This window comes from Actinoplanes sp. NPDC051513 (genome assembly GCF_044454685.1).
Classification (GTDB): Bacteria; Actinomycetota; Actinomycetes; order Mycobacteriales; family Micromonosporaceae; genus Actinoplanes.
On sequence record NZ_JBITDW010000022.1, the window covers coordinates 1 to 112,503 of the forward strand.

At 70.8% G+C, this 112,503-nt stretch carries 107 protein-coding genes, 1 tRNA gene and 1 other RNA gene (1 of these 109 only partly in view); 48 read left to right on the top strand and 61 right to left on the bottom strand.

The annotated features are described in order from the left end of the window. Positions 1–583 precede the first annotated feature (583 nt). Positions 584–982 carry a VOC family protein gene (locus ACIA5D_RS40305; RefSeq protein WP_396035799.1) on the bottom strand — a complete coding sequence of 133 codons (399 nt, stop codon included), beginning with the start codon at positions 980–982 and terminating at the stop codon, positions 584–586. Positions 983–1,036: 54 nt separating this feature from the next. Here ACIA5D_RS40305 and ACIA5D_RS40310 point away from each other — a divergent pair, with 54 nt between their 5' ends. Together ACIA5D_RS40310 and ACIA5D_RS40315 are read left to right on the top strand one after the other, a co-directional pair. Then, positions 1,037–1,981 (top strand): helix-turn-helix transcriptional regulator, encoded by a 945-nt coding sequence (locus ACIA5D_RS40310; RefSeq protein ID WP_396035800.1) that lies wholly within the window; start codon positions 1,037–1,039, stop codon positions 1,979–1,981. Positions 1,982–1,983: 2 nt separating this feature from the next. Further along, a complete protein-coding gene (locus ACIA5D_RS40315; RefSeq protein ID WP_396035802.1) occupies positions 1,984–5,166 on the top strand; it encodes a BTAD domain-containing putative transcriptional regulator in 3,183 nt (1,060 codons plus the stop codon). Here ACIA5D_RS40315 and ACIA5D_RS40320 read toward each other — a convergent pair. The 6 genes from ACIA5D_RS40320 to mptB form a co-directional block, all read right to left on the bottom strand. Continuing rightward, a complete protein-coding gene (locus tag ACIA5D_RS40320) occupies positions 5,092–5,883 on the bottom strand; it encodes an ABC transporter permease (RefSeq protein WP_396035803.1) in 792 nt (263 codons plus the stop codon). The two genes, ACIA5D_RS40315 and ACIA5D_RS40320, sit on opposite strands and share 75 nt — an antisense overlap. After that, the gene (locus tag ACIA5D_RS40325) at positions 5,880–6,830 is read right to left on the bottom strand and encodes an ATP-binding cassette domain-containing protein (RefSeq protein WP_396035804.1); all 951 of its coding nucleotides are present in this window, start codon (positions 6,828–6,830) and stop codon (positions 5,880–5,882) included. Before ACIA5D_RS40325 ends, ACIA5D_RS40320 begins: the two co-directional genes overlap by 4 nt. 94 nt (positions 6,831–6,924) lie before the next feature. Beyond that, positions 6,925–7,377, bottom strand: a complete 453-nt coding sequence (locus tag ACIA5D_RS40330) for an esterase-like activity of phytase family protein (protein ID WP_396035939.1) — start codon at positions 7,375–7,377, stop codon at positions 6,925–6,927. A 3-nt stretch (positions 7,378–7,380) separates the two neighbouring features. Continuing rightward, positions 7,381–8,001, bottom strand: coding sequence for a YncE family protein (locus tag ACIA5D_RS40335; RefSeq protein WP_396035805.1), 621 nt, complete (start codon positions 7,999–8,001; stop codon positions 7,381–7,383). 9 nt (positions 8,002–8,010) lie between these two features. Further along, positions 8,011–9,174, bottom strand: a complete 1,164-nt coding sequence (locus tag ACIA5D_RS40340; RefSeq protein ID WP_396035806.1) for a glycosyltransferase 87 family protein — start codon at positions 9,172–9,174, stop codon at positions 8,011–8,013. After that, a complete protein-coding gene (gene mptB, locus ACIA5D_RS40345; protein ID WP_396035807.1) occupies positions 9,098–10,489 on the bottom strand; it encodes a polyprenol phosphomannose-dependent alpha 1,6 mannosyltransferase MptB in 1,392 nt (463 codons plus the stop codon). Before mptB ends, ACIA5D_RS40340 begins: the two co-directional genes overlap by 77 nt. A gap of 139 nt (positions 10,490–10,628) precedes the next feature. Here mptB and ACIA5D_RS40350 point away from each other — a divergent pair, with 139 nt between their 5' ends. After that, positions 10,629–12,116, top strand: a complete 1,488-nt coding sequence (locus tag ACIA5D_RS40350) for a hypothetical protein (RefSeq protein ID WP_396035940.1) — start codon at positions 10,629–10,631, stop codon at positions 12,114–12,116. A 1,566-nt stretch (positions 12,117–13,682) separates the two neighbouring features. Here ACIA5D_RS40350 and ACIA5D_RS40355 read toward each other — a convergent pair. Beyond that, positions 13,683–14,087, bottom strand: a complete 405-nt coding sequence (locus ACIA5D_RS40355; RefSeq protein ID WP_396035808.1) for a nuclear transport factor 2 family protein — start codon at positions 14,085–14,087, stop codon at positions 13,683–13,685. A 66-nt stretch (positions 14,088–14,153) separates the two neighbouring features. Next, complete coding sequence (locus tag ACIA5D_RS40360) at positions 14,154–14,609, bottom strand: Lrp/AsnC family transcriptional regulator (RefSeq protein WP_396035810.1); 456 nt, start codon at positions 14,607–14,609, stop codon at positions 14,154–14,156. Between the two features lie 109 nt (positions 14,610–14,718). Between ACIA5D_RS40360 and ACIA5D_RS40365 the strand changes: the two genes are divergently transcribed. Next, positions 14,719–15,753 (top strand): Glu/Leu/Phe/Val dehydrogenase dimerization domain-containing protein, encoded by a 1,035-nt coding sequence (locus ACIA5D_RS40365; protein ID WP_396035811.1) that lies wholly within the window; start codon positions 14,719–14,721, stop codon positions 15,751–15,753. A gap of 22 nt (positions 15,754–15,775) precedes the next feature. On the opposite strand, the gene ACIA5D_RS40370 is transcribed toward ACIA5D_RS40365, so the two are convergent. Both ACIA5D_RS40370 and ACIA5D_RS40375 read right to left on the bottom strand, forming a co-directional pair. Continuing rightward, positions 15,776–18,994: a bifunctional [glutamine synthetase] adenylyltransferase/[glutamine synthetase]-adenylyl-L-tyrosine phosphorylase gene (locus ACIA5D_RS40370; protein WP_396035812.1), complete on the bottom strand. Its 3,219-nt coding sequence runs from the start codon at positions 18,992–18,994 to the stop codon at positions 15,776–15,778. Next, the gene (locus ACIA5D_RS40375; protein WP_396035813.1) at positions 18,995–19,780 is read right to left on the bottom strand and encodes a type 1 glutamine amidotransferase; all 786 of its coding nucleotides are present in this window, start codon (positions 19,778–19,780) and stop codon (positions 18,995–18,997) included. A 106-nt stretch (positions 19,781–19,886) separates the two neighbouring features. Between ACIA5D_RS40375 and ACIA5D_RS40380 the strand changes: the two genes are divergently transcribed. After that, on the top strand, positions 19,887–20,276 hold the full coding sequence (locus tag ACIA5D_RS40380; protein ID WP_396035814.1) for a VOC family protein: 390 nt from the start codon (positions 19,887–19,889) through the stop codon (positions 20,274–20,276). Positions 20,277–20,361: 85 nt separating this feature from the next. Here ACIA5D_RS40380 and ACIA5D_RS40385 read toward each other — a convergent pair whose 3' ends face one another. After that, complete coding sequence (locus ACIA5D_RS40385) at positions 20,362–21,057, bottom strand: helix-turn-helix transcriptional regulator (RefSeq protein ID WP_396035815.1); 696 nt, start codon at positions 21,055–21,057, stop codon at positions 20,362–20,364. Between the two features lie 103 nt (positions 21,058–21,160). Between ACIA5D_RS40385 and ACIA5D_RS40390 the strand changes: the two genes are divergently transcribed. The 3 genes from ACIA5D_RS40390 (at position 21,161) to ACIA5D_RS40400 (ending at position 26,504) form a co-directional block, all read left to right on the top strand. Beyond that, positions 21,161–23,215, top strand: a complete 2,055-nt coding sequence (locus ACIA5D_RS40390) for a fibronectin type III domain-containing protein (protein WP_396035816.1) — start codon at positions 21,161–21,163, stop codon at positions 23,213–23,215. A gap of 23 nt (positions 23,216–23,238) precedes the next feature. Then, positions 23,239–24,390: a low temperature requirement protein A gene (locus tag ACIA5D_RS40395; protein WP_396035817.1), complete on the top strand. Its 1,152-nt coding sequence runs from the start codon at positions 23,239–23,241 to the stop codon at positions 24,388–24,390. 86 nt (positions 24,391–24,476) lie between these two features. Continuing rightward, positions 24,477–26,504, top strand: a complete 2,028-nt coding sequence (locus ACIA5D_RS40400) for a fibronectin type III domain-containing protein (RefSeq protein WP_396035818.1) — start codon at positions 24,477–24,479, stop codon at positions 26,502–26,504. A gap of 124 nt (positions 26,505–26,628) precedes the next feature. On the opposite strand, the gene panB is transcribed toward ACIA5D_RS40400, so the two are convergent. Together panB and ACIA5D_RS40410 are read right to left on the bottom strand one after the other, a co-directional pair. Further along, entirely contained in the window at positions 26,629–27,468 is an 840-nt protein-coding gene (panB, locus tag ACIA5D_RS40405) for a 3-methyl-2-oxobutanoate hydroxymethyltransferase (RefSeq protein ID WP_396035819.1), read from the bottom strand. A 96-nt stretch (positions 27,469–27,564) separates the two neighbouring features. Further along, complete coding sequence (locus tag ACIA5D_RS40410; RefSeq protein ID WP_396035820.1) at positions 27,565–29,349, bottom strand: NAD+ synthase; 1,785 nt, start codon at positions 29,347–29,349, stop codon at positions 27,565–27,567. 128 nt (positions 29,350–29,477) lie between these two features. Here ACIA5D_RS40410 and ACIA5D_RS40415 point away from each other — a divergent pair, with 128 nt between their 5' ends. Beyond that, positions 29,478–30,830 (top strand): glutamine synthetase family protein, encoded by a 1,353-nt coding sequence (locus ACIA5D_RS40415; protein WP_396035821.1) that lies wholly within the window; start codon positions 29,478–29,480, stop codon positions 30,828–30,830. 53 nt (positions 30,831–30,883) lie between these two features. Beyond that, positions 30,884–31,309 (top strand): DUF350 domain-containing protein, encoded by a 426-nt coding sequence (locus ACIA5D_RS40420; RefSeq protein ID WP_396035822.1) that lies wholly within the window; start codon positions 30,884–30,886, stop codon positions 31,307–31,309. 122 nt (positions 31,310–31,431) lie between these two features. Here ACIA5D_RS40420 and ACIA5D_RS40425 read toward each other — a convergent pair whose 3' ends face one another. Both ACIA5D_RS40425 and ACIA5D_RS40430 read right to left on the bottom strand, forming a co-directional pair. Next, positions 31,432–32,853, bottom strand: coding sequence for an RNB domain-containing ribonuclease (locus ACIA5D_RS40425; RefSeq protein WP_396035823.1), 1,422 nt, complete (start codon positions 32,851–32,853; stop codon positions 31,432–31,434). 70 nt (positions 32,854–32,923) lie between these two features. Next, on the bottom strand, positions 32,924–33,349 hold the full coding sequence (locus ACIA5D_RS40430) for a hypothetical protein (RefSeq protein WP_396035824.1): 426 nt from the start codon (positions 33,347–33,349) through the stop codon (positions 32,924–32,926). On the opposite strand from ACIA5D_RS40430, the gene ACIA5D_RS40435 reads away from it, so the two are divergent. Continuing rightward, a complete protein-coding gene (locus tag ACIA5D_RS40435) occupies positions 33,336–35,744 on the top strand; it encodes a hypothetical protein (protein ID WP_396035825.1) in 2,409 nt (802 codons plus the stop codon). The genes ACIA5D_RS40430 and ACIA5D_RS40435 overlap by 14 nt on opposite strands. Here ACIA5D_RS40435 and ACIA5D_RS40440 read toward each other — a convergent pair. Beyond that, positions 35,741–35,947, bottom strand: a complete 207-nt coding sequence (locus tag ACIA5D_RS40440; protein ID WP_396035826.1) for a hypothetical protein — start codon at positions 35,945–35,947, stop codon at positions 35,741–35,743. The two genes, ACIA5D_RS40435 and ACIA5D_RS40440, sit on opposite strands and share 4 nt — an antisense overlap. A 138-nt stretch (positions 35,948–36,085) precedes the next feature. Further along, complete coding sequence (locus ACIA5D_RS40445) at positions 36,086–37,108, bottom strand: aspartate-semialdehyde dehydrogenase (RefSeq protein WP_396035827.1); 1,023 nt, start codon at positions 37,106–37,108, stop codon at positions 36,086–36,088. Positions 37,109–37,220: 112 nt separating this feature from the next. Between ACIA5D_RS40445 and ACIA5D_RS40450 the strand changes: the two genes are divergently transcribed. Beyond that, the gene (locus ACIA5D_RS40450; RefSeq protein ID WP_396035828.1) at positions 37,221–38,018 is read left to right on the top strand and encodes a class I SAM-dependent methyltransferase; all 798 of its coding nucleotides are present in this window, start codon (positions 37,221–37,223) and stop codon (positions 38,016–38,018) included. On the opposite strand, the gene ACIA5D_RS40455 is transcribed toward ACIA5D_RS40450, so the two are convergent. Genes ACIA5D_RS40455 through ACIA5D_RS40465 form a run of 3 tightly spaced genes read right to left on the bottom strand, consistent with a single transcriptional unit; the run spans position 37,986 to position 40,423 of the window. Continuing rightward, positions 37,986–38,612 (bottom strand): D-alanyl-D-alanine carboxypeptidase family protein, encoded by a 627-nt coding sequence (locus ACIA5D_RS40455; protein ID WP_396035829.1) that lies wholly within the window; start codon positions 38,610–38,612, stop codon positions 37,986–37,988. The genes ACIA5D_RS40450 and ACIA5D_RS40455 overlap by 33 nt on opposite strands. Positions 38,613–38,648: 36 nt before the next feature. After that, positions 38,649–39,251, bottom strand: coding sequence for a GTP cyclohydrolase II (ribA, locus tag ACIA5D_RS40460; protein ID WP_396035830.1), 603 nt, complete (start codon positions 39,249–39,251; stop codon positions 38,649–38,651). Between the two features lie 38 nt (positions 39,252–39,289). After that, positions 39,290–40,423, bottom strand: coding sequence for a hypothetical protein (locus ACIA5D_RS40465; RefSeq protein WP_396035941.1), 1,134 nt, complete (start codon positions 40,421–40,423; stop codon positions 39,290–39,292). A 511-nt stretch (positions 40,424–40,934) separates the two neighbouring features. Between ACIA5D_RS40465 and ACIA5D_RS40470 the strand changes: the two genes are divergently transcribed. Together ACIA5D_RS40470 and ACIA5D_RS40475 are read left to right on the top strand one after the other, a co-directional pair. Continuing rightward, the gene (locus ACIA5D_RS40470) at positions 40,935–41,993 is read left to right on the top strand and encodes a type I glyceraldehyde-3-phosphate dehydrogenase (protein WP_396035831.1); all 1,059 of its coding nucleotides are present in this window, start codon (positions 40,935–40,937) and stop codon (positions 41,991–41,993) included. A 10-nt stretch (positions 41,994–42,003) separates the two neighbouring features. After that, positions 42,004–42,933, top strand: a complete 930-nt coding sequence (locus ACIA5D_RS40475) for a threonine/serine dehydratase (RefSeq protein WP_396035832.1) — start codon at positions 42,004–42,006, stop codon at positions 42,931–42,933. A gap of 419 nt (positions 42,934–43,352) precedes the next feature. Here the strand turns inward: ACIA5D_RS40475 and ACIA5D_RS40480 are convergent, their stop codons facing one another. Beyond that, on the bottom strand, positions 43,353–44,117 hold the full coding sequence (locus ACIA5D_RS40480; protein WP_396035833.1) for a sulfite exporter TauE/SafE family protein: 765 nt from the start codon (positions 44,115–44,117) through the stop codon (positions 43,353–43,355). A 54-nt stretch (positions 44,118–44,171) separates the two neighbouring features. Between ACIA5D_RS40480 and rnpB the strand changes: the two genes are divergently transcribed. Beyond that, positions 44,172–44,573, top strand: an RNA gene (gene rnpB, locus ACIA5D_RS40485) — RNase P RNA component class A. Positions 44,574–44,655: 82 nt separating this feature from the next. Here the strand turns inward: rnpB and mctP are convergent. The 3 genes from mctP to ACIA5D_RS40500 form a co-directional block, all read right to left on the bottom strand. Then, positions 44,656–46,302, bottom strand: a complete 1,647-nt coding sequence (gene mctP / locus ACIA5D_RS40490) for a monocarboxylate uptake permease MctP (protein ID WP_396035834.1) — start codon at positions 46,300–46,302, stop codon at positions 44,656–44,658. A gap of 4 nt (positions 46,303–46,306) precedes the next feature. Then, positions 46,307–46,531, bottom strand: coding sequence for a DUF3311 domain-containing protein (locus tag ACIA5D_RS40495; protein WP_396035942.1), 225 nt, complete (start codon positions 46,529–46,531; stop codon positions 46,307–46,309). A 222-nt stretch (positions 46,532–46,753) separates the two neighbouring features. Next, positions 46,754–48,037: a glycoside hydrolase family 18 protein gene (locus ACIA5D_RS40500; RefSeq protein WP_396035835.1), complete on the bottom strand. Its 1,284-nt coding sequence runs from the start codon at positions 48,035–48,037 to the stop codon at positions 46,754–46,756. A gap of 250 nt (positions 48,038–48,287) precedes the next feature. On the opposite strand from ACIA5D_RS40500, the gene ACIA5D_RS40505 reads away from it, so the two are divergent. Together ACIA5D_RS40505 and ACIA5D_RS40510 are read left to right on the top strand one after the other, a co-directional pair. Then, on the top strand, positions 48,288–48,776 hold the full coding sequence (locus ACIA5D_RS40505; protein ID WP_396035836.1) for a VOC family protein: 489 nt from the start codon (positions 48,288–48,290) through the stop codon (positions 48,774–48,776). Between the two features lie 96 nt (positions 48,777–48,872). Then, positions 48,873–49,769: a GNAT family N-acetyltransferase gene (locus tag ACIA5D_RS40510; RefSeq protein ID WP_396035837.1), complete on the top strand. Its 897-nt coding sequence runs from the start codon at positions 48,873–48,875 to the stop codon at positions 49,767–49,769. A 1-nt stretch (position 49,770) separates the two neighbouring features. On the opposite strand, the gene ACIA5D_RS40515 is transcribed toward ACIA5D_RS40510, so the two are convergent. From ACIA5D_RS40515 to ACIA5D_RS40535, 5 genes are read right to left on the bottom strand one after another with little or no spacing between them, the layout of a single operon-like run. Further along, entirely contained in the window at positions 49,771–50,280 is a 510-nt protein-coding gene (locus tag ACIA5D_RS40515; RefSeq protein WP_396035838.1) for a GNAT family N-acetyltransferase, read from the bottom strand. Then, a complete protein-coding gene (locus ACIA5D_RS40520) occupies positions 50,277–50,837 on the bottom strand; it encodes a GNAT family N-acetyltransferase (RefSeq protein WP_396035839.1) in 561 nt (186 codons plus the stop codon). The genes ACIA5D_RS40515 and ACIA5D_RS40520 overlap by 4 nt, the downstream gene beginning before the upstream one ends. Beyond that, positions 50,834–51,544, bottom strand: coding sequence for a hypothetical protein (locus ACIA5D_RS40525; protein WP_396035841.1), 711 nt, complete (start codon positions 51,542–51,544; stop codon positions 50,834–50,836). Before ACIA5D_RS40525 ends, ACIA5D_RS40520 begins: the two co-directional genes overlap by 4 nt. 30 nt (positions 51,545–51,574) lie before the next feature. Continuing rightward, a complete protein-coding gene (locus ACIA5D_RS40530; RefSeq protein WP_396035842.1) occupies positions 51,575–52,030 on the bottom strand; it encodes a MarR family winged helix-turn-helix transcriptional regulator in 456 nt (151 codons plus the stop codon). A 9-nt stretch (positions 52,031–52,039) separates the two neighbouring features. Next, positions 52,040–53,206 carry an MFS transporter gene (locus tag ACIA5D_RS40535; RefSeq protein WP_396035843.1) on the bottom strand — a complete coding sequence of 389 codons (1,167 nt, stop codon included), beginning with the start codon at positions 53,204–53,206 and terminating at the stop codon, positions 52,040–52,042. Positions 53,207–53,252: 46 nt separating this feature from the next. On the opposite strand from ACIA5D_RS40535, the gene ACIA5D_RS40540 reads away from it, so the two are divergent. Next, positions 53,253–53,837 (top strand): TetR family transcriptional regulator, encoded by a 585-nt coding sequence (locus ACIA5D_RS40540; RefSeq protein WP_396035844.1) that lies wholly within the window; start codon positions 53,253–53,255, stop codon positions 53,835–53,837. Here ACIA5D_RS40540 and ACIA5D_RS40545 read toward each other — a convergent pair. Together ACIA5D_RS40545 and ACIA5D_RS40550 are read right to left on the bottom strand one after the other, a co-directional pair. Further along, complete coding sequence (locus ACIA5D_RS40545; protein WP_396035845.1) at positions 53,731–54,801, bottom strand: sensor histidine kinase; 1,071 nt, start codon at positions 54,799–54,801, stop codon at positions 53,731–53,733. The two genes, ACIA5D_RS40540 and ACIA5D_RS40545, sit on opposite strands and share 107 nt — an antisense overlap. Then, positions 54,798–55,946: a DUF418 domain-containing protein gene (locus ACIA5D_RS40550; protein WP_396035846.1), complete on the bottom strand. Its 1,149-nt coding sequence runs from the start codon at positions 55,944–55,946 to the stop codon at positions 54,798–54,800. The genes ACIA5D_RS40545 and ACIA5D_RS40550 overlap by 4 nt, the downstream gene beginning before the upstream one ends. A 142-nt stretch (positions 55,947–56,088) precedes the next feature. On the opposite strand from ACIA5D_RS40550, the gene ACIA5D_RS40555 reads away from it, so the two are divergent. Continuing rightward, positions 56,089–56,508, top strand: coding sequence for an SHOCT domain-containing protein (locus ACIA5D_RS40555; protein WP_396035847.1), 420 nt, complete (start codon positions 56,089–56,091; stop codon positions 56,506–56,508). A gap of 2 nt (positions 56,509–56,510) precedes the next feature. On the opposite strand, the gene lipB is transcribed toward ACIA5D_RS40555, so the two are convergent. Further along, a complete protein-coding gene (gene lipB, locus ACIA5D_RS40560; RefSeq protein WP_396035848.1) occupies positions 56,511–57,134 on the bottom strand; it encodes a lipoyl(octanoyl) transferase LipB in 624 nt (207 codons plus the stop codon). Between the two features lie 55 nt (positions 57,135–57,189). On the opposite strand from lipB, the gene ACIA5D_RS40565 reads away from it, so the two are divergent. Beyond that, positions 57,190–58,026, top strand: coding sequence for a 1-aminocyclopropane-1-carboxylate deaminase/D-cysteine desulfhydrase (locus tag ACIA5D_RS40565; RefSeq protein ID WP_396035849.1), 837 nt, complete (start codon positions 57,190–57,192; stop codon positions 58,024–58,026). A 9-nt stretch (positions 58,027–58,035) separates the two neighbouring features. Continuing rightward, positions 58,036–58,668, top strand: coding sequence for a LuxR C-terminal-related transcriptional regulator (locus tag ACIA5D_RS40570; protein ID WP_396035850.1), 633 nt, complete (start codon positions 58,036–58,038; stop codon positions 58,666–58,668). Between the two features lie 86 nt (positions 58,669–58,754). Here ACIA5D_RS40570 and ACIA5D_RS40575 read toward each other — a convergent pair whose 3' ends face one another. The 5 genes from ACIA5D_RS40575 to ACIA5D_RS40595 all read right to left on the bottom strand — a co-directional run bounded on the left by ACIA5D_RS40575 (position 58,755) and on the right by ACIA5D_RS40595 (position 63,443). After that, positions 58,755–59,864, bottom strand: coding sequence for a bifunctional RNase H/acid phosphatase (locus ACIA5D_RS40575; RefSeq protein ID WP_396035851.1), 1,110 nt, complete (start codon positions 59,862–59,864; stop codon positions 58,755–58,757). Beyond that, positions 59,861–60,595, bottom strand: a complete 735-nt coding sequence (locus ACIA5D_RS40580; protein ID WP_396035852.1) for a zinc ribbon domain-containing protein — start codon at positions 60,593–60,595, stop codon at positions 59,861–59,863. Before ACIA5D_RS40580 ends, ACIA5D_RS40575 begins: the two co-directional genes overlap by 4 nt. Then, the gene (locus ACIA5D_RS40585; RefSeq protein ID WP_396035853.1) at positions 60,592–61,455 is read right to left on the bottom strand and encodes a Nif3-like dinuclear metal center hexameric protein; all 864 of its coding nucleotides are present in this window, start codon (positions 61,453–61,455) and stop codon (positions 60,592–60,594) included. The genes ACIA5D_RS40580 and ACIA5D_RS40585 overlap by 4 nt, the downstream gene beginning before the upstream one ends. 10 nt (positions 61,456–61,465) lie before the next feature. Continuing rightward, the gene (locus tag ACIA5D_RS40590; RefSeq protein ID WP_396035855.1) at positions 61,466–62,053 is read right to left on the bottom strand and encodes a flavoprotein; all 588 of its coding nucleotides are present in this window, start codon (positions 62,051–62,053) and stop codon (positions 61,466–61,468) included. A gap of 163 nt (positions 62,054–62,216) precedes the next feature. After that, positions 62,217–63,443, bottom strand: coding sequence for a helix-turn-helix domain-containing protein (locus tag ACIA5D_RS40595; RefSeq protein ID WP_396035856.1), 1,227 nt, complete (start codon positions 63,441–63,443; stop codon positions 62,217–62,219). Between the two features lie 240 nt (positions 63,444–63,683). On the opposite strand from ACIA5D_RS40595, the gene ACIA5D_RS40600 reads away from it, so the two are divergent. Beyond that, a complete protein-coding gene (locus tag ACIA5D_RS40600; protein WP_396035857.1) occupies positions 63,684–64,370 on the top strand; it encodes a bifunctional DNA primase/polymerase in 687 nt (228 codons plus the stop codon). A gap of 255 nt (positions 64,371–64,625) precedes the next feature. Here ACIA5D_RS40600 and ACIA5D_RS40605 read toward each other — a convergent pair whose 3' ends face one another. Beyond that, positions 64,626–65,219: a helix-turn-helix domain-containing protein gene (locus ACIA5D_RS40605; protein WP_396035858.1), complete on the bottom strand. Its 594-nt coding sequence runs from the start codon at positions 65,217–65,219 to the stop codon at positions 64,626–64,628. Further along, entirely contained in the window at positions 65,216–66,070 is an 855-nt protein-coding gene (locus tag ACIA5D_RS40610) for a hypothetical protein (RefSeq protein ID WP_396035859.1), read from the bottom strand. The genes ACIA5D_RS40605 and ACIA5D_RS40610 overlap by 4 nt, the downstream gene beginning before the upstream one ends. 239 nt (positions 66,071–66,309) lie before the next feature. Here ACIA5D_RS40610 and ACIA5D_RS40615 point away from each other — a divergent pair, with 239 nt between their 5' ends. Then, positions 66,310–66,840, top strand: a complete 531-nt coding sequence (locus ACIA5D_RS40615; protein WP_396035860.1) for a hypothetical protein — start codon at positions 66,310–66,312, stop codon at positions 66,838–66,840. Positions 66,841–66,889: 49 nt separating this feature from the next. Here ACIA5D_RS40615 and ACIA5D_RS40620 read toward each other — a convergent pair whose 3' ends face one another. The 6 genes from ACIA5D_RS40620 to ACIA5D_RS40645 form a co-directional block, all read right to left on the bottom strand. Then, complete coding sequence (locus ACIA5D_RS40620; RefSeq protein ID WP_396035861.1) at positions 66,890–67,504, bottom strand: pyridoxamine 5'-phosphate oxidase family protein; 615 nt, start codon at positions 67,502–67,504, stop codon at positions 66,890–66,892. A 23-nt stretch (positions 67,505–67,527) separates the two neighbouring features. Next, positions 67,528–68,034, bottom strand: coding sequence for a DUF402 domain-containing protein (locus tag ACIA5D_RS40625; protein ID WP_396035862.1), 507 nt, complete (start codon positions 68,032–68,034; stop codon positions 67,528–67,530). Positions 68,035–68,599: 565 nt separating this feature from the next. Continuing rightward, positions 68,600–68,674, bottom strand: a tRNA-Val gene (locus ACIA5D_RS40630). Positions 68,675–68,709: 35 nt separating this feature from the next. Next, a complete protein-coding gene (locus ACIA5D_RS40635) occupies positions 68,710–69,174 on the bottom strand; it encodes a peroxiredoxin (RefSeq protein WP_396035863.1) in 465 nt (154 codons plus the stop codon). Positions 69,175–69,236: 62 nt separating this feature from the next. Further along, positions 69,237–69,668 carry a DUF3052 domain-containing protein gene (locus ACIA5D_RS40640; RefSeq protein ID WP_396035864.1) on the bottom strand — a complete coding sequence of 144 codons (432 nt, stop codon included), beginning with the start codon at positions 69,666–69,668 and terminating at the stop codon, positions 69,237–69,239. A 97-nt stretch (positions 69,669–69,765) separates the two neighbouring features. Then, complete coding sequence (locus tag ACIA5D_RS40645; protein WP_396035865.1) at positions 69,766–72,015, bottom strand: thiamine pyrophosphate-dependent enzyme; 2,250 nt, start codon at positions 72,013–72,015, stop codon at positions 69,766–69,768. A 151-nt stretch (positions 72,016–72,166) separates the two neighbouring features. On the opposite strand from ACIA5D_RS40645, the gene ACIA5D_RS40650 reads away from it, so the two are divergent. The 3 genes from ACIA5D_RS40650 (at position 72,167) to ACIA5D_RS40660 (ending at position 77,624) form a co-directional block, all read left to right on the top strand. Beyond that, on the top strand, positions 72,167–72,571 hold the full coding sequence (locus ACIA5D_RS40650; RefSeq protein ID WP_396035866.1) for a YjbQ family protein: 405 nt from the start codon (positions 72,167–72,169) through the stop codon (positions 72,569–72,571). Between the two features lie 149 nt (positions 72,572–72,720). Then, the gene (aceE, locus tag ACIA5D_RS40655; RefSeq protein ID WP_396035867.1) at positions 72,721–75,459 is read left to right on the top strand and encodes a pyruvate dehydrogenase (acetyl-transferring), homodimeric type; all 2,739 of its coding nucleotides are present in this window, start codon (positions 72,721–72,723) and stop codon (positions 75,457–75,459) included. Positions 75,460–75,533: 74 nt separating this feature from the next. After that, positions 75,534–77,624: a methyl-accepting chemotaxis protein gene (locus ACIA5D_RS40660; RefSeq protein ID WP_396035868.1), complete on the top strand. Its 2,091-nt coding sequence runs from the start codon at positions 75,534–75,536 to the stop codon at positions 77,622–77,624. Between the two features lie 3 nt (positions 77,625–77,627). Here ACIA5D_RS40660 and ACIA5D_RS40665 read toward each other — a convergent pair whose 3' ends face one another. Beyond that, complete coding sequence (locus ACIA5D_RS40665; protein ID WP_396035870.1) at positions 77,628–78,161, bottom strand: dihydrofolate reductase family protein; 534 nt, start codon at positions 78,159–78,161, stop codon at positions 77,628–77,630. Positions 78,162–78,239: 78 nt separating this feature from the next. Here ACIA5D_RS40665 and ACIA5D_RS40670 point away from each other — a divergent pair, with 78 nt between their 5' ends. The 3 genes from ACIA5D_RS40670 (at position 78,240) to ACIA5D_RS40680 (ending at position 81,944) form a co-directional block, all read left to right on the top strand. Beyond that, a complete protein-coding gene (locus ACIA5D_RS40670; protein WP_396035871.1) occupies positions 78,240–79,481 on the top strand; it encodes an MFS transporter in 1,242 nt (413 codons plus the stop codon). 13 nt (positions 79,482–79,494) lie between these two features. After that, the gene (gene gltX, locus ACIA5D_RS40675) at positions 79,495–80,901 is read left to right on the top strand and encodes a glutamate--tRNA ligase (protein WP_396035872.1); all 1,407 of its coding nucleotides are present in this window, start codon (positions 79,495–79,497) and stop codon (positions 80,899–80,901) included. Between the two features lie 398 nt (positions 80,902–81,299). Next, positions 81,300–81,944: a hypothetical protein gene (locus tag ACIA5D_RS40680; RefSeq protein ID WP_396035873.1), complete on the top strand. Its 645-nt coding sequence runs from the start codon at positions 81,300–81,302 to the stop codon at positions 81,942–81,944. Between the two features lie 288 nt (positions 81,945–82,232). Here ACIA5D_RS40680 and ACIA5D_RS40685 read toward each other — a convergent pair whose 3' ends face one another. The 4 genes from ACIA5D_RS40685 to ACIA5D_RS40700 form a co-directional block, all read right to left on the bottom strand. Then, a complete protein-coding gene (locus ACIA5D_RS40685; protein WP_396035875.1) occupies positions 82,233–83,006 on the bottom strand; it encodes a hypothetical protein in 774 nt (257 codons plus the stop codon). Next, on the bottom strand, positions 83,003–83,479 hold the full coding sequence (locus tag ACIA5D_RS40690; protein ID WP_396035876.1) for an RNA polymerase sigma factor: 477 nt from the start codon (positions 83,477–83,479) through the stop codon (positions 83,003–83,005). The genes ACIA5D_RS40685 and ACIA5D_RS40690 overlap by 4 nt, the downstream gene beginning before the upstream one ends. Before the next feature lie 47 nt (positions 83,480–83,526). After that, entirely contained in the window at positions 83,527–84,204 is a 678-nt protein-coding gene (locus ACIA5D_RS40695; protein ID WP_396035878.1) for a TetR/AcrR family transcriptional regulator, read from the bottom strand. Between the two features lie 69 nt (positions 84,205–84,273). Continuing rightward, positions 84,274–84,501 (bottom strand): hypothetical protein, encoded by a 228-nt coding sequence (locus tag ACIA5D_RS40700; RefSeq protein ID WP_396035880.1) that lies wholly within the window; start codon positions 84,499–84,501, stop codon positions 84,274–84,276. 297 nt (positions 84,502–84,798) lie between these two features. Between ACIA5D_RS40700 and ACIA5D_RS40705 the strand changes: the two genes are divergently transcribed. The 5 genes from ACIA5D_RS40705 to fabF all read left to right on the top strand — a co-directional run bounded on the left by ACIA5D_RS40705 (position 84,799) and on the right by fabF (position 89,561). Then, positions 84,799–85,992 carry a PucR family transcriptional regulator gene (locus tag ACIA5D_RS40705; RefSeq protein WP_396035881.1) on the top strand — a complete coding sequence of 398 codons (1,194 nt, stop codon included), beginning with the start codon at positions 84,799–84,801 and terminating at the stop codon, positions 85,990–85,992. Positions 85,993–86,147: 155 nt separating this feature from the next. Then, positions 86,148–87,083: an ACP S-malonyltransferase gene (locus ACIA5D_RS40710; protein WP_396035882.1), complete on the top strand. Its 936-nt coding sequence runs from the start codon at positions 86,148–86,150 to the stop codon at positions 87,081–87,083. After that, a complete protein-coding gene (locus tag ACIA5D_RS40715; RefSeq protein WP_396035883.1) occupies positions 87,080–88,033 on the top strand; it encodes a beta-ketoacyl-ACP synthase III in 954 nt (317 codons plus the stop codon). The genes ACIA5D_RS40710 and ACIA5D_RS40715 overlap by 4 nt, the downstream gene beginning before the upstream one ends. Positions 88,034–88,090: 57 nt before the next feature. After that, on the top strand, positions 88,091–88,333 hold the full coding sequence (locus ACIA5D_RS40720; RefSeq protein ID WP_020516670.1) for an acyl carrier protein: 243 nt from the start codon (positions 88,091–88,093) through the stop codon (positions 88,331–88,333). A 1-nt stretch (position 88,334) separates the two neighbouring features. Next, positions 88,335–89,561 (top strand): beta-ketoacyl-ACP synthase II, encoded by a 1,227-nt coding sequence (gene fabF / locus ACIA5D_RS40725; protein ID WP_396035884.1) that lies wholly within the window; start codon positions 88,335–88,337, stop codon positions 89,559–89,561. Positions 89,562–89,748: 187 nt separating this feature from the next. Here fabF and ACIA5D_RS40730 read toward each other — a convergent pair whose 3' ends face one another. The 3 genes from ACIA5D_RS40730 to ACIA5D_RS40740 form a co-directional block, all read right to left on the bottom strand. Beyond that, the gene (locus ACIA5D_RS40730; RefSeq protein WP_396035885.1) at positions 89,749–90,741 is read right to left on the bottom strand and encodes a hypothetical protein; all 993 of its coding nucleotides are present in this window, start codon (positions 90,739–90,741) and stop codon (positions 89,749–89,751) included. A gap of 78 nt (positions 90,742–90,819) precedes the next feature. After that, positions 90,820–92,508, bottom strand: a complete 1,689-nt coding sequence (locus ACIA5D_RS40735) for a glycoside hydrolase family 3 N-terminal domain-containing protein (protein WP_396035886.1) — start codon at positions 92,506–92,508, stop codon at positions 90,820–90,822. A gap of 120 nt (positions 92,509–92,628) precedes the next feature. Beyond that, positions 92,629–93,120 (bottom strand): DUF3145 domain-containing protein, encoded by a 492-nt coding sequence (locus ACIA5D_RS40740; RefSeq protein WP_396035887.1) that lies wholly within the window; start codon positions 93,118–93,120, stop codon positions 92,629–92,631. 232 nt (positions 93,121–93,352) lie between these two features. On the opposite strand from ACIA5D_RS40740, the gene ACIA5D_RS40745 reads away from it, so the two are divergent. Next, positions 93,353–93,679: a hypothetical protein gene (locus ACIA5D_RS40745; RefSeq protein ID WP_396035888.1), complete on the top strand. Its 327-nt coding sequence runs from the start codon at positions 93,353–93,355 to the stop codon at positions 93,677–93,679. A 472-nt stretch (positions 93,680–94,151) separates the two neighbouring features. On the opposite strand, the gene ACIA5D_RS40750 is transcribed toward ACIA5D_RS40745, so the two are convergent. Then, complete coding sequence (locus ACIA5D_RS40750; protein WP_396035889.1) at positions 94,152–94,772, bottom strand: carbonic anhydrase; 621 nt, start codon at positions 94,770–94,772, stop codon at positions 94,152–94,154. Positions 94,773–94,967: 195 nt separating this feature from the next. Between ACIA5D_RS40750 and ACIA5D_RS40755 the strand changes: the two genes are divergently transcribed. Further along, positions 94,968–95,933 carry an alpha/beta fold hydrolase gene (locus tag ACIA5D_RS40755; protein ID WP_396035890.1) on the top strand — a complete coding sequence of 322 codons (966 nt, stop codon included), beginning with the start codon at positions 94,968–94,970 and terminating at the stop codon, positions 95,931–95,933. On the opposite strand, the gene ACIA5D_RS40760 is transcribed toward ACIA5D_RS40755, so the two are convergent. Continuing rightward, on the bottom strand, positions 95,930–96,379 hold the full coding sequence (locus ACIA5D_RS40760) for an SRPBCC domain-containing protein (RefSeq protein WP_396035891.1): 450 nt from the start codon (positions 96,377–96,379) through the stop codon (positions 95,930–95,932). The genes ACIA5D_RS40755 and ACIA5D_RS40760 overlap by 4 nt on opposite strands. Beyond that, the gene (locus ACIA5D_RS40765) at positions 96,376–96,699 is read right to left on the bottom strand and encodes an ArsR/SmtB family transcription factor (protein ID WP_396035892.1); all 324 of its coding nucleotides are present in this window, start codon (positions 96,697–96,699) and stop codon (positions 96,376–96,378) included. Before ACIA5D_RS40765 ends, ACIA5D_RS40760 begins: the two co-directional genes overlap by 4 nt. Before the next feature lie 90 nt (positions 96,700–96,789). On the opposite strand from ACIA5D_RS40765, the gene ACIA5D_RS40770 reads away from it, so the two are divergent. Then, positions 96,790–98,919, top strand: coding sequence for a HelD family protein (locus ACIA5D_RS40770; RefSeq protein WP_396035893.1), 2,130 nt, complete (start codon positions 96,790–96,792; stop codon positions 98,917–98,919). Here ACIA5D_RS40770 and ACIA5D_RS40775 read toward each other — a convergent pair. Continuing rightward, positions 98,916–99,839, bottom strand: a complete 924-nt coding sequence (locus ACIA5D_RS40775) for an SMP-30/gluconolactonase/LRE family protein (RefSeq protein ID WP_396035894.1) — start codon at positions 99,837–99,839, stop codon at positions 98,916–98,918. The two genes, ACIA5D_RS40770 and ACIA5D_RS40775, sit on opposite strands and share 4 nt — an antisense overlap. Before the next feature lie 138 nt (positions 99,840–99,977). Between ACIA5D_RS40775 and ACIA5D_RS40780 the strand changes: the two genes are divergently transcribed. From ACIA5D_RS40780 to surE, 4 genes are all read left to right on the top strand, one after another. Beyond that, a complete protein-coding gene (locus ACIA5D_RS40780) occupies positions 99,978–100,892 on the top strand; it encodes a cation diffusion facilitator family transporter (RefSeq protein ID WP_396035895.1) in 915 nt (304 codons plus the stop codon). A 97-nt stretch (positions 100,893–100,989) separates the two neighbouring features. Further along, complete coding sequence (locus ACIA5D_RS40785) at positions 100,990–101,301, top strand: hypothetical protein (RefSeq protein ID WP_396035896.1); 312 nt, start codon at positions 100,990–100,992, stop codon at positions 101,299–101,301. A 56-nt stretch (positions 101,302–101,357) separates the two neighbouring features. Then, complete coding sequence (locus ACIA5D_RS40790; protein ID WP_396035897.1) at positions 101,358–102,290, top strand: 1-phosphofructokinase family hexose kinase; 933 nt, start codon at positions 101,358–101,360, stop codon at positions 102,288–102,290. After that, positions 102,287–103,126 carry a 5'/3'-nucleotidase SurE gene (gene surE, locus ACIA5D_RS40795; RefSeq protein ID WP_396035898.1) on the top strand — a complete coding sequence of 280 codons (840 nt, stop codon included), beginning with the start codon at positions 102,287–102,289 and terminating at the stop codon, positions 103,124–103,126. Before ACIA5D_RS40790 ends, surE begins: the two co-directional genes overlap by 4 nt. Before the next feature lie 84 nt (positions 103,127–103,210). Here surE and ACIA5D_RS40800 read toward each other — a convergent pair whose 3' ends face one another. Further along, positions 103,211–103,570 (bottom strand): STAS domain-containing protein, encoded by a 360-nt coding sequence (locus tag ACIA5D_RS40800; RefSeq protein WP_396035899.1) that lies wholly within the window; start codon positions 103,568–103,570, stop codon positions 103,211–103,213. Between the two features lie 319 nt (positions 103,571–103,889). On the opposite strand from ACIA5D_RS40800, the gene ACIA5D_RS40805 reads away from it, so the two are divergent. The 5 genes from ACIA5D_RS40805 to ACIA5D_RS40825 all read left to right on the top strand — a co-directional run bounded on the left by ACIA5D_RS40805 (position 103,890) and on the right by ACIA5D_RS40825 (position 107,838). Then, a complete protein-coding gene (locus ACIA5D_RS40805; protein ID WP_396035900.1) occupies positions 103,890–104,237 on the top strand; it encodes a hypothetical protein in 348 nt (115 codons plus the stop codon). A gap of 118 nt (positions 104,238–104,355) precedes the next feature. Next, on the top strand, positions 104,356–104,928 hold the full coding sequence (locus ACIA5D_RS40810) for a YdeI family protein (RefSeq protein ID WP_396035901.1): 573 nt from the start codon (positions 104,356–104,358) through the stop codon (positions 104,926–104,928). Positions 104,929–105,001: 73 nt separating this feature from the next. Further along, positions 105,002–106,357: a serine/threonine-protein kinase gene (locus ACIA5D_RS40815; RefSeq protein ID WP_396035902.1), complete on the top strand. Its 1,356-nt coding sequence runs from the start codon at positions 105,002–105,004 to the stop codon at positions 106,355–106,357. A gap of 36 nt (positions 106,358–106,393) precedes the next feature. Then, positions 106,394–107,248 (top strand): MerR family transcriptional regulator, encoded by an 855-nt coding sequence (locus tag ACIA5D_RS40820; protein WP_396035903.1) that lies wholly within the window; start codon positions 106,394–106,396, stop codon positions 107,246–107,248. 62 nt (positions 107,249–107,310) lie between these two features. Further along, a complete protein-coding gene (locus ACIA5D_RS40825; RefSeq protein WP_396035904.1) occupies positions 107,311–107,838 on the top strand; it encodes a hypothetical protein in 528 nt (175 codons plus the stop codon). Here ACIA5D_RS40825 and ACIA5D_RS40830 read toward each other — a convergent pair. Next, a complete protein-coding gene (locus tag ACIA5D_RS40830) occupies positions 107,829–109,628 on the bottom strand; it encodes a bifunctional metallophosphatase/5'-nucleotidase (RefSeq protein WP_396035906.1) in 1,800 nt (599 codons plus the stop codon). The genes ACIA5D_RS40825 and ACIA5D_RS40830 overlap by 10 nt on opposite strands. 100 nt (positions 109,629–109,728) lie before the next feature. Continuing rightward, positions 109,729–111,414: an arginine--tRNA ligase gene (argS, locus tag ACIA5D_RS40835; RefSeq protein WP_396035908.1), complete on the bottom strand. Its 1,686-nt coding sequence runs from the start codon at positions 111,412–111,414 to the stop codon at positions 109,729–109,731. Positions 111,415–111,584: 170 nt separating this feature from the next. On the opposite strand from argS, the gene ACIA5D_RS40840 reads away from it, so the two are divergent. Beyond that, a complete protein-coding gene (locus tag ACIA5D_RS40840) occupies positions 111,585–112,028 on the top strand; it encodes a protein phosphatase (RefSeq protein WP_396035910.1) in 444 nt (147 codons plus the stop codon). Between the two features lie 86 nt (positions 112,029–112,114). After that, positions 112,115–112,503, top strand: the 5' portion of a protein-coding gene (locus ACIA5D_RS40845) for an SRPBCC family protein (protein WP_396035911.1). The gene runs 112 nt beyond the window's last position; 389 of the gene's 501 nt are visible here — the first part of the coding sequence; it begins with the start codon at positions 112,115–112,117; the stop codon falls past the right edge of the window.

A 112,503-nucleotide genomic window follows, 5' to 3' on the forward strand; every position in this document is an offset into this window, starting at 1 on the left:
AGGTGCGCGCGGGCGTGCCGGCCCGGATCAACGCGCTCAAGGCCGACACCCGGCTGCGGTCCGACGCGGTCAGCGTGCTCACGGCCATCCGGCGGGGGGGGGGGGGGGGGGGGGGGGGGGGGGGGGGGGCCCGCCCCCCCCCCCCCCCCCCGGCCCGATTGGGCTACGCCCGCGCGACGGGAAGCCTCGGCCCTTCACCTGGGACAAGATCGATGGCACAAGCTGGGTACAAACCAGACCAGAAACCAGCGTAAGACGATGGAAGTCAATGACAGCCCTCGACGCAGGTCGGGTGCACATTCGACAACGTTTCCGCAGGTCGCCGCTCCCCCGCGATTGGTTCGAGATGTACTACAACGTCTGACCTAGACGCCGCCTGAACGGCGGTCACGCTTCGGCGTGGCCGCCGTTCTGCCTTTCCGGCGTGTACGGCTCAGCCCACCGCCTTCTCGGCCCGCCTCCGCAGCTCCTATCGGGCCTCCTCATGCCTTCCCAGCTGCGACAGCGTGATAGCGGCAGCGCTTCCTCGTGCCGGCCCAGGTCGCACAGCGCATGGCAAGGTTGTCGAGCCAGAGCGCGACGGTCAACGCCCCTGGCGGGCGGCCGCCTCGGTGGTCACCGGGGTGAAGAGGTTGACCAGCGTTCCGTCGGGGTCGCGGAGCAGCAGGGAGCGATTGCCCCACGGCATCGTCGTCGGCTCCTGGACCACCTCGCCGGTGACGTCCCGCAGGCGGGCGTACTCGGCGTCCACGTCGTCCACCCGGAACTCCACGATCGCGGTCCGGTTGGCGGCCGGCTCGGCGGAGCCGTCGCCGAAGAGCTTCACCGTGGCGGTGCTGCCGAGCGCCAGCGTCGCCCCTGGGGTGGCGATCTCGGTGAAGTCGGGTGTCCAGCGGCGCGCCGGCAGGCCGGTGACGAGCGAGTAGAAGTCGGTGAGGCGGGCGACGTCGTCGGTGATGAGGCGGATCGAAGTGAGGTTCATGGGCTGGACGCTACGAGCAATACCGGGCAGTATCCGCCCGGTATTCTCGAGGGTGTGACCCGGCCGACGGCGCGTGTGCTTGCCCTCCTCGAGATCCTGCAGGGCGGCGGCGTCCACTCCGCCAACGAGCTGGCCGAGCGCCTCGGCGTCGACGAGCGAACCGTGCGGCGTTACGTCGAGCATCTGCTCGACCTCGAGGTGCCGGTCGAGCCGGTGCGGGGGCGCTACGGCGGCTATCGGCTGGCGCCCGGCTTCCGGATGCCGCCGCTCATGCTGACCGACGAGGAGGCCCTCGCCGTCCTGCTGGGGCTGACGAAGACGACGCAGGAAGCCGCGGAGAGCGCCGCGGCGAAGGTGCGGCGGGTGCTGCCCAAGCGGCTCGCCGCCCGGCTCGGCACGCTGCTCGAGACCGCACGGCCGCCGCGCGGGGTGGCGGAACCCGAGGCGGCGACCATGTTGCGACTGGCGGAGGCCACCCGGCAGCGCCGGCCGGCCGTGATCGGTTACGTCGACCGCAAGGGGCAGCGCACCGAGCGCACCGTGCACCCGTACGGACTCGTCGCGCAGGAAGGGCGCTGGTATGTGACCGGTGCCGCCGAGGGCGGGATGCGCACCTTCCGGCTCGACCGGATCGAGCACGTCCGGCTGGCGGAGGGCACCTTCGCGGTCCCGGAGGGCTTCGTGCCCGAAGAAGCGGTTCGGCGGGACGTGCCCTGGCGGCATCGGGTCACCGTCCGCGTGCGAGGCGCGGCCGACGACGTGCAGGCTCGTCTACCCCGCGGCGTAGCAACCGTCGAACCGGACGGCGTGGAGTGGGTGCGGGTGCGGCTGCGGGCCGAACGGCTCGACTGGCTGCCGGGCGTTCTGGCCGGGCTCGGCATACCTTTCCTCGTCGAGGAGCCCGCGGAGTTGCGCGAACTCGTCCGCGATTGGGTCGCCCGCCTCGCGGTGTGGGTGGAGCAGGGCGAATCGGGATTGCGCGACCGGGCAGAATCGTAGGCGTGGACATCGCGGTGCTCGGGCCGGTCGAGCTGCACGGCGGGGGCGGTCGGGCCGTGCCGGTCGCGGGCGCGCGCCTGCGTACGCTGCTGCTTCTGCTTGCTCTCGACGCCAACCGCACGGTGTCCGCCGACCGGTTGATCGACGGGGTGTGGGGTGATGAGCCGCCGCAGGCTGCGGGCAACGCGCTGCAGGCGCTGGTGTCGCGGCTGCGTAAGGCGGCGCCCGAGTTGACGGTCGAGTCCTCGGCGAACGGCTACCGGCTGATCATCCACCCGGATCGCATCGACGCCGTCCGGTTTGCGCGGCTGGCTGAGGAGGCGCCGGGTGAGGCGCTCGAGCTCTGGCGCGGCGAGCTCGACTTTCCGGAGGTGGCGCGGGCCGACGCGCGACGGCTGGAGGAGCTGCGGCTCACCGCCCAGCGCAGAAAGCTCGCCGCCGACCTGAAGAGCCGCGACGTCGTCCCCGAGCTCGAGGGGCTGCGCACCGCCCATCCGCTCGACGAGCCGCTGACCGGGCTGCTCATGCGGGCCCTGCAGAGTCAGGGCAATACCGGCCGGGCGCTGGAGATCTATGCGGAGATGCGGGGACGGCTCGCCGATGAGCTGGGCGCCGACCCGTCGGCCGAGCTGGCCTCCATCCACCTCGAGCTGCTTCAGGCTCCGGTGCGAAGGGGCAACCTGCCGGCCGAGGTCAGCAGCTTCGTGGGTCGCGAGTCCGACGTGCGCGAGGTGCGCGCCCTGATCGGCAGCAACCGCCTGGTCACGCTGACCGGGCCGGGCGGCAGCGGCAAGACCCGGCTGTCGGTCGAGGTCGGCGCGCGCGAGGACAGAGAGGTGTGGCGGGTCGAGCTCGCCCCGGTGAGCGATCCGGCCGAGGTGCCGCAGGCGATCCTGAGCGCGCTGCGGCTGCGGGCCCAGGTGCTGATCACCCGGCCCGCGGTGACGGAGTCGGCGTCGCCACTCACGCGCCTGAGCGAGGCCCTGGCCGGCCGCGAGCTGCTGCTCATTCTCGACAACTGCGAGCATCTGATCGCCGCGGCCGCCGAGGTCGCCGACGTGCTGCTGCGAGCGGCGCCGCGGCTGCGGCTTCTCGCGACGAGCCGCGAGCCGCTGGGCATCCCGGGCGAGCGGATTCACGCGGTCGAGCCGCTGGCTCTCCCGCCCGTGGGCGCGGATGCTGCGATTGCTTCCGCTTTCCCATCCGTACGCCTTCTGCTCGATCGCGCGGCGGCGTTCGTCCTCGATGACGGCAACGCAGAGGCGGTGGTACGGATCTGCCGGGCCCTCGACGGGATGCCGCTGGCGATCGAGCTGGCCGCGGCCCGTTTGCGTACGCTGCCGGTCGGGGTGCTGGCCGACCGCCTGGCCGATCGGTTCCGCCTGCTCACCGGCGGCAGCCGGACGGCGCTGCCGCGGCACCAGACGTTGCGGGCGGTGGTCGACTGGAGCTGGGAGCTGATCGGCGAGGACGAGCGGCGGCTGTGGCGGCGGTTCGCGGTCTTCCACGGCGGCGCCGACGTCGACGCGGTCGAACAGGTCTGCGCGGCCGACCTCGACCTGGTGGGTGCCCTGGTCGACAAGTCGCTGCTGGTGCTCGGTCCGGACGGCCGCTACCGGATGCTGGAGACCATCCGCGAGTACGGGCTGGAGCGGCTGGCCGAGGCGGGCGAGTCCGAGTCCCATCGGCTGACCCTGGCCCAGTATCTGCTGGGGCTGGCCGGGGAGGCGGAGCCGCGGCTGCGCGCCGCCGAGCAACTGGTGTGGCTGCGCCGGCTGACCGTCGAGCACGACAACATGCACGCCGGGATCCGCGCGGCGGTCGAGGCGGGCGACAAGGCGACAGCCGCCGCGTTCGTGGCCCGGCTGGGCTGGTACTGGTGGCTGCGCGGGCATCGGATGGAGGGCGCCGTGCTGGCCGCCGAGGTGGCCGCCATGCCGGGCGACGCCGACGCCGAAGACCTCGCGCTCACCCACACCTTCGCCGCGATCAACGGGCTCGAGGGCGCGCTGCCTATCGACTCGGTGGAAGACCATTTCCTGCGGGCGGAGGCGAACGGCGCCGGCCCGGACGCGAAGCATCCGGCGCTGCGCCTCATCAAGCCCCTGGCGTTGATCTTCGACAACCCCGACCCGGACTCCGGCTTCCACGCGGTCGAGCCGCTCTTCGAGGATCCCGACGCCTGGCTGCGCGCCACCGCCAAGATGATCGTCGCGCACCTGCGGTTGAACTTCGGGCAGAGCGGCGAGGCGGCGCTCGCCGACATGCGGGACGCGCTGGCCGGGTTCCGCTCGATCGGCGAGCGCTGGGGCATGGGGTTCACGCTGAGCGCGCTGGGCGACATGGTCGCCGCCGAGGGCGACTTCGTCCAGGCGGTGCGCTGGCAGCGGGAGGCGGCGGCGCTGATCCGCGAGGTGGGCATTCGCGAGGACATGCCGCAGCTGGAGGCCAAGATGGCACACCAGCTGTGGCTGGCCGGCGAGCACGACGAGGCGCGCCGGGTGCTCAAGCAGGCGCAGGAGACGGCCGAGGAGATCGGCCTGCCCGAGGTGCTGGCCTCGGTGCAGTACGGCTACGCCACGATGGCCCGGATGATGGGCGACCTCGACGAGGCCCGCGACATGATCTCCCGGTCGGCCGGGATGATGTCGAATCCCGCGTTCGCCCCGCAGTTCGGCTCGATGACCCGCAACACGCAGGGCCTGATCGAGGCGGCGGCGGGCGATCTCGACCGGGCGCGCCGCTATCACGACGAGGCGCTTCGGATCGCGGTGCGGTCGCGGGACGCGCCGGTGGTGGCGATGGCCCTGGTCGGCTGGGCCGACCTGGTGCTGCGCGAGGGCAACCCGGCTTGGGCGGCGTATCTGCTGGGTGCGGCGGACGCCGTGCGCGGCTCTCGCGATGCGACCGTTCCCGATGCCGACCGGATCATGGCCGAAGCCCGCGCCGCTCTGGGCGACGCGGGCTTCGAGGCCGCCTACCGTCAGGCTGCCGGGATGACCGTCGCAAACGCGTCGGACGCGGCGGCCGGCCACGAACCGCCCCCACCCGGTAGGGCGGGGCCAGTAAAGCAGCCGGGTATGACAATTTCTCGCCGCCGTCCACAGACGCTAGACGCGCCGGCGGAAGGCCCAGACCGAGAGCGGGGCGAAGACCGCCAGCAGGATGGCCGCCCAGATCAGTGACTGGGTGACCGGTGTGGCGACCGGGCCGCCGTTGAGCAGGCCGCGCACGGCGTCGGCGAGGATCGACACCGGGTTGACCTTGACCCAGGCCTGGAGCCAGCCGGGCATCGTCTCGGTCGGCGCGAACGCGTTGCTCGCGAAGGTCAGCGGGAACAGCAGCACGAAGCCGAAGATCTGCACTTTCTCGGGCTCGCTGACCAGCATCGCGACCAGCACCGACATCCACGACGCGGCGAACGCGAAGAACAGCAGCAGGGCGTACATGCCGACCACCTCGACCGGCCCGGTGCCGATCCGGAAGCCCAGGATCGTGCCGACGACCAGCAGCAGCGTGACCGCCCAGGCCTGCTTGATCACGTCGGCGACGATCCGGCCGGCCAGCGGCGACCAGCGCGAGATCGGCAGCGACCGGAGCCGGTCGAAGACGCCCTTGCTGATGTCGGTGTTCAGGCCGACGCCGGTGTTGAGCGTGGCGAACAGCAGGTTCTGCACGATGATGCCGGGCAGGCCGAAGGCCAGATAGTCGGCCGTCGACCCGGAGATCGCGCCGCCGAAGACGTACGTGAAAAGCACCAGGAACATGATCGGCTGGACGCTGAAGTCGAGCAGCTCGAACGGGTTGTGCTTGATCTGTACGAGCGTGCGCCAGGCGAGCGTGGCGGTGTTGCGCACGGCCACGACCGCGCTGACGCGGGGCTCGATGGCGGTGGTGGTCATGCGTCGCTCCCTTCCGAGGAAGCCGGGTGGCCGGTCAGGTTCAGGAACACCTCGTCGAGGCTGGGGCTGCGCAGCGCGAGCTCGGCGACCAGCAGGCCCTTCTCGTCGAGACGGCGCACCAGCTGGGCCAGCGCCGTCGGATCGGTCACCGGCGCGCTGATGATCGGGCCCCGCACGTCGACCGGGCCCGAGGCGATCGCGCCGACCAGGGCGGCGATCGTGTCGCGGTCGTTCTCGTGGGACGGCCGCACGGTGACGGTCTGCGCGCCGGTGCGGGCCTTGAGCTGGTCCGAGGTGCCGGTGGCGATCACCTTGCCGTGGTCGATCACGACGATCTCGTCGGCGAGCTGGTCGGCCTCGTCCAGGTACTGCGTGGTGAGCAGCACGGTCACGCCGTCGCGGACCAGTTCGCGGATGATGTCCCACATGTCGTTGCGGCTGCGCGGGTCGAGGCCGGTGGTCGGCTCGTCGAGGTAGAGCAGCCGGGGGCGGCCGACGAGGCTGGCCGCGAGGTCGAGGCGGCGCCGCATGCCGCCGGAGTACTTCCCGGCGGCCCGGTCGGCGGCGTCGTCGAGGTGGAACTGGGCGAGCAGGTCGCGGGCGCGGGCCCGGGCGTCGCGCCGGGACAGGCCGAGCAGGCGGCCGATGAGCAGCAGGTTCTCGACGCCGGTGAGCGTCTCGTCGACCGATGCGTACTGGCCGGTGAGGCCGATCAGGCTGCGCACCTGGTGGGCCTGTTTGACCACGTCGTACCCGCCGACCGTGGCGTGGCCGGCGTCGGGCTGGATCAGCGTGGCCAGCACCCGGACCGCGGTGGTCTTGCCCGCCCCGTTCGGCCCGAGCAGGCCGAGCACGGTCCCCGTGCGCACGGCAAGGTCGACGCCGCCGAGGGCGGTGGTGTCGCCGTAGCGCTTGACCAGCCCCTCGGCGACGATCGCGTTCGTCATGGTGGAACTCCCGTCAGAATCGTTGACGGGACTCACCCTGCCCCGGGCCGCTGATACGGCGCTGACATTTTCGGCGGCGCCGTATCAGCCAATGTCAGAGCAGGCGGCCGAGCCGGAAGAACTGCGTCTCGCCGGTGGCGTCGTCGATCGCGTCGTCGCCCTCGAAGCCGTTGGTGGTGACCGCGGCCGCGATGTGGGCCGGCAGCGGGATCTCCTGCTGCACGGCGCCCTTCGCGTCCAGGCGGACCAGCAGGTTCGGGGTCGTGGCGGAGCCCTCGGAGGCGATCCAGTAGCCGCCGCCCTTGCGGGCGGCCAGGCCCTCGGCGTCGTAGCCGACGGGCGTGCCGTCCTTGGTCACCGTGAGCTGCTTGAAGATCTTCGCCGGCGACGTCGCGGTGTCGATAGTGAGAATCCGGGTGGGCACGTAGGCGGCATCGGTCGACGCCACGAGGAGAGAGGGCTTGCCGGGGACGGCCGAGAGCGAGGACAGCGTGCCCCACGGGATCAGGTCGTCGGAGACGATCGACGGGAACAGCCCGTGCCCGATGCCCTAGATGTTGACCGCGCCGCGCAGGTTGTTGTCGGGGTCGTCGGTCTCGCTGGAGACGATGACCAGGCCGCGGGACGGCACCGCCACCACACCCTCCGGGCCGGCCGCCGTGGGCAGCAGCTGCTCGAACCGGGGCTTGCGCGGGTTCGGCGCGACCGCGACCGAGTCGGGCTGGCCGCCCAGGTCGATCTCGCGGACCACCTTGCGGTTGCGGTCGTCGACGACCACCAGCTTGCCGGACGGGTTGGTGAAGCTCTCCCGGGTGTTCACGCCGGCCAGCAGCAGGTGGCCGAGGTGGGCGACCGAGATCGGCTCGCCACCGACCGCCAGCGTCCCCGCCGGCGACGGCTTCCCGGGGTTGGTGATGTCGACGAAGCCGAGCCGCTTGCCCGGGCTGTCGGTGTAGACGACGGTCCGGCCGTCCTCGGTGACCGTGGAGATCTCCGCGGCCGCGGCGTCGTCGATGGCGGAGTTCAGGTACGCGGGAAAGGTCGCGAGGCGCTTGAAGGCGGTGTCGTGCGACCGGCCGTGCGCGGAGGCCGTGGTGGGCACGGCGTTGAGCGCGGCGGCTGCGGTGAGACCCAGCAAGGCAAGCGCCGAGGAGGAACGGCGTAGTGGCATGGCCTCTGCCTACGCGATGATCTTGTCTGGTTCCTTGACGACAGACGAACGCGCGGTGCCGACGGGTGTCCAGATCAGCAGGGCCAGGCTGAACCAGACATAGAGGTTGCTGCCGATGAGCGCCACCGGCGGGCCCGGCCGCTTCTCCCACAGCCAGGTGACGCGCGAGGTCATGATCAGGTACGCCGAGCCGGCCAGATAGAGGGGGCGGCGGTCCGCTCCGGACAGTCCCGCGTCGACGCAGCGCACGAGGGCCGGGATCAGCCAGACACAGTGGTGGATCCACGTGACCGGGCTGATCAGGCAGCCGACGATCCCGGTCAGGGCCAGGCCGCCCATGATGTCGGCGGGCTCACGGCGTACGCGGAAAGCCCAGAACCCCAGGGTGACCAGGACGCAGAGCAGCCACACCCGGGATTCCACCCGGTCGATCGGGAGCCGTGCCAGCAGCCCGCGCTCGGACTGGTTGGACAGGAACGAGAGCACGCCGACCCGGTTGGTGTCCCACAGCGCCGAGGTCCAGAACTCACGGGTCTCGTCGGGGAAGACGGCGCCGGCCAGCAGCGTGGCGCCGGCCGCGGTGCCGGACGCGACCGCTGCCTCCCGCCAGCGTTTGGTGATCAGCAGGTAGACGATGAAGATGCCCGGGGTCAGCTTGACCGCGGTGGCCAGGCCGATCCCGACGCCGGCCCAGCGCTTGCCGCGGGCGACGCCGACGAGCATGTCGCCGGCGACCAGGGTGAGCAGCAGCGTGTTCACCTGGCCGAAGGTGATCGTCTCGCGCACGGGCTCGAAGGCGAGCGCGAGGCAGCAGGCGACGCCGAACGAGAACCAGAGCGGCGCGGGGAGGCGCTTGAGCAGTGGCCCGGCGAACCACCAGATCAGCAGGGCGGTGGTGAGCACGGTGGCGATCACGGCGATCACCACCACCAGGCCGAACGGGAGAACCGCCATCGGCGACATGACAAGGCCGGCGAAGGGCGGATAAGTGAAGCCGTACGGGGTCTCGGGGCGCAGCCAGTCGTAGACCATCCCGCCGTCGCCGCGGAACCAGTAGTGGATCGCGCCGTAGTAGACCTTTGAGTCGAAGTACTCGTTACGGGTCTCGGCGAGGTAGTTGATCGCCAGGGTGAGCAGCCCCAGCAGCGACAGGATCAGGATTTTTGGTCTCATGCCTTTTTATTCCGAGATATCCGAGATAGCAGAGTAAGGCGGTCATGGCGATGGCGCCCTGGGACTTGACGGCGAGAGCGAGGTTGTAGCCGTCGGGAAGGCACAAGGCGGCGGCAACGGCGGGCGGAATGATCAGCCAGAGTGTCTCGCGTCGCACGGTCGCGGCGAGCGGGATCAGCGCCCACACCGCATACCAGGGGTGGAAGACGGGCGCCAGCACGACCGTCGCGGCCAGGGCATAAGAGGCGTAGACCAGCGGGTCCCGGAGCCGGGCACGCCACCAGAGCACGACCAGCGTCACCGCCAGCACCACGATGCCGATCACCCTCGTGACCGGCACGGCGTCGACCCCGAACAGCCCGATCGTCATGCCGACGGCCGTGGGCGGCGAGGTCCACTGCACCGAGACGCCGCTGCCCGTGAGCCCGGTGATCCAACCCAGCCCGCGCCCGGACACCAGCGACACGACACCCAGCGTGACGACCACGGCCCCGAGCATCTCGGCGACACGTCTCTTGACGGGGAAGACCATGAGCAGCGCGAACGGCACCACCACGACGGCGGTGGCCTTGACGCCGATCGCCAGCCCGAAGAGCAGCCCGGCCAGCAGGGGACGCTGCGTGACCGCCAGGGCCAGCCCCGCCACCAGGAAGCCGACCATCACCGCGTCGTTGTGCGCGCCCGACACCAGGTGAATCGGCACGAGCGGGCAGGCGAGCGCCAGCCACACCGCCCGCTTCACCGGCACTCCGGCCCGCCGGGCCAGCGCCGGCAGGCACACCGCGATCAGCACGACGCCGAGCACGGCGATCAGGCGGAGCAGAACGACGGTGGCGGCGAGCGAGCCGGTTTTCGCGGCCGCCGCTGCCAGCAGGAGAAAGACCGGGCCGTACGGCGCCGGGGCGTCCGTCCAGGTGGGTGCGACGGCGTCGGCCCAGGGACACCCCAAAAGATCGACACCGCCCGCGTACGGGTTGAGCCCCGCCGCCTGCTGCCAGCCCTGACACGCGTACGAGTAAATGTCGTAACTGCCCAGCGGAAGGAACGGCAGCAGCGGAACCACCCACAGGCCCGCCGTCACATACGCCCAGCGCGCCGAAGGCACGTGCCGGCGGCCGGCCCACCACGCGCCGATCAGCAGGACCGTCCCGACCAGCCAGGCCAGCGGCAGCACCACGCCGTCGCGGCCCGCGAAAATGGTGCCGGGAGTCATCGTCGGCCGCCACGGGCTGCTCGCCCCGCCGAGCCAGGCGGCGACCGCGAGTGACAGGCTGCCGGCCAGGCCCGCGTAACGGACCAGGGCGGGGCGGGACATGGCGAGCACCCTACCGTGACAGGCTGCAACCATCGGACCGCCCGGTAGGTTGGGGCGCGTGTTGGCCCGGCACCGGCTCGAGTGGGGCACGGCGCTTCTGGCGGCCGTGCTCGGCGCGGCGTACCTGATACTCCCCCTGATGGGGTCGGATTTGTCGGCCCAGGTGGCCCGGGCCGACTTCTTCGCCGACCACGGGTACACGCCGATCGACCTCCGGTGGTACGGCGGCGTCAACCAGCTCGGTTACAGCCTGTTGTCGCAGCCGGTGATGGCGTTGCTCGGCGTCCGCGTCACCGGCGTCCTCGCCCTCGTCGCGGCCGCCGTCTTCCTGGCCGTGCTGTTCCAGCGCACCGCCGCGCCCCGGCCCTGGCTGGGTGCGCTGGCCGGGGTCGCGTGCGTGGCTGGCAACCTGGTGAGCGGGCGCGTCACGTACGGGCTCGGGGTGGCGCTGGGGCTGGGCGCGCTGGTCCTGCTCACCTTCCCCCGATGGCGCTGGCTGGCCGTGGCGCCGGCGCTCGCCGCGGGGGCGACGAGTCCCGTCGCCGGGCTGTTCCTGGGGCTGGCCGGGGCGGCGCTGCTGCTGAGCGGGCGAGTGGTGGACGGCCTGCTGGTGGCGGCGCCGGCCGCGGTGCCGCTGGCGCTGAGCGCGCTGCTGTTCGGCGACGGCGGCTGGATGAACATCAGCCACGACGACACGCTGCGGGCGGTGGTGGCGAGCCTGGCGGTGGCGGTGCTCGTGCCGCATCGCGCGGTGCGGATCGGGGCGCTGCTGTCGGCGCTCGGGGTGCTGGGCGCCGCGCTGCTGCACACGCCGGTGGGACTCAACGCGACGCGCCTGTCGGTGATGTTCACGCTGCCGCTGCTGGCCGGGTATTCGGCGCTCCCGCACCTTCGTCTTCGGCGGGGCGCGCCCCTGGGCGTACACGAAAGGTCTTTTTCTTCGGGTCTGCCACTCTGGGCCGTGCTGCTTCTCTTGATCGTGGCGTGCTGGTGGCAGCCGCCGGTCGTCGTCGGCGACGTGCGTGACCTGGGAAACCCGACTTCTTCCCCGTCCTACTTCGCGCCGCTCCTCGATCGGCTCGGTCAGGAGACGCTGACCGGCCGCGTCGAGATCCCCCCGACGCGTGATTATTGGGAGTCGGCCCACATGGGCGATGTGCCCCTGGCGCGCGGCTGGTTGCGCCAAGCCGACATCGCCCGAAATCCCATCTTTTTTGAAGAAATACCCGGCACTTCGGGTACGGGCGTCGCCCTCACCGCCGATTCGTATCGCTCCTGGCTCTCCGACATGGCCGTCCAGTTCGTGGCCGTCCCCGACGCCGAGCTGACCTGGTCGGGCCGTCCGGAAGCCGATCTGATCGCCGCCGGCCTCCCGTATCTGACCGAGGTGTGGCAGGGCGACCACTGGCGTCTCTACAGCGTGGCCGACGCCTCGCCCATCGTCCCCAACCTCGTGTCACAGGACGCTACATCGGTGACCTTCATCGCCGAAGCGGCCGGGAACGTGGTGGTGCGGGTGCATTACTACCGGTGGCTTCGCGCTTCCGCGGGAGCGGTCGTCTCGCGCACCGGACCGTGGACCCTCGTGCGGGTGCCGGAACCGGGTCGCTACACCCTCACCAGCTAGCCCGGCCGCGGTGGGCGCGACCCGGCCGCGGTGGGCGCGGCCCGTCACTGCTGTTCGATGGCCAGGCTGGGCGCGCCATGGCCCGGGTGTGCATGGTCGCGGTGGGGCGTGCGGTGTGCCGGGCGCGATATGCCGGACGTTGCTGCGGTGGGCTGCGCGGCGGTCGGCGCCGATTTTCGCCCGGCCCGTCCCACGCCGATGCGATCGGTCTTCGCCATCGCCGGTGGAGGCTCTTGAATGGTGTTTGCCATCGCGGAAGAATGACGCGGAACACCGTTGACGGAATGGTAGGCACGGCGGCCGAATATGGTCGGCGCCGCGGGTCGGGTGGTGTGTGGTCTTGGCCGGCGGGCGCACGAGCCGAGCCACGGTGACAGTTCTTCCGTAACGACCCGGTGCGGTAGACCCGTAACCCGCCCCCGCGCCGAGAGATTCGGTCCTGGCCGGCGGAGGCCAGCTGCTCGCCCGCGGCCGGCATGGCCTGCTCGGTGGGTGCGGGCTGCGTGCCCCGCTCGGCCGCGGTCGGCATAGCCTGCTCGGTGGGCGCGGGCTGCGTGCCCCGCTCGGCCGCGGTCGGCATAGCCTGCTCGGTGGGTGCGAGCTGCGTGACCTGCCCGCCAGTGACCGGCATGGCCTGCTCGGTGGGTGCGAGCTGCGTGACCTGCCCGACCGCGGCGGGCACCGCCGGGGTGGGCTGCGCGATCTGGTTGCCCACCGGGTGCACCACCCGCTGTGCTGGTGAGCCGAGGCCCTGACCGGTGCGGGCGAGAGCGAGCGGCGCCACCGGCGCCACGGGGCGCCCAGATGTGCCGGCGGACCAGAGTCGACGCTCGGCCGCCGTCAAGGGCGAGCCGTCGTCACCGCCGTGCAGGCGGCGCAGCTTACGAGCGTGCCGTTCGACAAGCCCCCACGCGCGCGCTGCCGGGCATGCACGCGGCGGAACTCTTCACGCGCCGGGGAATAACGGCGCGACCGGGTCGGATCACGCATTTCCGCTAGCTGGGATTTGGTGAAGAACTCCATCTGCCGCACCCCAGAATTATCCCACCTAAAAGAATCCGGCGGTAAGCCCGGATCATGCCATTCTCACCCCGGAATAGCCGCCGCCAACAATGGTGATATCCGACCCGAGACCCCAACCCCAGAACGTCTCTAGATCTTGATGATCTGCGGTTCGGGGCGAACACGAAGTCATCGCCCTTGCGCGCCGTTGATCAACTTCTGGTGGATTAACCGGATATATCCGGCGCAGCTGAGCGCATTTCCCGCGACGCGGGCCAACATCCCAATTGCCCGGACGCCGGGCCAGGATGCTGGAGCCTGCCCCACTGCCCGGGAGCTACCGCCACATATTGGGAGCCACGCCCCAGCGCAACGGGCCGCACCCACCTCAGCCACGCACCCCCGGGCATGGCAAGCCCAGCCCGACCACCGAACAATGGCGACCGACCGTACCCGCCGCAACCACCCGGCACCCGCGCCGCCCGCTCCCGGCACCGGCACCGGCACCGGCACTCCATGACCGACGGGACACCCCTTACCCGTCTGCCGCTCGCGGAAAGCTGCTCAGGCGCGGGTGATGCTCCGGCCGGGCATCGGCTCAGCCAGCGCCGCCCGCCATGCCGGCGAGCCGAACGGGTCCGCGAAGTACTGCGTCTCGTGCACCACGTGCTCGTGAGCGAACTCCATGAGGCTCACCGAGTAGGTGGGCGCACCGTCGTACGTGATGATGCACTCGCTCACCCACAAGTCCCCGCCTCCCGTGATCCGGCGAACGGTGAAATGCCGATCGGCCGGGTGCCCGCCCCGCTGCGCCGAGATCGCCGCGCGGCCGCGGAACCGCTCGCCCGACTGCGGGTAGTCGAGGATCGCGTCGTCGGCGTAGATGATGTGCTCCGCCTCGATCTCGCCGCTCTCCGACGCCCTCCAGTGTTCCTCGATCGCCGCCCTGGTCCGCACATCGTCACCCACGGAACCGGCCCCCTCCCACGTGACGCCGAACGCCGACCGATTTTCGTCCATCCGACGTCGGCCAAGCTAGCCGAACGGCTCGATCACCGGCTTGCGGACGTGCTGGTAGATCACCGAGCTGCGGAACCCCACGATCTCGCGCCGGCCCGTGAACTTGTCCATCAGGAACGAGTGGAGGGCGTCGACGCCCGGGACCGCCACGTGCACCAGGAAGTCGTCGCCGCCGGCCACCACGAACACCGCCAGCACCTCGGGCAACCCCGTCACGTAGGCCTTGAAACCCTCGATCACTTCCCGGCTCATCGGCCGCACCTGCACGTGGAGGAACGCCTGCACGTGCCGGTTCAGCGCGCTCAGGCTGATCTCCGCGTGGTAGCCGGTGAGCACCCCGCGATCACGCAGCAGCCGCACCCGCTCGAGGCACGTCGACGGCGCGATGCCTACCGCCCGCGCCAGATCGCGGTTGGTCTGCCGCGCGTCGCGCTGCAATTCCCGCACGATCGCCGAATCAACGTCGTCCACGGCCACCCTTTCCCGTCCCGTACCGAATGAAGTTCGACAACCCCGCGTTCGGTCTCACCAGACGTTTAGCTTTCGCTCAATTCCCATGCAATCGTACGGAGGAAGAGCGATGTTCCCGCATCAGCGAGTGATTGTCCGCCGGGGCCCGGAGTCCGGCCTCCCGATCATCGTCGCCATCCACTCCACCACCCGGGGTCCGGCGATCGGCGGCTGCCGCATGGCCACCTACCCGGACTGGCGGGACGGCCTGGCCGACGCCCTCCGCCTCTCCGCCGCCATGACCGTCAAGTGCGCCCTGGCCGGTCTTCCCCACGGCGGCGGCAAAACGGTGATCGTCATCCCGCCCGGCACGAGCGAGCCGGCCCGCACCGCCGCCCTGCACGACGCCGGCACGACCATCGAGGAGCTCGGCGGCGCCTACGCGACCGGCCCCGACGTCGGCACCGGCCCCGACGACATGGTCGTCATCGGCGAGCGCACCGACCATGTCTTCTGCCGCCCGGTCGAGGCCGGCGGCAGCGGCGACTCCTCCCCCGCCACCGCGGCCGGCACGGTCGCCGCGCTCCGGGCGCTCTGCGAGTTCCGCTTCGGCACGCCCGATCTGGCCCGGCGGTCCTTCGCCGTCCTGGGGCTGGGCCGGGTCGGCCGCCGCGTCGCGGACCTGCTGGCCGCCGCCAACGCCCGCGTGGTCGCGAGCGACTTGGACGAGTCCAAGCGCCCTCACCAAGACAACATCGAGTGGACAGATCCGGACGAGTGCCTGCGCAAAGAGGTCGACGTCCTCGTCCCGGCGGCCATGGGCGGCCTGCTGAACCCCGCCACCATCCCCACCCTGCGCTGCAAGGCGATAGCCGGCCCGGCCAACAACCAGCTCGACCAGGAAGGCGCCGCCAAGCTCCTGCACGACCGGGGCATCCTCTGGGCCCCCGACGCGGTGGTCAGCGCCGGCGGCATCATCCACGCCACCGCCGTCGAACTCCGCCACAAGTCCCCGGCGGAGGCCCTGACCCTGGTCGGAGCCATCGGCGACACCCTGAGGGCGATCCTGCGAGCCGCGGCCGAGGCCGGCATCCCGCCCGCCGAGGCCGCCACCGCCCAAGCCGCCACCGCCCAAGCCGCCACCGCCCAAGCCGTCGGCCGCTAGCCGGCGACCGTCGGCTGAGCCGTCAGGAGTCCATCACCCGTTCCATGGCCGCCCGTGACCGGCGGGTGAGCCGCAGATACCGGTCCACGAACTCCCCGGGATCGCCACCGCCGAGCAGCTGCACCGTCCCGGCCAGCTCTACCCCGTGCCGGGGCAGCTGGTCGGTCGGCCGGCCGCGCACCAGCGTCAGTGCGTTGCGCACCCGGGCCGCGAGGGTCCACCCGGCCTCCATCGCCGCGGCGTCGACCTTCTCGACCAGGCCGGCGGCCACCGCCGCGTTCAAGGCCTCCAGCGTCTGTGTCTTGCGCAGCTCCGGCAACGCGTACGCATGCCGCAGTTGAATCAGCTGCACCGCCCACTCGACGTCGGAAAGGCCGCCCCGCCCCAGCTTGGTGTGGGTGTTCGGGTCGGCGCCGCGGGGCAGCCGCTCGGTCTCCACCCGCGCCTTGATCCGCCGGATCTCGATGACTTGTTCCCGGCTGAGCCCGCCCGACGGGTACCGCATCGTGTCGGCCAGCGCCTCGAACTCCCGGCCCAGCGACTCGTCCCCGCACACGAAACGGGCCCGCAGCAGCGCCTGCGCCTCCCACACCTTCGACCAGCGGGCATAGTACTGCTGGTACGCCCCGAGGCTGCGTACCAGCGGACCCTGCCGCCCCTCGGGCCGCAGGTCGGCGTCGATGCCGAGCGGCGGGTCGGGCGCGGGCAGGGTGAGCAGCCGCCGTAGCTCCTCGGCGATCGCGTGGGCCTCGCTCTCGGCGGAGCCGCCCCCGGGCGGCGGGTCGTAGACGAACAGCACGTCGGCGTCGGAGGGGTAGCTCATCTCGTAGCCGCCGAGCCGGCCCATCCCGATGATCGCGAAACGCAGGCCGGGTGTGCCGGACCGCGCCCTCCGTGCGGCCTTGAGCACGGCGTTGAGCGTGGCGTCGGTGACGTCGGAGAGCGCCATGCCGATCGTTTTCGCGTCGATCGGCCGTGCGGGCGCCGCGCCGTTGCCGGCGGACGGCCCGGAAGACGGCCCGGAAGACGACCCAGCGGACGGCGCGACGGACCGCGCGGCGGAGGCTCCGGAAGACGGCCCGGCGGACGGCCCGGCGGACGGCCCGGCGGACGGCCCGGCGGACGGCCCGGCGGACGGCCCGGCGGACGGCCCGGCGGACGGCCCGGCGGACGGCCCAGCGGACACGGGCACCTTCGGGGCCAGGTCGCCGGCCTTGCTGAGGATGTCGGCGCAGGCCAGCCGGAACAGCTCGCGCCGGCGCAGCGCGCGCACCGCGGCGGTGGCCTTGCCGGCGTCGTCGGCGTGCCGTTCGGCGGCGGCCGCGAACCCGACGACCAGAGCCTGACGGCTGCGCGGCACCAGCTCGGCGTCGTCGGCGAGCAGCCGCAGCGCTTCCGGGTCGCGGGTGAGCAGGTCGGTCGCGTACCGGGACAGGCTCAGCACCCGCGCCAGCCGGCGCGCCACCGGGCCGCCGTCGCGCAGCAGCCGTAGGTACCAGGGCGTGCTGCCCAGCTTGTCGGAAACCTCGCGGTAGTTGAGCAGGCCGCGGTCGGGCTCGGGTGCGTCGGCGAACTCCTGCAGCAGCATCGGCAACAGCGTGCGCTGGATGGCCGCGGTGCGGGTGACGCCGCCGGTGAGGGCCTGGAGGTGGCGCAGCGCACCGGCCGGGTCGGCGAAGCCGAGGATCTCGAGGCGCTTGCGGGCCGACTCGGGGGTCATCCGCAGCGCCTCGGCCGGCACCCGGGCGACCGATTCGAGCAGCGGGCGGTACAGCAACTTCACGTGCAGCCGGCGGACCTGCGCGGCGTGGCCGACCCAATCGGAGCGGAATGCCTCGACCGCGTTCCGGCCGGGCAGCGCGGTGTAGCCCAGCGCGGCGGCCAGCCACTTCAGCGCTTGCGGATCGTCCGGCACGGTATGCGTACGCCGAAGATTCTGAAGTTGAAGCCGATGTTCGACGCCGCGGAGGAATCGGTAGCCGCGCAGCAGCGTCTCGCCGTCCTCCCGGCCGACGTAACCGCCGGCGACCAGCGCCCGCAGGGCCGGCAGGGTGCCGCCGCTGCGCAGGCTCTCGTCGATGCGACCGTGCACGAGCTGCAGCAGCTGCACGGCGAACTCGATGTCGCGCAGGCCGCCCGGACCACGTTTGATCTCGCGGTCGAGCTGGCCGGCGGGCACATTGTCGATGATCTTGCGGCGCATGTCGCGGACGTCGGCGACCGCCTCGGGACGCTCGGCCGCGTGCCAGACCAGCGGCGCGAGGTCGTCGATCCACTCCCGGGCGAGCGCGAGATCGCCGGCCGCCGGCCGCGCCTTGAGCAGCGCCTGGAACTCCCACGTGCGCGCCCAGCGGCGGTAGTAGGCCTGGTGGCTGGCAAGCGTGCGCACCAGCGGGCCGCGGCTGCCCTCGGGGCGCAACGCCGCGTCGACCTGCCAGGCGACCTGCCCGCAGATCTCGATGAGCCGCGCCGCGACCGTGGTGCCTGCGCTGAGGTCGTCGTCGCCGGCGGCCACGAAGATCACGTCCACGTCGGACACGTAGTTGAGCTCGTTGCCGCCGCTTTTGCCCATTGCGACAACGGCAAGACGCGGTTCGGTCACGCTCGCCGGGAGTCCGGCCACGGCGATCTCGTACGCGGCGCCGAGCGTCTCGTCCGCAAGCCTGGACAGCGCCGCCATCGTGGGCTCGAGCCCGCGTCCCCCGGTCAGGTCGGCCGCCGCTATGCGCAGCAGCGAGACCCGGTACGCGTGCCGCAACACCGGAACCGTGAGGTCGCCCTCCATCTCGAGGTAGCCTTCCGCGTTGGGCGGCAACCCGGTCTTGCCGGCCGCCAGCACCTGCCAGTCGTCGGGGTTGGCCACCAGGTGGTCGCCGAGCGCCGAGGACGCCCCGAGCACCGCGACCAGTCGCCGGCGCAGCCCGTGATCGCGGTAGAGCGCCTCGAACAGCGCGTCGGTCGCCTCGTTCGGGTTGATATCGCCGCCCGGCCCGGCGACCCCGCGGCCGTTGCTGCGGTCGGCGGCGCGCCCGGCCGCCTCGACCAGCCGGTGCAGCTGGCGCAGCGCCAGCGTCGGGTCGGCGGCCCGGGACAGCGAGTGGATCAGCTCGGCGGCGTCGGTGCCGATCGGCCCCTGCGCCTCGGCGTCCCACAATCGCAGCCCGGTCGGTCCGAGCAGGTCGGCGGCGCGGGCGCCGTTGTCGGCGAAGCCGTACCGGGCGAGCCGGCTGGGCCGCGTCATCTACTGGCCCAGCAGCGGCAGCGTCCGGCCGGTTCCGGTGTTGGGTATGTCGGCGTCGGGCAGCGTGCCGAGGGCGAGCGAGGCGAACCGAGCTGCGAACGGCTGCCACACCTCCTCGACGTCGGGCAGCGCATCGGCGACCGCGTATGCCACCGCCTCGGGGTCGTAGCCCAGCTCGTCGAGGGTGGCCGCGTCGTCGGCCGCCCACAGCTCGATCATCTCGACGTCGCACTCGATGTGGAACTGCACGCCCCACGCCCGGTCGCCGAGCCGGAACGCCTGATTCGGGTAGCGGCTCGACGCGGCCAGCAGCGTCGCGGTCAGCGGCAGCTCGGTGATCTCGTCGCGGTGCCACTGGATCACGTCGGGCAGCAGCGGCACCCACTTGAACAGCGGGTCGGTATCGGCCGCGTCGCGCCGGCCGACCAGGCCCGGCCCGATCTCGGGGCCGGAGGTGCTGCGCTCGACGAGCCCGCCGTGCGCCTGGGCGAGCAGCTGGGCGCCGAGGCAGACCGCAAGGGTCGGCACATGGTTGCGCACGGCCTTGCGCAACAGCCCCTCGAGCGCCGGGAACCAGGGCGCGCCGGGGACGCCGTCGGCCGACGCGTACGCGTTCTGGTCGCCGCCCATGACGATCAGCGCGAGGTAGTCGTCGAGCGTCTCGGGCAGCGCGTCGCCCGCGTGCGGACGCAGGACGGTCAGCTCGAGGCCGGCCTCGGTCAGCCACTCGCCCAGCCGGCGCAGGTCGTCGGTCGGGTCGTTCTCGATGACAAGTGCGGTTCCCACGCCCCGAGGCTAGTCCGAACCGAATCCGGAAACACCGACAGGAGGCTGTCGCCGCGTCCCGCGAAGGTGATTCCACGGTTTCCTTTTCCGAAGCGAGGAGTACGACATGTCCGCAGTCAACGGGATCGGCTGGTTCGAGATCGCGACCGACCAGCCGGCGGTGGCCGAGCGCTTCTACGGCGATGTCTTCGGCTGGACGTTCGGCGACGACCAGGGCGCCGCCACCGGCGCCGACGGCAGCGCCTACCGCACGATCACGCCCCCGGGCGGTGGCCTGAAGGGCGGCCTCTTCCCCACCGGCGGCAAGCTGCCCAACTACGCGGTCTTCTACGTGCTGGTGGCCGACGTCGACAAGAGCTGTAGCGCCGCCGAGGCCGGGGGCGGCAAGGTGCTGGTGGCGCCGCAGCGCACGCCCGACGGGCTGACCTTCGCCCACCTGCTCGACCCGTCGGGCAACCAGTTCGGCATCTTCACCCCGCCCGCCGGAGGCGAGTGACCTAGCCGGCCGCCGGAGGTGAGTGACCTAGCCGGCCGCCGGAGACGAGTGACCAAGCCGGCCCGGCGCGCGGCGGTGCACGACGTCAGCTCAGCGTGAGGCTGTGCACCACGTGGTCGGGGATGTCGAGGTCGTCGGGCTCGAGCGTGCGCGGTGGCGGCACCTCGGCGGTGACCGTGACCGAGGCGATCCGGTCGGTGCGGAAGGCGCGCACCGACCGGCGCAGCCGGCAGTACGCCACCAGGTACCAGCTGGTGGGTGTGCCCAGGAACGCCAGCGGCTCTATCTCGCGGACCGAAGGGGCGCCGCCGCGGTCTTCGTATCGGATACGCAGCACGCGCCGCACCTCGAGGGCGTCGGCGACGACCCGGGGCACGGTGGTGGTGGGACCGCCGCCGACCAGGTGGATGCGGCCGGCCAGCGCGCGGGCCGCGGCCGCGTCGGCGGGCGGCATGGCGACGACCAGCTTGCGCAGCGCCGTCGACGCCGGGCCGTGGAACGGCGTCCCGTCGAGGCGGTGCAGGGCGAGGGCCATGGCGACCGCCTCGGCGGCCGTGAAGTTGACCGGCGGCAGCGTGTGTGACCGGTCGAGGCAGTACCCGCCGGTGCGGCCCGGCTCGGCGTAGACCGGGGTGCCCGACTGCTGCAGGGCCGAGATGTCGCGCTCCACGGTGCGCACGCTCACCTCGAAGCGGCCGGCCAGCCAGCGGGCGCTGCGCGGGCGGGGCGACACGGCGCGCAGCTCCTCGACCATGGCATAGAGACGATCGGTCCGGTTCACGCGAGAGACGCTAGCCCCCGGGTACGACACTTTCCCCGCGATGGAACGACCAAAAGCCGAGAAGGGCCCATATACTCTCGAATCTCCACATACGGTGTTGATCATGGTCAGATCGCATCGGCGGCGATTCGGCGCCGCGCTTCTCGCGACGGTTTTGTGCGGCATGCTCGCTGTGGTCGATGCGCGGCCCACCGCGGCGGTGATTGCGTCCGGCGACATCAGCGATGTGGCCATGTACGTCGTGTCGAGCTCCGGCAACGTCATGCGCATCGGCCCGGACGGGACCGTGACGTTCCTCGCCACCGGTCTCGGGTCCATCGGGCAGGGCATCGCGGCCGCCCAGGACGGGACCCTCTACGTGACCAGCCCGCCCGGCAACACGGTGTGGAAGATCGCCCCCGGCGGCTCGCCGGCGGCCGTGCCGTTCACCGCGACGGTCACCTCACCGCAGGACGTCGCCGTGGACGACACGGGCGCGGTATACACGGTCAGCACCGGGACCGCTTATATCGTCAAGCGGGCGTCGAACGGTGCCGAGACCACGATCCCCTACACGGCCGCCATAGTGGCCGCCATGGCCGTCGACCATGACGGCAGCCACATCTACCTGTTCGATCTCATGAATGGGGAGATCGTGCGGATGGACGCCGACGGTGGTAACCGGACTGTCGTCGTGGGCTTCCACGACATCCCCGATATCCAGGCGTTCACCGTCGACGACCAGCAACGGGTCTACGCGGGTACGGCAAGCGGGCACGTCTACCGGATCACACAGGGGCCCGGCCCGAACACGATCGACGACCTGACCTCGGCCGTCGGCAGCGTCACCGACGTCTCCGTGACGGACAACGGTGAGATCTTCGCGACCCGGTTCACCTCCACCGACGTGGTGCGGGTGCACTCCGACGGCAGTGTCGAGCAGATGGTCGACCAGGTCCCGTCCCCCATCGCCCTGCTGGTGCGAGCGGTGCCGGGCGCACCCACCTCGTTCCAGGCCACCCCCGCCGACGGCGCGGCCGACGTCTCCTTCGTCCCCGGGGCGCCGGGCGGCGACCCCAACCAGTCCTTCGAGACGTCGATCGACAGCGAAGCGAGCTGGCAGCCGCTCACCACCCAGCCGGGCACCGCGGGAACGCTGACCGGCACGGTCGCGAACCTGCCCAACGGCGTTCAGTCGACGATCCTGCTGCGGGCGTACACCTCGGTGGGCAACAGCCCGAACGCCTCCACCACGGTCACCGCGACTTCCCCATCGCCCTCGCCATCGCCCTCGACAACCTCGCCCTCACCGTCGCCGTCCCCCTCGACAACCTCGCCGTCTCCGTCGCCGTCCCCTTCGACAACCTCGCCCTCACCGTCGCCGTCCCCCTCGACAACCTCGCCGACGCCGCCGGCGACGACATCCCCGACGCCGTCGCCGTCGCCGTCGACGACGTCCGCGTCGCCGAGCCCGTCGCCGGCCCCGACGGCCACCGTGCCGAACACGCCGACCGGCGTGACCGCCACCGCCCGAACCTCATCGATCGAGGTCTCCTGGCAACCCCCGGCGGACAATGGCATCGCGATCACCGGCTACCGCGTCATCGCCGACCCCGGCCCCGCCGTCTGCACCACCACCGGCGCCACCAACTGCGTCCTCGGCGGCGCCGCGGGCACCACATACCGAGTCCGCGTCGTAGCACTGTCCGCCAAGGGAATCTCGAAGCTCTCGGTCTACTCCAACACCGCCGTGCCCACGGCACCCACGGTGTCGGCCACCCCGCCGGCCACCAACGTGCCGCTCAACACCGACCAGGGGAAAATCTCCGCCACGACGCCCGGGCAGGGCATCACGCTGGTCGGCTCCGGCTACGCGGCCTACTCGACCGTGACCCTCACCGTCTACTCCACACCCACCGTCCTGGGCCAGACCAGGACCGACGAGAACGGCACCTTCCGCCAGGCCGTCACCGTGCCCGGCGACCTCGACAGCGGCAGACACTCCTTCACCGCGACCGGCGTCGACCCCGGCGGCAAGCCGCGGACGATGCGCATGGACGTGACCGTACGCCCGGCGACCAGCAAACTGCCCGTCACCGGCACCGCCGTCATGTGGCTCATCGTCACCGGCCTGGGCATCACCATGGCCGGCGTCGGACTGCGGTTGGTGCGACGCTAGAAGGCAGGCAATAGGCTGCGCCAATGGCCGAGCCTTCGCCCGCCGTACGGGTGTCGACGTTGGAACTGTTCTTCGATCTCGTCTTCGTCTTCACGATCACCCAGCTGGCCGAGACCCTCGCGGAAGATCTGACCCTGGCGACGCTGGGCAACGTCCTGCTCATCCTGTTCGTCGTCTGGTGGATGTACTCGGGGTACGCCTGGCTCACCAACGCGGTGGCGCCGAGCTCGACCACCCGCCGCACGCTGCTGCTGATCGGCATGGGCGGTTTCCTGGTGATGGCGCTCGCGATCCCCGAGGCCTTCGGCGAGTACGGCTGGCTGTTCGGCGCCGGCTACGTGGTGGTCAACGTGGTGCACGGGCTGCTGTTCCGCACCGCCGGCCCGGCCGCCCGCCAGGCGCAGCGCCTGCTCGGCCCGCTGAACATCGCCTCGGCCCTGCTGGTGCTGGCCGGCGGCCTGGTGCCCGAGCCCTGGCGGCACCTGCTGTGGGTGGCCGCCCCGCTGCTGCAGGTCGCGACCGGCTACATCCACAACATCGAGATGCACACGATCTCGGCCGGCCACTTCGCCGAGCGGCACGGCCTGGTCGTCATCATCGCGATCGGCGAGTCGATCATCGCGATCGGCGCCGGCTTCCACGGCCTGCACCTGGGCTTGGGCGAGATCCTGGTCGCGGTCCTGGGCCTCTGGGTCGCGTACTACCTGTGGTGGTTCTACTTCGCCGGCGACGACGCCCGCGCCGAGCACGTGCTGGCCCGCACCGACAACCCCCGCCGCCGCGCCCGCCTGGCCCTGAACGGCTGGGGCTATGCCCACTACGTCATCCTGCTGGGCATCGTGGTGACCGCGGTCGGCATCAAGAAGACGGTGGGTCACGCCTTCGAGCCGCTTCACTGGGACGCGGCCCTGGCGCTGAGCGGCGGTCTGGCCCTCTACCTGGTGGGCCACGCCGCTTTCCTGGCCCTGCTGCGCCTGCGGGGCGTCCGGCACCGCCTGGCCGCCGCCGCGGTGATCCTGGCGGCCATGCCGCTGGGCCACATGGTGGCGATCGTCCAACTGGTGACCGTCGCCCTGATCATGTCGATCGCCGCGATCATCGAGGACATCCCCGAGGTCCGCCGCTCCGGTTCGACCGCCATCGGCGACTTCGGCCGGACCGCCACCCCCGACTGATTGCGCAGGCCGGCCGCCATGCGGATCAGCGCCGTAAACTCGCGAAAGCCCTGAATTGCGCACAAGGCACCCATAACTTACTAGATATGGTCAGATCAATTCAGCGGCGGCGCAGCGCCGCGCTCCTTGCGGTGATCGTGGTCGGTTTGCTGGGGGTGGTCGCTCCCGACCCGGCGGAGGCCGACGGCGGGCTCACCGGCGCGGCCGCTTATTACATCGATGCCAACGCCGGCGAGGCCGTGCGCATCGCCCAGGACGGGACCCACGAGATCCTCGGCAACAACTTCGGTGGCAGCCCGGGCATCGCGGTCGGCGACGACGGCACCGTCTACGTGGCAAGGTCGTACGACGGCGAGGTCTTCAAGATCGAAGCCGATCAGGCGCCCGCCCCGATGTCCTTCACCACCGTCTTCCCGGTCGCCATCGACCTCGTCGTCGACCACGCGGACACGTTGTACCTCGCGACCCCCGACGACGGAGTGGTGAAGCGGCTGGCCGACGGCACCGAGTCCACGCTGACGTCCAACGACATCCTCCAGTACTCGTCCGTGGCCGTGAGCCAGGACGGCACCGTTTACGTGCTGGACCGTGCGAGCGGCGCGGTCAACAAGATGGATCCCTCCGGAACCTCCTCGACGGTGGTCGTCGGCTACCCCGAGGTCGACTCGATCAGCGTTCTCGCCATCGACGGCCAGGATCGGCTGTATGTGGGCGCCGGCAGCACCGGAACCGTCTACCGCGTCACGCAGGGGGGTGGGCCACCCACGGTGGATACGCTCACCACGACCCTCGGCAACTTCACCGACCTGGACGTGACGCCGGACGGCACCGTCTACGCGTCCCAGCAGTACCCGAGCCCGTCGAACCTGGTCCGGATGGACAGCGACGGCAACCAGGTGACGGTCGATGGCAACATTTACGCGAGGGGCCTGAAGGTCGTGGTCCTGCCGGACCCGCCGGCCACGGTGACCGCCGTCGCCGGCAACACCTCGGCCGAGGTCAGCTGGGACACGGCCGGCACGAACGGCGGGGACTCGATCAAGCGCTACACCGCCGTCGCCGATCCCGGCGGCGCGACGTGCGTGCCGGTGGTGCACAGCGACATGAGCTGCACCTTCACCGGGCTGGCCAACGACACCGAGTACACCTTCAAGGTCAAGGCGTCGAACACCGACAACGATCGCGGGGAATCGCTGCTCAGCGACGCCTCCAACGCGGTGACGCCGGGCACGCCGGCGTCCCCCTCGCCTTCGCCCTCCTCGTCGTCCCCGCCGCCCTCGTCGTCCCCGTCGCCCTCGCCGTCGCTGACGACGAGCCCGACCACAACGAGCCCGACCACAACGAGCCCGACCACAACCCCGACGCCAACGCCGTCGGCAAGCCCGACCCCGACGACCACGCCGTCGACGAGCCCGACTCCGCGACCGACCAAGCCGCTCGCGCCGACCGGCCTGACCGCCGTCGCCGGCACGTCCTCGATCCAGATCTCGTGGCAGCCTCCGGCGGACAACGGTGTCGCGGTGACCGGCTACCGCGCGATCGCCGATCCCGGTCCCGCCGTCTGCACCACCACCGGCGCGACGAGCTGCGTCCTGGGCGGCACGGCCGGCGTCTCCTACCGGGTGCGGGTCGTGGCGATGTCGGCCGGCGGCGTCTCGGCGCTGTCCGGCTATTCGGCCGCCGTGGTGCCCACCGCACCGCCGGTAGCCGGAACGCCGCCGGCCACGAGCGTGCCCCTCGAAACCGATCAGGGCCAGATCTCGAACGCCGCGCCCGGCCAGCAACTGGTTCTGGTCGGCACGGGTTACGCGCCGTACTCCACCGTGACGCTCACGCTCTACTCGGATCCGATCGTGCTGGGCCAGGTCCGGGCCGACGCGGACGGCGCGTTCCGGAAGGCCGTGACCGTGCCCGCGGACCTGGCGGCCGGCAAGCACTCGTTCGCCGCGACCGGGGTGGACCCGAGCGGCAAGTCGCGGGCGATGCGCCTGGACGTGGCGGTCCGCCCCGAGCCGGGCAAGCTGCCGGTCACCGGCCCGGCCGTCATCTGGATGATCGTCACCGGCCTCGGTATCACGGCGATCGGCGCCGGCCTCCGCATCGTCCGGCCGTGACACGGGTGGGGCTGCCGCGAGATCTCGCGGCAGCCCAGCCCGGCGGTGGCGGCACGGAGGCCGGGACGGCACCGCCCGGCCCGTGAACTGCGGGGCCGGGCGGTCAGGCGTACGAAATAGTGTTTTAGAAGGTGTGCTCCGCGGCCGGGAACTCGCCGCCACGAACCTCGGCGGCGTACTGCCGCGTCGCGTTGCCCAGCGCGCCGGCCAGGTCGGCGTACTGCTTCACGAAGCGCGGGGTACGGCCGGTGCGCAGGCCCGCCATGTCTTGCCAGACCAGCACCTGCGCGTCGGTGTCGGGACCCGCCCCGATGCCGACGGTGGGGATGGCGAGCTCCTTGGTGATGGTCTTGGCCACCTCGCCGGGGACCATCTCGAGGACCACGGCGAAGGCGCCGGCGTCGGCCACGGCCCGGGCGTCCGCGAGGACCTGGGCGCCCTCTTCCTCGCGGCCCTGGACGCGGTAGCCGCCGATCGTGTGCTCGCTCTGCGGGGTGAAGCCGACATGCCCCATCACGGGGATGCCGGCGCCGGTCAGGGCCTCGATCTGGGCCGCGACGCGGCGGCCGCCCTCGAGCTTGACCGCGTGGGCGCCGCCCTCCTTCATGAACCGGACGGCGGTGCGCAGGGCCTGTGTGGGGCCCTCCTCGTAACTGCCGAACGGCAGGTCGGCCACGATCAGCGCCGTCCTGGTGGCGCGGACGACCGCGCGGACCAGCGGGAGCAGTTCGTCGACCGTGACCGGCAGGGTGGTCTCGTAGCCGAACACGTTGTTGGCCGCGGAGTCGCCGACCAGCAGAACCGGCACGCCGTTCTGATCGAAGATCGATGCGGTGTACTGGTCGTAGGAGGTCAGCATCGGCCACCGGTCGCCGCGGGACTTCGCGGCGAGGAGGTCGCGGGTGCGTACCCGCCGAGTGGGCGGCCCACCATACAAGGTGGGGATGTCCGAAATATCAGACATGTCATCTCCTTCCCTCGAGGCCGCGCTACTGCGGTCCCCGGGTCCAGAAATCGTCGCACCCCGGACAGCCGCACGGTCAGGGGTCAGTGGAGGTTCTCACAAACCTTCCCGAAACCTGTTCGTAATGGGGAGCCGGCGGTCGCGGCCGAACGCCTTGCCGGAGATCTTGGGGCCGGGCGCAGACTGACGGCGCTTGTACTCGGCCAGGTCGACCATGCGCAGCAGCCGGTCGACCAGCGCGGGGTCGTTGCCGGCCGCGATCAGCTCGTCGCGGCCCATGTCGTCGTCGACGTAGCCCTTGATGATCGGGTCCAGCACCGCGTAGTCGGGCAGCGAGTCGGAGTCTTTCTGGTCGGGCCGCAGCTCGGCGCTCGGCGGCTTGGTGATCGAGCTCTCCGGGATCGGCGCCGCGGAGCCCTGCGTGTTCCGCCAGCGCGCGAGCCGGTAGACCATCGTCTTGGGCACGTCCTTGAGCGGGTTGAAGCCGCCCACCGAGTCGCCGTAGAGCGTCGAGTACCCCACCGCGAGCTCGCTCTTGTTGCCGGTGGTGAGGACGAGGTGGCCCTCCTGGTTCGACAGCGCCATCAGGATGACGCCGCGCACCCGGGCCTGCAGGTTCTCGACGGCCAGGCCGGAGAGGGCCAGGTTGGCGAGGAACGCGTCGACCATCGGCTGGATCGGCTCGACGCGGTAGTCGATGCCGGTGCGCTTGGCCAGCTCGGCGGCGTCGTCACGCGAGCCCGGCGACGAGTACGAGCTCGGCATCGAGACCGCGAAGACGCGATCCGGGCCCAGCGCGTCCACCGCGATCGCCGCCACCACCGCCGAGTCGATGCCCCCAGACAGCCCAAAAATTACCGATCTGAACCCATTTTTGTTGACATAGTCTTTCAGGCCCAGCACCAGCGCCGACCACACCTCGGCCTCGTCCACGATCCGGGCCGCGATTCCACCGTCCACCCGATCGCGATGGGAGGGCCGTGGCGAGGCATCCAGAACGACCCGCTCCACCGACATGTCGTCGTCGATCCACTGCTCGACGATCGGCAGCGGCTCGGCGTCCGTCTTCTCCGCCCGGTTCGGCGTGGCATCGGCGGCCGGCAGCGGCAGATCATGGATCAACAGCGACGAGGTGAACTGCCCGGCCCGCGCCAGCAACTCGCCGCCCGCCGTCACGATCATCGAGTCCCCGTCGAAGACGAGCTCGTCCTGCGCGCCCACCGCGTTCACGTACGCGACGGTCGCCCCGGCCTCGGCCGCCCGCCGCATCACCAGCGGCAGCCGCACGTCGTCCTTGTTCAGCTCGTACGGCGAGGCGTTGATGTTGAGCACCAGCCCCGCCCCCGCCCGCCGCGCCGCGGTGAACGGCCCGCCGGCCTGCCAGATGTCTTCGCACACGGTGAGCGCGACATCCACCCCGCCGAACCGCACCACGGTGAGCGACTCCCCCGGCTCGAAGTACCGGTCCTCGTCGAAGACTCCGTAGTTGGGCAGGTGGTGTTTGAAGTACTTTGCCGCGATTTTTCCACCAAAAAGGAGCGCTGAGGCATCCCGTCGCCCGCACCCCGGCGTCGCACCAGAGCTGGTCGCCGCCGGCCCGTCAGCGTCCACGTAACCCACCACGACAGCAAGATCGCCCAGCCCATCAGCGGCAAGGGAAGCGGCCAGGTCGGACAGAGCAGACAACGAGGCGGAAACGAATGAATCCCGAAATACCAGGTCTTCGATCGGATACCCGGTGAGCATCATCTCCGGAAACGCGACCAACTGAGCTCCGGCATCGGCGGCGGCGCGCGACCACGAGCGCACCGCGGCCGCGTTCCCGGCGATGTCGCCGACCGTAGAGTTCACCTGGGCCAGGGCGATCCGAAGAGTGGGCATGACGCTTATTCTTCCCCACGCGACGGGAAGCCACCCGGGACCTCCGACAGGGCCGGGCCAGCGTAATCTCGGCGTAACGGAGCCCGGCAAGACTGGCTCGCCAGGACACCCTCGGATCAGGAGTGAACGTGGACCGACAGCAGGAGTTCGTGCTTCGCACTCTCGAGGAGCGCGATATCCGTTTTGTCCGGCTCTGGTTCACCGACGTGCTGGGCACCCTCAAGAGCGTCTCCGTCGCCCCCGCCGAGCTCGAGTCCGCCTTCGAGGAGGGCATCGGCATCGACGGCTCGGCGATCGAGGGATTCGCCCGGGTCTACGAGTCCGACATGGTCGCCATGCCCGACCCCACCACGTTCCAGGTCTTCCCGTTCGAGGGCGGCGTCAGCGGCGAGAGCGCCCGCATGTTCTGCGACATCCTGCTCCCCGACGGCAGCGCCGCCTGGGCCGACCCGCGCCACGTGCTGCGCCGCTCGCTGGCCAAGGCCGCCGAGAAGGGGTTCACCTTCTACACCCACCCCGAGGTCGAGTTCTTCCTGGTGCAAGACGGTCCCCTGGACGGCTCGGTCCCGATCCCGGTCGACACCGGCGGTTACTTCGACCACACCACCCACTCGGTCGCCCGCGACTTCCGCCGTCAGGCCGTGCTCGCCCTCGAGCGCATCGGCATCTCGGTCGAGTTCAGCCACCACGAGGTCGCCCCCGGCCAGCAAGAGATCGACCTGAGGTACGCCGACGCGCTGACCACGGCCGACAACATCATGACCTTCCGGCACGTGGTGAAAGAGGTGGCGCTCTCCCAGAGCGTCCGCGCGACCTTCATGCCGAAGCCGTACACCGACCAGCCCGGCAGCGGCATGCACACCCACCTGTCGCTGTTCGAGGGCGAGCGCAATGCGTTCTACGACGGCGACGACCCGATGAAGCTCTCCAAGACCGCCCGCGCCTTCATCGCCGGCCTGCTGGTGCACGCCCGCGAGTACACCGCGGTGACGAACCAGTGGGTCAACTCCTACAAGCGCCTCTTCCCGCTCCAGCTGCCCAACGCGATCACCGAGTCCCCCGCGTTCGTGAGCTGGGGGCACCTCAACCGCAGCGCCCTGGTCCGCGTCCCCGCCTTCGGCAAGCCCAACTCGGCCCGCGTCGAGGTCCGCTCGATCGACTCGGCGACGAACCCCTACCTGGCTTTCGCCGTCATGCTCGGCGCCGGCCTCAAGGGCATCGAGGAAGGCTACGAGCTGCCCCCGGGCGCCGAGGACGACGTCTGGTCGCTCTCCCCCGCCGAGCGCAAGGCGATGGGCTACGACGCGCTGCCGGAAAACCTCTCCGAGGCCATCGACGTGATGAGCAAGTCCGAGCTCGTCGCCGAGGTGCTCGGCGAGCACGTGTTCGACTTCTTCCTGCGCAACAAGCGGGCCGAGTGGGAGCAGTACAGGCGTGAAGTCACCCCCTACGAGCGGGAACGTTATCTGGGAGCGCTGTAGAACTGTAGATCTGTTCTTGTACGGTCTCTCCTGACTTCGCTGAAGGAGAGACCGTGCTGCAAGATCTGCTCGAGGGTGCTGGCCGCAGCATCGTGTTCGGACTCGTCGGTATCGGCCTGATGGCCCTCGGATACGTCCTGATCGATATCCTCACGCCCGGCAAGCTGCGTGACCTGATCTGGACCGATCGCAATCCCAACGCGTCGCTGTTGCTCGCCGCCAACCAGCTGGGCATCGCCCTGATCGTCTTCACGGCCATCTTCACGAGCTACGACTCGTTCGGCCAGGGCCTCGCCTCGACGGTCATCTTCGGCGTCATCGGCATCGCCATCATGGGCCTGGCTTTCCTGGTCCTCGACTGGATGACCCCCGGCAAGCTCGGCGACGTCATCTGCACCCCCGACCGCCACGGCGGCGCGATGGTCTCGGCCGCGACCCATTTCGGCGCGGCGCTCATCATCTGCGCCTGCATTTCTTAAAGACCCTTTCGCGTACGAGCAGCGACCGGCCCCCGGCCACGGAGGCCGGCCGCTGCCGTCCCGGCCTCCTGCCGCCGCTTCCGGGCTGGGCTGCCGCGAGATCTCGCCGCGCGCCCCGCGCCTCAACGGCCCCCGTGCTCGAACTCCACCTTCCGGGCAACCGGGTCCGCGATGGTGAGCGTGGCCCGGATCCTCTCCCCCAGCGGCAGATCCCCCACGCAGCGCGCCCGCACCGCCGGGTCGTCGAGCGCGACCGTCCCGCCCGCCGGCCGATTCCCGCGCGCCTCGTCCCGGTCGACCACGCCCGCCTCGAAGGTCTCGCCGACCCGCCCGTGCAGCAGCACCGCCTCGGTCAGGTCGATCGCGCCCCGCGACGCCGCCCCCGCCAGCCGGTCGGTGTCCCCCATCGCCTTGGGCAGCCGGGGCAGCGCCTCACGCGCCCACGACGGCACCTCCACGCCGGCGGCGAGCGCCAGGCACACCTCGGTGGCATACCGGTCGGCCAGCCGCCGTAGCGGCGCCGTGACGTGCGCATACGGCGCGCCCACCCCGCCGTGCCCGGTCTCGGCCGGCACGTCGCCGTCGAACGGTGTGTAGGCCGCGCCCCGCAACAGCTCCGCCGCCTGGTCGAGGAAGGCCGCGCCGCGCGGCGTGCCCGGATCGACCGCCGCGACCACCGCGCCGACGGATGCGCCCTCGGGCCAGGAAACCCCCAGCGACCCGGCCGCCGCCCGCAGCTTCTCGACGGCCTCGGGCCGGGCCGCCGGCATCGTGCGAAGCAACCCGATCCGGCCGCGCAGCATCAGGCCGGCCGCGGCCACGCCGGTGAGCAGGGAGATGTGGGCGTTGTGCTCCTCGACCGGCAGCGGCGCGCGCAGCACCAGCCGCCAGCCGTCGCCGTCGCGCTCGACCTCCTGCTCGGGCAGCGGCAGGTTGACCGCGCCCCGGGCGGCGGCTCGCTCGGCCAGCAGCCGGCCCAGCTCGGGCAGCAGCGCGATCGGCTCGGGCGCCGTGCCCGCGTCGACCTGCCCCTGCACGGTCACGTAGTCAAGTTTGGCCCGGCTGCGCACCAGCGCCCGCTCCACCGCGACCCCGGTCGTCTCGCCGTCGGCGTCGAGGTCGATGGTCCAGACCACCGCGGCCCGGTCGCCGTCGGGCAGCAGGCTGGCCGCGCCCTCGCCGAGCACCTCCGGGTGCAACGGGATCCGCCCGTCCGGCAGATAGATCGTCTGCCCGCGCACCCACGTCTCGGCCTCGAGCGCCCCACCCGGCGGCACGAACGACGCCACATCCGCGATCGCGTACCGCACCCGGTAGCCGCCGTCGCGCCGGCTCAGATGCATCGCCTGGTCGAGATCGCGCGAGGTAGCCGGGTCGATCGTCACGAACGGCACGTCGGTCCGATCGACCGCCGGCCGCGGCGGGTCGGCCGCGGCCGCCCTGGCCTCGCTCAGCGCCGCCTCCGGAAACTCCGTCGGCAACCGCAACTCCCGCCGCAGCACCGAGAAGTCGATCTGCGGCGCCCACACCCGTTTGATCGGCACGGCTCATTCCTACCAGCCGCAAAAAAGCCGGTGGCCACGCCCAAGGGCATGGCCACCGGCAGGTTTCCCCTTATCGCGCGCGCTTGGCGGCGACTTTTCTCCCCGATCCCGTACGCCCGGAGCCCGTACGCCCCGAGCTCGCACCCACCGCGTTGCCCGCCGCCGCCGTCCGCGCCGCAGCAGCCGTGGCCGCCTTGGCAACCTTGGCCGCGTTGGTCGCCGACGTCTTGGCGGTCGGACCCACGCGGGCCACGTTGGTCGCCTTCGCAACGTTCGTGGTCTTCGTGGCCCGCCCACGCGCCGTAGCCGCCTCGTTGGTAGCCGACCGCTTGACCGCCTTGGCCGGCGCCGCCCGGTTGGCCGCCTTGGCCGCCATCGAACCGGCGACCCCGGCCCGGGCAGCCGCCTTCGTCGCCGCCGCCGTGGTCCCCGCCATCCTGCCGACGGCGGCCTTACCCGACGTCGTCTTGCCCGGGGTCATCTTGGTTGCGGTCATCTTGGTTGCGGTCATCTTGGTTGCGGTCATCTTGCTCGCGGCCGTCGCCGACGTGGTCTTCGCCGCTGCCCGCCCGCCCGCGACGTTGGCAGTGGCCTTCTTCGCCGCTGCCCGCCCGCCCGCGACCTTGGCAGTGGCCTTCTTCGCCGTGCCGACCGCCTTGGCCGCCGTCTTCTTCGCGGCGGTGGCCTTGGCAGCCGCGGACTTCGCAGCCGTCCTGGTCGCCGCCACCTTGGCCGGCGGAGCTGCCTTCGCCCGAGCCCCCGCGACCTTGGCCGCCGTCCTGGCCATACCCTTACCCGCCGCCGACCGGGCCGCCTGCTTGTTGGCCATCGCCGTCTCGGACTTGCCGGCCGCGGCCCGCGCCGCACTCCGGTTGGCCGCAGCAGTCTTGGCCGCAGCAGTCTTGGCCGCCGCCGTCCTGGCCGCAGCCGTCCTGGCCGCAGCCGTCTTGGCCGCAGCCGTCTTGGCCGCAGCCGTCTTGGCCGCAGCCGTCTTGGCCGCAGCTGTCTTGACCGCTGACTTGGCCGCTGCGGTCTTGGCCGCTGCGGTCTTGGCCGCTGCTGTCTTGGCCGCGGCCTTGGCTGTCGCAGTCTTAGCCGCCGCCGCTTTGGCCGCCGCAGTCTTAGCCGCCGCTGTCTTGACCGCAGTCTTGGCCGCCGCCGTCTTCGTGGCCGCTGTCTTGGTGGCCGTCGCCGTCTTGGCTGCGGACCGCGCCATCGCCGCCGTCTTGGCCGCCACCGCGCTCGCCTTGGCCGCCCGCGTGGCCGCGGTCTTCTTCGCCACGGTCTTCACGGCAGCCGTCTTGACAGCCGTCGTCTTCGCAGCCGTCGCTTTGGCAGCCGTCCTCGCCGCAGTCGCCTTGGCAGCCGTCCTCGCCGCAGTCGCCTTGGCAGCCGTCCTCGCCGCAGTCGCCTTGGCAGCCGTCTTAGCAGCGGTCGCCTTGGCAGCCGCCGTGGCGGTCGCCTTCCTGGTGGCCGGCGCCTTCTTGGCGGCCGTCTTGTTGGCCGGCGCCGTCGCGGCCGCGCCCGCCCGGACCGTGCTCTTCGCCGCCGCGGCCGTCTTTGCCACCGCCGCCTTCGTGGCCGTCGTGGCCTTGGCGGCGGCCTTCTTCGCGGTCGCCGTGCGGCCCGCGGCCGTCTTCGCCACCGCCGCCTTGCCGGCCGCCGTCCTGGCCCGCGTGGCCGCCCTGCCCGCCGCCCTGCCCGCCGCCTTGGCAGCCGCCGCGGCCGCCTTCTTGACCTCGGGATCCGGCGTGATCACCGGCATCCCACTGATCGACCCGATCACCGCTGGCATGTCCGCGACCCGGCCACGCCGCGTCGCCGCACCGGCCGCCGGCTTGATCCCCGACTCGGTCGGCTCGTCCATGACCGGCGCCGGGGCAGTAGGCATCGAGTCGTCCATGTCCGCCGCGGGCGTGGACTCGGGCGGAATCGTCGCCGACATCATGCCCGGCATCGGGCTCAGCGCCGCCGCGGTACGCCGCGGCGTGACCGGCCGCCGGTTGCTCCCGACCTTTCCGCCGCGCGCCCCCGCCTTCACGGCCTTGGTCGGGGCCTTGCCGGCGCTGGGCTTGCCGGTGGCCGGCTTCAGGGTGCTCAGCTTGGTGGGCTTGACCGGCCGAGCGGGCTTCGACGTCGGCTTGGCCAAGGCCTTCCCCGCAATCGCTTTGCCCGCAACCGTCTTCCCTGCAGCTGGCTTGCCCGCAACTGGCTTGCCCGCAATCGCCTTGCCCGTGATGGTCGCCTTCCCGGCCGCGGTCCGCCCGGTCCCAGCGGTCTTCCCCGCCGCGGTTCGCTGCGCGATGATCGTCGCCTTTCCAGCAGCAGCCTTCCCGGCACCCGACTTCGCCGCGCTCGCGGCAGTCGCCTTGACCGCCGTCTTCGCAGCGGTCACCTTCGCGCCTGTCTTGGCCGCAGCCGCCTTGGCCGCACCCGTCTTGGCGCCCGCCGTCTTGGCGACAGCCGTCTTGGCGACAGCCGTCTTGGGCGATGCGGTCCTGGCAGTAGCGGTCTTCACCCCGGCTGCCCTGCCGGCGGCGACCGTCTTGGCGCCCGCGACCGGCCTACGGGCAGCAGCCGCAGCCTTGTTGGGCGAGGTCGGCTTCGGCACCACGGGCCGCGTCGTGGTCGTCGTGCGGACGGTGGCCGTCCCGGGCTTGCGGGCGGCCGCAGCCGCCACCTTCTTTCCCGCCGGCATCGCGGCGGCCTTCCTCGCCGGCGCAATGGCAGCAGCGCGCCCGGTCTTTTTCCCGGTGCCTGCGATTGCTCTGGTCGGAGCCTTTTTGGCAGCGGCCATCAGGGTGTTCCTCCTTGCGAATGACTGCGGGCTCGTCTCCGCCTGGAGACTGCGAATTCCGGCTTGGACACAGGGGGTCGCGCGCCGGTGCTAGCTGACCTCCCCGGTCCAGCGGGCATCCTCGGCGTCCCACTCCGCATTGCGCTTCTCGACGGTTTCGAGTGCCCGCGTCGCTTCGTCGGCCGTGGCGTAGGGACCGAGCCGGTACTGGGCGGGACATAGGTCGTCGCCGGTCTCGACACGGCTGTCGCGGAGGCACCAGAAGTAGCCGCCTCCGCTGGGCCCACTGTCGTTCATGCAATCACTCTGCCTCTAAAACCGACCATCCGCCACCGATTCGGGCAAAAAGTCCTAGATTTCCACAGTGGAAATGAGGCGATCTCACCAAAACCGCCCCGGCCGTGTCGGCCGGGGCGGTCAGCGGAAGCACAAAACCTAGAGCTCGGCGGCCACCAGCTCGGCGATCTGGACGGCGTTGAGCGCCGCGCCCTTGCGCAGATTGTCGTTCGAGACGAACAGCGCGAGACCGTTCTGCACCGTCTCGTCGGCACGGATGCGGCCGACATAGGACGGGTCGCGGCCCGCCGCCTCGAGCGGGGTCGGCACGTCGGAAAGCTCGACGCCGGGCGCGGTCGCGAGCAGCTCGCGGGCGCGGGCGGGCGAGACGGGCCGGGCGAAGCGGGCGTTGAGCTGCAGCGAGTGGCCGGTGAAGACCGGTACGCGGACGCAGGTGCCGGAGACCAGCAGCGACGGGATGCCGAGGATCTTGCGGCTCTCGTTGCGCAGCTTCTGCTCCTCGTCGGTCTCGCCGCGACCGTCGTCGACGATCGAGCCGGCCAGGGGCAGCACGTTGAAGGCGATGTTCTTGGCGAACGAGCGCGGCGCCGGGAACTCGACGGCCGACCCGTCGTGGGTGAGCTCGGTGGCCCGGTCGGCCACCTTTTTCACCTGCTCGTCGAGCTCGCTCACGCCGGCCAGCCCGGCGCCGGAGACGGCCTGGTACGTGGTGGCGACCAGCGCGACCAGCCCGGCCTCGTCGTGCAGCGGGCGCAGCACCGGCATCGCGGCCATGGTCGTGCAGTTCGGGTTGGCGATGATGCCCTTGGGCCGGTTGCGGGCCGCGTCGGGGTTGACCTCGCTGACCACGAGCGGAACGGAAGGGTCCATCCGCCAGGCCGACGAGTTGTCGATGACCACCGCACCGGCCGCGGCGACCTTCGGCGCCAGCTCTTTCGAGCTGCCCTTGCCCGCCGAGAAGAGCACGATGTCGAGCCCGCCGAAATCCGCGGTCGCGGCGTCCTCGACGGTGACCTCGCCGTTCTTCCACGGGAGCGTGCGACCGGCACTACGTGCCGAAGCGAACAGCCGAAGCTGGTCCACGGGAAACTCGCGCTCGGCCAGGATGCGCCGCATGACGCTGCCCACCTGTCCCGTCGCGCCCACAATGCCGATCCTCATGCCGACAAAAGTACGGCCTGACGTGCCCGGGAAGAAATCGCTTAACTCACCCCGTACCAAATCGTGGGATTTTATTCTCAGATAGAGGGACAGCGGGACTAGCTTCGAAGGCATGGCGACCTACACGCACGGACATCACGAGTCGGTCTTGCGCTCGCATCGGTGGCGCACCGCAGAGAATTCGGCGGCATACCTGTTGCCCCGGCTGACTTCCGGAGTTTCGGTTCTCGACGTCGGCTGCGGCCCCGGCACCATCACGGCCGACCTCGCGACTCTCGTCACACCGGCCCGCGTGACCGCGCTCGAGGTCACCGCGGAGGCGCTCGACCTGGCGCGGGCCGAGATCGCCCGGCGCGGCCTGACGAATGTCGACTTCGCGACCGGCGACGTGCACGCGCTCGAGTTCGCCGACGACACGTTCGATGTCGTGCACGCACACCAGGTGCTGCAGCACGTGACCGACCCGGTGGCCGCGCTGCGCGAGATGCGCCGGGTCACCAAGCCCGGCGGCGTGGTGGCGGTGCGCGACAGCGACTACGCGGCGTTCACCTGGTTCCCGGAGTTCCCCGAGCTCACCGCTTGGCTCGACCTGTACGAGCGGGTCGCCCGCGGCAACGGCGGAGAGCCCGACGCCGGCCGCCGTCTGCTCGCCTGGGGTCGCGATGCCGGCTTCACCGACCTGACCGCGACGTCGAGCACGTGGTGCTTCGCCACCCCGGCCGACCGCGAGTGGTGGGGCGGCATGTGGGCCGACCGGGTGCTGAAGTCCGAGTTCGCCGCCACCGCCCTGCGCACCGGCGCGGCCGCGCAAGAAGACCTCCAGCGCATCTCCGACGGCTGGCGCGCCTGGGCGGCGCACCCCGACGGCTGGATGTCGCTACTGCACGGCGAACTGCTGGCCACCGCCTGAGACCTCGTTGGGCTTGAAGCCCCAGTGCCAGCTCTCGCGGGAGGCGGTGTTGAAGTATCCGTACTTGGCGCCGTTCTCCCGCACCCACGCGAGCGCCTTCGCGTTCAGGTCGAGGTCGGCGGCCATGCCCCAGCCGTGTTCGCTGGTGCCGGGCTTGGCCGCCAGCCCGCCCTGTGAGTACAGGCCCTTGCGCCGGGCGAGGTCGACCTGCTCGGTGTACGGGCGGTAGGAGTCGGTGATCCCGATGTGCACGCCGTCCTTCTCGGCGTCCGCCATCATCCGGGTGAGCGCCTCGGCGGCCGGCCCCCAGAGCTTGTGCCGAGTGTTGCCGACCTGCTCGAGCGCGCTCGCCGGGATCTTCCCGTTGCCGTACGCCTCGAGGTCGGTGGGAATCCCCTTGCCGTTCAGCGAGTATGTGCGGCCGGACGTCGACGTCTGCGAGACGGCGTCCGACAAATAGCTGGCGAAGTCGTCGCCTGCCACACCGGCCGGAGAAGACTGGCTCTGCGTGGTGCGGCCGGTCTGCTGGGTCTGCAGCGCGATGATCCGGCTCTGGATATCGGCGATCCGGTTGTTAACTCCCTCGATTCCCACATATTTCCGTTCGGCGCGGCGGCGGGAATCTGAGCGTCAGCCCGCGATCGGCAGCGTCAGAGTGTGCCGGGTCTGCGACGCCTTCGCCTGCAGATACCGGACGTTGGCCGCGGTCGCGTACACCCCGGTGGGAAGCACTTGCCGCACGCCGATGCCGTGCCGGCGCAGTTGTTCGGGTTTGTCGGGGTTGTTGGTCAGAAGGTCGATCTCGGTGGCGCCCAGAGCCGCGAGCATCTGCGCCGCCGCCGTGTAGTCCCGCTCGTCGTCCGCGTGCCCGAGGGCGCGATTGGCCGCGTACGTGTCAAGCCCTTGATCTTGAAGCGCGTAGGCGTCGAGCTTGGCGTAGAGCCCGATCCCGCGGCCCTCCTGCCGCAGGTAGAGCAGGTGGCCGCCCTCGGCGGAGATCCGTTCGACGGCCTCGCGCAGCTGCGGCCCGCAGTCGCACCGCTCCGACCCGAAGACGTCGCCGGTCAGGCACTCGGAGTGCAGCCGCACCAGCGGGACGTTCGCCGCCGGGCCGAAGGAAAGCGCCAGGTGCTCGCGGCCGTCGGCGAGCCCGGTGAACGTGGTCACCTGGGCCGTGGTGGCGTAGCCGTCCGGAAACCGCAACGGGACAGTGACACTGGTGCGGATGGGCATGTTGCAAGGAATCGGTCGCCTGGGCGCCGGGATGAGGCTTAGATCGACACGGACTCGCGCCGCTCGGCGCCCTCGAGCCGCTCGGTCAGCTCCAGCTCGACCTCGGAGGTCTGGTTCTTCCGGTTCGGGAGCATGTTGGTGATCAGCACAACCAGCGCGCCGATCCCGGCGTAGAGGCCGAGCACGATCAAAAGCTCGCGGATCGGGGCGGCCGGGAAGTAGAGGTCGTCGCGGACGGCCTGGACGCCGGCGCCGGTGGGCAGGTTCTCGCCGAGGCGCCGGCCGAACGCCGGCAGGAACTCGGGCAGGATGCTGGCGCCCGAGATGACCGTGCCGAGCGTGAAGTACATGGCGCCGATCAGCGCGCCGGCCGGGCCGAGCAGCGCCACCGCGCCGGCCGTGGAGGCCGTGATCGCGAGGGAGATCAGCGAGAAGATGCCGAGGATCTCGCCGCGGTCCGCGGTCTCGCCGACGCCGAACCAGGTCATCGACCAGAGAATGACGGCGGCGGAGCCCACGGCGTACACGATCAGGATCGACACGTGCGCGATGCCGCGCCGCCAGGAGCGCCGGGCGCGCGGGATGAGCCGGCCGAGGCCCATCGAGGCGATCGTGCCACCGAGCGCGAGCGCCTGGGTGAGGAAGCCGAGCGAGACGCCGTTGACGTCGTCGCTGGGCAGCGGCACCACGTCGGTGATCGCCGGCGGCGCGTTGAGATCCTGCGCCTCGCTCACGCTCATGCTGTCGCCCTTGTCGGCGAGCGTGGTCAGGGTCTGCGCGGTCTGCTGCTGCACGACGGAGGTGTAGGTGGTGCGCAGCAGGCCGGCGGCCGGGACTCCGGCGGCGCTCGCGACGTACAGGTGCGGTTTGCTCGCGGTGATGTCGACGCCGCCGTACACGTCGCGGCGCTTGATCGCGATGATCAGGTCGTCCGAGGTGGCGTAGTCGGTGACCTTGAAGTAGTCGTTCGCGGTGAGCAGGGTGATCGCGGCCTCCCGCTTGGCCGGCGTGGAGACCAGGCCGACCGGCAGGTGGTGCGGCTGCGCCTTGTGGCCCATGGCGAGGTAGTAGGCGGTCAGGCCGAGCTGCACGAGCACGCCGATGACGCAGACCGCCAGCGCGAACCGCCGGAACCGCAGCAGCGATTCGACCTGCTGATCCTCCTGAGACATCACACCCCGAGCATTACGGACGAAACCGCCTCATGCGGCCGTTTCGGCGAGAAGGGCTCGCGCTCGCCGGCGCGGGTGCGGGGCATCATGCTCGCCTTGCTCGGCGGCATCGCCTTGATGAACGGGCGACGGTGATTCCCCCCACGTGGCTGATCGGTTCCGGAATACCGATCGCCTGTGCCCGGGTCGAAATTCTCATCGAAAATGGCACGCCTGGCCGGAAAGCGCATCGCTGATCCGAAAGACGCGGACGGCCGCCAAGACCCCATTCACCTTTCCGAGCGATGTCGCATCAAGCGCCACCAATGACCGATAGTCCCCGTTCACGATCGCGTGACTCACGCGACCTGGTCTTATGTGGATCTACGTCCCTCTGTGATGTGTCGTGCGTTGACGTGCAAGTTGCACGACTCATAGTGTCGAGGGCGTGACGGCGGGTGGTATCCGGGATAACGGGCCCGCGCCGCCGGCGCGCGACGAGCACGGATCACAAGCGGCCTAGGAGCCTTCGATGGTTGTCACGATCGGCATCAACGGATTGGGCCGAATCGGCCGCAGTATCACGAGGATTGTGGCGGCGGCCGGTGATTCCGGAATATCCATTGCGGCGGTCAACGACCTCGCGTCGGCCGAGAAACTGGCCTATGCGCTGCGGCGGGACAGTATTCGCGGCGCATTTCCCGGCACCGTCGCGATCCGCTCCGATCATCTGGTCGTCAATGACCACGCGATCCGTGTCTTCCACCATCCCCGCCCCGAGCGCATTCCGTGGGCCGACGCCGGCGTCGACGTCGTCATCGAGGCCACCGGCCGGTTCCGGGCCGGCGCCAGCGCCCGCCGGCACATCACCCACGGCGGCGCCCGCAAGGTCGTGATCAGCGCGTCCGCCGACGACCCCGATGCGTTCCTCGTCTACGGCGCCAACCACCACATCTACGACCCGGCGGTGCACGACGTGGTCTCCCCCGGCTCGTGCGGGGTCAACGCGCTCACCGTGATGGCGAAGGTCCTGCTCGACCGATTCGGCCTGCGCTCGGTGGACACCTCGGTGGTGCTCGCGATCCAGGGCTGGCAGAAGTCGCAGGACTCGGTGGTCGGCACGTCCCGCGAGGATCCGCGCCTCGGCCGGGCCACCGGCGAGAGCATCATCCCGCACAACTACGTGGTCGGCGACCTGGTGCGGGTGGTGCTGCCCGAGATCGGCGAGATGCGCTACAGCTACTACTGCGTGCCCACTCCGATCGGCTCGCTCGCCGAGCTCTCCGGGCAGACCGACCGACCGGTAAGCGTCGAGGAGGTCAACCGGGCGATGGCCGAGGCCGCGGCGGGACCGCTGCGCGGGATCCTGGCGTACGACCCGGACCCCACCGTGTCGATCGACGTGAAGAACAACCCGGCGTCGTGCCTCTTCGACCCCTCCGGGACGCAGGCCACGGCGGACGGCGGGGTGAAGGTGCGGGGCTGGTTCGACAACGAGTGGGGCTTCTCGAACCGGCTGCTCGACCTCGCGCGCCTCGTGGGTGAACCGTCGCCCGTCGCCTCGCGGCGGGTGAGCTGGAGCATCGCCTAGAGTCGACTCGATGATTGACGACGACGACGTACGGGCCGCGGCGAGGCGGATCGGCGATCGAATTCGCCGTACCCCCGTGCTCCGGGCCGGCGACAAGCTCTGGTTCAAGCTCGAGCACACCCAGCACGCGGGCAGCTTCAAGACCCGCGGCATGTTCAACCAGATCGTCGCGGCGGCCACCCGGGGCGTCCTGCCCTCGGCCGGCATCGTGGCGGCCTCCGGCGGAAACGCGGGCCTGGCGGCCGCGTTCGCCGCCCGCGAGCTGGGCGTTCCCGCCGAGGTGTACGTGCCGTCGAACGCCCCCGCGATCAAGGTCGACAAACTCCGCAAGCTGGGCGCGTCGGTCGTGCAGACCGGCAGCGAGTACGCCGAGGCGTACGCGGCCGCCGTCGAGTGGGCCCAGGCGTCCGGCGCGTACTTCTGCCACGCCTACGACGACGAGGACATGGTCGCCGGGAACGGGACGCTCGGCCTGGAACTGCTCTCCCAGCTGCCGGACGGTTTCGACACCGTTCTGGTCGCGGTCGGCGGCGGTGGCCTGATCGCCGGGATGATCGCCGCCCTCCGCACCTCCGACGTGTCGGTCGTCTCGGTCGAACCGGCCACCTCCGCCGCGCTGCACGCCGCCCTGCAAGCGGGCGGCCCCGTCGACGTGCCGGTGTCCGGCGTTGCGGCCGATTCGCTGGGCGCGCGGCGGGCCGGGGAGATCGCGTACGAGCTGGCCCGCGCCGCCGGGATCGCGTCGCTGCTGGTCGACGACAAGGCGATCGTCGACGCCCGCCGCCGGCTGTGGGACGACTACCGGCTGGTGGTGGAGCACGGGACGGCGGCGGCCTACGCGGCCTTGACGTCGGGCGTCTACATGCCGGCGCCGGGCGAGCGGGTGGTGGTGCTGCTGTGCGGGGCCAACACCGATCCCTCGGATCTCACCCTCGGCTGAGGCGCTTGATCGCGCCACGGCTGTGCGGCAGATCTCCACAAGGTTCTCCGGGCTCGCTTCGAGCAGCGGGAACACCCGCTCATAGGCCTCCGTCACGGCGTCGGCGACGTCCGGCAGAAGTTCGGCGAAGTAGTCGTTGCCCGCCAGCAGGCTCACGCTCCGCGCGGCATCGCCCACGAATTCCAGCAGCCCGCCGATGACATCCGGGTGCGTGCGCCCCTCGGCGAGCAGCGCGGTCACCGCCCGGACCGCCGGCGCCGTGGCCGTCTCAGGAAACCCTTGGTGGAGCACCGCCATGTCGAGGTGATCCAGAGCCGCCTGCCGCGCCTCGGCGTCGTCCTGCTCCAGGGCGGCCAGGTGCCCGGGCGGGTCGGTTGCCCTTCCGTACGCGTGCTGGAGCTTTTCCCAATCGACCGTCATCAGCGGACGGCCCGGTACAGGAGGATCAGCCCGATGACCGTGCCGAACGTGACGATCAGGTAGCGCAGGACCCGGGCCGGCAGGCGGCGGGCCAGCTTGGCCCCCGCGTAACCGCCGACGACCGTAGCCGGCGCGAGCACGAGCACCGCGCCCCAGTGCACGTTCGCGAAGATCGCGAAGACCACCACCGTGACCAGCCCCACGGCCGCCGACAGCACGTTCTTCAGCGCGTTGATCCGCTTCAGCGGCTCGTCGAGGATCAGCGCGAGCGCCGCCACGTACATGACGCCGAGCGCCGCCCCGAAGTACCCGCCGTAGATCGCCCCCACGAAGACGACCACCTGAAGCGTGACCGCCGCCCGCCGCGCCGACATGTGCCGCGGATGCCCCACCAGCCCCCGCAACCGATCCTGGAAAGCGAGCGTCGCCGCCGCCCCCAGCACCAGGAACGGCACGACGATCTCGAAGACACGCCCCGGCGTGAGCAGCAGCAGCGCACATCCCGCCGCCGACCCGACGATGCTGGTCGGAATGATCGCCCGTACCCGCCGTCCCTGCCCTGCAAGGTCGACCCGGCTCCCGGCGACGCTCGACACGTACCCCGGGAAGACGGAGACCGAGTTCGTGACGTTGGCATCGACGGTCGGCAGCCCTGTAGCGATCAGGCTGGGAAACGTGATCAGCGACCCGCCGCCGGCGATCGCGTTGACCGTCCCCGCCGCGACCCCGGCGACCAGCAGCAGAAGGATGTGCGAGAGATCCATGGTGGGAGTGAATCTACGGCCTCGACCGCCCACCCGTAGAATCGCAGCGACGGACGAGTCGGCCGGGCGGTCGCGTCGGCACTCCCTTCGCCGGGGTGTCACCGAGGAACGTCCGGACTCCGAAGAGCAGGGTGGTTGTTAACGGCAACCCGGGGCGACCCGCGGGACAGTGCCACAGAAAACAAACCGCCGGCCCACGTGGCCGGTAAGGGTGAAACGGTGAGGTAAGAGCTCACCAGCACCCCGGGTGACCGGGGTGGCTAGGTAAACCCCACCCGGAGCAAGGCCAAGCAAGGCCGGGGTTCGCAAGAGCCCGGGCCGGCGCAGGCGTTCGAGGGCTGCTCGCCCGAGCCTGCGGGTAGGCTGCACGAGCCTGCCGGCGACGGCAGGCCTAGATGGATGACCGCCCCCGGCGAAAGCCGGGAACAGAATCCGGCGTACAGGCCGACTCGTCCGTCACCAAAAGCGCAAGAACGGCGAGAACGCCGCCACCCACATGGGGTTGCGGCGTTCTCCGACCCGGGAGCGGGCCTGGCCATCAAGTGGACGAAACCGCGTCCACGGTGGTCTCGCTCTTGTCGACGCGCGGGTCGCCTTCGTCGGCGAAATAGTCGTCCCGGGTCGTGCCGTCCGTGCCCTCGGGAGTCTTCAGAGCGCGCAGCAGGAACGTCACCAGAACGGCCACCACAAGGTTGACCGCGACCGCCACGAAGCCGACGTAAATCGTCTTCGGGCTGTCGAAGAGCCAGAACTTCTCGAGCGGGAACGCGGAACCACCGAAATGCGCCCGCTTGGTGGCGGCGTTCGGGATCTGCCACAGCATCCACAACGCCAGGCCCATGCCGGCCACCCAGCCCGCGATCAGCGCGCCGCGGTGCATCCAGCGGGTGTAGAGGCCGAGCGCGACCGCGGGTGCGGTTTGCAGGATGACGACGCCGCCGATCAGTTGCAGGTCGATGGAGAATTGCGGGTCGAGGAAGACGATGAAGGCGACCGCGCCGATTTTCACGACCAGCGAGGCGATTTTCGAGACCTGCGCCTCCTGGGCGTGGGTGGCGTCGGACTTCAGGTATTCCTTGTAGATGTTGCGGGTGAAGAGGTTGGCCGCGGCGATCGACATGATGGCGGCGGGCACCAGGGCGCCGATGCCGATGGCAGCGAACGCGATGCCGGCGAACCAGGCCGGGAACTGCTGGTCGAACAGCAACGGCACCACGGTGTTGGTGTCGAGCGTGCCCTCCTTGGCGCCGGGCAACGGCTTCACGCCCGCCGAGATGGCCATGAAACCGAGCAGCGCGATCAGGCCGAGCAGGAAGCTGTATGCCGGGAGCGCCGACATGTTCCGCTTGATGACGGTGCGATTCTTGCTGGCCAGGACGCCGGTGATGCTGTGCGGGTACAGGAACAGCGCGAGCGCGGAGCCGAGCGCCAATGTCACGTACTGGAGCTGGTTGTTGGCATTGAGCAGGATGCCGTCGCCCGGATTGGGACTCGCCTGGAATTTCTGGTCGGCGGCATCGAAGATGTCGCCCCAGCCGCCCAGCTTGTACGGCAGGTAGAGGATCGCCACCAGGATCACGATGTAGATCAATGTGTCCTTGACGAAGGCGATCAGCGCGGGCGCGCGCAGGCCGGACTGATAGGTGTACGCGGCGAGGATCGCGAACGCGATGATGATCGGCGCGTGCCGGGCGAGCAGGCTGTCGCCGGTGACGCCCATCGTTTTGAGCACCGCTTCGATGCCGACCAATTGCAGCGCGATGTAAGGCATCGTCGCGACGATGCCGGTGACCGCGACGAGCAACGCGAGCGTGGGCGACTCGAAACGGCTGCGCACGAAATCGGCGGGCGTGACGAAGCCGTGCCGGTGCGACACCGACCAGAGCCTGATCAGGATCAGGAAGAACATCGGGTAGATGATCACGGTGTAGGGCACCGCGAAGAACCCGGCGGCGCCGGCGCCGAACATCAGCGCGGGCACGGCGACGAAGGTGTACGCGGTGTACAGGTCGCCGCCCACGAGGAACCAGGTGATCCAGCCGCCGAAGCTGCGGCCGCCGAGGCCCCACTCGTCGAGGTGCGCCATGTCCTTCGGCGCCCGCCACCGCGCCGCCACGAATCCCATGCCACTGACCAGCAGGAACAGCGCGGAGAAGATGATGATTTCGGTGATGTGATCGCTCATTTGGTCACCGCCTCGTCATCCGGTAGACGAGGCTGGTGGTCGCGACACCGAGCAGGATGAACAGGAACTGAATCCAGTAGAAGGCGGGGAATCCGCCGATCCGCGGCTCGTCGTGGTTGTACAGGAACGTCAGCAGCGGCACCACGATGGGGATGAGCAGAAGCCAGTTCCATGGGCTTCGATCGGACCTGCGCTCCACCGGGGTTTCCGCCACCGGAGTTTCCGCCACCGGGTTTTCCGCCACGGGGTTTTCCGCCACCGGGTTTTCCGTCGGTGGTGTTTCGGGAGATTCAGGCTCGGCCATCAGCCGCACCTCCTCGCATTCTGGTGGGCCGGGGATGTGGGCCCACGAAAACGCTAACGATGCGGGGCGAAGCGAGTCGATCACTGTGCGCCGAACGGGCGAGGCGGTGCGCTTAACGGCACCGCCACGCCCGTGTAACAAACACCCTTACGAGATCAACCCGAGATTGATGGCCTTCGTCAGCGACGCGTTGTCGTCGTCGCCGTCGAGCGACCACATCATCGCCCCGCCCAGGCCCTTGGCCCGGATGTAGAGCGTCTTCTGCAGCATCTGCGCCGGGTCGTCGTAGGTCCAGAAGGTGGTGCCGTCGAAGAGCCACGAGTTGCCGGCCCGCCAGTCGCGGTAGACCTTGAAGCCCGGCAGGTTCTTGACGGTCTTGTAGTCTTCTGTCCCATTCGCGAAGACACCCGGAGCCGCTCCGGTCGCCGTCGCGAACCGGCCGTTCCCGCCGGACGTGATCCCGGTCCAGCCCTGGCTGTAGTAGGGCAGGCCCAGGACGAGCTGCTGTTTCGGCGCCCCCGCCTTGACCCACGCGTGTATCGCGCCGTCAGCGGAGAAATCGGGGTTGTCGGGCGCGCCCTTCGGCACGTAGATCGAGGACTGCTGATTCGACCGCAGCTCCCAGGAGCCGTGGTAGTCGTAGCCCTGCACGGTTCCGAAGTCGAGGTACTTGAAGATCTTCCCCTCGAACCCGGCCGTGATCTTCGCGGGCGCCGCCGGCAGGAACGCGGTCAGGTCATAGTGCTTGCGGGTCGACTTGCCGAGCTTGTCGAGCTGCGCCCGGAACTCTGCTGTCAGCAGCGTGAAGTTGTGCTTGTCCTCCGGGCGGATAACGTTGCCGGCGTTCCCTTCCGACCCCGGCCATTCCCAGTCGAGGTCGATGCCGTCGAAGATCCCCGCCGCGACCCCCGTCGAGAGGCCAGGCAGATTGCCCTTGATCCACAAGTCGACACACGAGCTGACGAGCTTCTTGCGCGACGCGTCGGTGAGGGCAGCGTCCGAGAAGTACGCCGACCCGGTCCACCCGCCGAGCGAGATCAGCACACGCAGCTTCGGGTTCTTGGCCTTGAGCTCCGCGAGCTGATTGAGGTTGCCCGAGATCGGCTGCCCCGCGACGTCCCCCACCCCGTCGACGCTGAGCTCCGCCGAGAAGGGCGTCTGCCAGTCCGCCCAGGGATCGGCCGATGCGCACAAGCCAGCCGCCGTGACCGGCCCGAAGGCGTAGTTGATGTGCGTCAGCCGAGCCGCCGCGCCCGAGTTCTGCACCTTGCTGAGCTGGAAGTTGCGGCCGTAAATACCCCACTGCGTGAAGTAGCCGACCTTGACGTAGGACTTGCTCCTGCCATGCGCCTGTGCCGCGACAGGCGTGACCGCCACGACCGACGCAGCCACAGCGGCCACAGCGACGAGACGGCGGGTCAGACCGCGCATGAGCCCTCCAGGGGCGTAAACGTTGAAGAAAGTTTCCTAATCGAGGAAGCTAAACGTCCACAAGCGCCGAATCAACGGTCTGTCGGCCCAACTTCCCGCCGGTGCGCTTTTTATTCCGTACGGGGAAGGCAGCGCCGTGCGTGTACAGCCACATCGTGGACGGGCCGTCGCTGGCCGCGCTGACGCTCTACCGCCTGTCAGGCTGACCGCTTGCACAACAGCGTTCCCGCGGGAGCCATAGACTGCGGCGATGTCCGAGACCGGCGCTCAGCGGCCCGAGAACCTCCGGTTCCTCTCCGGCATCATCCTCGTGACCGGCGACCCCACACGCCTGGTCGCCTTCTACCGCGACGTCCTCGGCCTGCCGCTCATCGAGGAACAGCACGACGGCTCCGAGCCGCACTGGGCATGCGAGCTCGGCGACGTTCACGTCGCCATCCACCCGGAGGCCGACTACCCCGGCGAGCCCACCGACGTCGGCTCGGTCAAGCTCGCCTTCATGGTCTTCGACCTCGAGGAGCTCGTTGCGTGGCTGGTCGAACGTGGTGTCGAGCTCTGCTATCCGCCGGTCGAATTCGGCACGGAGTCCCGGATCACCGCTGTCCGCGACCCGGACGGCAACCTCGTGGAGCTGACCCAGCTGGGCCCGACGTGGCTCGATCACCTACGCGCCAACCGGGCCGCCGGGGGTGATCTCGTCGCGCACTGGACCGCCCGCGCCGCCACCGGCGATGGCTGACCGTGGACCCGGGCGTGGTTTACGCTGGGCCGGTACCGCGCGGTAGCGGGTCCTCCACTGGTATGCGCGTGCAGCGCCGCACCGGAAGGTCCGCTCATGATCCGCCCCTTCGCGCGCGGTGACCGCGAACAGGTCACCTCTCTCGTCAACGCCCACATCGCCGCCGTGGTGCCCGGCGCCTCGGTGTCCGTCCAGGCCCTGATGAGCCAGCTCGAGCGGGAGCCCGGCGAGTTCATCGTCGACCGCTGGGTCCGCGACCGGGTCACCCTGGTCGCCGAGCAGCGCGGCCGCGTCGTTGCCGCCGCCCACCTGCTGCGCTATCGCGACGACGCCGACACCGCCGAGAACTACCGCAACGCCGGCGAGATCCGCTGGCTGGTCTGCTGGCCGGACGCTCCCTTCTGGCCCGACTCCGCCGCCGCCGGCGATGCCCTCGCGGTCGCCTGCCACGCCCAGCTCCAACGGTGGGCCGTGACCCGGCGCTATGCCGACGGCACGCTGCCCGCCCCGGGCGTGTACGGCGTCCCGGAGCAGTGGCCGCACATCCGGGCGATCTACGAGCGGATCGGCTTCCGGCACGAGGGCCGCACCGAGCTCGTCTTCGTGGCCCGGATCGACAAGCTCGACCGCCCCGACGCGCCGCTGGCCGGGCTGACCACCCGGCGCACCGTCGGCATCAACGGGACCCGTATCACCGCGGTCCTCGGCGCCGAGAACGTCGGGTACATCGAGGTGGACACCAACCTCGACACCGGGCCGCGGATCTCCCGCCTCGGTGCCTGGGCCGACGTCGGCAACCTGTGGGTCGAGCCGCACCACCGCCGCGGGCGCATCGGCAGCTGGCTCGTCGGCCAGGCGGCCGACTGGCTGGAACTCGGCGGAGCGGCCCGGCTTCTCGACTACGCCTACACGGAGGAGGAGGACTACGCGGCCTTCCTCACCGCGACGGGTTTCACCGTGCTGACGCGAACGGCACGCAACTTCGTCGCCTGAACTAAAGAGCGCCGAGGTCCTTGCGGAACACGACGGCGCGCCGGCCGTAGCCCATGCGCCGTTCATAGAACGGCACCGATGTCGGACTACGCAGGTAGGTGTTCAGCATGACGGTCACCGCGCCCCGTTCGCGCGCCCACGATTCAGCGGCCGTCATGAGCGCGGTGCCGACACCCGTGCGGCGGTGGCGCTCGGCGACCGCCAGGATCTGGACGAACAGCCGGGGGCGCGACAAGTCCCGCACGAGCTCATGCTCCGGCCGAGGCCCCGGCCGATGCAGGACGGCGACCAGCAGCCCGCCGACGGCGCCGTCGACCTCGGCAATCAGCCGTAGCTGGTCGGCGTCGGCGTCAGCGGTGTCCTGCTCGAAGGAATCCGCCAGCCCGGCGGCGTCGGGAACCTGGAAGGCCACCGGGTCGAGATCGCTGTAATGACGCCCTACGTCCATCCAGATCTCGGCACAGCCGGGCCCGTCACCCGGCCGTGCCGCACGGATCCGGGGATCGGTCATGGCTGGTTCGCCGCCCACCATTCGTGCTCGAGGATCCCCATGCGGACCTGGTCGTGCCACTTGCCCGCCCGGAAGACCGCCTCCCGGTCACGGCCCTCTTCGACAAAACCGGCTTTCGCGTACGTGTGGATCGCGCGCTCGTTGAAGCCTGCCACCGCCAGCTGGATGCGATGCAGTCCCAGTTCGGCGAATCCGTAGCGCACCATCAGCCGGGTCGTCTCGTCGCCGTACCCCCGGCCCTGGTGGGGCGGGCCGATGATGATGGCGAACGTCGCCGTACGGTTGTGGGCGTCAGCCCCGAAAAGCGCGACGTGACCCAGGACCTCGCCCTCCGAGCGGCTGACGATCGTGAGGCCGGCGTCGGTGCCGCTGTTGCGGTTCCAGGTGCGAAACTGCTCGGCGATCGGCTCCGCGGGGCGCGGATGGAACGGGCCGGCGGTCTGCGTCACCATCACGTCCGGGTCCTGCCACCACGTCACGAGGTCGGTCAGATCGTCCTCGCGCAGTTCCCTGAGCCGGATCCGCGAACCGGTGAACGCGTTGATGGGTGCGGTCATGCATCGACGATAACGACACCCGCTCCGGCGCGGGCCTGCACGTCGACGCCGGGGGCGCCGTCCGTCCAGCCGTTGGCGGTGAAGGATTGGCCGCCGGCCACGCCCTGATGCGCCTGACCGGCGATCGTGACGCTCCCGGCGCCGGACGACGCGGTCACGCGGACCGGGGTGCCTGACGGCAGGCGTACGCGAAATTGGTCGACGCCGCCGGTCATCGCCACCGCGACCGAACGCGACGGGCGCGCCAGCGCCACGTCGATCAAGCTTGCCCCGCCTGCCAGGAAGATCTGGTCGGTGGTCGCGCCGGACATGTCGATGCGCGTCTCCCGTGCGCCGCCGGTCATCCGCAGCGACCACGTCACCGAGGTGTTCACGACGACGTCGACCACGCCGCTGCCGCCGCCGTCCCCGAACGGCACGAGTCGCAGCCGCACGTCGCCGCCGTCCCGGTCCACCCGGGGCCGGATGCCGGCGTCGGACGGCACGCTGACCCGGTAAAGGTCATCTCCCAGGGAGGATGCCCGGACGCGCACCGAGGTGGCGCCGTCGAGCAGTTCGAACGACGCGGCCCGCACCCCGTCCACCGGCCCGGTCACGTCGCGCGGGGCCGCGGAGGGGCGGGACAGCGACCCGATGAGGACGGCCGCGAGGCCGAGGACCAGCACGGCGCCCAGCGCGACGCCGATCAGGGTGGCCGGACGCTTCATACCGATCGAGTTTCCCCGATACTCTGCGCGCTACACGCGGCTGCGCATGTGCTCGGCCAGCGCCTCGGCGAACCGCTCGAGCACGTCGGCCAGTTCCTTCCGCTCTTGTTCGGTGTAGTCCTTGAGCACCGCGCCGTACACGACCTTGCGCGCCTGCCGCACCGCGTCGACCTGGGTGAGGCCGAGCGGGGTGGCCGCGATGACCGTGCCGCGGCCGTCGGTGGGGTCGGCACGGCGCTCGATCAGCGCGTCTTTCTGCAGGGCGGTGACCTGGCGGGTGACGGTCGAGCCGTCGAGGTTGAGCGCAGCGGCCAGGACCGACACGTTGAGCGGGCCGTCCTTCTCCAGCTGGCGCAGGATCACGTACGCCGCGCGGTCGAGCGCCCGGTGCGGCGGGCCGCCGGTGGAGCGGCGGGTGGCCTCGCCGAGCCGCATCAGCATCGCCATCTGCGTCTCGATGGTGCCGAGCACCTGATCTTCGCTCATACTTGTATGTTACAGCGAGTTTCGGCCTCGCAGAACGGTCGCGAACACTCCCATCAGCGCGACGAGCACCACGATGAGCGTAAACGACACTGTCAGGCTCGAGACATGCGCGATCCCCCCGATCACGCCCGGGGCGATCAGCCCGCTCCCGTACGCGATGCCGGCCACCCCGGCGATGTTGCGCCCCGGCTGCCCGGGCAGCCGCCCGGCCGCCGCGAACACCAGCGGCACCACCACCGCGATGCCGATGCCGAGCAGGCCGAACCCGGCGATCACCAGCGCCACCGGCGACGCCAGCACCACGATCAGCGCGCCTGCCGTGGCGCACACCCCGGAGATCCGGACGGTCGTCACCGGCCCGAGCCGGCGCACCACCCAGTCGCCGCCGAACCGCGCGGCGGCCATGCAGACCGAGAAGATCGAGACGGTGGCCGCGGCCGTCGCGGCCGGATGGTGCAGCAGGTCGCGCACGTAGACCGCCGACCAGTCGAGGCTCGCACCCTCGGCGAAGACCGCGCACAGGCCGATCAGACCGATCGCCAGCACTTCGCGCGACGGCAGCACGAACGCCGGCGGCTTCTCGGCCGTAGGCTCGGCCCGATGCGACATCAGCCAGGCCGACGCGACCAGGGCGATCACGATCAGCGCGGCCGCGACCAGCGCGAAGTGCTCCGGCGCGCCCATCCCCGCGCGGGCCGCGAGCACCGCCACCGCCGAGCCGGCCAGGCCGCCGATGCTCCACCAGCCGTGGAAACCGGACATCACCGACCGTTCGTAGCGCTCCTCGACCAGCACGGCGTGCGCGTTCATCGCGACATCGGCGAGGCCGGCCGTCGCGCCGAAGACCACCAGGCACAGGCAGAGCAGCGGCAGGCTGGTGGGCAGGGCCGGGAGCACCAGCGCGGCAGACCAGAGGACAATCAAGACGCGTATGAGTTTGCGCAGGTCGAAGCGGTGCGCGAGCCGGGCCGAGACCGGCATGGCCAGCAGGGCGCCCACGCCCGGCATGAGCAGCGCGATGCCGAGCCCGCCCGCCCCGGCGCCGACATGATCGGCCACCCAGGGAACACGCGCCGCGAACGACCCCGTCACGGCCCCGTGAACCGCGAAGATCGTCGAGGTGGCGACGCGTGCCCGGCGCAGCGCCGGAGCAGGCTGGAGGTGTGTCACGGCCATGGGCCAGACGCTAGACGAATCCCGACCAGTTGGTAAGTATTTATCGGTGGGCTACGCGAAGGGCCGCGCCAAGCGGCGGGACATCCTCGACCAGGCGACCGCGCTGTTCGGCGAGGCCGGCTACCGAGGCACGTCGCTGCGCGAGATCGCGGCCCGCTGCGGCATCTCGCACCCGGGCCTTCTGCACCATTTTCCCACCAAGGAATCGCTGCTGCTGGCCGTGCTGGCGCACCGCGACGAGGTGGATCAGGAACGCATCACGGCCGGGCACACGTCGGGCGCCGCGGCCCTGCTCCGCCTGATCGACGTGATCGCGCTCAACATGACCCGCCGGGGCATCGTCGAGCTGTTCACCGTCCTCTCGGCCGAGGCCACGGCCGCCGACCACCCGGCACACGACTACTTCGTCGATCGATATTCGCGAATAGTGCACGAACTGGAGGAGGCCTACACCGAGGCACACGCGGCCGGCGACCTCCGGCCCGGGATCGATCCGGCCCGGGCGGCCCGCGACCTGGTCGCTCTCATGGACGGCCTTCAGATCCAGTGGCTGCTGGGCGACCCGTCGCTCGATATGGCGGCCGCGGTCGAGGCTCATCTGCGCGCCCAGTTAGCGGAACCTGAATCGTGACCACGGTGGGCCCGCCCGGTGGGCTGACCATCCTCAGCACGCCGTCCACGGCCTCGAGACGGTCGGCGATGCCGCGCAGGCCGCTGCCCCCGGCCGGGTCGGCGCCGCCCTTGCCGTCGTCCGTCACGGCGATCCGCAGGGCGTCGGCGCCGTCGCCGAAGGCCACCGCGGCCGACGTCGCCGCCGCGTGCTTGACGATGTTGCTCAGGCACTCGGCCACCGCGAAGTAGGCGGCCGTCTCGGTGGCGGCCGGCAGCGGCGCGGGCGGCTCGCCGGTCACCGCCACCGGCACGGCCAGGTCCAGCACCAGCGCGCGCACGGCGTCGCCGAGGCCGCGGTCGGCCAGCACCGGCGGGTGGATGCTGTGCATGACCGTGCGCATGTCGTCGAGGGCCGAGCGGGCGGTCGACCGGGCCTCCTCGAGCAGCGCCGCGGCCCGGTCCGGGTCGCGGCGCAGCAGGTCGCCGGCGAGGCCCAGGGTGAGCGCGAGCGAGACCATCCGGGCCTGGGCGCCGTCGTGCAGGTCGCGCTCGACCCGCTTGAGCTCGGCCGCCTGCCGGTCGAGGGCATCGCTGCGCGACCGGCTGAGCGTGCTGACCCGGGCGAGGAGCTCGCGCTCCCGCCGGCCGGGCGGCCGGCTGGCGACCCATGTGTGCACGCCGAGAAGGAGGGAGAGGCCGAGCATGGTCCACATCGGCCAGAAGTAGCCGCCGCCGGAGAGCACCCAGACGGTGAGGTCGACCGCGGCGAGCATCACGCAGAACGCGGCGTCGACCGCCAGCCAGCGGCGCCGGCCGGGCGGGACGCGCAGGGCACGGCCGAACGCGTACGGTGCGGCGCCCAGCACCACGACGCCGAAGTACACCCAGCGCGGCCAGAACTCGCCCCGGCCGGTCACCGCCCAGGCCAGGGTGACCGCGGCGCACAGCGCCACGGCCACCCCCGCGAGAATCCTCCTGGTCACGCCGTGGTCCGGTAGGCGATCCGGCGCAGCAGCGTCTCGGCCGGGCCGCGGTAGCCGGACTCGCTCATCCGCTGGGCGGCGATCAGCGAGATCACCCAGACCGCTACGGCCGCGGCCACCGCCGTGTAGGTGCCGCCCAGGCCGAGCGCCCACGGCGAGAACAGGATCAGCCAGGCCACCGACTGGAACAGGTAGCCGCTCATCGACCGCTGGCCGAGCGCGACGATCATCTGCCCGCGCCCCGTGAGCGAGCGGCCCGTGAGCCGGTGGGCCAGGAGGGCGAACAGCGCGACGTAGCCGGGGCCGCCGTACTCGCCGGTGACGGCATGGACTCGGTACATGGCGTCGACGCTACCGGCGTCCAGGTGCAGCACGCCCGCGGACACCAGGGCGTACGGGAGCGAACCGGCGATCGAGATCCCCAGGCCGCCGATGGCGACGCGGCGCAGCAGCGTGCGGTGCCGGCCCGGCTCCTCGAGCAGACGCCGGTTGGCGCCCCAGATGCCCAGCCACACGATGACGATGAACGGGATGACCGTGGCGGTGTGCACGGGCCATTCGGCGAGCCGATGGACCAGCGAGGAGGCGTACGACGAGGCGGCCAGCGACGGGTTCGGGCTGTTCACGATGGTGGCGTCGCCGGCATGGGCGGTGGTCACCGCGATGACCGCGAGCACCGCCGCATAGACGGTCTGGAAACCCCAGAGCCAGAGGATCAGGCGGTGGAAGCGGTCGCTGCGACGCAGCAGCAGCGTCGTGGCGAGAAGACCCACGATGCCGTACGCGCCCAGGAAGTCCCCGAAGTACAGCAGGGTCGCGTGCACGAACCCGAAGCCGATCAGCGCGGCGTTGCGGCGGAGCAGGACGCCCCGGGCCGGGTTTCGACGGGCCAACTGGACCAGGCTGTACCCGAACATCACCGCGAAAACCGGGTAGGCGCGGCTGTCGATGAGCGTCGTCATCAGGAAGTTGACGACCCGCTGAAGGCCGTGCGGCGTGCCGTCGAGGCCGGGCTGACCGGCGAAGGCGAAGTTCGCGGCGTTGGCGAGCGCGATGAACAGAAGCATGAAGCCGCGGATGAGATCGGGGGCGAGGGCCCGCTCGGCGCGGCGGACGGGACCGGCTTTCTCCAGCACTGTTGTCATGCCATCGAGCCTGGTCGAGACGCCATTTCGGCACGAGGAGCCTGGAACCCGTCCGGTGGTGGTGCTACTACCCCTATCCGTTGCGGATGAGGCCTCGACGGCCGACAAGAGGTCCACTGAAAGCCAAAAGGAGGGTAGTCACGTGTTTAATGACAACGGGTCGTTCCTGCTGGCGCTGTTCGAGTTCTTTCTCTTCTTCGCCTGGTTCATGTGTCTCTTCTGGATCTTCGGGGACCTGTTCCGGGACAAGAGCCTCGGCGGGTGGGGCAAGACGCTGTGGACACTGTTCCTCATCATTCTCCCGCTGCTCGGCATGCTGGTTTACCTGATCGCACGCGGTGGCGGCATGAGCGAGCGGGCCCTCAGTGACGCGTCTGACGCGCAGAAGCGCCAGGAGGCGTACATCCGGTCGGTGGCGACGCCGGCCGACGGCAAGCGCAGCGCGACCGAGGAGATCGCCTCGGCCAAGTCGCTGCTCGACTCGGGGGCCATCACCGCGCCGGAATTCGAGAGGCTCAAGGCCACCGCATTGGGCCAGAGCGCGGCCCCGACGGCCGCCTGACGTCAGGACAACGCTGCGGCGATCGCGTCGCGGACCACGGGCTCGGGCGGCAGCGGCCGCCCCTGCTCCTCGGCGAGACGCCGCAGCGAAGTCATCGGCACACCCTCGAGGCTGCACGCCGTGAACCGCTCGTAGACCGACAGGTCGGGGTCGATGTTCAGGGCGAACCCGTGACTGGTGATCCCGCCCCGGATGCGCATCCCGATCGAGACGAGTTTCGCGTGCGACGGCGTCCACACGCCGACCAGGCTGGGCGTCCCCTTGGGCGTGTCCCGGCGGATCGTGTGAAAGCCCAGCTCGGCGAGCGCCTTGATCAGCCCGTTCTCGAGCCACCGCACCACATCGCCCGGCCCGCGCTCGCGAAGGTTCATCACGATATATCCGATAAGTTGACCGGGACCGTGGTAGGTCGCATGCCCGCCCCGGTCAACCGCCACGGTGGGCATCCAGGAAGCGTCCGCCGGCAGGTCGCCCGGCGGCGTCAGCTTGCCGTAGGTGATCACTGCCGGGTGGTTGAGCAGGAACAACCGATCGCCGACCTCGCCGGAGCGCCGCGCGGCGACCCAGCCTTCCATGTCCGCCAGGGCCGAGACGTAGGGCACCGAGCCGAGATCGATCCGCTCCACGCGCCGAGCCTACGTCGGCGCCCATGTCGCCCCGGAAAAGCGGCACACTACTGAGGTGTTCCGCCTGCCCTCGCCGCTGCGCCCCGTCGACGACGAGCGCCTGACCGCCGCCGGCATCCGCATGTTCCTCAAGCGCGACGATCTGATCCACCCCGATTTCCCGGGCAACAAATGGCGCAAGCTGAAATACAACATCGAGGCGGCACAACGGGCCGGCCACACCACGCTGCTCACCTTCGGCGGCGCATTCTCCAACCACCTTCTCGCCACCGCCGCGGCCGGCCACCATTTCCCCTTCACCACCGTCGGCATCGTACGAGGTGAGCACCGCGACCCGCTCAATCCGGTGCTGGCGGCCGCCGTACGCCACGGCATGCGGCTCGAGTACGTCGACCGCTCCCGGTACCGCCAGAGGTCGGACAAAGTCTTCTTAGAACATTTATCCGAAAAATACGGGAACCCCTACCTCATCCCCGAGGGCGGCGCCAACGAGCAGGGCGTTCGAGGTTGCGCCGAGCTGGTCGACGAGATCGGCATCCCCTTCGACATCCTCAGCTGCTCGGTCGGCACCGGCGCCACCCTGGCCGGCGTGGCCACCAGGCTCTCACCCACCCAGCGTGCGATCGGCTACGCCGCGCTCAAAGGCGACTTCCTCCGCCGCGACGTCGAATGCCTCCAGAAGACCCCCACCACCAACTGGGAAATCGACACCAGCCATCACTTCGGCGGCTACGCCAAACGCACCAGGACCCTCGACGTCTTCATCGAAGATTTCCGCGACCGCCACGGCGTCACGCTGAATCGGGTCTACGAGGCCAAGATGATGTACGGCATATTCGCCGACCTCTCCCGCTTCACGCCCGGCACAACTGTGGTCGTCTTGATCGCATAGCCTGGGCCGATGAGGATCGTCGTGGCCGAGGACTTGACGCTGCTCCGCGACGGCATGATCCGCATGCTCGAGGCGTACGGCTTCGAGGTCGTCGCGGCCGTCGACAACGGCCCCGACCTGCTCGAGGCCCTCCTCGAGCACCGTCCCGACGTGGCCGTGGTCGACGTGCGCCTCCCGCCGACCCACACCGACGAGGGCCTGCGCGCCGCCCTCGCCGCCCGCGCCCAGGTCCCGGGCCTCCCGGTCCTGGTCCTCTCCCAGTACGTCGAGCGCCTCTACGCCCGCGAGCTGCTGGCCGACGGCAACGGCGGCATCGGCTACCTGCTCAAAGACCGCGTCTCCGACATCGGCGACTTCATCGACAACGTCAACCGGGTCGCCGGCGGCGGCACCGCGCTCGACCCGACGGTCGTCTCGAAGCTCCTGCACCAGCACGAGCTGGGCCAGCTCACCCCGCGCGAGCGCGAGGTCCTCGCGAACATGGCCCAGGGCCGCACCAACTCCGCGATCGGCGCCGCCCTGTTCATCACCGAGAAGGCCGTCGCCAAGCACACCAACAACATCTTCGCGAAGCTGGGCCTTCAGTCCTCCGACGACGACAACCGCCGCGTCCTGGCCGTCCTGCGCTACCTCGACGGGTAAGCGACCGAGATGACGTGCCCGATCGGTTCGAGCCGCAGCCGCGACGTCAGCCGCGTCTCATTCGAGCGCTTCACGCCGTGAGGCTACTACCGCAGGTGTGACGTCTCGTTCACCGAGCGCACCGCGATGTTGCCGTCCGGCCAGACGTCCATCGTGGAGACCCCGGCCGGGTCGAGGAACAGCCGGTGCAGGAAGGCGTCCGACGCCGCCAGCGCGTCCCTGAGGATCAGCTTGATGGGAGAGACGTGCGAGACAACGACGACAACCCCTCCCGCGTACGACTTGAGCACCGTGGCCATAGCGGCGCGAGTCCTCTTGGCCACGGCCTGGAACGACTCCCCGCCCGGCGGCGCCACCGAGGTCGACCCGAGCCACGCCGACATCTCGGACGGCCAGCGGGACTGCACCTCGGCGAAGGTCAGCCCTTCCCACTCCCCGAAATCGCATTCGATCAGGTCGTCGACGACCGTCACCGGCACCCCGCCCACTTCGGCGGCGATCAGCTCGGCCGTCCGCACGCAGCGGCCCAGCGGCGACGACACCACCGCGGTGACGTCCCGCGAGATGCCGGCGACCCGCCCGCCGGCCGCCATGGCCTGCGCCTGCCCCTCGTCCGAGAGCGGCACGTCCCCGCGCCCCGAGTAGCGCCCCTGCTTGGTCAGCGCCGTCTCGCCGTGCCGCACGAGAATGATCCGGGTCGCGTTCTCGAGCGAGGCCGGCGGCGCCCAGGACGCCTTGACCGGCAGATCAGATTTGTCGGTGACGTCGGGGGCGGTACCGCGCGGCACTTTCCCGGCCGCCTCGTCCATGGCGAGGTTGGCGAGCGCGTCCGCGGCCTTGTTGCGCTCCCGCGGAATCCACTCGAAGGAAACCCGCTCGAACCGGCTCACCAGCTCGGCGGCCGAGGCGGCGAGCGGCCGCAGCCCCGGATTCTTGATCTGCCAGCGTCCGGACATCTGCTCGATGACCAGCTTCGAGTCCATCCGCACGTCGACCTCGGTCGCCTTCAGCTCCAGCGCCGCCGACAGCCCTTCGATCAGCCCCGTGTACTCGGCCACGTTGTTTGTCGTGACGCCGAGCGCCCCATACCGCTCGAGCAGCACTTCCCCGGTCGGATGGGTGCGCACCACCGCCCCGTACCCCGCCGGCCCCGGATTCCCCCGGGACCCGCCGTCGGCCTCGACCGCGACTCTCACAGCCCGGACTCCGCGGTACGCACCATGATCCTTCGGCACTCCTCGCACCGCACCACGTCATCGGCCGCGGCGGCCTTCACCCGGTTGAGATCCGCCCCGTACAGCTCGATCCGGCACCCGCCGCACCGCCCCGACCGGAACAGCGCCGCGCCCAGCCCCGACTCCAGCCGGATCTTGTCGTAGAGCGCGACCAGGTCGGCCGGCAGGTCGGCGGCGAGCGGCCCCCGGCTGGAGGACTTGAACTCCTCCTCCTTGGCGATGTCGGCCAGCACCTCGTCCCGCCTCTGCTCGGCCGCCGCACGGCGCCCGGAGGCGGCGTCGAGGCGCGACCGCACCTCGTTGAGCGTCGCCTCGGCCGTCTCCCGCTTCTCCATCAGCTCGAGCTCGGCGTCCTCGAGCTCGGACTGCCGCCGGTTGAGCGTGGCCAGCTCGTGCTGGAGACCCTCGATCTCGCGCAGCGCGCCGCCGGCGTCGAGCCGGGTCTTGTCACGCTCCTTGCGCAGCCGTACCTGCTCGATGTCCTTCTCGAAGCGGGTGATGTCGCGGTCGAGATCGTCGACGGCGACCTGGGCGCGGACCCGCTCGTCCTCCAGGGCGCTGAGCTCCCGCGACACCGTATCGATCTCGGCGAGCTCGGGCAGCGACCGGCGCTTGTGCGCGAGCTGGGCGAGGGTGGTGTCGATGGCCTGCAGGTCGAGCAGGCGGCGCTGGGCTTCCGGGGAGGCCTTCACGGCTGGGTCTCCTTCTCCGAGGAACTGAAAGCATGGACCGTCCAGGGGTCGGTGTCCACATCGGACACCACAACCTCGACGCTGAACTCTCCGCGCAGCCATTCGGCCACCTCGTCGAGCCACGGGCGCTCCGTCGCCCAATGGGCGACATCGAGCAGTGCGGGGCCGCCCTCGGCGAGATGCTCACTGGCGGGGTGATGACGAAGATCAGAGCAAAGGTACGCGTCGACGCCCGCGTTCTTGGCATCGGTGAGGAAGGAGTCGCCCGCGCCGCCGCAGACCGCGATCGTGCGGATCGTCCGCCCGGGGTCGCCCGCGGCCCGGATGCCCGCCGCGGTGCCCGGCAGCCGCACCGCGACGAACCCGGTGAGCTCGGCGAGGTCCATCGGCTCGGGCAGCTCGCCGATCCGGCCGAGACCCCGCCCCTCCCCCGCGGCCGCACCGGTCGCCGGGACGAGCGGCCGCAGATCGACCAGCTCCAGCCGGCGGGCGAGCGCGTCGGAGACGCCGGGGTTCGCGACGTCGGCGTTGGTGTGCGCCGCGTACAGCGCCACGTCGCCGCGGATCAGCCGATGGATGATCCGCCCCTTGTACGTGTCGGGGGCGATCGACGACACCGGCTTGAGCAGCAACGGGTGATGGGACACGATCAGGTCGGCCCCGGCCGCCAGCGCCTGGTCGACGGTCTCGGGAACGCAGTCGACGACGCAGAGGACCCGGGAGACCGGATGCGCGAGGTCGCCGAGCACCAGTCCCACCCGGTCCCACGACTCCGCCCAGTCCCGGGGGTAACGCAGGTCGAGCCTGTTCACCACGTCGAGGACGGTGGGTGATGCGGCGTTGTCGGTCACGGCCGACAACTCTATCTGCCTAGACGACCGTGTCCGGTTCGACTCGGCTGCTCATCGTCACCGGATTGCTGACCGCCTGCAGGGCGCGCCGCCACGGGAACTGTCCCCGGAACCGATCGGTCTGCCCGGGGCCACCGAGCCGGCACACGTCCTCGCCGTAGAGCACCTGGACTCCCCAGTCCCGCAGCTTCGCCAAACTCTCGTGCAGGCTCGGATGCAAAGCCATGACCCTGTTCGTGTACGGGACGACGGCGGTCGGCACGCCGTATCCGTAGCCCTCGACGAGCAGCCCGAGGACGAGCGTGTCGGTGATCCCGGCGGCCCATTTGTTCACGGTGTTGACCGTGGCGGGCGCGACGATCATCGCGTCCGCCTCGGGCAGCACGTCGGGGTCGCCGGGGCTCTTGTAATAGGTACGCACCGGATGTCCGGTCTGCTGTTGCAGCGCGGCCACGTCGACGAACTTCCGGCCGTCCGGCGTGGTGATCACGCACACTTCCCAGCCGTCCTGCTGGGCCAGGCCAACAAGGATCCCGACGTCTCTGGCGATCGGCGAACCGCAGACGAGGATGTACAGAACGCCGGGTGAGGGGTTACCGGTAATCACAGGCGGACCCACCCCTGTGCTGGCCTGCGTTCCGCGACTCGGCGATCATTCGCCGTCGTGGCCGGGGTCCGTAGCCTCCCCGCTCCACGCAGTGCTGGCCTGCGTTCCGCGACTCGGCGATCATTCGCCGTCGTGGCCGGGGTCCGTAGCCTCCCCGCTCCACTCATACGCCGACTCCCATCTGCTCGGCCAGCTCCGCGATCGGAGCCGGGGGCGTGCCACGCGTACGGCGGAGCACGTCGGAAAGAACCTCGTGGGCGAGCGGGCGGCAGCGGATCTCGGACGGAGCCAGCCGGTCGCCCTCCAGCAGCATCTCGCTCGCCTTCTCGATGTTGCCGATTTGCGTGTAGCCGCGGGCGATGTCGAGGAAGTGGTGCGCCCGCCGCTCGGGCAGCAGCGAGTGGAAGCCCACCTGGTCGATCTTCTCGTGGGTCTCCACCGCGGTACGGCCGTCGCCGAGCTCGACCGCCGTGGCACAGCGGTGCAGCTGCACGTTGGTCGGCCCGAAGCTGGTCCAGTAGTGGTTGTAGTCGCCGCCCAGCTCGAACGACGCCTGCTCGGCGCCGCAGAGCAGGTCGCGAACGGTCGCGCTGTCGCCGATGCGCGCCGCCGCCATCGCGCCGTTGAGCAGCAGCATCCCGTACACCGAGAGCCGGTCGCCCTGTGCGGGCTCGCGACTCGGCGCGAGCCGGTTCGCGATGTTGACGTTGACCTCGAGGGCGGGCCGCACCCGGCCGAGCGCGAGCAGCGCGCTGCCGACGCGATAGCTCGCCAGGCCCGCCAGCAGTTGGTCGCCGGCCCGCTGCGAGACCGCGATCGAGCGGTCGGCCGCGAGCCAGGACAGCTCGTGCTCGCCGACCTTGCGCAACGCCGACGAGGCGATCTGGTACACCTGCCCGAGCAGGTGGGCCGCGTCCTTGGCCTCGGCGCTGTTGGCGTGCGCGCTGTCCGCGGCCTGCGCGTCGCGCAGCAGCTTGGGCAGGGCACGCGCCAATACGCCGTACTTGGCGTGCTGATAGGTCAGCCAGGCATGGCTGACCGCCTTGCGCATCTCCGTCAGTGGCGGCGAATGCGGCACGGCCTGGAAGAACGCGCTCATCTGGTCATAGCGCTCCAGGGCCGCCCGGATCTCCTCGACCTCCACCTGGTCGATGCAGTTCTGCGTTTCGGGCCGTCGTTCCACGTCCTTGCCCAGCAGCAGCTGGACGTCGACCTGGAGCACGTCGGCGATCTCGTAGACGACGGAGAACTTGTCGAGCCGGCGGACCCCCCGCTCCACCTTGTCGACCCAGCTCTTGGATTTTCCCAGCCGGTCTGCGAAGACCTGCTGGGACATCTTGCGTCGGCCGCGCCAGTAGGCGACGCGGCGGCCGATCGGCAGCTCGTCCACGATGCCTCCCCCGACTCACCAGCGACCCCCGCCGGCGAGCCCTTGTGTCGATTGCAGTGTGATCGACCCACGTGTGCGCACGTCGCACATCGTGTGTGATCGCCTGCTCACCGATGCTCGTAGTTTTCGTTGCAACTTGCAAAGGGTGAATCTGCCGAACCCAACGACGCGTGTCGCGCTTGGATACGGCACCGGCGGCTGATATGGCCGCCAACCGCCCAGATCGGGGGTTATCGAGCCATGCAGTGGACCGCCAACCGGCCATTCGTCCCAACGCACCTCGCCGGCCGGTTCGACCGGCTGCGGCTGCGGCGGCACGCCCTGCGGTACGCGGCCCTGGGCTGGGCCGTGACGCCGGGCGCGTGCCTGACCGGCCACCGGTTCGCCTGCGGCCGGCCCGGTTGCCCGATCATGGCGTGCCACCCGGCGCTGGAGTCCTGGGAGGACACCGCGTCGGCCGACCCCGGCCTGGTGTCGGACTGGTGGCGCCGCCGGCCGTACAGCGTCCTGCTGGCGACCGGCGGGAAGTTCGACGCGCTGGAGGTGCCGGCGGCGCTCGGCCTGCGCGTGCTCGGCGCCGCGCGGCTGCAGCACAGCCTGCCCGGCGCCGGCCGGGCGGACGCCCTCGGGCCGGTCGCGGTGACCGCGGCCGGACGTTGGATGTTCCTGGTGCGGCCCGGTGAGCCGCTCCGCTCCGAACTGGATCATCGGCTGGACGTGGTGCGTCACGGCCGCGGCTCGTGGATCCCGGCCCCGCCCAGCCGGATGCTGGAAGGGCCGGTGCGCTGGGCCGTTCCGCCCGAGCGGACACAGTGGCGGCTGCCCGGCCCGGCCCTCGTGCAGACCCTGATGGTCGATGCCCTCGGCACGACACCCGCCCCGCGCCTGACCGTCCCCCGCCAGTTGTCCACCACCAGGCGGGCTTGAGCTGACCCGCGGCGGAAAACCCCAGACGAAACCCCGGAAAGAGGCCGAGAACGTCCCACCGACCGCCGGATCGTTGACCTTGGTAGCGGACGGTAACCGGGCATGGGCGGGGGCACGCATGTCGTCAGACAAAGTAGTTGCATTCTTGGTGACGGTCGAGTCACACAAAGGAATGAATTTGCGTGACCGTGGGGCGGGTACCCGCCCGCGCGGATCACGACCGGTCGGTTCGCGGCCGCCCGGAACGCCCCGGCGCTACTGAGCAGGCCGTTGCCGGCCGGCCTTCGGGCGGGCACGCACGTGGATGCGTGCCCCTTGCCGGTCGAAGATCGTCAGGAACTCGACCGGCCTGCCCGTGCTGCCGAACCAGTGCGGCACCCGGGTGTCGAACTCGGCGGCCTCACCCGCCGCCAACTCCAGGTCGTGCTCGCCGAGGATCAGCCGCAGCTTGCCGCTGAGCACGTACAGCCACTCGTACCCCTCATGGGTCTTGGGGTCGGGGTCGAGGCGCTGACCTGCGGCGATGATGTGCTTGAACGCCTGCGGCCCGCCCGGGTTGCGGCTGAGCGGCACGATCAGCGCGCCGTGGTCGGCGATCGGCCGGGCGTAGATGCGCGGGTCGCCGGTCTGCGGCGCCCCGACCAGCTCGTCGAGCGGCACCCGGTAGGCCTGGGCGAGCGGCAGCAGCAGTTCCAGTGTGGCCTTGCGCTGCCCCGACTCGAGCCGGGAGAGCGTGCTCACCGAGATGCCGGTGGTCTCGGCCAGCGCCGCCAGGGTGATGCCCGACTTGCGGCGCAGCGCCCGCAACCGCGGGCCGACCTCGCGCAGCACGTCGTCGGTTGCCGTCATGGCAACAATGATTCCCTGTCCGCCAGCTCGCGGTAGGCGCTGACCACGGCCGCGGTGCGATCGGCCAGCTCGGGGGCGGCGTCGGCCGGGGGCGCGCCGGCGCCGAGCCGGGCCAGGGCCAGTTCGGCCTGCCGGGCGGTGGCGCCGATCCGCTGCTCCTGCAGGAACGACTCGCCGGCCAGGGCCGCTTCGTCGATCGCACGCAGGATCCGGTTGGCCTGCTCGCCGGTCTCGAGCCAGAGTCGCTCGGCGCGGTCGCGCTGCTCGGCGAGCGCGAGGACGGCACGGCTCGCGTCGGGGACGTCCTGGCGGCGTACGCCATCGAGCCCCGCACGAAGCCGGCGGATCTCCTGCCGCCGGACCAGCACGGTGGCCAGATCGTCGAGGGCCTGGGTGAGCGAGCGGTCCGCGGACACGGGATCGATCATGCCGGGCAACCCCGGCCAGGTGTGCCGGACGCGACGGGCCGCGGCGACGGCACGGTGGAACGCGGCGCGCTCCTCCCGGGTGCGCAGGACCCGTGCTTCACCGGGCAGCGCGAAGACCGCCTGCTGGGACCGGCGGCGATCGAGCCATCCCAGCGCTCCGACCGTGCCGAGGACGACGCTCGCGAGCAGCCAGGCCGGCACGCCCGAGACGAACAGCAGCGCCCCGGCGAACAGCAGCGGCAGGCTGACCCGGGCCAGGAAGGTCACGCGGATCTCGCGGCCGCGCCCGCTCGGCAGAACCGGCTGAGACTCGATCAAGCTGCCCGTCCGCAGTCGGCGGGCGCGTCCGGTCCGGGTCCTCAGCGCGTACGCCGAGACCACGGTCTTCTCGGCATCCGCGCCGACGTGCAGTTCCGTACCCACCGGTCCTCCCCCGTCGCGGATCGCGCTGTGGATCGCGGCCGGGCGGCCGGCCGCGATGCCCGGGCGGGCCCGATCGCCGAGGGGAATCCGACCGCGGCCCGCCCACCTGCGGGACATCCCGCTGGCACCAACACGAATCGGCTCCCGGGGCGGCCCGCTTGAAGGTTCCCGCGGGTGCGAGCCGGTTGCCCCTGCGGCAGCACCCGAAAACTGTCGGAGCCCACCCCTAAAGTCACCCCATGAACGACACCACACTCCAGAGATCGCCCATCACCCTCGACCGCCGCCTCATGATCGGCGAGACCGATTACCAGGTCACGGCCTTCCCGACCGACGATCAGCGCATCGATCTGTGCATCGTGAGCAGCGACGGCGACGGCCAGGTGATAAGCGAGATCAGCGGCGGCCTCTCCCCCACCGACCTGGTCGGCCTCACCGACGTCCTGACCTCGACGCTGGCCGGCCTCATCGCGATGACCAGCCCACCGCTGTCCTCCCGGTCCGGCCCTCCGCCCGAGCGCCGGGGCCGCCACCCCAACCAGGGCGCCCGGTGGACGGCGGAAGACGACGCCCGCCTCCTGACCCGCTACCGCGAGGGCGCCCGCCTTCGCGACCTGATGGAAGAGTTCGGCCGCAGCGGCGGGGGCGTCCGCACCCGCCTCGAGCACCTCGGCGAGCTCCAGCAGGGCGAGCCGTGGCGCCCGGCGGCCGCCCCACCGGCCCCGGCGGGTGCTCCGCCCCCGGCCGCCCCACCGCCACCATCGTCCTGATCACCCCGCGCGCCGGCCGGCGGTCCGTGGCGTCCGCGGGCCGGCGCCCTCAGCGATAGAGCGTCTTCGCGTAATCGGCGCCGTAGTAGCGCTCGAGCTCGGCCATGTCGTCCTCGGGCCGTTCGAGAGCCTTGGCGATCTCCGGGCGAGAGGGCGCGGCGTCCGGCCGCCACGTGTCGGGCCGCCACAGGTCGGAACGGAGGAACGCCTTCGAGCAGTGGTGGAAGATCTCGTCGATCTCCACGACCAGCGCCAGCACCGGCCGATGCCCGCGCACGACCAGGTCGTCGAAGAAGTCGGCGTCGCGCACGATGCGGGCGCGCCCGTTGATCCGCAGCGTGTCGCCGCGCCCGGGAAGGAGGTAGATCAGCCCGACGTGCGGGTTGTCGATGATGTTGTGGAACCCGTCGGCCCGGCGGTTCCCGGTGCGTTCCGGGATGGCGATCGTCGCGTCGTCGAGCACGAGCGTGAAGCCCGGCGGATCCCCCTTGGGCGACACGTCGCACGTGCCGTCGGCCCTCGCGGTCGCCACCAGGCAGAACGGCGACGCGCTCAGCCACTGCCGGTCGAACGGGTGCAGGCGTCGCCGGGCTTTGTCGGCCACCCGGGGCAACGGCTCCCCGAGGATGGCGCGGATTTCGTCGTGCGTGGTCACCTCGTGCATGACAGCCACCTTAGGAACGGGTGTCACACAAGGGCGAGCCATTTGCGGTAGTGCTCACCGAACGGCTCCTCGTACGAGGTGAGGGCCGCGCGCAACTCGGCAGCGCCGCGCAAGGCGCCCTCCACGATCGCGTCGGGGTATCCCAGCGAGAGCCGGTGCTCCTCGAACTCGTCCTCGTCCTCCACCTCGACCCGGCCGTCGGCCCGATAGCGCACGAGGTCGATGTCGAGGTCCACCACGGTGAGCTCGGCCGGCCCGGTCCACTCGGCGGGCGTGGTGACGTCGCAGTACATGTCGCGCGCGTCCGGCTCGGCCAGGCACATCGCCATCCACCACCCGTCGGTGGGGATGAGCCGCACGGCGTCGGCACGCGTGAGCCCGGTGGGCCGATCACCGTAGTGGTAGCTGACCACGCTCCCACGCGGCGTGGCGATCCAGGTGCCGTAGGCATCCTCGCCGAGCAGCCGCCCGGTCACCTGCCGATGCGGCCGCCCGTCGAACTTCCGAAGAACGAGATCGACCGCCGTCACGAAGCGAGGCTACCGCGATCACCAAAAGCGATCACCCCCACCCACCCAACCCCCGGGCAAACCTCAGACGAATCCCTCTACCTCCGCCGCCCCAGGCCCCAACCGAGGGAACGCAGCCCTCCCGGACGCCCGGCCGTTGGGAACGCAGCCCTCCCGGAGACGCGCCCAGCCGCTGTTGCTGTCGACAGCCGGTCCGACGAGAGCGCCTTGAGGCCATCATGGGCTGATGCCCTCATGGTTCCGTCGATGGCGATCGCTGACTCGCCCCCGGCTCGGCATGACTGCGGATGATTGGCGAAGCATCGAGGTGATTCGCCGCGATCGCCATGCCTCAGACGTGGAGACCGTCGGCCATGCTGTATACCCGCGAAGGGGAACAGCTCTGTGCGGGACCGCCGCGGTTCTCGTGAGACCGATGACCTGGTTCACCGACTCGTTCCTCGTCGAGCAATGGGGCCCGATCAGGCGGTGTGCGGAGTGCGTTGCCGCCCTTGACGTGGACACCCAGACGCCTGATCGGGGTGACACCACTTGACCTCAGCTAACCGGTCGTTGCTGGTCAGGATGGTGGGCGCGGCAGGTTTCGAACCTGCGACCCCTCGCTTGTAAGGCGAGTGCTCTCCCACTGAGCTACGCGCCCGGATCAACCGGAGCCGTCATCGTACCCTGCCGGATTTACTCCTTCAGCGCTGCGATGGCGTCGCGCCATGCCTGCTGGTCGCGGGCTTGACCCGGGCCGGCCTCCTCGGCGAAGACGACCAGCCCATCGCGGTCGATGAGGAACGTGCCGCGGTTGGCGAAGCCCGCCGAAGCGTTGAAGACGTCGTAGCGCTGGGCCACCTCGCCGTGTGGCCAGAAGTCGGCCAGCAAGGGGAACTCGAAGCCCTCCTGGAGGGACCAGACCTTGTGGCTGTAGACCGAGTCGACGCTGACTGCCAGGACTTGCACCTTTTCATTCGCATAAAGACCGAGATTGTCGCGGATCTCGGTCAATTCTCCCTGGCAGGTGCCCGTGAACGTCAACGGGTAGAAGACCAGCAGAACCGCCTTGCGATCGTGGAAGTCACGAAGGCGTACCCACTGATTGTTCTGGTCCTTGAGCGCGAAATCGGGGGCCGATGCACCCACGTCGAGCGGCATGAAGCACACCCTAACCGGACCGGCGCCCACGGACGCCGGCCGGCTCTGAAGGGGACAGCGAGCTACTTCTTCTTGGCACCCCGGGGGGAGACGAGACGGGCTCCCGTCCAGTCCTTGCCGGCATTGACCGTCGAGGTCTGCTGGAGACCCGCCGTGGGGGCGGACTCGCTGACCTCGCTCGGCTCGACGTGCCCGTCGCGGCCGGCCTTGGGGGTGAGGAGCCACACCACACCGTTGTCGGCGAGGGGGCCCAGGGCATCGGTGAGCAGCTCGAACAGATCACCATCACCGTCGCGGTACCACAGCAGCACCGCGTCGACGACCTCGTCGGTGTCCTCGTCTACCAGCTCTCCGACGCGTTCGGTCAGGGCGTCACGGAGGTCCTCGTCGACATCGTCGTCGTAGCCCATCTCCATGACCACCATGTTCGGCTCGAAGCCGAACCGGTCCGCCAGGCTGCGTACGCCGTCGGCCTGACCAGCGGTCGCGCTCACTGTCTAAGTCCTCCTAGCCGTTGAATTGCCTTGAACCTGGGGGTAGTCCACACACTTGCGGCCCCATGCGCAAGTGGCGCACCGGGTGTGTGGCAATTTACCGTGCCAGCAGGGCATGGGCACCCTGTGTGATGGCATCCTCCCCCACGAGCACCTGTTGTGCGGCCGGACCGAGCGGAATCAGCGAGTCGGCCGAGGCTATTCGCCGTGCCGCGCCGACGAAACCGCCGTCCACCAGGGCCGCGAGAATGCCTTCGCCGACGCCGCCCGAGCGCCGGGTCTCGTCGACGATCAGCACCCGGCCGGTGGCGGAGGCCTCGCGGACCAGATCGGCGGCCGGCAACGGGCTGAGCCAGCGCAGGTCGACCACGCGTGACCCGTACCCCTCTTCGGCCAGTCGTGCCGCGACCCGCAGCGACATGCGCAACCCATTGCCGAACGTGACGATCGTCAGATCGGCGGCGTTGCCGACGGGATAGGTGCGCGCCCGGCCGATCGGCACGTGCTCGCCCGACCACGCGTTCGGCGGCGAGTAGGGCGCCAGCCATTCGTTGTCGCCCTGGTCGTAGAGGTCGCGGGTGTGATAGAGCGCGATCGGCTCGAGGAAGACGCAGACGCTGCCGTCGGCAGCGGCGGACGCGAGGCAGGAACGCAGCATCGGCGCGGCGTCGGCGGGCCGCGAGGGCACGGCAAGAACCAGGCCGGGTACGTCGCGGAGCACGGCGACCGAGTTGTCGTTGTGGAAGTGGCCCCCGAAGGCCTGCTGGTAGGCGAGCCCGGCCACCCGGACGACCATCGGGTTCTTGTACGCCCCCGAGGAGAAGAACGACATCGTGGCCGCCTCGCCGCGCAGTTGGTCCTCGGCGTTGTGCAGGTACGCCAGGTATTGGATCTCGGGGACCGGCAGCAGCCCGTCGATGCCCGTGCCCAGCGCGAGTCCGAGGATCGTGGTCTCGTCGAGCAGGGTGTCGAAGACCCGCTCGGCGCCGAAGCGCTCCTGCAGCCGCTTGGTGACGCCGTAGACGCCGCCTTTACGGGCGACGTCCTCGCCGAACAGCAGCATGCCGGGGTTGACCAGCAGGGCGTCGGCGAGCGTCGCGTTGATCGTCTGGGCGAGTGTGAACGGCCCGGACTGCTCGGGGAGCTTGCCGTCGAAGGCCTGGAGGCGCTCGCGGGCGCCGGGCCCGGCCGCGCGGGTGGCGACCTCGGTGATCTCGTGGGCGACCCGCAGCGGGCGGCGCGGGGCGAGCGGGGCGACGATCTCGGCGATGCCGGCCAGCTTGGGCTCGCCGAGCACCTCCTCGGCGACCTTGCGGACCTGCCAGCCGATCTCGTCGTACCGGGTGACGACCTCGTCGGGGGTGAACAGGCCGGCGGCGACGAGCAGGCGGGCCGTGGCGATCAGCGGGTCGCGCTCGATGTCACGGTTGATCTCCTCGGTGGAGCGGTACGCCACCTCGGCGTCGGCGCCGGCGTGCCCCATGAGACGGACCGTGGACAGGTGGAGCACGGCGGGGCGGCGCTCGCGGCGGACGAAGCCGGCCGCCTCGGACGCGGCGTCGTAGGTGGCGGCGAGGTCGCAGCCGTCGGCTGAGGTGTAGCGGACGCCGGGGCGGGTCGACAGCGTCGCGGCGAGCCAGCCGTCGGGCGAGGGCACGCTCACCCCGATCCCGTTGTCCTCGCAGATCAGCAGCAGCGGAAGGCGTACGCCGGAATGCTCGAACCACCCGGCGGAATTCAACGCGGCCGTGGCCGACGCGTGGTTGGCCGAGGCGTCTCCGAAGGAGGCGACCGCGATCGCGTCGGCCGGCCAGCGCCGCTGCGAGGCCCGCGGACGGGCCAGCGACCAGGCGAGCCCGACGGCACGCGGCAGGTGCGACGCGACGGTCGAGGTGGTCGGGATGATGTTCAGATCGGCGCTGCCGACGACCTTGTGCCGGCCGCCGGCGATCGGCTCGTGCGCCGAGGCGACGACGCCGCGCAGCACGTCGCGGGCGGCGTCGGCGATGCTCTTGGCCCGGGCGCAGAAGAACGCGGCCGAGCGGTAGTGCAGCAGCGCCGGGTCGGTGGGCAGCAGCGCCGCCGCGACGCCCGCGTTGCCCTCGTGGCCGGAGGATCCGATGGTGTAGAAGCCCTCGTTGAAGCTGCGCAGCCAGCGGGCGGCCAGGTCGAGGTGGCGGCTGGCCAGCTGGGCGTCGAACAGCTCGAGGGCACGCGCGCCGGTGAGCAGGGCACCGTCGCGGACGGCGTCGGCCGGGTCGCGGCGCGCGCCGGGGTCGGGCAGCGCGGAGACCGCGTCGCGGAAACGCTCGTCGAGGTTCTGCGGGGTGGTCACGCGACCCAGCATTGCGGACAGGAGCCACCGCTGCCACCGCCTGTGTTCTACTCAAAATATGATCATGCGTACGGTGGTCGTCCGTCTCGGGCTTGCCGTGCTCTGGGTGGGCTGCACCGCGGCCCTGTTCCTGGCCCTCGATCTGTACACATAGGCTCGCCCGATGCGAAGCGAAATGATCACCGTCCGGACCGGCGGGTCGCCCGTCGTCCGGGACATCACCGCCGAGGCCGAGGCATTTGTGCGGTCCGAAGCGGACGGGTTGCTGCACGTGTTCGTCCCGCACGCCACCGCGGGGCTGGCGATCATCGAGACCGGGGCCGGGTCGGACGACGACCTGCTGACCGCGATCGACCAGCTGTTACCGGCCGAGGACCGCTGGCGTCACCGGCACGGATCGCGCGGGCACGGCCGCGACCACGTGCTGCCGGCCTGGATCCCGCCGTACGCGACACTCCCCGTGATCGGCGGCGAGATCGCGCTGGGCACCTGGCAGTCGATCTGCCTCGTCGACACGAACGGCGACAATCCGACCAGGCAGGTTCGCTTCTCATTCATCGAAGGCTGAGAAGTTACTGGTCAGTACGTGTGTCCCGGATCGCGGACACCCCGGGTAGGCGTGACGATGCCCACCGGAAGGGGGCAGGATGGAGGCCTATCCGAGTGACTCACACAATGGGCCGCCCGGTTTCCGACACCCGACCAAGAGGATTGCCTGTGGCCACGGAGCGCAAGCGCCCGGTGATCAGCGATGGACTGCCGAGCCAGCTTCCCGACATCGACCCCGAGGAAACCAACGAGTGGGTCGAGTCGCTCGACGGAGTCATCGACGAACGCGGCGCGAAAAGAGCCCGCTACATCATGTTGCGCCTGCTCGAGCGGGCCCGGGAGCGACAGGTCGGCGTTCCGCCACTGACCTCCACCGATTACATCAACACGATCCCGCCGGAGCAGGAGCCCTGGTTCCCCGGCGACGAGTTCGTCGAGCGCCGTATCCGGGCGTACATCCGGTGGAACGCGGCGATGCTGGTGCACCGCGCGCAGCGACCCGAGATCGGCGTCGGCGGCCACATCTCGACGTACGCGTCGAGCGCCAGCCTCTACGAGGTCGGCATGAACCACTTCTTCAAGGGCAAAGATCACCCCGGCGGTGGCGACCACATCTTCTTCCAGGGCCACGCCTCGCCCGGCATGTACGCGCGCGCGTTCCTCGAGGGCCGGCTGAGCACCGACCAGCTCGACGGGTTCCGGCAGGAGCTGTCGCACCCCGGTGGCGGCCTGCCGTCGTACCCGCACCCGCGCCTGATGCCGAACTTCTGGGAGTTCCCGACGGTCAGCATGGGCCTCGGCCCGCTGAACGCGATCTACCAGGCCCGGTACAACCGCTACCTGCAGAACCGCGGCATCAAGGACACCTCGCAGCAGCACGTCTGGGCGTTCCTCGGCGACGGCGAGATGGACGAGGTCGAGTCGCTCGGCGCAATCGGCCTGGCCGCCCGCGAGGAGCTCGACAACCTGACCTTCGTCATCAACTGCAACCTGCAGCGCCTCGACGGCCCGGTCCGCGGCAACGGCAAGGTGATCCAGGAACTCGAGTCGTTCTTCCGCGGCGCCGGCTGGAACGTGATCAAGGTGATCTGGGGCCGGGAGTGGGACCCGCTGCTCGCCGCCGACACCGACGGCGCCCTGGTCAACCTCATGAACGTGACGCCCGACGGCGACTACCAGACCTACAAGGGCGAGTCCGGCGCGTACGTCCGGGAGAACTTCTTCGGCCGCGACCCGCGCACCCGCAAGCTGGTCGAGGGCATGTCCGACGACGAGGTGTGGAACCTCAAACGCGGCGGCCATGACTACCGCAAGCTCTACGCGGCGTACAAGGCGGCCACCGAGCACACCGGCCAGCCGACCGTGATCCTCGCCAAGACGATCAAGGGCTGGACCCTGGGCTCGCACTTCGAGGCCCGCAACGCGACGCACCAGATGAAGAAGCTGACCCTCGACGACCTCAAGGGCTTCCGGGACCGCCTCTACCTCGAGATCAGCGACAAACAGCTCGAGGAGAACCCCTACCTCCCGCCGTACTACCACCCCGGCGAGAAGTCCGACGAGATGCAGTACATGCTCGAGCGCCGCCGCGAACTGGGCGGCTCCATCCCGTCCCGGCGCACGAAGCACAAGTCGCTGGCCATCCCCGAGTCGAAGCAGTTCGGCGACGTCAAGCGGGGCAGCGGCAAGCAGAAGGTCGCGACCACGATGGCCTTCGTCCGGTTGCTGAAAGACCTGATGAAGGACAAGGAGTTCGGCGCGCGCTGGGTGCCGATCATCCCGGACGAGGCGCGTACGTTCGGCATGGACTCGCTGTTCCCGACCAAGAAGATCTACTCGCCGCACGGCCAGACGTACACCTCGGTCGACCGGGAGCTCTTCCTGTCGTACAAGGAAGCGACCAACGGCCAGATCCTGCACGAGGGGATCAACGAGGCCGGGTCGACGGCGAGCTTCATCGCGGCCGGCACCTCGTACGCCACCCACGACGAGCCGATGATCCCGCTGTACATCTTCTACTCGATGTTCGGGTTCCAGCGGACGGCGGACGAGCTGTGGGCGGCCGCCGACCAGATGACGCGGGGCTTCCTGCTCGGCGCCACCGCCGGCCGCACCACGCTGAACGGCGAGGGCCTGCAGCACGAGGACGGCCACTCGCTGCTGATCGCGGCGACCAACCCGGCGGTCGTGGCCTACGACCCGGCGTACGCGTTCGAGATCGCGCACATCGTCGAGAACGGCCTGCACCGCATGTACGGCGAGAAGCAGGAGAACGTCTTCTACTACCTCACCATCTACAACGAGCCGATCCTGCAGCCGGCCGAGCCGGCGGGCATCGACGTCGAGGGCCTGCTCAAGGGCATCTACCGCTACCGGGCGGCGCCCGAGACCACCGGGCCGAAGGCACAGATCCTCGCCTCGGGCACCGGCATGGGCTGGGCGCTCAAGGCGCAAGATCTGCTCGCTCAGGATTGGGGCGTCTCGGCCGACGTCTGGTCGGTGACCTCGTGGACCGAGCTGCGGCGCGACGCCGTCACCACGGAAGAGCACAACCTGCTCAACCCGGCCGACCAGCCGCGCAAGCCGTACATCCAGCAGAAGCTGGAAAGCACGGAGGGCCCGGTCGTCGCGGTCAGCGACTTCATGCGGGCGGTGCCCGACCTGATCGCCCGCTGGGTGCCGGGCGACTACACGTCGCTGGGCACCGACGGCTTCGGCATGAGCGACACCCGGCACGCGCTGCGCCGCCACTTCCACGTCGACGCCGAGTCGGTGGCCGTGGCCACGCTGCGCCAGCTGGCGCTGCGCGGCAAGGTCCCGATGCACGTGCCGGCCGAGGCGGCCAAGAAGTACGCGATCGACGACGTCTCGGCGGCCCCGGTCGGCGAGACCGGCGGCGACAGCTAAACCGGACTGAGGCCCCATCGGCGACGGTGGGGCCTCAGAACGTTCGCGAACGTGCCGAAGGGCACTAAGTGAAGATGAGTCACCGGTTGCTGGCTCTCGGCCTGGGTGGGGTGCTCGGCACCGCCGCGGTGCTCGTCGCCGTCGGCGCCTGGGAGAGCGGCAACTTCGCCGAGAGCACCCAGTCCGAGGTGCAGGCCCAGAACGCCGAGAGCCTCGACCGCACGACCGCCGACGTCACCACGCTGGTCAACTCGGTCGGCGACGACGTGCAGAGCCTGGTCGACCAGCAGATGACCGCCGCCGACGTGTTCCTGTCCCAGCGGGGCGGCGCTCGCCTCGCCTCGGCCACCACCACGTGGACCGCCACCAACCAGGTGACGAAGGCCAAGAAGACGGTCACCGTCCCCCGGATGATCGTCGAGGGCAACGTCCTCAACGGCAACGACGACCAGGCCACCACGCGCTTCGTTCAGCAGACGAAGGATCTGGTCGGCGGCGAGATCACGGTCTTCCAGCGGATCAACGACGCCGGCGACCTGCTGCGGGTCGACACCACGATCAAGGGCAACGTCGGCACGTACATCCCGGCGGTCGGCGCGGACGGCAAGGCGAACGCCGTGGCCACCGCGATCAAGTCGGGCAAGGGGTACCGGGGCGTCGCGCAGGTCGTGGGCACCCCGTTCATCACCGGGTACGACCCGATCAAGGACTCCTCCGGCGCGGTGATCGGCGCACTGTTCGCGGGCGTGCCGCAGGCCGACGCGCTGTCCAGCCTGAAGACGGCGATCGCCGGCACGAAGGTCGGCGACAACGGCTGGACCTCGGTCTTCAGCACCTCGGCGGCGGACGCCGGCCGCGTGGTCGCCTCCAGCCTCGAGAACCAGACCGGCGAGACCGTGCTGGACGCGACCGACGCCAACGGCAAGAAGTACGTCGAGGAGATCGTCGCGAAGGCGCCGGCGCTCGGCGACGACGAGACCTGGCGGACCACCTACAACCTGCCGGGCTCCTCGAACGGCAAGGCCGGCTCGACCACGACGACCGTGGCGTACTACAAGCCGTACAGCTGGGCGATCACGATCGGCGGCTACGACGCCGACGCGAACGGCGCGATCGAGGCTGTCCGCGACGGGCGGCGCGACATGCTGTTCTCGTTCGCGCTGGCCGCGATCCTGCTGGCGATGGCCGGCGGCATCATGGCGGTCGTGCAGGCCCGGAGCATCGCGCGGCGCCTCAAGAAGCTGACCGACGGGCTGTCCCGGCTCGCGCACCGCGACCTGACCGTCAAGATCGACGTGCACGGCACCGACGAGATCGCGGTGGCCGGCGAGGAGCTGAACACCGCCGTCGCCGAACTGCGCAACGTCATGACCGAGGTGACCAGCGCGTCGCACGAGGTGTCGACGGCCGCCCAGCACGTGGCCGCCAACGGCGGGGTGCTGTCCTCGTCGGCGGACGCCGCCGCGAGCCGGGCCGGTTCGGTCAACGTGGCCGCCGAGGGCGTCTCCAGCGTCGTGCAGACGGTCGCGGCCGGCGCCGAGGAGATGGGCGCCTCGATCTCCGAGATCTCCCACAACGCACAGGACGCGGCGCAGGCCGGCCGGGACGGCGTGCAGCTGACCGCGGCCGCCGCCGGCGTCATCGCCGAGCTACGCGGCTCGACCGCCCAGATCGCCGACGTGGTGCGGCTGATCGCCAGCATCGCCGAGCAGACCAACCTGCTCGCCCTGAACGCCACGATCGAGGCGGCCCGGGCCGGCGAGACTGGCAAGGGGTTCGCCGTGGTCGCCAACGAGGTCAAGGAGCTGGCCCAGGAGACGGCCCGGGCCACCGAGGACGTGACCTCGCGGGTCGCCGCGATCGAGGGCGACACCACCCGGGCGGTCTCCGCGATCGAGGCCATCACAGCCCGGATCGCGCAGGTCAACGACTACCAGACGGCGATCGCCGCGGCGGTGGAGGAGCAGGCCGCGACGACCGCCGAGATGGCACGCAACATCTCCGAGGTCGCCTCGGGCAGCCGGGACATCGCCGAGGGCATCGGCGTGGTCAGCGGCGCGGTGGAGGGCACCCGGCAGACGGTGACCGCGTCGCACGAGGCGGCCGGCGAGCTGAACGCGACCGCGAGCCGCCTGACCGGCCTGGTCGGCCGCTTCACCGTATAGGAATCACGCCGGCACGTACGTGATGACCTCGACACCGGTCGTCGTCTTCCAGCTGTCGGTGAGCTCGAGGGCGATCTTGGTGCCGTCGTCCCAGAGCTTGCGGCCCTCGCCCTGCACGACCGGGTAGATCATGATGCGGTACTCGTCGATCAGGTTGTGCTTGGTCAGGTAGTTGACCAGCGACGCGCTGCCGTTGACCAGCAGGGTGCCCGGCTCGGACTTGAGCTTGGCCACCGCGCCGGCGACCTCGCCCTGGAGGAACGTCGCGTTCCATTCCGGCGTGGCCAGCGTGGTGGTGGCGACGTGCTTGGGCATCGAGTTCATCTTCACGCCGAAGTCGCCGGTCTCGGCCTCCATCTGCGGCCAGGCGGCCTTGAAGCCCTCGTACGTCTTGCGGCCCAGCAGCAGCGCGTCGGCCTCGCGCAGGTTGGCGGCCTGCCAGTTGCCCAGCTCGTCGTTGAAGTAGGGCCCGCTCCAGGCCGGCTCCTCGAAGACGCCATCCAGCGTCACGTACTCGACCGCGACAACCATGCCCATCGGCCCATCATGCCCCATTCCGGCTCTCGTCAAGCTGTCTGACCTTCCGTAAGCTCTGCGCTACGGAGAGGAGGCTCGATGGCCCTGACCCAGGGAGTTCCCGCGCTGGCCGAGCCCGTCGTACCCGTCCGGCGCTCCTGGATCGGCCTGCTGTTCGCCGCCAACCTGGGCCTCTGGATGGCTTACTACACGCCGCTGCAGGTGCTGCTGCCCGAGCAGATCGAAGACCTCGGCGTCGCGCACAAGGAACTCTGGCTCGGCATCGTCACCGGCATCGGCGCGATCGTCGCCGTCGTGGTCAACCCCCTGGCCGGCGCGCTCTCCGACCGCACCCGCCCGCGCCTGTTCGGCCGCGAGTTCGGCCGCCGGCACGTCTGGACCGCCTCCGGCGCGCTGCTCGCCTTCGTCTGCCTGATCGTGCTCGCCGTCGCGCCCAACCTCTTCTGGATCACGCTCGCCTGGGCCGTCGCCAACATCGGCATCAACATCATGCTGGCCACGCTGACCTCGGCGGTTCCCGACCGGGTGCCGGTCGACCAGCGCGGGCTGGTCTCCGGCTGGATCGGCATGCCGGTGGCGCTCGGGCTGGTGCTCGGCGCCGTCCTGGTCACCGCCGTCGTCACCACCCCGCCCCCCGGCTATCTGATCATCGCGATCGGGCTCCTCCTGCTGGTCGCGCCGTTCGTGCTGCGCACCCCGGACGACGCGCTCGGCGACGTGCGCATCCCCCGGATCAACTTCCGGCTCGACCTGCGCGGCAACCCCGACTTCGCCTGGGCCTGGGTCACCCGGTTCCTGGTCATGCTCGGCAACGCGCTCGGCACGCTCTACCTGCTGTACTTCCTCACCGACGCGGTGCAGCTCGATGACCCCGAGACCGGCCTGCTCTATCTGATCCTGCTCTACACCGTCGGCATGATCAGCACGGCGATGCTCGGCGGCTGGCTCTCCGACCGGGCCGGCAAACGCAAGGTCTTCGTGGTCTGGTCCGGCGTGGTCATCGCGGTCGCCGCGACCCTGCTCGCCCTCTGGCCGACCTGGCCGGTCGCCATGGTGGCCGCGCTGCTGTTCGGCGCGGGCTTCGGCGTCTACCTCGCGGTGGACACCGCGGTCGTCACCCAGGTGCTGCCGGCCGCCACCGACCGGGCCAAGGACATCGGCGTCATCAACATCGCCCCGTCGGTGTCGCAGGCGCTCGGCCCGGTGCTGGCCGCCCCCGTGGTGGCCTTTCTCGGCGGCTATCCCACGCTCTTCGCGCTCACCGCGGTCACCAGTCTCGCCGGAGCACTGGCCGTGCTGAAAATCCGATCGGTGACCTAGGTACCCTTAGAAGGTGACTGTTCGCGTACGTTTCGCCCCGTCCCCGACCGGCATGTTCCACGTCGGCGGCGCCCGCTCCGCGCTGCAGAACTGGATCTATGCCAAGCAGCACGACGGCGTCTTCGTGCTCCGCATCGAGGACACCGACGCCGCCCGCAACCGTCCGGAGTGGACCGAGGGCATCCTCTCGGCGCTCGACTGGATCGGCATCGAGCGGGGCACGTACGAAGGCCCCCACTACCAGTCGTCCTACGCCGCCGACCACGCCGCCGCCGCGACCCGCCTCTACGGCGAGGGCAAGGCCTACTACTGCGACTGCAAGCGCGAAGACGTCATCGCCCGCACCGGCAGCCAGCACGCCGGCTACGACGGCTTCTGCCGCGACCGGGGTCTCGGCCCGGGCGAGGGCCGCGCGCTGCGCTTCCGCACGCCCGACGAGGGCGAGACCGTGGTGGAAGACCTCGTGCGCGGCAAGCCCACGTTCGAGAACAAGCTGATCGAAGACTTCGTGATCGCCCGCGGCGACGGCTCCCCGCTGTTCCTGCTGGCCAACGTCGTCGACGACATGACCATGGGAATCACCCACGTGATCCGCGCCGAGGAGCACCTGCCCAACACGCCCAAGCAGCAGATGCTGTGGGAGGCGCTGGGCCACACCCCACCGGTGTGGGCGCACGTCCCGGTCATCGTCAACGAGAAGCGGCAGAAGCTGTCGAAGCGCCGCGACAAGGTCGCCCTCGAGTCGTACCGCGACGAGGGCTACCTGGCCGCCGCCATGAAGAACTACCTGATGCTGCTCGGCTGGGCGCCGTCCGGCGACCGCGAGATCGTCCCCTGGTCGGTGGTCGAGGACGAATACCGCATCGAGGACGTCAGCCACGCCTCGGCGTTCTTCGACATCAAGAAGCTGCGCGCGTTCAACGGCGACTACATCCGCGCGCTCGCGCCCGACGAGTTCGCCGCGTGCTGCGCGCCCTGGCTGCAGGGCACCGACACGATCCCGGCCCCGCCGTGGCGCCCCGAGGCCTTCGACATCCAGGTCTTCACCGCGGTCGCCCCGCTCGCGCAGACCCGCATCGCGGTGCTCTCCGAGATCGTGGAATACGTCGACTTCCTTTTCCTCGACGAGCCGGTCCGCGACGAGGCCTCCTGGGCGAAGGCGATGAAGGGTGACGCCGCCGAGATCCTCGACGCGGCCGCGAGGGCGTTCGAGGCGCTCGAGGACTGGTCGGCCGAGCCGCTCAAGGCCGCCCTGGAAGAGGTCGGCCTGGCCCGCGAGCTGAAGCTCGGCAAGACCCAGGCGCCGGTGCGGGTGGCGGTGACGGGCCGCTCGGTGGGCCTCCCGCTCTTCGAGTCCATCGAGGTTCTGGGTCGCGAGCGCACGCTGCATCGGTTGCGCTCCGCCCGCGCCGAGCTTTAAGACCCTTTCCCGTACGGGGTGAGCACAGCTCCTTGAGTGAGCTGGCTCACCCCGAATTTGTTGCACGCCGGACCCAACTTTTCGCCTTTATCGCAATCACCGCGTGCTACGCCATCGCTTGCCGTCGTTCCGGTAACGAAAACGTCTGAGCGGGTGACCGGGCCCCCACGTCCTTGCTCGGACTGGGTACTATTCGGCCCGCTGATCAACGGCCGCTGTCGTCTCGTCGGTCATCCCCAGATGGCTCCAATTCGTCCGGCTCGAGATGCGCCCGGACGCCAGTCCGGGGAGGCTGAAGGGGCCTCGGCCGTGCCGCGATCCACCGTCGCGGCGCGACCAGCGGCGCGCGAAGCCATGTCCACCACGGGGCGGGAGGCCGGACGATGGTTCGAGGGGCGATGACACGCTTGCTGTCGGCGGCCGGGGCGATTGCTGTCGCCGGCGCGCTGGCTCTCGGGACTGCCCCGGCGGCGCAGGCCGCACCGAAACCGCCCGCCAAGCCGACCAGCATTCAGATCAAGGGCACCGACGTCTCGGGCACGCTCATCGTCGACCAGACCGACGGCACCCGCCTGTTCGACACGCTGCTCGCCGAGGTCAACTGGATGGCGTCGGCCAAGCCGCAGACGGTGGCGCCCAAGGCCGACAAGCTCGGCCCCAAATTCACGCTGACCGTGGTGGCCAAGACCATCCCGCTGCAGGTCTACGACCTGTATCCGATGGCCGCCGGCGGTCCCCGCGCGCACCGCCCGGCCAACCAGCCCAGCGGCAAGAAGGCCGACGGCTGGTTCTACGGCCGCCTGACGATGTCCGAGACGCTGCGCCTCAGCGGCGTCCCACTCAAGGCCAGGCCCGACGTCGTGGGCGGCGGCATCGGCGGCGGCGTCGGCGAAGACATCAGCGTCGGCGAGCTCGACCCGGTGGCCGGCGTCAACGGCTTCCTCTCCCGCATGCGCGAGCTGCTGCTGCTCAACGGCGCGGTACTGATCGTGATCCTGTTCGGCCTCGCCGGCATCGCGTTCGTGATCCGCCGCCGGGTCTAGGCATCTCCGGGTTCAAGGACCCGAAGCGCCCCTCCGGCTCGTTCATCTTCGCCGGCCCAGATCAGCCCGCGCCGCGCAGCTCTGCTCACCAATACGCGCAGCTTTGCTCTGCTCACCAATACGCCCACCGCGGCGGTGACCACGGCGGTGCGAGTGGCCCGGTGCGCCCCGCCCGCCTACGGCGCGCCGCGGGTGCGCGTATTGGTGAGCAGAGCAAGGCCCCGAGGATGGCCGGCTGCTGACCCCCAACGCCGACCCGCTCCAGTCGCGCGGGGTTGCTCGCACGAGCTAGTCGGCCGGCAGCGGCACCGGCACCTTGAAGGCGGGGCATGCGCCCGACGACGGGCCCGAGCACTGCTCGGCGGCGCCGAAGGCGTTGAAGAGCCGCCGGTCGGTGGCGACCTGCTCGATCTGCGCGCCGGTCAGCCCCGGCTTGCCCCACGGGGCGTTGTCGGCGCCGCGCTCGCCGGTGGCCATCACGGCGACCGTGCGGCCGTCCGTGATGCGCCGGGCGATCGTCTGGTGCACCTGCCAGTCGAGGTCCCGGTCGTCGTCGTAGCGGACGTACTCGATGCCGGCCGGCGCCCACTCGGTGTGCGCGCACTTGCCGGGGGCGGCGAGCACCGGAAAGCACAGATCCTCGGCGACCGAGTACACGGCGACCTCGACCGTGCCGCGAGGCTTGCCGTCCTTGTCGACGACCGAATACTGCCGCCAGCCGCTGCCGCGCTCGGGCGGCCGCGGGTAGATGTGCAGCTTCCCGCCGTCGACGATCGGGGCGATCAGCGCGAGCACCGGGTCGGCGACGGCCGAGGGCAGCGGAGGGGCGCTGGAGGGCGCGGCGACCGGCGTGGAGCCGGCCGTGGTCGGCATGAGGGCGGTGGTGAGCGCATACCCGGTCGCCACGATCACGGCCACCGCGGCGACGCCGGCCGCTACCAGCACCCGGGTGCGGCGGCGGCGCAACCGGTCGGCGCGGCGGAAGACCGCGTCGATCTCGTCGCCCAGCTCGGGCTCGCCGTCGAGGACGTGCTCGAGGAGCCGGTTCAGCTGCACGCTCATCCGGCCAGCGCCGCCTCGGAGTCGGTGAGCAACTGCTCGAGGGCGGTCAGGCCGGCCCGCTCGTAGGCGGCGACCCGCTCGTCGTCGAGGTCGAGCATCGCGCCGACGGCGTCCACGTCGAACCCGTCCCAGTGCCGCAGCACCAGCACCGCCCGGCAGCGCGGCGCGAGCTTGTGCAGCGCGTCGAGCAGCAGGATGGACTCGGCCTCGACGCCTTCGGCGCCGGCGGAGGCTACGAAGACGTGCTCGCGGCGGCGGTTCCGGCGGCGGCAGGCTTCCATGAGATCCGCGTACGCGTAGACGTCCGGGTCGGCGACCGCGCCGCGCCGGGTGTCGGCCACCACCCGGGCCAGGCAGGCTTCGGTGAGCTCGGTGGCCAGATCCCAGTCGCCGCACATGAGGAACGCCGAGCGGCGCAGGTGCGGGAGGCGGCTGGTCACGAAGTCGCGCAGACCATCATCGTCGCCGGGCATAGTCCCTTTATAGGGAAATATGCGTAGTGGGGGGCGTCAAACCCGGATCAGGTCGCCCGGACGGCGACTTCCACGAGGCGTACGAGATCGGCCAGGTCCGCCTCGAACTCCCGTTCCCCGGCCTCGCCCCGCTCCCCGGCCTCGCCCCGCGCCGAGCCCGGAAGGCCGCCGGTGACCTCGCCGGTCGCGTAGCCCAGCAGGAACGCGCAGATCATCCGGGCCAGCCGCGGTATCCGGTCGCCGGGCATCCCGGCGTCGTGCAGGATGCCGCGTAGCGCCGCGGTGAGCCAGGAGGCCGACGCGCCCGCCGCGGACCGGTTCAGCAGCAGCGGGAAGGCGCCGGGATGGGCGTACGCGAGCTGCCGCACGGCCCGGCCCAGCGCGCGCAGCCGCCGGCGCCAATCGTGGTCGGCGCCCTCGCAGCCAGAGCCCGCGTGACCAGCGTCCTCGCGACCGGGACCCTGGCGACCAGCACCCTCGCCGCCTGGGACCTCGTGATCAGCGCCCTCGCCGCCCGGGCCCTTGCCGACGGACGTGCCCAGCTCTTGGTGCAGCAGGTCGACCAGCCCGTCGAGAAGCGCGTCCTTGCCGCCCACGTAGGGGTAGAGCGCCATCGAGGTGAGCCCGACCCGCTCGGCCACCGCGCGCATCGACATCGCGGCCAGACCGCGCTCGTCGACCAGCGCGAGCGCCTGGTCCAGGATCAGCCGTCTCTTGTCGTCCACACCTCACCGTGTCGGTGTAGCGCCCCGCGTGCGCCAGGGCGCGCCGGGCGGCTCACCCGAGAGGGTGAGTCAGCACCAGCGGCCGGGTGGGCGGCCGCGGCCCGTGGATTTGCGGCGCGGTCGCACCGCGCCGTGCAGATGGGCTCCCGCCCAGCCCCGCAGCTCGGTGCGGCAGCCCATGCGGCTCGATACGGGCGGCTCGTCCTCGACGGCAGGCGCCATCGGCAGGATCGGCTGTGCGTCCTCGAGCGCTGGATCGATGTCGGCGCGCAGCGGCCCGTTCTCCGGTTCCGTCATCTCGCCTCCCCCAACCTTCACGCGGTGTCACATCGGCGTTGTGGCGCCCGGCTTTACCTTTCCGGCCGGGTGAGCCGGGCAACGCTAATGCGCCACCATGCCAGGTCACCGACCGAAATCGCGGGAGGGGCACACTGCTATCCCGGCAAATAGCTCAAACTGGTACATAGGTCCCGCGCATTCCCTCGCATATCCCCCTCCACCTGCGGTCTTGGTCGTTGCCGGGCGTATCGCCCCGAGCGGGACAGAGCGGTTGCGAGAGGGTCGTCGATGACGACGCGTGGCAGGCTGTGACGCGTGGCAGAGCGCGTACGTCCCGCCGGAACGGCCAAACCCCCGCTCGCCGCCACCCTGCGCCGCATCGAGCGCAGCGCCGGCGGGCTCGCGAGCTCGGCCGTGGCCCGCATGGACGAGACGCTCCCCTGGTTCCGCGCGCTCCCCGCCGACCAGCGCTCCTGGGTCATGCTCGTCGCCCAGGCCGGCGTCCGCTCGCTGGTCGAGTGGCTCCGCTCGGGCGGCGCGGTCGCCACCACCCAGGAGATCTCCGACGAGGTCTTCGCGGCCGCGCCCCGCGCGCTGGCCCGGTCGATCACGCTGACCCAGGCGGTCCAGCTGATCAAGGTGACCATCGACGTGGCCGAGTCCGAGGTCGGCGAGCTGGCCGCGGCCGGCGAGGAGGAGGCGCTGCTCCAGGCCATCCTCAAGTTCTCCCGCGAGATCGCGTTCTCGGCCGCGCGGGTCTACGCCCGAGCCGCCGAGTCGCGCGGCGCATGGGACGCCCGGCTGCAGGCCATGCTGGTCGACGCGCTGCTTCGCGGCGACTCGTCGGACGTGCTGGCCAGCCGGGCCGCCGCGCTGGGCTGGGCGGACGCGCCACCCGTCGCCGTCGTGGTCGGCCGCTCCCCGGGCGGCGAGATCACTTCGGTGCTGCACGCCGTCTACCGCGCCGCCCGCCGCGCCCGGCTCGAGGTGATCGGCGGCGTGCACGGCGACCGCCTCGTCGTGGTGATGAGCGGGGTCACCGACCCGGCCGCGAGCGCCGCCGCGCTGGCCTCCAGCTTCGGCGAGGGGCCGGTCGTGGTCGGCCCGGCGGTGCCCTCGCTCGACCAGGCCACCGAATCGGCCCGGGCCGCGCTGGCCGGGTTCCGCGCGGCCGCCGCCTGGCCCGGCGTGCCCCACCCGGTGGCGGCCGACGACCTGCTGCCCGAACGCGCGCTCGCCGGCGACATGGCGGCCCGGCGCATGCTGCGCCATGACGTGTACGGCGCGTTGCACCGCGCCGGCGGCGGCCTGCTCGAGACACTGGACGCCTACTTCGCCTCGGGCGGAGTGCTGGAGAGCGCGGCCCGCGAGCTCTACGTCCACCCCAACACGGTCCGCTACCGGCTCAAACGGGTTGCCGAGGTGACCAGCCTCTCCCCGCTCGACGGGCGGGACGCGTTCGCGCTGCGGCTCGCGATGACGATCGGCCGGCTCGATCCTGCGACCTAAATCACCAACCGCTCGTTCACCTTTTGCACCACCACAAAAGCCTCTCAATCGGGGCACTGACCGGGGGGTTTTGTAGGATTCCCACAACGGTGGTCGTAGGGTTTCGTTGCCGCCGTCAACCACGGAAACCCGCCCTATCCGGAAGAGTCAGAACCGTGCTCGCCCTACTCTCGCCCGGCCAGGGCTCCCAGAAGCCTGGCTTCCTGACGCCCTGGCTCGACCTCCCCGGCTCCGAGGCCCGCCTGCGGGAGTGGTCCGCCCTGTGCGGCGTCGACCTGCTCCACCTCGGCACGGCGGCCGACGCCGACGAGATCAAGGACACCGCCCGTACCCAGCCGCTGCTGGTCGCCACGGCGCTGCTCGCCGCCGAGCACCTGGCCCTCGAGGAGGTCGGCGTGGCCGCCGGCCACAGCGTCGGCGAGCTCGGCGCGGCCGCCCTCGCCGGGGTGTTCTCCGCCGACACCGCCGTCACCCTGGCCGGTGTCCGCGGGCGCGAGATGGCCGCGGCCTGCGCCCTCGAGCCCACCGGGATGAGCGCCGTCCTCGGCGGCGACCCCGACGAGGTGGTGGCCACCATCGAGCGGCACGGCCTCTACCCCGCCAACCGCAACGGCGCCGGCCAGATCGTGGCGGCCGGCTCGCTCGACGGCCTGGCCAAGTTCGCGGCCGAGCCGCCGGCCAAGGCGCGGGTCATCGCGCTTCAGGTCGCCGGGGCTTTCCACACGCCGTACATGAAGCCGGCCGAGACCGCGCTCGGCGCGTTCGCCGCCGACGTGACGGTGACCGACCCCGCACGCACGCTGCTCTCCAACCTCGACGGCGCCGCCGTCGCCCAGGGCGGCGAGATGCTCCAGCGCCTGGTCCGCCAGGTCACCGCACCGGTCCGCTGGGACCTGTGCATGCGCACGCTCAAGGAGCTCGGCGTCACCGGCGTCGTCGAGCTGCCGCCGGCCGGAACCCTGGCGGGCCTGATCAAGCGCGAGCTCAAGGGCGACGGCGCCCCCGAGATCGTCACCCTGAACACCCCGGACGACCTGCCCGCCGCTCGCGACCTGATCGCCCGGCACGGTATTGGAGGAACAGCACGATGACAGCCGCGGGTTCCCGCATCGTCGCGCTCGGGCACTACCAGCCCTCGCGCATCGTCACCAACGACGACCTGGCCAGCACCATCGACACCAACGACGCGTGGATCAAGGACCGGGTCGGCATCGCCGAGCGGCGCATCGCCGACGCCGAGACCGTCGCCGACATGGCCACGTACGCCGCCGAGAAGGCACTGGCCGGCTCGGGCCTGTCCGCCGCCGACATCGACCTGGTCACGGTCGCCACCTGCACCTCGATCGACCGCTGCCCCAACGTCGCGACCCGGGTCGCCGCCCGGCTCGGCATCACGGCGCCGGCCGCGTACGACCTGAACACCGCCTGCTCCGGCTTCTCGTACGCGCTCGGCACCGCCGACCACGCGATCCGGGCCGGCGCGGCGCGCAACGCCATCGTGATCGGCGCCGAGAAGCTCTCCGACGTGACCGACTGGACCGACCGCACCACCGCCGTGCTCTTCGGCGACGGCGCCGGCGCGGCCGTGGTCACCGCGGCGCCCGAGGGCGAGCAGGCCGGCATCGGCCCGGTGCTCTGGGGCTCGGCGCCCGACAAGGGCGACGTCCTGCGCATCGAGGGCTGGCAGCCGTACATCCAGCAGGAGGGCCAGATCGTCTTCCGCTGGGCGACCACCGCGCTGGCCCCGTTCGCGCTGGAGGCCTGCGAGAAGGCCGGCGTCGCGCCGTCCGAGCTCGCGGCCTTCATCCCGCACCAAGCCAACACCCGCATCATCGACGGCATCGTGAAGCGGCTCGGCCTCGGCCCCGACGTGGTCATCGCCAAGGACCTGGTCGAGTCGGGCAACACCTCGGCGGCGAGCATCCCGCTGGCCCTGTCCAAGCTGGTCGAGCGTCGCGAGGTGCCCTCGGGCGCCCCGGTCCTGCTCTTCGGCTTCGGCGGCGGCCTCACCTACGCCGGTCAGGTCGTTCGCTGCCCGTGACGGGCGGACCGACCCAGCCGGAACACTTCACCACCATTTGAGAGGAATACCCAAGAAATGGCAACTCGCGAAGAGATCACTTCCGGCCTCGCCGAGATCCTGGAGGAGGTCGCCGGGGTGAACCCGGACGACGTCGCCGAGGAGAAGTCCTTCACCGACGACCTGGACGTCGACTCGCTGTCCATGGTCGAGGTGGTGGTGGCGGCCGAGGAGAAGTTCGGCGTCAAGATCCCCGACAACGAGGTCCAGAACCTCAAGACCGTCGGGGACGCCGTTTCCTACATCGAGGCGAATCACTGACATGAGCAATGTAGACGTCGTCGTCACCGGGCTCGGCGCGACGACCCCGTTGGGCGGGGACGTCGCGTCCACCTGGGACGCAATGGTCGCCGGCCGCTCCGGGGTGGGTCCGCTCACCCAGGAGTGGGCGGCCCAGCTCCCGGTTCGTATCGCCGCGGAGCTCGCCGTGGAACCCTCCGAGGTCATCGAGCGGGTCCGCCTGCGCCGGCTGGACCGCTCCGAGGCGATCGCGCTGATCGCCGCGAAGCAGGCCTGGGCCGACGCCGGCCTCGAGGATGCCGGGGTCGACTCCGAGCGCCTCGCGGTCAGCTTCGGCAGCGGCATCGGCGGAGCCACCACCCTGCTCAACCAGGACGACATCCTGGAACAGTCCGGCCCTCGCCGGGTCAGCCCGCACACCGTGCCGATGCTCATGCCGAACGGCCCGGCCGCCCACGTGGGCCTGGAGTTCGGCGCCAAGGCCGGCGTGCGCGCCATGGCCAGCGCGTGTGCCACCGGCGCGGAGGCGATCGCCCTCGGACTCGACCTGATCCGCGCCGGCCGGGCCGACGTGGTGATCGCCGGCAGCACCGAGGCGGTGATCCACCCGCTGCCGATCGCCGGCTTCGCCTCGATGCGCGCCATGTCGACGCGCAACGACGAGCCCGAGAAGGCGTCCCGCCCCTGGGACAAGAACCGCGACGGATTCGTCCTCGGCGAGGGTGCCGGCGCGGTCATCCTCGAGCGCGCCGACCACGCCGCGGCCCGCGGCGCCCGGGTCTACGCGCGCCTGGGCGGCGCCGGCATCACCTCCGACGGGTACGACATCGTCCAGCCCGACCCGGAGTGCGCCGGCGGCATCCGCGCCATGCAGATGGCGATCCGCGACGCCGGCCTGACCGGCGCCGACATCAAGCACGTCAACGCCCACGCCACCTCGACCCCGGTCGGCGACATGGGTGAGATCAAGGGCATCCGGGTCGCGATCGGCAACCACCCGGTCGTCACGTCGACCAAGTCGATGACCGGTCATCTGCTCGGCGCGGCCGGCGCGCTCGAGTCGATCGCCACAATCCTGGCCATCCGGGACAGCGTCGTGCCGCCCACGATCAACCTCGACGACCCGGACGACCGGCTCGACCTGGACGTGGCCGCCCACAAGGCCCGTCCGCTGGACATCCCCGCCGCCGTGAACAACTCGTTCGGCTTCGGCGGGCACAACGTCGCGCTGGTCTTCGCCCGCGACTGACCGCTCGCTCGTGCTGCGGGAGCGCCCTGCCGGGGCGCTCCCGCTGTCATGTGGCGAGCGAGACCGTCACGTGGCGAGCGAGACCGTCACGTGGCGAGCGAGACCGTCACGTGGTGAGCGAGACCGTCACGTGGTGAGCGAGACCGTCACATGGTGAGCGAGACCGTCACGTGGTGAGCCCGACCGCTCATGTGGTGAGCGAGACCTCGAATCCGGAACCGACCGGCTTGGCGCTGCCGGCGACGGAGAACCGCAGATCGCCGCTGCCGTGCCGCGCGGCGCCGGACCGGTCGACGAAATCGGCCGTCCAATGCGCCACGCCGTCTCCGGAGAGCGAGACGACCAGTCCGCCGAGGACCTCGGTGACCTTCGGCGTGACCGACGGGTACGTGGCGATCGACCACTTCACCCGCGCCTTCGTGCCCGGCACGTCGAGCCGGAACGGGCATCCCGCCGGCTTCGCGCTGCTGCCGGTCGTACATGCGTCGAGGTCCCGGCGGACCTGGGCCTGGATCTTCGCAGCCGCGTTCCCGGTCAGATCCGGCACGCTGAAGCTCACCCCCGCCGCCACGCCGCCCATCACCACCTCCGGCACGACGATGAACGACTGCCCGTCGAACAACGCGTTCCCGTCGACCGCCACCTCGTACGACCCGGGGAAGACTCCGGTGCTCAGGTCTTCCTTGCCCAGCTCGACGCCGTTCACGGTGACCGGACGGCCCTGCACGCCGGAGACCGACAGCCCGATGAGCGCGTCGCGCAGGCGGTAGCTGCCGCTGCCGCCGGCTACGCCCACGGTTTGCCGCACGGTCGTGCCGCGCGCCTGGTAGGTGACGTCCACGAGGGCCGCGCCGGAGGTCTGCCGGGCCGCGCTGACCTGGACGGCGGCCGGGCGACGCTCCGGGCCGAGCGCGGCGTCGGTCAGCAGCGGATCCGCGGCGAGGTCGAATCCCGGTACCGGCTCCACATAGGCCAGAGCCGCCCGCGCGTCGCCGGCGGCCAGCGCGTCGAAGAATCCCCGCACCGCGTTTTCCGGACCGGGCGGCGCCGCGACCTCGCGCGATCCGGTGGCGCCGGGCGATCCGGTGGCGGCGATGACGATCGTGGCGACGCCGACCGCCGCCAGAACCACGGCGGAGATCACGAAGGCGCGGCCACGGGTGCCGGGTGAGAGACGCATCGCCCCCCAGAGTTCGAGGCTTGGTCAGTCGCAGGCTATCCGCGGGCCACCGGCGCCAACAGACATCGAACGGCCTGACTATCGACAGGCGGTGGCCGGCAATCCTGGCACGGCCACCGGCGACTTGCCGGTCGCCTTCGCCTTGCCGGCGACGACCGCGGCCAGGGCGGTCAGCGACAGCTTGCTCGACGAGTACGTGGCGATCAGCGCCGGGGACTTCGCGGATGCCAGCAGGTACGGCGTGTCCATCATGACGGTCATGGCGGCGGCCGGATTCAGGTCGACGGCCTTGTCCCCGTACCCGACGAGGTGAATGATCTTGCCACCCGCGGCTTGGACGTTGACGCCGGCCGCTTGCAACGCCCGCACCAGGTTGACCCGGGCAACCTCGCGGCCCTCGGCCGCGGTGACCGTGACCGGGCCGGCGAGCAGGGCGCCCGTGCAGCCGCCGCGCAGGACGGTGATCGACGCGGCATCCAGTGCGGAAACCGCCTGCTGGTGCGCCGGTGCGCCGATCACCGACAAGCCGGGCGCCGCAACCCGGTGTGCCTTCAGGGTGAGGATCCGGGTCACGGCCTCGACCAGGCGCTCCCGCTTGAGCGTGCCGTTCTTGAGGCCGGCCAGGATGCCGTCCCGGGCGCCCGCGATGTCCGGTGGCATCAGCAGCATGTCGTTGCCCGCGTTCAGCGCGCGCACCGCGGCTTCGCCGGCCGGCCACTTCATGGCGGGTGGCATGTTCATGGCGTCGGTGATCGCCACCCCGGTGAACTTGAGCGTCCCGCGCAGCTCGTCGGTCATGACCTTGTGCGAGAAGGTGGCCGGCGTCCCCTTGTCGAGCGCCTGCACATCGAGGTGGCCGGACATCACGACGCCCGCGCCCGCCGTCACGCCCGCCCGGAACGGCGGCAGATCCTGCGCCGCCCACTGCTGCGCGGTCTGCGCCACCACCGGCAGTCCCTCATGGCTGTCGCCGCTGGTGTGTCCGTGGCCCGGGAAGTGCTTGAGGCCGGCCGCGACGCCCGCCGACTGAAGCCCGCGCACGGCCGCGGTGACCTGCGCGGCGTTCGCCTTGGGGTCGGCGCCGAACGAGCGGGAGCCGATCACCGTGTTGGTCGGCGGGCCCAGCGTGTCGGCGACCGGCGCGAAATCGACGGTGATGCCCATCGCGGCCAGCTCCTCGCCGGCCGCGCGCCAGGCGGCCTCGGTGAGCGCGGGCCGGCCGGCGGCGCCGGCGGCCATCGCCGAGGGCAGCGCGGTCACGCCCTCGGTGATGCGGGTGACCACGCCGTACTCCTGGTCGGTGCCGATCGTCAGCGAAGGGATCCCGGCCTGCTGGGCGGCCGCCTGGAGTCCGTCGGTGAGCTTGCGGACCTGTTGCGGACTCTCCACGTTGGTCGCCGGGTTGGTGGAGCCGGTCGGGTCCTGCGCGGTGAAGCCGACCAGGATCAGGCCGCCGAGGTGGAACTTCGCGACCATCTCGGCCGGAGTGTCCACACCCGCGAGGCTGCGGTTGCCGGCTGCCGAGGTCTTGTCCACCGTGGTCGCGTCACTGCCGTACGCGTACGGCATGAGGACCTGACCCGCCAGATCGACGTCGCTCATCGCGGCGGCCACGGCGGCGGGGTCTCCGGTGGACGCCACGCTCGACGGGGCCTGCGTCGCGGCCGGGGCGCTCGACGCCCCCGGTGGAGCCGGCTGCTTGTCCGCACCGCACGATGCCATCAGCAGCGCGGGGACGACCAGAGCAGCGAGTCGCAGTCTCCTCATCACGCCCGCCATCGAAGCAGTCCGCCCCCAGTCGCGCAAAATCGGGGGTTATCTCCGTGAATGTTGCCTAGTGTCTGGTTTGCAAATGGCGCGAGCCACTGAGGTACGAGCCCGGCCGGCTCAGCCCACCCGGGTGAGCAGCGTGACCGGCGCGCCGTCGCCCGCGTACCGGTAGGGCTCGAGCTCGACGTCCCACGCCGTCCCGAGCGCCTTCTCGAGCGCATGCGAAAGAGCCTCCGGCGCACGCGCGGAGTCCATGATCACGCGCAGCCGGTCCTCGCCGATCTGGATGTCCCCCGAAGCGCCCATGATCCCGTGAAAGAGGCCTCGGCCGGGCACGTGCATGAACCGCTCGCCGTCCACGCCCGGGCTTGGCTCTTCGGTAACCTCGAAACGGATCATGGGCCACTGCCGGAGGGCAGCAGCCAGCTCGGCGCCAGTCCCGGCCCGACCGGTCCAGCTGCACTCGGCCCGCCGCGCGCCCGGATCGACGGGCTGCGTGGTCCATTGCAGATTGACCGGCGCGGTCAGGACGCGCGCGATCGCCCACTCGACGTGCTGGCACACGGCAAGTGGGGTCGAGTGGACGTATACGACGCCACACGTTGGCACGGTGACCTCCCGGAGACCGAGGTGCGTCTTCCCCTACGACCTCGACCGCGGTTGATCGTGTCCCATGATGCCGGTTGGTACTGATGGTGCGCCAGAGAATCGGCAACATCGACATCGGAGCTGCCGTAGTGGCACATCCTTCTCAACGCCCGTACCTGCTCGGACGGCACGGCACCAGGGGCATCGTGTAGAGTTGCTACGGCCTTTTTTCTGCTTCTCAAGGAGTACCGCCGTGGCGACCAACACCTCGAAGACCGCCCGCGCATCAGTCCGCGCCGGCCAGAGCACCGGTGGCGCTCTGAGCGTGCTCGGTGAGTACAAATACGTCATCCCGCTTGCCAACGGCCGCTTCGCCTACGTGCGCAACCTGACCAACGGCAAGACCGCGCACCTCAAGACCGACTCCGAGGCCTTCATCGAGGAGATCCGCATCCTCGCCGCGGCCGGCCACGGCGCCAAGATCCGCGCCGAGCTCGAGTCCCTCGAGGCCGCCAACCCGCAGCACGGCTGGGCCTCGACCGAGAAGCGCCTCGTCGACGCCGGCGTCTTCGAGGGCTGAGCACCGGCTCCTGATCTGCGCAAAAGGCGCCCCCGGACTGCCGGAGGCGCCTTTTTCGCGCCCTCTGATCATCATCCCACCGATGATCACCAAGGCATGATCCCGGCAAAACCCCCTCAAGCATACAAACCCCCCATGCAGTGCGACCTTGATGAGTTGCCGCGCGCGGCGAACAGGAAATCACCATCGCGCGAAGCGCGGGCGGCAGCTATGACGGCGACCTGCCGCGCTCGCCGCTATAGCGCGCGCCCAGAGCGCCCACGCACGCGGCCGAAGCGGCGGCATCACCCTCAGCCACCGACTCCCCCGCCTTGGCGAACCCAGCGCAACCACCCGGTGAGCGCAAGCGGTCGCACTCGGAGCCCGACCACGATGCGGCGGGGCGGGCCACCCCCGGGCGCCGGAGAAGAGGCGCGGGCGGGCATTGACGCGAGGAGGCGGGGCCGGGCTGAGCCCGTACGATATATGGCTTTTAGGGGAGAAGGTCGACCCAGCCGGTGTCGAGGTCGTAGACCGCGCCCACGACGTCCACGCGCCCGGCTGCCACCGCCTCTGCGACGCCCTCGATCTCTCGCATGCGCGCGACCGTGCGGGTTACGTGGGTGCGCATGGCCTTGTCGGCAACCGTCGGGTCGTCGAGAGCCAGCGAGCTGACCGCGGGGGCGATCTGGTCGACCAGGTAGCCGATGTCGCCGGAGGGGCGGTCGGCGGTGCGGAGGGCGTCGACCGTCGACTGGACGGCGCCGCAGCGTTTGTGGCCCAAGACCATGATCAAGGGGACGCCGAGCTTGGCCACGGCGAAGCCCACGGAGCCCAGAACGGCGCGGTCGACCACGTGGCCGCCGGAGCGGACCACGCAGATGGAGCCGAAGGTCTGGTCGAAGATCGCTTCCAGGGGGACCCGGGAGTCGATGCAGCCGATGACGACCGCGTGCGGCTGCTGACCGCCCGATGCGGCGGCGGCCGCGGAGACCTGGTGGCCGTGCTCGGGGCGGCTGCTGACGAAGCGTTTGTTGCCGGCGACCAACTCGGCCAGCGCGTCGGCGGCGTTGGCGATCGGCGCGGGCTGCGGGGCCGACGGGTCGATGGTCATGAAGGGAATTCTCGCCGAGTTCGGCCGAGGGAACAGGGAGTGCGAGACAAGTCACGGAATGCTGACGTACGCGTGGGTTGCGACCGGTCGGGCAAATGGCCATAAATCAGCCTTGGAGGGTGGCGGTGACGGCGATCACGAGTGATGATTGCTACCCGTGGGTACAACGGGGCCGTGCGACTCGCGGAGGTGCCCATGTCCGAGCGGTCCGCTCTGACGCTGCCGGACGGCGTCTCCCTCTGCGTGGAAACGTGGGGGCCCGAGGACGCGCAGGTCACCGTCGTCCTGCTGCACGGGTGGTGCCTCAGCCGGCGCACCTGGCAACACCAGATCGCGGCTCTTCTGAACACCGCCGATCCGCCGCGGATCGTCGCCTTCGACGCCCGCGGGCATGGCGGCTCCGGGCCCACCCGGCTCGGGTCGGCGACGCTGGGGCAGCTGGGGGACGATCTCGCCGAAGTGCTGCGGCAGACGGCGCCCGCCGGGCCGGTCGTGCTGGCGGGGCACTCGATGGGCGGCATGACGATCATGGAGTACGCGCACGGGCACCCCGAGGAGTTCGCGCAGCGGGTCGCCGGGCTGCTCTTCGTGTCGACGACCGCGGAGGGGACCGCCCACACGATGTACGGGCTGCCGCCCCGGCTGGCCGCGCTGATGCGGGCCGGCGAGACGTTCGGCGCGGGCGTGCTGGCCCGCTCCGGCGACTGGCGTCCGCACCGCGCGCTGATCCCGGCGTTGCGGCTGCCGCTGCGCTGGCTGCTGTTCGGCGACGACTACGAGGACGCCGCCCTCCGGCTGACCATGCGCAGCGTGAGCCGGACGACGCTGCGATCGATCGGCGGCTTCCGCGCCTCCATCGGCGAGCAGCAGCGGCTCGACACGCTCGCCCGGCTGGGCGACGTGCCGGCCGCCGTGCTGGTCGGCGACCGCGACCGGCTGACGCCACCGCCGTGCGCCGAGGGGATCGCCGAGGCGTTGCCCGGCACCGAGCTCACCGTGTTTCCCGGCGCCGGGCACATGCTGATCCTCGAGCGGCACGCCGCGGTCTCCGCGGTTCTGGCGGGGATCGTCGAGCGGGCCGGCGCGAGCACCCGGGGCGACCGGCAGTGGCGGGTCAAGCGGGCGCGCAAGGCCGGCCGCGTCGAGGGCCAGGCCGCCTAGAGGGATTTGGCCAGGGCGTCCATCAGCTCCTCGGTGCCCTGCTTGCGCTGCCCCGGATTGTCCAGCCCGTCGAGGTAGACGCCCTGCTCGGTGAGGGTGAAGTCGGTGCCGCCGGTGGCGCTCGCGCGCAGCTCGATCGTGGCCACCGAGACCGAGATGCGCTGCCCGTTCATGGTCATCTCGTACGTGTAGACGATCCGCTCGTCGAGCACGATGTCGGTATAGGTCGAGTAGTAGCCGAACTGCGTGCCGTTGTCGAAGGTGGTCTCGGTGACCTCCCGGCCTCCCTCGCGAAAGTCGAAGGACGCGTTCTTCGTCGTGGACGGCACGCCGAACCACTTGGCCTTGGCCTCCGGGTCGGCGAACGCGCGGAACACCCGGCCGGGCGCGGCGTCGAAATGCCGGTCGAGGCGGAACGTGTCATGCAGGGCGGAACGATCGGTCACTGCTCTTCTCCGTTCAGGAATTCTTCGAGGCGGTCGAGGCGGCTCACCCATCCGGCCCGCCGGTCGGCGATCCACTGCTCGGCGGCCTGCAGCGCTTCGGGCTGCAGGCGGCAGGTGCGGACGCGACCGACCTTCTCGGAGCGGACCAGGCCGCTCTCCTCCAGCACGCGCAGGTGTTGCAGCACGGCCGGCAGCGACATCTTCAGCGGGGCGGCCAGCTCTTTTACGGAAGCGGGGCCCCGGCTGAGCCGGTCGACCATCGTGCGGCGGCTGCCGTCGGCGAGGGCCGCATACATGAGGTCGAGCGATTGGTTAAGCACTTGCTTAAGTATCCGCATCGCGACCCGCCTGTCAAGGACCCACCTCCGGGGAGTAAGTTCGATTGCCCCCTTTTTGAAGCAGGGAGAACCTTGAGCGACCCCACCGTCCTCCAGCAAGAGATCGCGGTCGAACAGCAGCACGTGGACCAGGTCTACACCCGCCTCACCGAGCTGCGCCGGAATGCGTCGCGCGCCGAGAAAGAGGGATACCAGCTGGCCGGCGTCGGCACGTACGGCGCGCTGGTCGAGCGGGACGCGATGGTCTTCCACGCGGCCCGCCGCCGGCACGCCCTCGACACCGAGTACGAGGGCCTGGTCTTCGGCCGCCTCGACCTCAAGACCGGCGCGACCCACTACGTCGGCCGGATGGGCATCCGCGACGAGAGCGCGCAGCCGCTGGTCGTCGACTGGCGGGCGCCCGCCGCTGCGGCCTTCTACCGGGCCACCGCCGCCGAGCCGCTCGGCGTGGTGCGCCGCCGCATGATCCAGTCGAGCCGGGAGACGGTCATCGGGATCGAGGACGACCTGCTCGACCCCGACGCCGCGCCGCCCGGGATGCGGATCGTCGGCGACGGCGCGCTGCTGGCCAGCCTGTCGAAGGCGACCGGCCGCGGCATGCGCGACATCGTGGCGACCATCCAGCGCGAGCAGGACGAGGCGATCCGCTCCCCCGCCTCCGGGGTGACCATCGTGACCGGCGGGCCCGGCACCGGCAAGACGGCCGTCGCGCTGCACCGCGCGGCGTACCTGCTCTACTCGGACCGCAACCGGTTCGCCGGCGGCGGCATCCTGGTGGTCGGGCCGTCGGGCGTCTTCGTCGACTACATCGCGACGGTGCTGCCCTCGCTCGGCGAGGACACCGCGACGCTGCGCTCACTCGGCTCGCTGGTGGTCGGCTACGACGCCACCCGGGTCGACAGCGGGCCGGTCGCGGCGATCAAGGGCTCGCTGCGGATGAGGCGGGTGCTCGAACGGGCCTCGCACGACGGCGTCCCGGGCGGCCCCGACGAGCTGCGCCTGCTCTACCGGGGCACGCTGCTGCGGCTGGACGCGCAGGAGCTGGACGCGATCCGGCGCCGGGCGCTGCCGCGGGGCGCGCGCCGCAACGAGGTGCGTGGCCACGGCTTCGACCGCGTTTTCGACGCGCTCTGGGCCCAGGCGCGCCAGCACAAGGTCAGCGGTCTGCCGGAGAAGGCCGACTTCGAGGCCGAGCTGGCCGACCGCGCCGACTTCCGGGAATTCCTCAAGGCCTGGTGGCCGCGCTTCACGCCGATGCGGGTGCTGCGCTGGCTGGCCGATCCGGGGCGGCTCCGCAAGTATGCCAACGGCCTGCTCTCCCGCGAGGAGATCGCGACCTTGCAGGGGACTTTCGGCGATGTCCCGACGATCGCCGACGTCGCCTTGCTGGACGAGCTCGACGAGATCCTCGGACGGTCCCGGCAGCCGCAGAAAAAGACCAAGAACCCGTTCCACGTACGCGACGGGATCCAGGAGGTCAGCACGTACGCGGACCGTCAGGCAGCCGCCCGCGCCCAGCAGGTGCAGCGCGACGACGACTACCGCGACTACGCGCACGTCGTGGTCGACGAGTCGCAGGATGTCTCGCCGATGCAGTGGCGGATGATCGGCCGCCGTGGGCAGTACGCGTCCTGGACGATCGTGGGCGACCCGGCGCAGACCGCGTGGGCCGGCGACCCCGCCGAGCTCGACCGGTCCCGCGACCGCGCGCTCGGCTCCCGCAAGCGCAACAGCTACGCGCTGACCACGAACTACCGGAACTCGTCGGAGATCTTCGCGGTGGCCGCCCGGGTGATCCGGACGATCATGCCGGACCTCCCGCTGCCGTCGGCCGTGCGCAGCACCGGCGTGGACCCGGTCGACGTGGTCACCGACCGGGCCGGGCTGCCCGGCCTGGTGCGCGAGCTCGCCGAGAAGCAGCTGACCGAGGTCGACGGGACGATCGGGGTGATCACGCCAGTGCTGCGGCGCGACGAGATGGCCGCGTGGGTGGCCGGCCTGCCCGAGCGGGTCCAGGTGGTCACGGCGCTGGAGGCCAAGGGCATGGAGTACGACGCGGTGGTGCTGGTCGAGCCGGCGTCCCTGACCATTGACCCGGCCGGGATCCGCACCCTCTACGTCGCCCTGTCCCGGGCCACCCAGCGCCTGACCACGGTCGGCACGAGGGCCGACTGGGTGCCGGCTACGGGCCAGGTCTCCTAGAAAATCGGCACGCTGACCGCGTCGTAGGTGGTGTCGGGGGTGGCCGGGGTCGTGAAGCGCGCGTTGGGCAGGTAGAGGCGCTTGCCGTACTCGGCGATCGTGGTGGGGACGTCGAACGCCTTGTCGGTGGTGCTGGAGACGACCTTGCCCTTCGTGGCGTCCTTGTTGAGCTGGATCTTGGTGATCAGGTTGAGTCGGTTCTGCACGACGTAGAGGGTGCTGCCGCGCAGCCAGAGGCCGTCGCCGTTGAGCACGTTCCGGCCGCCGAGGTCGATCTCCTGGGACTTGCCGGAGTAGCCGACCTTGAACAGCCGGCCGGTGTTGGACTGCACCACGATCAGCGCCTTGCCGTCCGGGGTCTCGGCGATGCCGTTGGCGTTGTTGCCGGTGGCGTAGACCAGGTCGCCGGTGATCGGCACCCGGACCGCCCGGCCGGGCAGCTTGCCCTTCTTCCCGAGAGCGAGCTTGAACAGGACCGGGTTGGTGGAGTCGGTGAACCAGGCGGCGTCGCCGGTCAGGACGACGTCGTTGATGAAGGACGGGGCGGTCCGCAGCGTGTAGGACGCGAGCACCTTGCCGTTGCGGGTGTCGACGACGCGGGCGTTGCCGCCGCTGCCGCCGGCCACGAAGAGTCGCTCCTGCTTGTCGAGCTTGAGGCCGAGCGACGGGGTGCCCGGCCCCTGGGTGATCACGCGGCGCTCGCCGGTGACCAGGCTGACCCGGAGGATGTCGCCGTCGAGGCGGGAACCGAAGTAGGCGTACGGCCGCTCGCCGATGGCGATGCCCTCCGGCTGGAAACCGTTGGGGAGCGGGAACGCCTTCAGGACGTCGGAATGTCGGGAATGCGCGGCTGCCGGCGGCGCGCCGAGGGTGACGGCCAGCAGCATGGAGATGACAATCGCGAGAGTACGTCTGGACACGGATCATCCCTTTCCAGGCGGAGCTGTGGGTTGTCAGTGATTGCATACCCCGCCGGATCCCCTGCGGTTCGGCTTGCACATATAGCGATGTACTCATACATTGGCCGATGCGGGTCACCGCGACGGAGGGTTGGGTACATGGGAGCCGGACACGACCACGGTGGGCAGGCGCTGCGCGCCGGCGACCGTCATCGTGCCCGCCTGTGGTGGGCGGCGGGGCTGCTGGCGGCCTTCATGCTGGTCGAGGCGGCCGCCGCGATCGCCACCGGCTCGCTGGCGCTGCTCTCCGACGCCGGGCACATGTTCACCGACGTGCTCGGCATCGCCATGGCGCTCGCCGCGATCACCGCGGCCGGGCGCGCCGCCACCGATTCCCACCGCACCTTCGGGCTCTACCGCCTCGAGGTGCTGGCCGCGCTGGCCAACGCCGCCCTGCTCACCGCGGTGGCCGGGTTCGTGCTGGTGCAGGCGGTGCGCCGGTTCACCGACCCGCCGGAGGTGCCGGCCGGGGCAATGCTGATCGTGGCGGCCGGCGGCCTGGCGGTCAACGTGGTCGCGTTCGCGCTGCTGCGCTCGGGCGCCAAGGAGAGCATCAACGTCCGCGGGGCCTACCTCGAGGTGGTCGGCGACCTGCTCGGCTCGGTCGGAGTCATCGTGGCCGCCGTGGTCATCGGGCTCACCGGCTGGTCGTACGCCGACCCGATCGTCGCCGTGATCGTCGCCCTCATGATCCTCCCGCGCACGTTCGCCCTGGGCCGCGACGCCGTCCGGATCCTCGTGCAGGCCGCTCCCGAGCACCTCGACATCACGGCGGTCCGCGCTCGGCTGGCCGCCGTCCCGGGCGTCTGCGACGTTCACGACCTGCACGTCTGGACGCTCACCTCGGGCATGGACGTCGCCTCCGCGCATCTGAGCCTCGAGCCCGCGGCCGAGCTCGCCACGGTGCTCAGCACGGCCCGCGAGGCGCTGCACGACGAGTTCGACATCGATCACGCCACGCTCCAGGTGGAGCCGGTCGGCGCGAGCGGCGGGTGCGCCCCGGCCGGCTGGTGACCGGGCTATGGCGATCATCACAGGTCCCGGGCATGCTGATCACACATCGGCCATCTCACTACGCTGAGTGGTTATGCCATCACGGAGGGACTCAGTCATGACGCCGTCGGTCGTCCACCAACCGCGCGTTGCCTGGGACGGCGCCCGCGCGTTCGTCCGCGCTGCCGGCAGCGCGCACTCGGAGCAATTCGCGGCACGCGTGCTCGCCCGGCTCGGCAGCGAGATCTACGGCCAGTTCGCCGACACCCGGCAGCGACTGCTCACCGCGCTGGTCGAGACCGGCGGCGACCGGTACGCGAGCGACGTCGAGGCCGGCAAGTGGCGGGTCCGCCTGGAAGAGCTGCTGCGGGCGCGCCCCGAGCTGACCGAGGCCCTGCACGAGCTCACGAACGAGGCGCTCGAGCTCTAATCGCTTTTGCGGCATTTGCCAGACCATGCCGCCCGCAAAAGTGGACAATGTCGGATATGAGCGACGCTCGGGTCATGGTCTTCGCGCCTGCACCTCAACTCACCGTGACTATCGAGCAGCAGCACGAGCTGCCCGAGCTGCACGTGCACCCGGGCGGACAGGGCATCTGGCAGACCCGCATGATCACCTCGCTGGGCGCCGAGGTGATCCTCTGCTGCGCCGTGGGCGGTGAGGTCGGCCGGGTCCTCAAACCGCTGCTCGACTTCAAGGGCGTCACGCTGCGCACGGTCCCGCGTGAGACCGGCAGCGGCTGGTACGTGCACGACCGCCGGGACGGTCAGCGCCGCTCGATCGCCGAGATCGCCGGCGCGCCGCTGACCCGTCACGAGCTGGACGAGCTCTACAACCTGGCGCTGGCCGAAGGACTGCGGGCCGGCATCGCCATCCTCAGCGGCCCGGCGCACCCCTCGGTCATCCGCCCCGACGTCTACGGACGCCTCGCCGCTGACCTGCGGGCCAACGGCTGCAAGGTGATCGCCGACCTGTGCGGCGACCACCTCCAGGCGGTGCTGTCGGCCGGCCTCAACGTCGTGAAGGTCAGCCACGAGGAGCTGATCGCCGACGGCCTCTCCCCCGACGACTCCGAGAAGAATCTCACCAACGCCCTGCTCAAGCTGCATGACGACGGCGCCGAGGCGGTGCTGGTGTCGCGCGCCGACGCGGGCGCGCTGGCAATGATCAACGAGGAGATCTACCGGGTCGGCACGCCCAAGCTGACCCTCACCGACGGCCGCGGCGCCGGCGACTCGATGACCGCAGGCGTGGCCGCGGTGCTCGCCCGCGGCGGCGAGATGAGCGAGGCGGTCCGCACCGGGGCGGCCGCCGGCGCCCTGAACGTCACCCGGCACGGTCTCGGCACGGGACACCTGGACGCCGTTCAGGTGCTCACCGAGCGCATCCGGCTCACCCCGATCAAGAAGGCACGATGACACGAATCCTGGTCACCAACGACGACGGCATCGACTCGCCCGGCCTCCGCTATCTGGCGCGGGCCGCCGCCCGGGAGGGGCACGACGTGGTCGTGGCCGCGCCGGTCACCGAGTCGAGCGGCTCCAGCGCCGCGATGACCGCGATCGAGGAACACGGCAAGATCATTCTGCACAAGCGCGAGCTCACGGGGGCGAAGCACATTCCGGCGTACGCGGTCGCGGCGTCACCCGCCTACATCGTGCTGCTCGCCCTGCGGGAGGCGTTCGGCGAGATCCCCACGATGATCCTGTCGGGCATCAACCGGGGCGCCAACGCGGGATCGGCCGTCGTGCACTCCGGCACCGTCGGGGCGACGTTCACCGGCTCGTACGCGGGTCTGCACGGCCTCGCCGTGTCGCTGGACGTGCTCTCCCCGCGGGTGGCGTCGACGCGCAGCGGCGGCGCCGCGATGGACGTGATCACCGAGGCCGACGACGAGAAGCGGCATTGGAGCAGCGCCGCCGAGCTGGCGGTGCGGCTGATACCGACGCTGCAGCACACGGCGCCCGGCACCGTCTTCAACCTCAACGTGCCCGACCTGCACCTGGACGGGATCCGCGGGCTGCGGCGGGCCGCGCTCGCGCAGTTCGGCCAGGTGCAGATGAGCATCGCCGAGGCCGGCGAGGGCTTCGTCCGGACCGCTGTGCAGGCCGCTGACGAGCTGCTGGAGCCACAGACCGACCTGGCGGCCCTGGCCGAGCACTTCGCCGTGGTGACGCCGCTACGCGCCCCGGTGGAGGCCTCCGACGTCCGCTTCAACCTCGAAACGGTGGCGGTGCACTCACCGGCCCTGTGAAGCCGAAGCCGGCCCTGTGAAGCCGAAGCCGGCCCTGTGAAGCCGGCCCTGTGAAGCCGGCCCTGTGAAGCCCCTGGGGGGCGCTCAGGCCGACACGGTGGGCTGCTCGCGCTCGGCCTCGCCGTGCGGCTGTGGGTTGCCGAACAGGCCCAGCAGGCCGGTGACCCACAGCTGGCGGTGCGCGAACCGGCTCGGCCGGGTGACGATCAGCTTGACGTCACTGACCCCGGCGAGCTGGAAGGCGGCAACGAGCGCGCTTATGCCTACGGAGTCGATGAAGGTCACGTTCTGCATGTTGAGCTCGATACGAGTGGGATGGCTCTCGGCAAGCTGCGCCGCCACGGCCTCCCGGATCTCGTATGCGTTCTCCACGTCGATCTCGCCGCTGGGCGAAACCTCCACCACACCGTCGGCAAGCGTCGACGTCATTATCGACAGCGTCACGCCAATCCCTCCACCCGCCCGGATCGCCGGGCGTTCAGCTCCTCTGTGCGCGGGCCGCGACGCAGCGTAGTGCAACGCCGCACACGGTCTTGCGCCGGGGGGAGTCGAGACTACCCCCGAAAGGTTCGGTGAAACTGACCGAAAGGTTAGGCCCCGAACCTGTTAGCCACCTGAGTGACCCGTGTGAACCGCGTCAAGACTACCGGGGGCCGTCCAGTCGTTTCCGAAACGTGATGGCGTCCACAGCGGACACGTTTGCAGCATGGCGCATACGGGCAGGTGAACGGGGTACGGCGAGCGCAGGAGGAGAAAACAGACGATGTTCTCGACGAGCAGCAAAGCCGAGCGAACCGCCGATCAAGCATGGGAGTACCTGTCGTCCGCCTGGTCGTCCGCCGGTGAGACGGCCACCAACGCGGCCTCCGCGGCCGGTGACAAGGGCCAGAACTTCGCCGGTGAGGCCTGGCGGCGGGCATCCGCGGCCGCCGACGCCCTCGCGGGCCGGCGCCAGAGCACCCCGTGGGGCCTGGTCGCCGTGGTCGGGCTGGCCGGCGTCGCGGTGGGCTGGGCCGCCGCGGCCTACGCCCGGCGCGCCATGGCCAGCCAGGCGGCCCAGGAGGAGCAGGAACTGGCGCAGACCGCGGTCGTCATCACCGGCGACCGCTGAACTGGGCAGAACCGGACTGGGCAGAACCTGGGCAGAACCGGACTGGGCAGAACCGGACTGGTCAGAACCGGCCGTCGGGCGGAGCCCTTCGCCGCCCGGCGGCCCTTAGCCTGTGGCCGTGGACGCACTCTTCTTCGATACGGCCGCCGATCTGCGCGCGTGGTTCGAGGCGAATCATGACTCCGCGCCCGAGTTGTTCGTCGGGTACTGGAAGAAGGGGACGGGGCGCACCGGCGTCTCCCACCCCGAGGCGATCGCGCAGGCGCTCTGCTTCGGCTGGATCGACAGCATCGCCGGCCGGATCGACGAGCGGAGCTACCGGGTGCGGTTCACGCCGCGGCGCCGGGCCAGCGTGTGGAGCGCGATCAATGTGGCCAAGATCGCAGAGCTCACCGAGCAAGGCCTCATGCACCCGGCCGGGCTCAAGGCCTTCGAGGAGCGCAAGATCGACCAGGCGCCCGCTTACTCGTACGAGCAGGCCGAAGTCGGCTTCGACGCCGAGCAAACCGTCCGTTTCCGCGCAGATCAGCGGGCCTGGGAGTGGTTCTCGACACAGACTCCGTACTACCGGCGGGCCGCGACCCACTGGGTCGTGAGCGCCAAGCGCGCGGACACGCGTGAGCGTCGTCTGGCCCAGCTCATCACCGACTCGGCGGCGGGCCGTAAGGTGCCACCGCTGGCCCCCCGCTAGAGGCGGGGCGTCTGTAGAGTTGAGCAACGTTCGCTTGCGTGGCTGGTGCCACCCGATTAGATAAGGTCCGGCGGTGCTGTCTGCGGGGAACCTCCTGGGCAACCGGTATCGGTTGGACGAGCGCATCGCCACGGGCGGTATGGGCGAAGTGTGGCGCGGCACCGACGTGGTGCTGGGCCGGGTGATCGCGGTCAAGGTCCTCAAGACCGCGATGCTGGCCGATCCCGAGTTCTCGGCGCGCTTCTACGGCGAGGCCCGGATGATGGCGTCCTTCCGCCACCCCGGCGTCGTCGAGGTGTACGACTACGCCGGCGCCGAGGAAGACAGCGACGATCGGGTCGCCTACCTCGTGATGGCGTATGTGGAGGGCGAGCCGCTCTCCGCCCGGGTGCGCCAGGGCCCGATGGACGTCACCGAGACCATGTCGATCGTGGCGCAGGCGGCCGACGCGTTGCACGCCGCGCACGAGGTCGGCGTGGTGCACCGCGACGTCAAGCCGGGCAACCTGATCGTGAAGCCGACCGGCGCGGTCGTGCTGGTCGACTTCGGCGTCGCCCGGTCGGCCGCAGTGACCAGCGTCACACAGCTCAACGCGATCGTCGGCACCGCCCTCTACATGGCTCCCGAGCAGGTCGCCAAGGGCAAGGTCACGGCGGCCACCGACATCTACGCGCTCGGCGCGGTGGCGTATCACTGCATAGCCGGGCACCCGCCGTTCGACGGCGACAACGCGCTCCAGGTGGCGCTGCGCCACTTGGAAGACGAGCCCGAGCCGCTGCCCGCGCACGTGCCGCCGGCGGTGCGCGACCTCATCGCCCGGGCCATGGCCAAGCAGCCGGACGACCGGTTCGAGACGGCGTCCGCGTTCGCCGAGGCCGCGTTCGAGGCAGCAGGTCCGCTCGACTGGAAGCGGATGACCGGCACGACCATGGTCGCCCCGCTCAGCCCGGCGCCGCCGACCCGTGCCGTCCCGGCGCCCCGCGACCTGCCGCTCGCGGTGCCGCCGCCGTCGCGCCGGACGCCGCGCAGCCAGACCGCGCTGCTGGTGGCGATCGTCTCGATGGCCGTGCTGGCGATCGGCCTGACCATGGCGATCATCCTCCGCCCCGACAACAGCCCGGTCGGCGACAACACGATCAACCTGTCGCCCTCCGAGACCCAGCAGCAGGACGAGACGGGGGCGCCCACGCCCCAGCCGTCGGTCAGCACGACCACGGCCCGCGGCCGGCCGAACGCGACGGGCAAGGCCACCTCGGCCCCGGCCACCTCGGCCTCGGCGAGCGCATCCGCGTCGGCCAGCACCACGCCGACCGCGAAGCCGACCACCACTCCCCCGACGACCGAGCCGACCACGACGCCGCCGACGACCCCGCCCACGACGCCCGCCACGACGCCGGCCACCGACCCGACCGGCGTCACCGGGGGTTGACTCTGACACTGTGTCAGGCCGGAAGGTACGAGGACCATGTTCAGTATCGGAGACTTCGCCGGCCTGGGCCGGGTGTCGGTGCGCATGCTGCGCCACTACGACGCCATCGGCCTGCTCCGCCCCGCCCACGTCGACCCGCACAGCGGCTACCGCTACTACACGGCCGCCCAGCTGAAACGCCTCAACCGGATCATCGCCCTCAAGGACCTCGGCTTCTCCCTCCAGCATGTGCAGGCGGTGATCGAGGAGAAGGTCGACGTCGGTGAGTTGCGCGGCATGCTGCGCCTGCGGCGGGCCGAGCTGGAGGCCCAGGTGCAGCGGGACAACGTACGCCTGGCCCAGGTCGACGCGCGTCTCCGGATGATCGAGATCGAGGGGCACATGGACACCGGAGACGTCATCCTCAAGGAAATTCCGGCACTGCGGGTCGCGGAGCTGTCCGCGACCGCCACCAGCTACGACGACCCGAACTCCATCGGCGAGAACCTCACGCCGCTCTATCCGCGGCTGATGGAGCTGATGGAGAAGGCCGGCGTGGCGATGTGCGCGGCGCCGATCGCGTACTACCTGCCCGCGCCGACCGGGCCGGGCGACGAGACGATCACCGTGCACGCGGCGTTCCCGATCGGCGAAGCCGAGGTGGGCGACGACGCGGGCTTCGACGTGGTGGTCATGCCGGCGGTCGAGCAGGCGGCGACGGCGCTGCACGAGGGCTCGATGTCCGAGGCGTTCCGCACCGGCCAGAAGATCGCCACGTGGATCGACGACAACGGCTACCGCACGGTCGAGCCGGGCTTCGCGCGCGAGGTCTACCTCGACTGCCCGCCGGGCGAGTTCGACAAGTGGGTCACCGAGATGCAGGTGCCGGTACGCCAGAACGACGGCGACTGAGTCTCAAGTCGGGGCCGGGCCTGCCGATGGGGCGGGTCCGGCAACCGAAAGGCACCCGCTCGATGACCACGCAGCTCCCGTACGACCCGACCCAACCGCCGCCCTATCAGTACGGCGGTCTGATGGTTCCCCACCCGGAGCTCATCCACGCCGCGACCCGTCCGACGCCGTCGTGGGGTCCGGTGGCGGCGTGGACGTTCTTCACCGGCCCGTTCGGGGTCATTCCCGCGGCTCGGCGCGCCGGCAAGGCCAAACGTGCGCGGCAGCGGCAGCATCCGTACTGGATCGCCTTCGGCGTGACCTTGTTGGTGACGTCGGTCTTGTCGCTGGTCGCTCTGAACGTGGGGTTGAGGGTGCTGCTGAACGTCCGGCAGAGCGCCGTGGAGAAGACGATCGAGGGCGAGCTGAGGTCCGCGCCGGCGGCGAAGGGCGTTCGCATCACCGCCGCCGACTGCACGGCCATGAACCAGAAGGCGGCGGGCGGGCTCGACGCGTACGCGTGCGACGTCACGCTGAGCACCGGCAAGAGCGGCACCGTCACCGTCCTCGCGGACGGCGACGGCACCGTCAAAGCCGTGCGTCAGAACTGAATCGGCACGCCCGCGCGGACGAGCTGCCAGTTCTTGACGAAGAAGTCGGCCGGGTTGATGGCGCCCTTCGCCTGGGCCCAGTCGATGAGCAGCTGGCGGATCTCCTTCTGCTCGTTGTAGACCTGCGTCTTCACGATGCCGGGGAAGTTGCCGCCGCCCGAGCGCCGGTAGTTGTTCACCGCCACCACGAACTGGGCCGCCGGGTCGACGTCGGCGCCGTCGATCTGGAGGCGGGTGATCCGCGATCCGACCGGCTTGCTGATGTCGATGTCGTAGTCGACGCCGGAGAGCGTGTCGTAGTTGTAGTCGGGCACGCTCGGGTCGCTGATCGTGTTGGGGTCGACCGGGGCGTCCGGGGCCAGCGTCACGAAGTACTTCGCCGAGTACTCCAGGTACGCCTTCACCTCGGCGCCGGTCAGCACGACCGCCTCGAGCGTGTTGTCGTAGATGTACAGCCCGGCTACGTCCTTGATCTTGACGTCGCCCTGCGGGAACACCGCGGTGCGGCTGAACGGCGCCGCGATCGACAAAACGGGCAAATTTCCGTACGCGCCACCGGCCAGCGCCGCCACGACCGTGTCGGTCTGCACCTTGTTGATGTAGTCGAGGATCGGGGTGTCCTCGTAGCGCGAGGTGGCCGCGGACAGCTCCTCCGTGGACTGCGCGACGATCTGGTTGACGTACGCGACGGTCTTGGCGTGCTGGGCCCTGGTCACCGCGAGCACCGCCGGGTCGGCGTCGACCGTGTTGGTGTTCAGCGTGGTCGAGGCCTTGGTGGTGATCTTCCACTTGCCGTGCTCACGGACCAGGTCGAAGTCCATCTTGGTGAGCCGCTGGCCCCACTTCGACGGCTCGGACATGAGCACCTGCTGACCGGTGGCCGTGTTGGTCACGAACCGCTGCGGGATCTCCAGGTGGGCGTGGCCGAACAGGATCGCATCGATGCCGGGCACGTTCTGGGCGATCAGCGCGGCCGGGTTCTCGTTCGGCAGCTCGGGGCCGTAGCTCGAGGTGCCCGAGTCGCCGCCGTGCGCCGAGATGAGCACGATGTCGGCGCCGCAGCGCCGCATGACCGGCACCCACTTGGCCGCGGTGGCCACCATGTCGAGGAATTCCAGCTTGCCCTCGACGTTGGCCCGGTCCCAGATCGCGACGCCCGGGTTGGTGAGCCCCAGAATGCCGACGCGCAACGTGGGTGCGTGCTTTCCGAGCGAAACCTTCTTGATCACGTACGGGGTGAAGGCCGGCCTCCCGGTCTTGGCGCTGACCGCGTTCGCGGCGAGGGCCGGGAAGCCGAGCTGACGGATCCACAGGTTCAGCAGCGGCAGCCCGTAGTTGAACTCGTGGTTGCCCAGCGTCACCGCGTCGTAGTGCAGGACGTTCATGGCGCGCGCCATCGGGTGCTTCTCGCCGGTCGTGGTGATCGGCTCCTGCTTGGCGTAGTAGGTGGCCAGCGGCGTCCCCTGGATGGTGTCGCCGGCGTCGAGCACCAGCGTCGCCCCGGTCGCCTCCTTGCGGAGCTTGTTGACCAGCGCGGCGAGCTTGGCCACGCCGACGTCGTTGTGCGCGCTGTCGTCGTACTCGGCGTCCCGGTAGTAGTCCCAGTTGTACACGTTTCCATGCGTATCGGAGGTACCCAGCACGGTGAGGTGGAAGGTCTCCGGGGCCGGAGCGTGGCCGCCGCCCTTGCCGTGGGCCTGCGCGGCATCCGAGAACGCGAGGGGCGCCGCGGCCGCGGCCGCGGAGGCGGCGATAACCGTGCGCCGCGATACACCGGCGGGAGGAGTCATCACGAACCTTTCAGAACGGGAACACGCGCCTGGTGAGGCGCGCCTGAACGCACCCTAACCGCCGACGCATCGACGTTGAAGAACGGCACCATCTCGGTTCCTACATCACATCGGGAAGATCGATTCCGAGCAGGGACAGGCCGAGGGCCAGCGTGCGGGCGGTCCGGTCGGCCAGCGTGAGCCGGCTCGCCCGCGTCTCGCCCGACGACCGCAGGACCGGGCACGTCTCGTAGAAGCCGGAGAACGCGACCGCGAGATCATGCAGATAGGACGCGAGCCGGTGCGGCTCCCGCAGGCCGGCGGCGGCCATCACGGCGGGCTCGAAGCCCAGCAGGGCCAGGGCGAGCCTCCGTTCGGCGGGCGCGGTCAGCACGACCGGCCCGAGATCGAAGGCGCCGCGCGCGAAGATCGAGCGAATTCTCGCGTACGCGTACTGCAGGTACGGCCCGGTGTTGCCGGTGGACGCGAGCATCCGGTCCCAGTCGAACACGTAGTCGGAGCGCCGGTCGCCGGACAGATCCGCGTACTTGATCGCGCCGATGCCCACGGGCGGGGCCGTCGCCCGGCTGTCGGCCTCGTCGAGCAGGTCGGCGAGCCGCACGTTGTCCCCGGCCCGGGTCTTGAACATCTTGCCGTCGGCGCCCAGGATCGAGCCGAACTCGATGTGCTCGGCGGTCACCGTGGAGGGCAGCCAGCCCGCGGCCCGGCACACCGCGAAGACCATCCGGAAGTGGGTCCGCTGCGGCGCGCCCACCACGTAGAGGATCCGGTCCGCGCCGAGTGCGCGCACCCGGTGCCGCAGAGCGGCGAGGTCGGTCGCCGCGTACCCGAAACCGCCGTCGCTCTTGCGCACGATCAGCGGCAGCGACTCGCCGTCGCGACCGGTGAAGCCGGGCGGGAAGACGCAGAGCGCGCCCTCGCTCTCCACCAGCAGCCCCTGCGCGGCGAGATCCTCCACAACGGACGCCAGCTGCTCCTGGTAGAAGCTCTCGCCGACGAAGTCGTCGCCGGTCAGGGTCACGCCGAGCCGGGCGTACGTGTCGAGGAAGGTCAGCTCGGTCTGCTCGATCAATCGCCGCCACAGCGCCCGGGACAGCTCGTCGCCCGACTGGAGGGCCACCACCCGCAGCCTCGCCCGGGTGCGGAACCCATCCGACCGCCCCGCCACCACCCTTGAACGGACTGAAGGCGACTCATCGTCCCCATCGAACTTCACCCGCGCGGCACGGTAGAAGTCGGTCAGGCCGGCCAGTGAGTGCTCGGCCTCCTCGCTGCCCAGCTCGACCATGTGCTCGATCAGCATCCCGAACTGGGTGCCCCAGTCGCCGAGGTGGTTGACCCGGATCACGTCGTGGCCCTGCCACTCGAGGATCCTGGCCAGCGCGTCCCCGATGATCGTCGACCGCAGGTGCCCGACCTGCATCTCCTTGGCGGCATTGGGGCCGGAGTAGTCGATCACGATGCGCTCGGGGGCGGCGACCGGCGGGACGCCCAGCCGGTCGTCGAGCGCGTCGACCGCGGCAGCCAGCACGGCGTCGCCGACATCGAGGTTGATGAAGCCGGGGCCGGACACCTCGACATCGGCCAGGCCGGCCAGGTCGGCCTGGTGAGCCACCTCGATCGCTATCTCCCGCGACGGGCGGCCGAGCCGCCGGGCGAGCGCGAGCGCGGCGCCCGATTGGAAATCGGCATGCTGCGACTGCCGGACCAGCGGGTCCACGGCGCTTCCGGCCACGGCGGCGAAGGCCGCCGCGAGCCGGTCGGCGAGCAGAGCTTCGAGATTCATCGGCAAACCCATCGACGGTACGCGCGGGAGACGGGTCGACCGGCATGTCACCTCAGACTCACCGGCGGGATCGACCCGCCGGGAGAAGGGCACAACTCAGCGGCGGTCGTCTGATCGCCGGCGTCGCTCGCTGAGGTTGTACATGGGCGGGACTGTAGCAGGATGGTGGCGTGCGGATCGAGCAGCTTTGGCGGACCGGGGAGCCGGGGGTGCTGGCGTTGCCGTCGGGGCGGCTGGTGCGCGGGCGAGGTCTGCGCGACCCGATGCCGTCCGGGCACCCGCCGACGTTCGGGGTCTACCTCCTGGGCGTTGAGCCTCCGGAGTTCGGCTGGGAGACGCGGTGGGTGCCGTGGCCCGATTTCCGTTTGCCGGCCGACCCTGCGTACCTGAATGAGGTCCTGGTCGAAAGCCTGCGCCGCGCCGGGGGTGAGCGGGTCGAGATCGCCTGCGGCGGCGGCCGTGGGCGCACCGGAACCGCGCTGGCCTGCCTCGCGGTGCTGGACGGCGTGCCGGCCGCCGAGGCGGTCGGATACGTGCGGGAGCAGTACCACCCGCACGCGGTGGAGACGCCGTGGCAGAAGAGGTTCGTGAGACGCTTCGATCGATATCGATAGTCATGTCGGCCGCACGGGCGAAACACAGGGCACTGATCAGAAGCTGCCATTACGCTGGGACAGCACGCCGACGCCCTGGGGGACCGATGATCGTCGTGGAGCGCATGTTCGCCGTGACCGCAGCCCCGGGCGCCGTGCTGGCGTACCTGCGGGACTTCGCGAACGCCCAGGAATGGGACCCCTCGGCCCTGGCGACCCACCGCCTCGGCGCCGGGCCGATCGCGCCCGGCGCGCATTGGCGGCACGTCCGCAAGCTGTTCGGGGTGACCGCCGAGCTGACCTACACGCTGATCGCGGCCGAGCCCGGGCGGCTCGTCTTCCACGGCCGCAGCGAGGGCGCCACCTGCGTCGACACGGTCACGCTCGGGCCGGCGGCCGACGGGACCGCGGTGACCTACCGCACCGAGATCGAGATGCACGGGCTGGCGAAGCTTGCCACCCCGGTCATGCGCGCCGAGATCGAGAAGCTCGCCTC

Excerpts from the sequence above, each read along its gene's own strand:
- ACIA5D_RS40515 (WP_396035838.1), bottom strand. The coding sequence starts at position 50,280 with ATGACCGATCCCCGGATCCGTGCGGCACGGCCGGGTGACGGGCCCGGC.
- ACIA5D_RS40570 (WP_396035850.1), top strand. The coding sequence starts at position 58,036 with ATGAGGATCGTCGTGGCCGAGGACTTGACGCTGCTCCGCGACGGCATG.
- ACIA5D_RS40445 (WP_396035827.1), bottom strand. The coding sequence starts at position 37,108 with ATGAGGATCGGCATTGTGGGCGCGACGGGACAGGTGGGCAGCGTCATG.
- ACIA5D_RS40305 (WP_396035799.1), bottom strand. The coding sequence starts at position 982 with ATGAACCTCACTTCGATCCGCCTCATCACCGACGACGTCGCCCGCCTC.
- ACIA5D_RS40350 (WP_396035940.1), top strand. The coding sequence starts at position 10,629 with ATGGGGTCGGATTTGTCGGCCCAGGTGGCCCGGGCCGACTTCTTCGCC.
- ACIA5D_RS40790 (WP_396035897.1), top strand. The coding sequence starts at position 101,358 with ATGAGCGACGCTCGGGTCATGGTCTTCGCGCCTGCACCTCAACTCACC.
- ACIA5D_RS40785 (WP_396035896.1), top strand. The coding sequence starts at position 100,990 with ATGACGCCGTCGGTCGTCCACCAACCGCGCGTTGCCTGGGACGGCGCC.
- ACIA5D_RS40390 (WP_396035816.1), top strand. The coding sequence starts at position 21,161 with ATGGTCAGATCGCATCGGCGGCGATTCGGCGCCGCGCTTCTCGCGACG.
- ACIA5D_RS40600 (WP_396035857.1), top strand. The coding sequence starts at position 63,684 with ATGCAGTGGACCGCCAACCGGCCATTCGTCCCAACGCACCTCGCCGGC.
- ACIA5D_RS40605 (WP_396035858.1), bottom strand. The coding sequence starts at position 65,219 with ATGACGGCAACCGACGACGTGCTGCGCGAGGTCGGCCCGCGGTTGCGG.
- ACIA5D_RS40665 (WP_396035870.1), bottom strand. The coding sequence starts at position 78,161 with ATGGGCATGGTTGTCGCGGTCGAGTACGTGACGCTGGATGGCGTCTTC.
- mctP (WP_396035834.1), bottom strand. The coding sequence starts at position 46,302 with ATGAGCGATCACATCACCGAAATCATCATCTTCTCCGCGCTGTTCCTG.
- ACIA5D_RS40465 (WP_396035941.1), bottom strand. The coding sequence starts at position 40,423 with ATGTCTCAGGAGGATCAGCAGGTCGAATCGCTGCTGCGGTTCCGGCGG.
- ACIA5D_RS40730 (WP_396035885.1), bottom strand. The coding sequence starts at position 90,741 with ATGCGTCTCTCACCCGGCACCCGTGGCCGCGCCTTCGTGATCTCCGCC.
- ACIA5D_RS40510 (WP_396035837.1), top strand. The coding sequence starts at position 48,873 with ATGATCCGCCCCTTCGCGCGCGGTGACCGCGAACAGGTCACCTCTCTC.
- ACIA5D_RS40500 (WP_396035835.1), bottom strand. The coding sequence starts at position 48,037 with ATGCGCGGTCTGACCCGCCGTCTCGTCGCTGTGGCCGCTGTGGCTGCG.
- ACIA5D_RS40715 (WP_396035883.1), top strand. The coding sequence starts at position 87,080 with ATGACAGCCGCGGGTTCCCGCATCGTCGCGCTCGGGCACTACCAGCCC.
- ACIA5D_RS40825 (WP_396035904.1), top strand. The coding sequence starts at position 107,311 with ATGACCACGCAGCTCCCGTACGACCCGACCCAACCGCCGCCCTATCAG.
- ACIA5D_RS40755 (WP_396035890.1), top strand. The coding sequence starts at position 94,968 with ATGTCCGAGCGGTCCGCTCTGACGCTGCCGGACGGCGTCTCCCTCTGC.
- ACIA5D_RS40550 (WP_396035846.1), bottom strand. The coding sequence starts at position 55,946 with ATGACAACAGTGCTGGAGAAAGCCGGTCCCGTCCGCCGCGCCGAGCGG.
- ACIA5D_RS40635 (WP_396035863.1), bottom strand. The coding sequence starts at position 69,174 with ATGCCGCTCGACGTGGGTGCATCGGCCCCCGATTTCGCGCTCAAGGAC.
- ACIA5D_RS40685 (WP_396035875.1), bottom strand. The coding sequence starts at position 83,006 with ATGAGCGTGCAGCTGAACCGGCTCCTCGAGCACGTCCTCGACGGCGAG.
- ACIA5D_RS40670 (WP_396035871.1), top strand. The coding sequence starts at position 78,240 with ATGGCCCTGACCCAGGGAGTTCCCGCGCTGGCCGAGCCCGTCGTACCC.
- fabF (WP_396035884.1), top strand. The coding sequence starts at position 88,335 with ATGAGCAATGTAGACGTCGTCGTCACCGGGCTCGGCGCGACGACCCCG.
- ACIA5D_RS40400 (WP_396035818.1), top strand. The coding sequence starts at position 24,477 with ATGGTCAGATCAATTCAGCGGCGGCGCAGCGCCGCGCTCCTTGCGGTG.
- panB (WP_396035819.1), bottom strand. The coding sequence starts at position 27,468 with ATGTCTGATATTTCGGACATCCCCACCTTGTATGGTGGGCCGCCCACT.
- ACIA5D_RS40480 (WP_396035833.1), bottom strand. The coding sequence starts at position 44,117 with ATGGATCTCTCGCACATCCTTCTGCTGCTGGTCGCCGGGGTCGCGGCG.
- ACIA5D_RS40530 (WP_396035842.1), bottom strand. The coding sequence starts at position 52,030 with ATGAGCGAAGATCAGGTGCTCGGCACCATCGAGACGCAGATGGCGATG.
- ACIA5D_RS40660 (WP_396035868.1), top strand. The coding sequence starts at position 75,534 with ATGAGTCACCGGTTGCTGGCTCTCGGCCTGGGTGGGGTGCTCGGCACC.
- ACIA5D_RS40780 (WP_396035895.1), top strand. The coding sequence starts at position 99,978 with ATGGGAGCCGGACACGACCACGGTGGGCAGGCGCTGCGCGCCGGCGAC.
- ACIA5D_RS40365 (WP_396035811.1), top strand. The coding sequence starts at position 14,719 with ATGTTCCCGCATCAGCGAGTGATTGTCCGCCGGGGCCCGGAGTCCGGC.
- ACIA5D_RS40830 (WP_396035906.1), bottom strand. The coding sequence starts at position 109,628 with ATGACTCCTCCCGCCGGTGTATCGCGGCGCACGGTTATCGCCGCCTCC.
- ACIA5D_RS40450 (WP_396035828.1), top strand. The coding sequence starts at position 37,221 with ATGGCGACCTACACGCACGGACATCACGAGTCGGTCTTGCGCTCGCAT.
- ACIA5D_RS40475 (WP_396035832.1), top strand. The coding sequence starts at position 42,004 with ATGATTGACGACGACGACGTACGGGCCGCGGCGAGGCGGATCGGCGAT.
- mptB (WP_396035807.1), bottom strand. The coding sequence starts at position 10,489 with ATGTCCCGCCCCGCCCTGGTCCGTTACGCGGGCCTGGCCGGCAGCCTG.
- ACIA5D_RS40525 (WP_396035841.1), bottom strand. The coding sequence starts at position 51,544 with ATGAAGCGTCCGGCCACCCTGATCGGCGTCGCGCTGGGCGCCGTGCTG.
- ACIA5D_RS40680 (WP_396035873.1), top strand. The coding sequence starts at position 81,300 with ATGACACGCTTGCTGTCGGCGGCCGGGGCGATTGCTGTCGCCGGCGCG.
- ACIA5D_RS40700 (WP_396035880.1), bottom strand. The coding sequence starts at position 84,501 with ATGACGGAACCGGAGAACGGGCCGCTGCGCGCCGACATCGATCCAGCG.
- ACIA5D_RS40535 (WP_396035843.1), bottom strand. The coding sequence starts at position 53,206 with ATGGCCGTGACACACCTCCAGCCTGCTCCGGCGCTGCGCCGGGCACGC.
- ACIA5D_RS40620 (WP_396035861.1), bottom strand. The coding sequence starts at position 67,504 with ATGCACGAGGTGACCACGCACGACGAAATCCGCGCCATCCTCGGGGAG.
- ACIA5D_RS40735 (WP_396035886.1), bottom strand. The coding sequence starts at position 92,508 with ATGAGGAGACTGCGACTCGCTGCTCTGGTCGTCCCCGCGCTGCTGATG.
- ACIA5D_RS40750 (WP_396035889.1), bottom strand. The coding sequence starts at position 94,772 with ATGACCATCGACCCGTCGGCCCCGCAGCCCGCGCCGATCGCCAACGCC.
- ACIA5D_RS40325 (WP_396035804.1), bottom strand. The coding sequence starts at position 6,830 with ATGACGAACGCGATCGTCGCCGAGGGGCTGGTCAAGCGCTACGGCGAC.
- surE (WP_396035898.1), top strand. The coding sequence starts at position 102,287 with ATGACACGAATCCTGGTCACCAACGACGACGGCATCGACTCGCCCGGC.
- ACIA5D_RS40520 (WP_396035839.1), bottom strand. The coding sequence starts at position 50,837 with ATGACCGCACCCATCAACGCGTTCACCGGTTCGCGGATCCGGCTCAGG.
- ACIA5D_RS40645 (WP_396035865.1), bottom strand. The coding sequence starts at position 72,015 with ATGCTGGGTCGCGTGACCACCCCGCAGAACCTCGACGAGCGTTTCCGC.
- ACIA5D_RS40690 (WP_396035876.1), bottom strand. The coding sequence starts at position 83,479 with ATGCCCGGCGACGATGATGGTCTGCGCGACTTCGTGACCAGCCGCCTC.
- ACIA5D_RS40340 (WP_396035806.1), bottom strand. The coding sequence starts at position 9,174 with ATGAGACCAAAAATCCTGATCCTGTCGCTGCTGGGGCTGCTCACCCTG.
- ACIA5D_RS40395 (WP_396035817.1), top strand. The coding sequence starts at position 23,239 with ATGGCCGAGCCTTCGCCCGCCGTACGGGTGTCGACGTTGGAACTGTTC.
- ribA (WP_396035830.1), bottom strand. The coding sequence starts at position 39,251 with ATGCCCATCCGCACCAGTGTCACTGTCCCGTTGCGGTTTCCGGACGGC.
- ACIA5D_RS40380 (WP_396035814.1), top strand. The coding sequence starts at position 19,887 with ATGTCCGCAGTCAACGGGATCGGCTGGTTCGAGATCGCGACCGACCAG.
- ACIA5D_RS40470 (WP_396035831.1), top strand. The coding sequence starts at position 40,935 with ATGGTTGTCACGATCGGCATCAACGGATTGGGCCGAATCGGCCGCAGT.
- ACIA5D_RS40370 (WP_396035812.1), bottom strand. The coding sequence starts at position 18,994 with ATGACGCGGCCCAGCCGGCTCGCCCGGTACGGCTTCGCCGACAACGGC.
- ACIA5D_RS40805 (WP_396035900.1), top strand. The coding sequence starts at position 103,890 with ATGTTCTCGACGAGCAGCAAAGCCGAGCGAACCGCCGATCAAGCATGG.
- ACIA5D_RS40650 (WP_396035866.1), top strand. The coding sequence starts at position 72,167 with ATGCGAAGCGAAATGATCACCGTCCGGACCGGCGGGTCGCCCGTCGTC.
- ACIA5D_RS40505 (WP_396035836.1), top strand. The coding sequence starts at position 48,288 with ATGTCCGAGACCGGCGCTCAGCGGCCCGAGAACCTCCGGTTCCTCTCC.
- ACIA5D_RS40320 (WP_396035803.1), bottom strand. The coding sequence starts at position 5,883 with ATGACCACCACCGCCATCGAGCCCCGCGTCAGCGCGGTCGTGGCCGTG.
- argS (WP_396035908.1), bottom strand. The coding sequence starts at position 111,414 with ATGAATCTCGAAGCTCTGCTCGCCGACCGGCTCGCGGCGGCCTTCGCC.
- ACIA5D_RS40430 (WP_396035824.1), bottom strand. The coding sequence starts at position 33,349 with ATGACCGCAACCAAGATGACCCCGGGCAAGACGACGTCGGGTAAGGCC.
- ACIA5D_RS40820 (WP_396035903.1), top strand. The coding sequence starts at position 106,394 with ATGTTCAGTATCGGAGACTTCGCCGGCCTGGGCCGGGTGTCGGTGCGC.
- ACIA5D_RS40615 (WP_396035860.1), top strand. The coding sequence starts at position 66,310 with ATGAACGACACCACACTCCAGAGATCGCCCATCACCCTCGACCGCCGC.
- ACIA5D_RS40440 (WP_396035826.1), bottom strand. The coding sequence starts at position 35,947 with ATGAACGACAGTGGGCCCAGCGGAGGCGGCTACTTCTGGTGCCTCCGC.
- ACIA5D_RS40410 (WP_396035820.1), bottom strand. The coding sequence starts at position 29,349 with ATGCCCACTCTTCGGATCGCCCTGGCCCAGGTGAACTCTACGGTCGGC.
- ACIA5D_RS40720 (WP_020516670.1), top strand. The coding sequence starts at position 88,091 with ATGGCAACTCGCGAAGAGATCACTTCCGGCCTCGCCGAGATCCTGGAG.
- ACIA5D_RS40335 (WP_396035805.1), bottom strand. The coding sequence starts at position 8,001 with ATGCCACTACGCCGTTCCTCCTCGGCGCTTGCCTTGCTGGGTCTCACC.